Below are 109,221 nucleotides of genomic sequence, written 5' to 3' on the forward strand. Positions count from 1 at the left end.
CACCCACGGGAACGGCCCCCAGGTCGGCATGCTGGCGCTGGAGAGCGCCGCGGACCCGAACCTGAGCCGGCCCTACCCCTTCGACACGCTCGGCGCGCAGACCCAGGGCATGCTCGGCTACTGGATGCAGCAGGCGCTGCAGAACGCCCTGCCCGGCCGGCAGGTGCTCGCCATGGTCACCCAGACCCTGGTCAGCGCCGTCGACCCGGCCTTCGACGACCCCACCAAGTTCGTCGGCCAGATCTACGAGGAGGACGAGGCCCGCAAACTGGCCGCCGAGTACGGCTGGACGGTCAAGCAGGACGGCGACCACTGGCGCCGCGTCGTCCCCTCCCCCACCCCGCAGCGCATCGTGGAGACCCGGCTGATCCGCAGGATGGTCCGCGAGGGCGTCGTGGTGGTCTGCGCGGGCGGCGGCGGCATCCCGGTCGTGCGGGACGCCCGCGGCCGGCTGGCGGGCGTCGAGGCCGTCATCGACAAGGACCTGACCGCCTCGATGCTGGCCGAGGCGCTGGAGTGCGACGCCTTCCTCATCCTGACCGACGTCCCGCGGGTGTACCGCGGCTTCGGCACCCCCGACCAGAGCGAGATCGCCTGCACCACCCCGCACGAGCTGCGCGGCCTGCGCTTCCCGGCCGGGTCGATGGGACCGAAGGTCGAGGCGGTGTGCCGGTTCGTCGAGACGACCGGCGACATGGCCGCCATCGGCAGGCTGGACGAGGCGCAGGACATACTCGCCGGTTCCGCGGGCACGATTGTCACGCCCAACGGGATGTGGCCGTTGACGAGCACCCTCTAGGAGACCGACGTGACACTGGCCGCACGGCTGCTGCGCACCAAGCCGACCGAGCGCATCGTGGCCGAGGGCGGGCAGGGCGAAGGCGGCGAGCTGCGGCGCACGATGACGTTGTGGCAGCTCACCCTGTTCAGCGTGGGCGCCACGCTGGGCACCGGCATCTTCGTCATCCTGGGCCAGGCGGTGCCCAAGGCGGGTCCGGCGGTGGTGCTGGCATTCGTGCTGGCGGCGGTCACGGCGCTGTTCTCGGCCCTGTCGTACGCCGAGCTGGCCGGGACGATCCCGGTGTCCGGGTCGTCCTACTCCTACGCGTACGCGACGCTGGGCGAGCTGGTGGCGTGGGTGTGCGGCTGGTGCCTCATGCTGGAGTACGCCGTGTCCGTCGCGGCCGTGGCCGTGGGCTGGGGCGAGTACCTCAACGCCTTCCTGCGCAGCCTGTTCGGCTGGACGCTGCCCGAGGCGATCACCCGCTCCCCCGGCCAGGACGGCGGCGTGGTCAACGTCACCGCGATCCTCATCGTGCTCCTGGCCACCTGGCTGCTGCTCTACGGGGCCTCGGAGTCGGCCACGGCCAACGCGGTGTTCGTGCTGATCAAGATCGCGGTGCTGGTGTTCTTCTGCGTGGTGGCGTTCACGGCGTTCCAGTCGGGGAACTTCACCCCGTTCGCGCCGCTCGGGGTGGCCGGGATCACGGCGGCCGCCTCGCAGGTGTTCTTCTCCTACATCGGCTTCGACGCCGCCTCCACCGCGGGCGAGGAGGCCAGGAACCCCAAGCGCGACCTGCCCCTGGCCATCCTGCTGTCCCTGCTCATCGTCACCGCCGTGTACGTCCTGGTCGCCGTGGCCGCCATCGGGGCCAAGCCGTGGACCGAGTTCGACCCGGAGAGCACCGAGGCGAGCCTGTCGCAGATCGTCGACCAGGCCACCGGCGCCACCTGGCCGGGCGTGATCGTCTCCTTCGGCGCGGTGATCGCCATCGCCAGCGTCGTGCTCACGGTCATCTACGGCCAGACCCGCATCCTGTTCGCGATGTCCCGCGACGGGCTCATCCCCCGCATCTTCCAGCGGGTGAACCCGCGCCACCAGGTGCCGGTCGCCAACACGCTGATCGTGGCCCTGTTCATCTCGGTCCTGGCCGGGCTGGTGCCGCTCGGCCAGCTCGCCGAGGCCACCAGCATCGGCACGCTGTTCGCCTTCCTCATCGTCAACCTCGGCGTGCTGGTCCTGCGCTACCGCAGCCCGGAGCTGCCGCGCAGCTTCCGTACGCCGCTCTTCCCCCTCACCCCGGCGCTCGGCGCGATCTTCTGCGTCATCGTGATGGCCGGGCTGGCCGGCGTCACGTGGGCCGCCTTCGGCCTGTGGATGCTGGTCGGCCTGATCTGCTATTTCCTGTACGGCTACGGGCATTCACGGCTGAATGCCGAGGTGCGGTGACATGAAGTTCGACAAGGTGCTGGCCGGGTACATCGCCGAGCCGCGCGGCGCGGACGGGCTCGCGCTGGCCGTCGTGCTGACCCGGCAGACCGGGGGCAGCCTGACGGTCGCGACCGTCCAGCCGCCCGTGACGACCACGCCGGGCCCCGCCCGCGCCGACGAGGGCGCCTGGCGCTCCTACCTGCGCGAGCAGGCCGAGACCGCCCTCGCGCAGGCCCGCGAGCTGGCCGGCGACCAGGCCGAGTACGTGCGCCACACCAACAAGGGCAGCGGGCGCGGCCTGGTGGAGGTGGCCCGCAGGCGCGGCGCCGACGTCGTGGTCATCGGCTCGGCGCCGGGCGGCACCCGGTCCCGCATCACCGTCGGCAGCACCGCCGACCAGCTCCTGCACTCCTCGCCGGTGCCCGTGCTGCTGGCCCCGCGCGGCTACGGCGACGACCCGCCGGCCGCGTTCGAGCGCATCACCGTCGCCTACCGCCGCGGGCCCGGCGCCGACGCCGCCGTCCGGGGCGCGGCCAAGGCCGCGGTCACCCTGGACATCCCGCTGCGGCTGGTCACCTTGGTGGTCAGGACCGGCCGCCGCGTCCAGGTCGAGGAGGACATGCTCGTACGGCTGCGCGACCAGGCCGCCGCGGACCTGCGCGCGGCGGCGCGGGGGCAGCGGCGCCGGCTTCAGGTCGAGGTGGAGCTCCTGGAGGGCCGGAACGTGGCCCAGGCGCTCGGGACGACCACGTGGCTGCCGGGCGAGCTGCTCGTGTGCGCCTCCAGCGACGCCGGGCCGCTGCGCCGGGTCTTCCTGGGCGACACGTCCATCAAGATCGTCCAGGCCGCGACCTGCCCGGTCATGATTCTGACCCGCGAGACCTGACGCTCGATTTCACTCGTCAAACTATGACGAAGTAGTGTTGCCACCGGTACAAGAGGGGCGTTTGTTGCGTTCCCTCCCGGACCGGATTCGGCATCTTTTTTCCAATCAGCTTGACCTTAGGCTCCCACCCCTTTACCGTCACTGTGCGTAACCACACCGCGCGGCGTTCTGGGGTAAACCCAGGGCCACGGCTACCGATGGTGCCGAGCCTGGCACCGTACCCCCCGGTGGCTGGGGCATATGCCGCAAGGGAGCACAATCTACTAAGAGCGATACATACGAGAGCCGGGGGGCCACACGATGCCGTCTGAGTACGCAAAGTCGCTGGGTGCACGACTTCGCGCCATCCGCACCCAGCAGGGGCTGTCCCTGCATGGAGTCGAAGAGAAGTCGCGCGGCAGGTGGAAAGCCGTGGTCGTGGGCTCTTACGAGCGTGGCGACCGAGCTGTCACGGTGCAGAAACTTGCCGAGCTTGCCGACTTCTACGGGGTGCCCGTCTCCGAGCTGCTGCCCGGAGGCGCCGCGCCGAGCCCGCTCGGGCCCACTCCCAAGCTTGTGATCGACCTGGAGCGCCTGGCGACACTGCCGAAGGAGAAGGCCGGAGCGCTTGCCCGTTACGCCGCCACCATTCAGAGCCAGCGTGGCGACTACAACGGCAAGGTCCTGTCGATCCGCCAGGAGGACCTGCGTTCGTTGGCTGTGATCTATGACAAGTCGCCGAGCGAGTTGACCGAGGAGCTCATCAGCTGGGGCGTGCTCGACGCCGAGGCGCGCCGGGCCGTCGAGTCCTTCTAGCACCCACCGCTTCACCCCCGAAGGGCCCGCCAATTCCCCTGGCGGGCCCTCCGTCGTACCGCCCCGAAAATGAACTTTCAATTATTCGGCGAACGCGACAAAGGGCCCCGAATCCACAAAAACCGATTCGTGAGGCCCTCACGCGCCCCGAGAGGCCGGGCGTGGACGAGAGAAGACCCTCCGGCTTATCAGGAGGACAGCGGGGACCACCGAGGCTGACCGGCCTCCTTCGGGCACGCGTGTCAGCAACAGCCGCCTTGCTCACGTTCATCGGCTTTGTTGGACCCCGCCACCCGCGCTCTTCCGCGCGGCGGCGTCGCCTGGAGAGCCGGGCGGCGGGGTCAGCCCGCCAGCGGCACGTCCACCGGAAGCTGGGGCTGGGCGGGAACGCCGAGCAGGTCTTCCACCGTCGAGACGAACGTCTCGGCCTCGGCCAGGATCTCACTGGCGTCGGCCGCGCTGATGCCGCGGACCACGCCCGCCTCCGCGGCCGCGCGCTTGGCGGCGCTCACGGAGAAGTAGGCGGCCCACTCGGCCAGGTGCGGCTCGGCCTCGGGCAGCAGCTCCCACGCGCTGCGCAGCCGCCGCCGGCGACCTTCCATGGGACGGGGACGGGCGGCCAGGATCGCCGCGGCCGCACGAAGAGCCGCCAGGTGGGCGGCCACGTATCGGGATGCCGGGGTGCGGGCGGCGGTCGCCTCCGCCAGGCAGGAACGTGAATCGGTCAAGTGTGCCCGAACCGCAGGCGACAGCCGGGGCCCGGGCGTTTCTCTAGGCCGTGGTGCCATCTTGCGCGCCTCCTTGGAGTCGTGGGCGGCGGCCGGCGTCTCCGCCGGTGAGGCCAACACTCTCAGACGCCACCGACATTTCCGCCGGGCCGGCCGGACGAGGAGCTTCCCCTCTCCCCGTCCGGCCAGGACACGCCCACTCGTCTCCGCCGACGACGAGGACGCGCCCTTCGCCCGTGGAGCCTGGCCGCGGAAATCGCTTGAGGAAGCGAACGGCCGCGGCCAGGCCCTTGGGTGACGTTGAGCCGCGAGCCTCACCGCCACTAGGTCGAACATAATTTCGATCACGCTCGGTGTCAACCTGTTCCACGAACACAGGTTCGATGACCATGGGGCGAAACGATCGATCCGTCCCGTGACGTCCCTCCGTTCGGGCATGAGGATCGCCACCCGCGAGGGCGCCCGGAGCGCACGAAGCCGCCGCCACCGGGGGCGGTGGCGGCGGCGGGACGGCCGGATCGGACGGGACGGCGGCTCAGGAGACGGAGATGGCCCCCGACGGGCACAGGGACACCGCGCGCCGCACGGCCTCCTCCTGCCCGTCCTCGGGCACCTCGCGCAGCAGCACCACCGTGCCCTCGTCCTCACTCTGGTCGAACACCTCCGGCACCGTCAGGGCGCACATGCCCGCCCCGATGCACACCGTCGTATCCGCTGTGATCTTCATCGTGACCTACCAAGTGACAGGGAGGCGGTGCACTCCATAGACGCTCATGTCCGAGCGCATCGGCACCTCCTCAGGCGTTACGGCCAAGCGTAGGCCAGGCAGGCGCCGCAGCAGCGCCGGGTACGCGATGCGCATCTCGGCCCGGGCGAGCTGCTGCCCGAGGCACTGGTGGATGCCGTGGCCGAACGTCAGATGCCCGCCGACCGGCCGGCGGACGTCGAGGCGGTCGGCGTCCTGGAAGCGGGAGGGGTCGCGGTTCACGGTGGGCAGGTGGAAGGCGACCGACTCGCCCGCCCTGACCAGGTGGCCCTCGATCTCGACGTCCTCCAGGGCGCTGCGCACCGGGCCGAGGTGGATGATCGTGAGGTAGCGCAGCAGCTCCTCCACGCCGTTGTCCACCACCGAGGGGTCGTCGCGCATGGCGGCGAGCTGGCCGGGGTTGGTGAGCAGCGCGTACGTGCCCAGCCCCAGCATGTTGGCGGTCGTCTCGTGCCCGGCCAGCAGGAGCAGGAACGCGACCCCGGTCAGCTCCTCGTGGTTGAGCTCCTCGACGAGCCCGCTGAGCAGGTCGTCGGCCGGTTCGGCTCGCTTGCGACCGATCAGCTCCGACAGGTACGCCCCGATCCTGGTGAACGCGGCCAGGGCGTCGTCGGCCTTGGTCTCCAGGTTGACCAGGATCTTGGTCTCCTCCTGGAACACCGCGCGGTCCTCGTACGGCACCCCGAGCAGCTCGCAGATCACCAGCGACGGGATCGGCAGCGCGAAGGACTGCACCAGGTCGGCGGGCGGCCCGGCGGCCTGCATGGCGTCGAGGCAGGAGTGGGTGATCTCCTCGATCCTGGGTTCGAGCGCCTTCATCCGCCGCACGGTGAACTGCCCCATGAGCAGCTTGCGGTAGCGCGTGTGCTCGGGCGCGTCCATCCGCAGGAAGAACCCGGGCGGCAGTTCCTGCACGAGCTGCGCCCGGGTGGGCACGATGGGATGCAGCCGCTCCGGACGGTTGCTGAAGCGGGGGTCGGCCAGGATCGCGCGGGCGGCCGAGTAGCCGGTGACCAGCCAGCCGAGGTGGCCGTCGGCGAAGGTGAGGCGGTGCATGACGCCCTGTTGTCGCAGGGCCGTGGCTTCCTCGGGCGGATCGAACGGCCGCCGGCGGGTCACGGGAAAGGTCAGGTCGGACATGCTGGCTCCTTTCCGAGCTCACTCCCTAGAAAACCTCAACCGATGCAAAACTTCAATGCATGAAATTCGTGTATCGGTGTAGAGTTCCGTCATGGTAGGACTGCGGGAGCGCAAGAAGCAGCGCACGCGCCGGGCGCTGATCGAGGGAGCGCTCCGGCTGTTCGGCGAGAAGGGCTACGAGGAGACCACGCTGGCGGAGATCGCCGCCGCCGCCGAGGTCTCCACCCGCACCTTCTTCAGCTACTTCGCCAGCAAGGAGGACGTGCTCTTCTACGACTCCGAGCACCAGATCGAGCGCGCGCTGGCGTTCCTGTCCGCGCCCGCCCCCGGCCAGGCGCCCGCCGACCTGCTGCGCGCCTTCATCGAGGACGCGTTCTCGACCACGGACGACGGCCAGGACACCTGGTCGGAGCAGACGGCGCTGCGCCTGGAGCTCATCATGCGCGAGCCGGCCCTCCAGGCGCGGGCCCTGCACCTGCTGTTCGACAGCCAGCTCCGGCTGGCGGAGGCGCTGTCGGCGGCCTACCCCGGCCGGCTCGGCCGGGTCGAGGCGGCGGCGGCCGTGGGGTCGCTGATCGGCGCGGTGAAGCTGGCCGTGATGGCCACCCTCAACGACGGCCTCCCGGTGGAGCAGGCCCGCGACGCCGCCCGCCGGGCCGCCGACATCGCCCTGCACGGCCTCCACGGCCTCCCCCGCCGCCCCGCCCCCGCCGACCGCTCTGCCGGGGTCGCCGCGGGTGGCGCGTGACGGCGCGCGTCTGACAGGCTGTCGGCGCCGGTGGCGGACAGCCGCCGGACCGGCCTCTCGTGAACCGGCGCGGGCGGCGGGCAGCGGACGGGCCGGTCGTACGGGAATCGCGCGGGCGGCGGACAGCGGACGGGCCGGTCGTACGGGAACGGTCGGGTGAGGGGGATCGGTGCGGGGACGGACGGGCACTCTCATCCTGCTGCTGTCGGGGCCGGTCCTGGCGGCGGCGTACGCGGCCGTCAACTACGCGGCCCTGCGCACGGCGTCGGGGACGCGGGGCCCCGACCCGGCAGACCCGATGACCTCCGGCGGCCTGACGTCGCTGGGCTCGGACCTGTGGTGGATCGTCAGGGGCATCGCGCTGGTGGCGGGCGTCGCGGCCGCGGGGATCGCCGTGGTGGGCCTGCTGCTGCGCCGCGCGGCCCGGGGTCGCGGTGCCCTGCTGGTGTCGTCGGGCGTGCTCATCCTGCCGTACGCGCTCGGGCTCGCGGCGGCCGTCTACAACCCCGTGCCGGGGCTGGCCGGTTTCTACGACCATCAGGCCTTCGCCGACGCGCTCCCGCCGTACCAGTACTTCTCGGCCGTGCTCCTGCTGGTGGCGGCCCTGGCCCAGGCCGTCGGCATGGTCCGTGCGTACACTGCGGCCCGGACGGCGTCACCGCGCTGACCCGCCGGCGCAGCGGTCGCTGACCCAGGTGGTCCAGCCCTGGCGGGCGCCGCCCGCGCCGGTCGCGGCCCACCCCGCGGGCGCCGGCCCCGAGCCGGGCGGGACGACGGCGGTGCAGGCGCCGGCCGGCGGCCTACCGTCGTAGAGCTCGGCCTCGGTCCAGGAGACGCGGTAGGCCAGGACGGCCCGGATGTTCCACATCACCCGCCGGTCCACGGCCACCCGTCCCGGGCCCGTGAGCACGGGCAGCCAGTCGGGCCCTGCGGCGGGCGCGGACTTCGGCGCCAGGTCGGCGGCGAAGACCAGGTTGACCGCCGCCAGCACGGCCAGCACCCCCGGCCACCCGCGGCGGGCCGTCAGCAGGGCCGCGCCCGCCAGCCCCGCCAGCAGGGCGAGCGCCGCGAGGGAGGCGGTGACCAGGTCGAAGGAGTCCCGCACCCGGCTGAGGAAGATCACCTCGGGGAAGTCGAAGGCGATGAACGCGTACCGCTGGAGCCGGTCCCCCGCGTACCAGACCACCACGCCGCCGGTCGCCGCGAGCAGCCCGGCCGCCGCGAGCGCGTGCCGCACGACGGCCCCGCGGCCGGCCCTGGCCAGCACGAGCAGCCCGGCCAGGGTCCAGGCGAGCGCCACGCAGGCCAGGTAGCGGCCATACGCGTAGTTGCCGATCCGGTGCTCGTCGGGGAGCGCAGCCGAGGAGGCGTAGGCGATGCCCAGGGTCGTGGCCAGCAGGACGGCCGCCAGCACGCGCCGCGGCCCCGGCGCCGACCGCCTGGCCACGACGGCGACGGCGCTCGCGAGCCCGACCCCGGCCAGCCCCCAGGTCCCGGCGATCAGGTACCAGAGCTGCCCGGCCGCCCCCGCCAGCGCCCAAGCCTGCCCGTCGAGCCCGCTCACCCGCTCGGTCAGGAGGCCGGACAGGTCACGCGCCCCGCCCGGGTACAGCGCCGCGGACAACACCCGGTTGAGCGCCGTCGCGGCTCCCGCCGTCACCACGGCGGCCACCAGCCCGGCCGCCGCGCCCCTGCGGCGCGCGAAGAACCTGCCCGCCGCGTCCCGGCGGCCGGCGACGAGCATCCCCGCCATCGCCAGGAGGGTCACCGCCAGGACGACGGTCCCGCGCAGGTGCACCGCCGTCGCGAACCCCGCCAGCCCGCCCGCCAGCACCCCCGCCCTGGCCGACCCCCTGGCCACGAGGTCGTGCAGCGCGACCAGCCAGGCCAGGACGAGGGTGGGCAGGACCGCGTCGGCCAGCGCCAGCCCCGAGAACAGCAGCAGCGACGGCGACAACCCGCCCGCGAACGCCGCCGCCATCGCCGCCCGCGGCCCCGTCCCCAGCCGCCGCAGCAGCAGGTACGCCAGCGGGAACGCCCCCGCCGCCACCATCGACCCCACCACGACGACCAGCCGGTAGGCCGCCACCGGGTCCTGCGTGAACCAGAACACCGGCGTCAGCAGCAGCGGGTAGCCGCCCTGGTAGAAGGTGAAGCCGGTCAGATCCGCCCCGGGCCCGCCGGCCAGCCACCGGGCGGCGATCAGGTATCCGGTCTCGTCCGGGTTGGCCACCGGCCCGGCGTGCTGCCGGAACAACCACAGCCGCAGCGCGACCTGCGCCACCCACCCGATCGCCAGCAACCACCACGAACGCGACCGGCCCCCGCGCCGCACGTACGGGGCAGGAGCCGGAACACGAGCTGCGAACGTCGTCGTCATGGAATTCCCCCTCAAGTCGGGGGAAGTCCAGCAAGAAGCGGATAACCCGGCCGTCACCGGATCCGGTTACGCGGACGTTATGCGCGCCTGAACGCGCCTCTCACATGCACCGGCACGCCCTTGCCGAGCAGGCCGGGCAGCACCTCGGCGACGTTCATCGGCATGCGCACGCAGCCGTGCGAGGCCGGGGAGAGCGGCACCGACAGCGCGCCGTGGAAGGCGATGCCGCCGTTGAAGAAGATCGGGTTGTAGAGCTGCCCCAGGTACGACTTGTGCCAGCCGCTGGCCCGCCACGTCGTGCGGAAGTCGCCGGTCGGCGTGCGGGCCGAGCCGCAGAAGCGCTGCTCCTTGCCCTGCCAGGTGGTCGTCTCGCAGTACGGGACGCCGCTGCCGGAGGAGATGTGGGTGATGAGCCGCACCTGGCTGTCGACGTACAGGACCATGACCTGCTTGGTCAGGTCGACCTCGGCGCGGGTCGGCTTGCCGTTGCCCACCAGCACCTTGGGGGTCCTCGGCCGTTCCAGCGCCTCCCACGTCCTGCGGGCGATCGTGCTGGTCGGCGTGATGCCGTTGACCTTCTGGAAGGCCCAGACGGCGGCGAGGGTGGCGCCGCCGTAGCGGCCGTCGGCCTTGCCGGGCAGGTAGCCCAGAGCCGCCAGGCGCCGCTGCAACCAGGTGACGGACGTGCCCTTCGCGCCCAGCTTCAGCGTCTTGCGCGGCGCCGTGACGGGCGCCGTGACGGGCGCCGTGACGGGCGCTGCGGCAGGTGCTGTCTCCGGGCCCGCCTTGGCCCCCGCCGCGCCGGAGGTGCCGGCCGTGCTCGGCGCGCCGGTGATGCCGGTGACGCCGGTCGTCGCGGCTGAGGTGTGCGCCTGCGCGCCGCAGCCCGTGAGTACGACGGCCCCAGCCGTCAGCAGAGCAGCCATTCCGGGCAGCCGTCGAGCCCCCACCGGTACCACCTCTCATATCACGAACTATCCGGATCGATGGACCCTACACCACCCGCCATGAACAGGTAATAAGCCGGTCAACCTGTTTAGAGTGTCCTCATGTCCGAGAAGTTGCCGGCTAACGCCGTCGTCGTGGAGGCCGCCCTACGCGCGGCGGGCGCCACCGGAGAGATCGTCGTCCTGCCCGAGAAGGCCCCTACCGCGGCGACCGCTGCCGCCCAGCTCGGCTGCGAGGTGGGGGCGATCGCCAACAGCCTGATCTTCGACGCCGACGGCGCGCCGCTGCTGGTCCTGACCAGCGGCGCCCACCGGGTGGACGTCGAGCTCGTCGCCCGTACGGCCGGCGTCGCCGAGGTGCGGCGGGCCACGCCGGAGTTCGTCAGGGCCGCGACCGGTCAGCCGATCGGCGGGGTGGCCCCGGTCGGCCATCCGGCCCCGGTCCGCACCCTGGTGGACAACTGGCTGAGCAAGCACGAGGTGGTGTGGGCGGCCGGCGGCCACCCGCTGACGGTGTTCCCGACGACGTTCGAGGAGTTGGTGGCGATCACCGGAGGCACTCCCGTCGACGTCGAGTGACGTCGAGTAATGTGCGACGAGTGATCGAGTTTCGCGGGGCGGGCCCGGCCGAGTTCACCGAACGCCTGGACACGGTGATCGACATCTACACGGCGGCGATGAACCCGCCCCCCGAGCAGATCGCCGGTCGCAAGACCATCATGCGCAACCACGGCACATATCCCCATTTCCAGTGCTATTTCGCAGAATTGCGCGACCCGACCGGCGTGGCACGCCCCCAGACCGTCGGCTTCGCATACGGCTTCCGCGGCGCGACCGGACAGTGGTGGCACGACGTGGTGAGCCGGGCGCTGGCCGACGAGGCGGGCGATGAGGCCGCGCGCGCCTGGATGGGCCACGCGTTCGAGCTGGCCGAGATCCACGTGCACCCCGACCACCAGGGCGCGGGCATCGGCCGGGCCATGATCCGTACTCTGTGCGCCGGCCGCGCCGAGCGCTCGGCCGTGTTGTCCACCCACGACCGCCCCACGGCCGCCCGCCACCTCTACGCGAGCATGGGCTTCACCGACCTGCTGACCCGCTTCGTCTTCCCCGGCGGCCACGAGGAGTACGCGATCGTCGGCCGCCCGCTCCCCCTCGACTGAGGGCGTCGCACATCACCGCAGGTAAAGCCCGTACTCGCAGGGTTTGCCTGGTCATGCCCGAGGGCATCTTCATGACAGAAAGTGACGGACACGTTACCGATTGGATACCACCCCCTGCCCGTCACCCGCCCGGTCCCCCTGCGGGCGGGTGACGGGCAACCGCGCGTAAGGGGACGGGGCGGCGGGTCAGGCGGTGGGGTCAGGCGGTGGCGGCGACCGGCGTCAGGCGCTGGAACACCTCGCGCGAGGCGCTGGACCGGTTGAACGTGATGAAGTGGATGCCGGGCGCGCCCTCGTCGAGCAGCCGCTGGCACAGCTCCGCGCCGTGCTCGATGCCCAGCGCCCGCACCGCGGCCGGGTCGTCGGCGACCGCCTCGAAACGGGCCGCCACCTCGGCCGGGAACGGCGCCCCTGACAGCTGCTCCGACCGCGCGATCGTGCTCATCTGGGTGACCGGCATGATGCACGGGATGATCGGCGTGTCGCAGCCCTGGGCCGCCACCCGGTCGCGCAGCCGCAGGTAGTCGTCGGCCTGGAAGAACATCTGGGTGATCGCGTAGTCGGCCCCCGCCCGGCACTTGCGCACGAAGTATTCGGTGTCGGACTCGATCGACGGCGAGCGCGGATGCTTGTACGGGAACGCCGCCACCCCGACGCAGAACTCGCCCGCCTGCCGGATGAGCCGCACCAGCTCCTCGGCGTAGAGCACGCCCTCGGGATGCCGCACCCACTCGGCGGTCGGGTCGCCGGGCGGGTCGCCGCGCACGGCCAGGATGTTGCGCACCCCCGCGTCGGCGAAGCGGCCGACCAGGTGGCGCAGCTCGCGCACGGAGTGGTTGACCGCCGTGAAGTGCGCCACAGGGGTGAGCGTGGTGTCGTGGGCCAGGCGCTCGACGATGTCGACCGTGCGGTCGCGGGTCGAGCCGCCGGCCCCGTAGGTGACCGAGACGAACGTGGGGCGCAGGGACTCCAGCTCTCTGATCGCCTTCCACAGCTGCCGCTCGCCCTCGTCGGTCTTCGGCGGGAAGAACTCGAAGGAGAACGACCGGCCACCGGTGGCGAGCAGCTCACGGACGGTGGGGACACGATCGGGCAGGATGGAGGGTCGACCAAGCGCCATGGCCCAAGCGTACAGGCCGGTGTCCGGATCGGCCGCCCCTAGACCGGGGACCCGACCCCGAGTCCGCGCCCACTAGTCTCAAGGCATGACCACTGACGCCGCGAGCATGGACGCCCTGCGCACCCAGGTGGAGCGCGCCCTCGGGGAGTTCGTCGAACGGCAGCTGCCCGCCTCGGGCGACGCCGAGCTCGAACCGCTGCGCGCCGCCGCGGGCGACCTGCTGGCCGGCGGCAAGCGCCTGCGTCCCGCGTTCTGCTACTGGGGCTGGCGCGGCGCGGGCGGCACCGACGTGCCCGAGATCTTCACCGCCGCCGCGTCGCTGGAGCTGTTGCAGGCCAGCGCGCTCGTGCACGACGACGTGATGGACAAGAGCGACCTGCGCAGGGGCATGCCGGCCGCCCACCGCCGCTTCCAGTCCCTGCACGAGAAGGAGGGCTGGCACGGCTCGGCCGAGCAGTTCGGCGAGGGGGCCGCCATCCTGCTGGGCAACCTGCTGCTGGTGTGGTCGGGCGAGATGTGGCGCACCAGCGGCCTGCCGCCGGCGTCGCTGGCCGCCGCCCAGCCCGTCCACGACCACATGCGCACCGAGCTGATGTGCGGCCAGTACCTCGACCTGCTGGAGCAGGCCCACGGCGAGAACACCTTCGAGTCGGCCCTGCGGGTGGCGCTGTTCAAGAGCGGCAAGTACTCGGTGGAGCAGCCGCTCAGGCTCGGCCTGGTGCTCGCGGCCGGCGCGCTGGAGCCGTGGATGGACGAGCTGTGCACCGGCTACGGCCGCCGCGTCGGCATCGCCTTCCAGCTCAGGGACGACATCCTCGGCGTGTTCGGCGACCCGGCCCAGACCGGCAAGCCGGCCGGCGACGACCTGCGGGAGGGCAAGCGCACGATGCTGGTGGCCCGCACCCTGGCCGGGGCGCCTCCGCAGGCGGCCGCGACGGTGCGCAGGCTGCTCGGCGACCCCGCGCTCGACGAGGACGGGGTGCGCGCCCTGCGCGAGATCATCACCGACAGCGGCGCGCTGCGGGAGTGCGAGGACCTGATCGCCGGCTATCTCGCCGACGCGCTGGCCGCGCTCGACGAGGCGCCGGTCACCGCCGAGTCGCGCACGGCGCTGACCGAGCTGGCCATCGCCGCGACGTCCCGCAAGACCTGACCCCGGGCCCCTGGTGCCGGCGGCCGGCCCGCGCGGCACCGGCCTGGGCGACCCGCTTCGGCGGGCGGCGTCGGTCTGGGCGGCCCGCTTCGGCAGGCGGGCTCGGCGCGGAGCGGCGGGCGCCCGTCGTGGACGGGCGCCCGGTCGTGTGTCAGGGGTCAGGCGTTCGGCGAACTCGGCGCGGTCAGGCGTTCGGCGAACTCGGCGGGGTCAGGCGTTTGGCGAACTCGGCCGCCGCCGCCCCCGGGTCCTCCGCGTCGGTGATCGCGCGTACGACCACCACGCGGCTCACGCCGTACGACATGACCTCGTCGAGGTTGGTGAGGTCGATGCCGCCGATCCCGAACCACGGCCGCGGCGCGGCCGACCCGGGGGCCGGTCCGAGCGAGGCCGCGTGCCGCAGCAGCGCCGGGCCGGGCGCGTGGCGGCCCGGCTTGGTCGGCGTGGGCCAGATCGGGCCGCAGCAGAAGTAGTCGACGCCCTCCTCCACGGCCGCGGCGGACGCCTCGGCGACGGAGTGGGTGGACCGGCCGATGACGATGTCGTCGCCGAGTATCTCTCGCGCGACCGTCACGGGAAGGTCGTCCTGCCCCAGGTGGAGCACGTCGGGCCGGGCGGCGAAGGCGATGTCCGCCCGGTCGTTGACGGCCAGCAGCTTGCCGTGCCGGTCGCAGGCGTCGCGGAAGACTTCCAGGAGCGCGAGTTCTTCGCGTGCCTCCAGGCCCTTCTCCCGCAGCTGGATGATGTCCACGCCGCCGGCCAGCACCGAGTCGAGGAACTCTGCCAGGTCGCCGCGGTCGCGGCGGCCGTCGGTGCAGAGATAGAGGCGGGCCTCAGAAACCGAGGGCCTGGGCACGCCGCTTGACCTCCGTGTGACGGCCGGCCTTGATCGCCTCGATGGGCGACCCCGGCAGGGACTCGTCTGGGGTGAAGAGCCAGCGCAGCGACTCGACGTCGTCGTAGCCGGCGTCCTGCAACACGGTCAGTGTGCCGGGCAGGCCCTTCATCACGTCCTTACCGTCGAGGAACACCGCGGGAACCTGTGGCCCGCCGCCGCCGCGGCGCACGCCGAGCAGCTTGTGGTCCTTGAGGAGTTGCTTGGCCCGCCCGATCGAGAGCTCGAGGCGTGAGGCCACTTCGGGGAGAGTGAGCCACTCGTCGACGAGCTGGTCGGTCTCCCGGTCGATCTGTGCAACAGAAAGCGTCACGAAACCACAACTACCACATGCCGTCCTTGCTCAAACAACACAATCCCGTAGGGGGACCTCTGGATCTACCAGGCGTTCTGTGTCGAGGCGGTGCCCGCCTTCGATGATCCTACGGCCCTGCACGTAGTCCCGGGGCCGGTCGACGGCGAGCACGGCGGCGAGGGTGTCGCCGGAGGTCAGCCAGACGGCCGACCACTTGCCCTCGGGCTCGCCCCGGTAGAGCAGGCGGTCGCCGGAGGGGTGGTGGCCGATGTACTGGACCATGTGGCCGAACTGCTCGGACCAGAAGTAGGGCGCCGGGTCGTAGACGGCCTCCTCCCCCAGCAGGGTCGCGGCGGCGACCTCGGGCGAGCCGAGCGCGGTGTCCCAGTGCTCGACGCGCAGGCGGACGCCGTAGCGGCGCGACCACCAGGCCGCGCAGTCTCCGGCGGCGACCACGTTCGGCATGGACGTGCGCAGGTGCTCGTCGGTGACGACGCCGTTGTGCAGGTCGATGTCGGAGCCGGCCAGCCATTCGACGGCCGGGCGCACGCCGATGCCCGTGACGACCACGTGCGCCTGGACGAACTCGCCGCCCACCAGCCGCACGCCGCCCTCGTCCACCTCGTCGACCATGGTGTTCAGGCGCAGGTCGATGCCGTCGTACCAGTGTCGGGTGCGGGCGCCGATCTCCGGGCCCACGGCGTTGGCCAGCGGGGCGGGGCCGGCCTCGATCACGGTCACCGAGCAGCCGGCCTTGCGCGCGGCGGTGGCGACCTCGGCGCCGATCCAGCCGGCGCCGATGATCGCCACGTGGGCCCCGGCCACCAGGCCGGCGCGCAGCTCGTGGGCGTCGTCGAGGGTGCGCAGGACGTGCTGGGGGCCGTCGCCGGGCACGGTGATCGGCTCGGTGCCGGTGGCGATCACCAGGCCGTCGTAGCCGAGCTCGCCCTCGGTCGTCTCCACGACGCCCTCGCGCAGCGCCTTGGCGGTGACGCCCGGCCAGAAGTCGACCTCCAGCGCGTCGAGGTCGGCCTCCAGGAAGCTGGAGTCGGCCGCGCCGGACAGGACGGCCTTGGACAACGGCGGACGGTCGTAGGGCCGATGGCGCTCCTGGCCGATCAGCGTGATCCGTCCGGTGAAGCCGCGCCCGCGCAGCGCCTCCGCGCTGCGCAGCCCGGCCAGGCCCGCTCCCACCACTACGACATGGTTCACGTTCATGACCATAACGGGGGCGGTGCCGGCACGTCGCGCCGAGGCCGTAGGCTGGAGGCGCAAGACGCGCGGGAGTCCGGCCGTCACCGGGCTGAGAGGAAGGCTTGAGCGGGCCTTCGACCGCAAGACACCTGATCCGGATCATGCCGGCGAAGGGAGCGCGGATGAATGTGATCGTGGGCGGCGGGGTCGTCGGGTTGTCGATCGCCTGGCGGCTGGCCCGCGAGGGGCTGCCCGTCACGGTGGTCGACCCGGCCCCGGGGCGCGGGGCGTCCTACGCGGCGGCCGGGATGCTGGCGCCCGTCAGCGAGGTCGCCTACACCGAGGAGCCGCTGCTGCGGCTGGGGGCCGCCTCGCTCCGGCGGTGGCCGTCCTTCGCCGCCGAGCTGGCCGCCGACGCTGGTCTCGGCCCGGACTTCGGTGCGGGTTCTGGGGCAGGTCTCGGCACGGGGCTGAGCGGCGGTCCCGGTGGCGGGGCCGGGGCGAGGGCCGGGGAGGCGTTCGGGGGCGCGTTCGGGATGATCGGGCCGGAGGGGGCTGGCGGCCGGGCGCTCGACCTGCGCGCCGACGGCACGCTCGACGTCGCCTTCGGGGCCGACGACCTCGCGGCGCTCGACGACCTGGCGGCGTTCATGGACAAGCTGGGGCTGCGGGTCGAGCGGCTGACCGGGCGCGAGTGCCGCCGTCTGGAGCCCATGCTGGCCCCTTCGGTGCGCGGGGGGCTGCTGGCCCCCGGTGACGCCTGGGTCGATCCGCGCCGGGTCACGGCGGCGCTGCTGGGCGCGCTCGACCGGCTGGGCGTGCCCGTGGTGCGGGCGCGGGTGACCGGACTGCTGTGCGACGGCGACGCCGTTCCCGACGCCGTGGCAGGCGCTGGGACCAGCCCTTGGAGCAGTTCCGGGACCGGCGGCGCTGTGACGGGGGTGCGGCTTGAGCCCGTGCCCGGTCAGCCTGAGCCGGCGGTGCGGGAGATCGCGGCCGAGCGGGTGGTGCTGGCCGCCGGGGCGTGGAGCGGGGAGCTGGCCGACGTGCCCGTCCGGCCGGTCAAGGGGCAGATCATGCGGTTGCGCTCGGCGCAGCCGCTGCTCGGGCGGTGCGTACGCGGGACGGTGCACGGCACGCCCGTCTACCTCGTCCCCAGGGGCGACGGCGAGCTGGTGCTCGGGGCGACCCAGGAGGAGCTGGGGTTCGACACCCGGGTGACCGCGGGCGGGCTCTACGAGCTGCTGCGCGACGCCAGGGAGCTGGTGCCGGGCGTCACCGAGCTGGAGGTCGCCGACGTGGTCGCCGGGCTGCGTCCGGGCACCCCCGACAACCTGCCGATCATCGGGGCGGGCGAGGCGCCGGGGCTGGTGCTGGCGACCGGCCACCATCGGGGCGGGGTGCTGCTGGCCCCCCTCACGGCCGCCCTGGTCACGGCGGCGGTGCTGACACCGCCCGCGACGCCCCCGCCCGCGACGACGACGGCCCAGCCGGCGGGGCTTTCGACGGGCGCGGGGCTTTCGGCGGGCGCGGGGCTTTCGGCGGGCGCGGGGATTCTGACGGGTGAGGAGGGCGAGCTGGCCGCGCTGTGCTCGCCCGCGAGATTTCGGGATATTTCATGATTGTGACGATCAACGGCGCCGCGCACGAGGTGGCCGACGGCACCACCGTGGCCCAGGCCGTACGGACGCTGACCACGGCCACCACCGGCGTGGCCGTGGCCGTGAACGACGAGGTGGTCACGCGGAGCTCGTGGGAGACGACGGCGCTCGGCGACCGCGACCGCGTCGAGGTGCTGACGGCGGTGCAGGGTGGATGAGCTGATCATCGCCGGGGAGAAGTTCGCCTCCCGGCTCATCATGGGCACCGGCGGCGCGCCCTCTCTGGACGTGCTCGACCAGGCCCTGGTCGCCTCGGGAACCGAGCTGACCACGGTGGCCATGCGGCGGCTCGACCCCGGCGCCCGCGGCTCGGTCCTCGACGTGCTGCGCCGCCGCGACATCAAGGTGCTGCCGAACACCGCGGGCTGCTTCACCGCGGGCGACGCCGTGCTGACGGCCCGGCTGGCCCGCGAGGCGCTGGGGACGAACTGGGTCAAGCTCGAGGTCATCTCCGACGAGCGCACGCTGCTGCCCGACCCGATCGAGACCTTCGACGCGGCCGAGCGGCTGGTGGCCGATGGGTTCGTGGTGCTGCCGTACATCGGCGACGACCCGGCGCTGGCGCGGCGGCTGGAGCAGGCCGGCTGCGCGGCGGTGATGCCGCTGGGCGCGCCGATCGGCTCGGGGCTCGGGATCAGGAACCCGCACAACATCGAGCTGATCGTGGAGGCCGCCGGGGTGCCGGTGATCCTCGACGCCGGCATCGGCACGGCCAGCGACGCCGCCCTGGCCATGGAGCTGGGCTGCGACGCGGTGCTGCTGGCCACGGCGGTCACCCGGGCACAGCGGCCCGAGCTCATGGCCTCGGCGATGAGGGCGGCCGTGGCGGCCGGACGCCAGGCGCGGCAGGCGGGCCGGATCCCGCGCCGGCGCTACGCCGAGGCGTCCTCGCCGACGACCCCCTAGCGACGCCCGGGAGACACCCCTGGCCCCCGGCGGGCCGGCTCGCGCCGGCCCTCCCGCCGGTCGGGGCCGCTTCCGCGGGAACGTCTCCGCATCGGTTTCGGGCGCGCGGGCCCTGCCGGTGGCAAAACGCCCGTAAACTCAGGGGGGTGGTGGATAAGACGACTGCGGACCCCCTGGTCGGGCGGCTCCTCGATGGGCGCTACCGCATCGAGAGCCGGATCGCCCGGGGCGGTATGGCGACCGTCTACCTGGCGCTCGACGTCCGGCTGGATCGCACTGTCGCGTTGAAGGTCATGCACCGCTCGCTCGCCGAGGACCCGGCCTTCGTCCGCAGGTTCATCGGCGAGGCCAAGTCGGTGGCCAGCCTGTCCCACCCCAACGTGGTGCACGTCTTCGACCAGGGCACCGACACCGACGTCGTCTACCTGTCGATGGAGTACGTACCGGGCCGCACGCTGCGCGACATCCTGCGCGAGCGCGGCAGGCTGCCCGCCCGCGAGGCGCTGGAGATCATGATCCCGGTGCTGGCCGCCCTGGGCGCGGCCCACCAGGCCGGGATGGTCCACCGCGACGTGAAGCCCGAGAACGTGCTGATGACCGACGACGGCCGGGTCAAGGTCGTCGACTTCGGGCTGGCCAGGGCGATCGAGGCGACCAACCAGACCCGTACCGGCGTGATGATCGGCACGATCGGCTACATGTCGCCCGAGCAGGTCACCACCGGCGGCGCCGACGTGCGCAGCGACGTCTACGCCGCGGGCATCATGCTGTTCGAGCTGGTGACCGGGCAGCAGCCCTACGACGGCGAGACGCCGATGTCGGTGGCCTACCGGCACGTGCACGACACGGTGCCGCCGCCGTCGTCGCTGGTGCCCGAGGTGCCGCCGCTGATCGACACGCTGGTCGGGCACGCCACGGCCCGCGAGCCCCACGACCGCCCGGCCGACGCCACGGCGATGCTGGTGGAGGCGGTCGACGCCCACCGGATGTTGCCCCGGCTGAGCACCCCGCCGGCCATGACGGCGGTGTTCAACCAGTCGATGCCGCCGCGGCCGAGCGGCGCGGGCGCCCCGTCGATGCCGCTGGCCGCGCCCGCCCACACGCTGATCCAGCCGCGCGCCGAGGTGACGCCGCCGGTGTCGCCGCCGCCGCCGTCCGGACGTTCGTTCCGGCCCAACTGGTTCCTGGTCGCGCTCGCCGCGGTCATGGTCGTCGCGGTGGCGCTGACCGGCTGGTACTTCTCCCAGACCAAGTACGTGCAGGTGCCCGACCTGGTCGGCCAGAACATGGTGGTCGCCGAGCGCACCGCCACGGGCAAGGGCTTCAAGGTCAACAAGGTCGCCGGCGAGTACGACGAGGACACCCCCGAGGGGCTGGTGCTGCGTACCGACCCCGAGGGCAAGACCGAGCTGGAGAGCGGCAGCACGATCACGCTGGTGCCCTCGCTCGGCCCCAAGCGGGTGATCGTCCCCAGCGTCAGGGGCCTGACCAGCGACGAGGCCCGCATCAAGATCGCCGAGGCCGGGCTCACCGTGGGCAGCGTCAAGCGCCTGCCCAACGGCGAGGTCGAGCGGAACAAGGTGATCCGCAGCTCTCCCGAGGCCGGCGAGAAGGTCAAGGAGGGCGCGAAGGTCGGCATCTTCGTGAGCGCCGGCATGGTGATGCCCGACGTCACCGGCATGCCGAAGGACGAGGCCGCCGCCTACCTCGGCGGCCAGGGCTTCCAGGTGCAGGTCAACGAGGTCGACGACGACGCCGAGCCGTGCACGGTCATCGCCCAGGCGCCGAAGGCCAAGTCCGAGGTCGACAAGGGCACCCCCGCGATGATCACGGTGGCGCGCTGCCAGACCGACTTCTGGGACTGGTTCAAGGGCGACAACGAGGCCCGCGACGACCAGGAGTTCCGCCTGGTGCCCGCGGTCATCGGCAAGAACGTCAAGGACGCCAAGTCGGAGCTGGAGTCGCTGGGTTTCCGCGTGCGGGTCCAGCGGCTGGCCAATGGCGGCGTCGTGCAGTACCAGCGGCCGTTACCGAACAGTGAGCGGCCGCCCGGCGCGACCGTCTTCCTCTGGCAGTAGCGCGCCGGGTCAGGCCAGGTGCCCGTGCAGGCGCACCCTGGCCAGCCCGCCGTCGGGGTAGATGTCGACCCGTACGTGGGTGACCGGTTCGGGGTGGCCGAGCCGGAAGCGGTGCGGCGCGTCGGGCTGCAGCCGGGTCTTCGGCAGCAGCGTGACCTCGCGCCCGCCGGACAGACCGCCGGACAGCCCGGTGAGCGCGACGTGGCCGGGGGCGTTGAAGATCAGGTTCGTGGTGTCGATCTCGGCCAGACGCAGCAGGCCCGGCGCGGCCAGGCGGATGAGCAGCCAGTCGTTGCCCGGCTCGCGGCGGCGCGCGGTCTCCCAGCCCTCTGCCTGGTGGCGGGCCAGGCCGGGGGCGATGACGTTGTTCGGCGCGGAGTAGAACTCGTCGGAGCAGGCGGTGACCAGGCCGCCGTTCTGGAGGGCGGCCAGGTCGAGGCTCAGCCCGTCGTAGACGGACAGGTCGGGGCGTACCTCGCCGTGCACCCGCAGGCGGGCGATGCCGCCGTCGGGGTAGATGTTCAGGCGGACGTGGGTGTAGCGGGTGTCGTCGCCGGTGACCTCGACGTGGTGCTCGGCGTCGCCCCTGAGCGCGGTCCTCGGGACGATCTCCGTCCAGTCGGCGGCGGCCACCTCGGCGGGCGAGGGATGGCCGGGCACGGCGGCGGCCTCGACCGAGGCGTACGGCGGGTAGTTGCCCTTGAACCAGGCCGTGTCGATCACCACGCCGCGGATCGCGCCCGGCAGGCCCAGCCGCACCAGCGCCCAGTCGTGGCCGGGCGTGCGGCGGCGGCGGGTCTCCCAGCCGTCGTAGACCTGCCCCTTGTTGCCGAACGTCTCGGCGCGGAAGCCGGGGCGGCCCGGCCTGATCAGGCTCTCCTTCTCGGCGAAGGACTCGTCGCTGGCCGCCACGACCGCGCCGCCGAGGGTGCGCAGCGCCAGGTCGGGCAGGGCGGTGAAGCCGGGCATCTACTGCTCCCCCAGGATGAGGCGGCCGTGCGGCTCGCCGTCCACGGGACGGCCGCGCAGCCAGGTGGTCAGCACCGCGCCCTTGAGCAGGCGGCCGTGGTAGGGGGTGACGGGGTTGCGGTGGTGCAGGCGGGCGGCGTCCACCGGGTTGTCGGCGTCGGGGTCGAAGGCGACCAGGTCGGCGTCGCCGCCGGGGCGGATCGCGCCCTTGCCGGGGAGCCGGGCCGTCTCGGCGGGCGCGGCCGACATCCAGCGCACGACGTCGGCGAGGGTGTGGCCGCGCCGGGCGGCCTCCGTCCAGACCGCGGACAGGCCGAGCTGGAGGGAGGCGACACCGCCCCAGGCGGCGGCGAAGTCGGGCACCTTCAGGTCGGCGGGCGAGGGCGAGTGGTCGGAGACGACGCTGCTCAGCACGCCGCGGGCCAGGCCGTCCCACAGCAGCTCGCGGTTGGCGCGCGAGCGGATGGGCGGGCAGCACTTGTACGCCGTGCGCCCCTCGGGCACCTGCTCGGCCTCCAGCGTCAGGTAGTGGGGGCAGGTCTCGGCCGTGACCGCCACCCCGTCGGCCTGTGCCCGCGCCAGCACGTCGAGGCATTCGGCGCTGGAGACGTGCAGGACGTGCACGCGCGCGCCGGTCTCGGCGGCCAGCGCGACGACCTTGGCGACCGCGCTGCGCTCGGCGGCTCCCGGCCGCGACTCCAGGAACTCCCGGTACGTCGGCCCGCCCGGCTCGGCCAGCAGCTCGGGGTCCTCGGCGTGCACGACGACGAGCCCGCCGAACCCGGCGACCTCGCTCAGCACCGCCCGCAGCTCGGCCGTGGCGAGCGGCGGGAACTCCTCGACGCCCGACGGGGACATGAAGCACTTGAAGCCCCGGACGCCGCGCTCGTGCAGCGGCCGCAGCTCCTTGAGGTTGCCGGGGACCGCGCCGCCCCAGAACGCCACGTCCACGTGGCACTGCCCGCGGGCGGCCCGCAGCTTGGCCTCCAGGGCCTCCACGCTGACGGTCGGCGGCAGGGAGTTGAGCGGCATGTCCACGATCGTGGTGACGCCGCCCGCGGCGGCCGCCCTGGTGGCCGAGGCGAAGCCCTCCCAGTGGGTGCGGCCCGGCTCGTTGACGTGCACGTGCGTGTCCACCAGACCGGGGAGCAGGGGCAGGTCGCGCAGGTCGATGTCCTCGGCGGCGTCGAGGGGCTCGGCGTAGTCGTACAGGGCCTCGACGCGTTCGCCCCGTACGGCCACGGCCGCGGCCCGCTCCCCCTCGGGCGTGACCACCCTGCGGGAGCGGACGACGAGGTCGTGGACGGTCATCTGCCCTCCAAGTGCTCGGCGGCCACGCGGGCGGCCAGGCGTTCCAGCAGCGGCCCGGCCTCGGCCATGCAGCGGGCCGGGTCGGGCTCCAGGTCGGTCAGGGCGTAGGCGGCCTCGATGCCGGCGTCCTTGAGCTCGGTGTCGCCGAGGGTGCGCCGGCCGCAGACCGCGATCACCGGCACGCCCGCCCTGGCCGCCGCCTGGGCCACGCCGATCGGCGCCTTGCCGCGCAGGGACTGCTCGTCGAGCGAGCCCTCGCCGGTGATCACCAGTCGGGCGTCCTGGACGAGCGCGCCGAAGCCAAGCAGGTCGAGCAGGTATTCGATGCCGGGCCGCAGCTCGGCGTGGAGGAAGGCCAGCGCCGCGAACCCGACGCCGCCCGCCGCGCCCGCCCCGGGGGCTCCGGCGACGCCCATGGCGCGCGGGGTGTCGTCGTGCTCGACGGCGCCGACCAGGCCGTGGGTCTGGGTGGCGACGGCGGCCAGCCGGGACAGGCCCGCCTCCAGCACCTTGACGTCCTCGGGGGTCGCGCCCTTCTGCGGCCCGTAGACGGCGGCGGCTCCGTGCGGGCCGAGCAGCGGGTTGTCGACGTCGCTCGCCACCACGAACTCCACCCCGGAGACGTCGGCGAACCCGGACAGGTCGATGCGGGCCAGCCCGCGCAGCGCGGCGCCGCCGTCGGGCAGCTCGGCGCCGTCGTCGTCGAGCAGGCGCGCGCCGAGCGCCCGGACCAGGCCCGCTCCCCCGTCGGTGCAGGCGCTGCCGCCGAGCCCGAGGACGACCCGCCGGGCACCCCTGCGCAGGGCGTCGGCAATCAGCTCTCCGGTGCCGTAGGAGGTGGCGGTCAAGGGGGCGGGGCCGGCGGACAGCCGCCGCAGCCCGGACGCCTCGGCCAGCTCGATCACAGCCGTCGCCGTGCCGCCGGCCGCCCGCCAGGCGTACGCCGCGCTCACGCGTTCGCCGGTGGGCCCGGTGACCTCCACGGTGACGCGGTCGAACCCGCAGGCCACGGCCGCCTCGACGGTGCCGTCGCCGCCGTCGGCGACCGGCAGCTCGACCGTGGGCACCCCGAGCCCCGCCGACACCCGCGCCGCGACCTCGGCGGCCGTGAGGGAGCCCTTGAACTTGTCGGGTGCCACCAGAACCTGCTTTACCACTACGAACTCCCACAAGATGCTGAACAATGGCTGGACACGCCTTCCTGCCCGGTGCGAGCGGGCAGGAAGGCGTGACTCATCATCACATCAGCCCCCCGGCCGGCGGCGGCCGAGGGTAGGCGCCCTCAGTGAAAGGCGCCCCCAAGGAAGGTGCCCACAGTGAAAGGTGCCCTCCAGGAAGGTGCCCTCAGTGAAACAGGCGGCCGCGCCCGCCGCCCATGGGCCGCGAGCACGAATCTGAGCGGCTTTGGCGGGTTCTGAGGTGTGTGATCCTCCAATTAGGCTCACATCCCGTAAGGAGGCGTTTCATGCGCATATCTGAGCGGGAGAGGCGGCGCCGGCTGGGCGTGCGCCACAGCCTGGCGGCCAAGGCGGCGACGCCGGAGGAGGCGACGGCCTCCGTGGTGGTGCTGCACGCCACCGACCCGGCGACCGTGTTCCTGTCGGCGGGCGCCCGGCTCATCGCGCCCGGGATCGAGCCGGTCGAGCGGGCCCTGTACGAGGACCGCACGCTGGTGCGCATGCACGGGATGCGCCGCACGGTGTTCGTGGTCCCGGCCGCGCTGGTGCCCGTCGTGCACCACTCCTCCACGCTCGCGGTCGCCACGAAGGTGCGCAGGGCGCTGGTCAAGGAGCTCACCGCGGCCGGCGGCTGGGACGAGACATGGCTGGCCGACGTGGAGTCGTCGGTGCTGCGCGTCCTGGCCGAGGAGGGCACGGCGACGGCGGCCCGGCTGGGCCTGCTGGAGCCGCGGCTGCGCGAGCAGTTCCGGGTGGCCGTGGGCAAGCCGTACGAGGCGGTGCACAGCGTCGGGCAGCGGCTGATCACGCTGATGGGCATGGAGGGCCGGCTCGTCCGCCAGGGCCGCCCGTCCGGCTCGTGGACGAGCACGCAGCACCTGTGGGCCGTCGCCCCGCCCATGGAGGAGTCCACGGTCCCGCAGGCCCAGGCGGAGCTGGTGCGCCGCTGGCTGGCCGCGTTCGGCCCCGGCACGGAGGCCGACGTCAAGTGGTGGACCGGCTGGACGCTGCGCGAGGTGCGGGCCGCGCTGGCGGCCGTCGGCGCGGTGGAGGTCGAGCTGGACGAGGGCGCGGGCTACGTCCTGCCCGGCGATCTGGACGAGACGCCCGAGCCCGAGCCGTGGGCGGCGCTGCTGCCCGCCCTGGACCCGACGCCGATGGGCTGGCAGGGCCGCGACTGGTACCTGCCGAAGGAGCACCGGGCCGAGCTGTTCGACCGCAGCGGCAACGTCGGCCCGACCGTGTGGTGGGACGGGCGGGTCGTCGGCGGCTGGGGGCAGCGGCCCGGCGGCGAGATCGTCTGGCGGGCGCTCACCGACCTGGGCTCCGAGGCCGTGGCGGCCGTGGAGGCCGAGATCGCCGGCCTGGCTTCCTGGCTCGGCGGCGTGCGGATCACGCCGCGCTTCCGCACCCCCTTGGAGCGGGCGCTGGCGGAGTAGGGCGTAAGCGCGCGCCCCTGGAGCACGCGCCCCTGGAGCGCGCCCCTGGAACGCGCGCCGGCGGAGTAGGGCGTCAGGAGACCACGCGGATGAACTCCTCCAGCGAGTAACGCCCGTCCTGGTCGCTGTCGGCCTCCTGGCTCAGCGCCCCGAGGGCCTCGGCGGGCAGGCCGGGGAAGTGCCGCTTCAGCTCGGCCTCGCTGATGAAGCCGTCACCGTCGGTGTCGATCTCGGCGAAGGTGCTCTTGAGCTGCGCCAGCCGCTCAGCGGGGAGTTCTGCCGACACGGGACCGCCTTTCGGTACCGAATATCACGTTCCGGACGTTCACCACCCTAGTGCTGGATCTCCCTGCCCGCCGAGTGCCCGCGCTCGGCAGCCAGCCGCATCAGCCTGCGGTGGGCCTCGGCGCCCGCCCGTCCGGCCGCGTCGTGGGACGTCGTGCGCAGCTCGCCGTCCTCGACCACGGTCCGGCCGCCGACCAGGACGCGGGCCACCGGCGGCGGGGGCCCGAACACCAGCGCGCACACCGGGTCGGCCACGGCGGCGGTGAAGGGCCCGCCGGTCCGCCACAGGACGACGTCGGCCAGCTTGCCCGGCTCCAGCGAGCCGAGCTCGGCCTCACGGCCCAGGTTGCGCGCCCCGCCCAGGGTGGCCAGCTCCAGCGCCTGGCGGGCCGACAGCGCGCGGGGGCCGTACCGGGCCCGCTGGAACAGCAGGGCCTGCCGCATCTCCCCGGCCAGCGAGGTCAACTCGGAGGAGGCGCTGCCGTCCACGCCGAGGCCGACGTTCACCCCCATGCGCAGCATCTCCGACACACGGGCGATCCCGCTGCCCAGGCGGCCGTTGGAGGAGGGGCAGTGGGCCGCGCCCGTGCCGGTGCGGGCGAGCTTGGCGATGTCGGCGTCGCTGAGGTGCACGGCGTGCGCGAGCCACACGTCGGGCCCCAGCCAGCCGAGCTTGTCCAGGTAGTCGACCGGGCGCAGGCCGAACCGCTCGGCGCAGTGCTCGTCCTCGTCGAGCGTCTCGGCCAGATGGGTGTGCAGGCGGACGCCCTTGGCCCTGGCCAGGGCCGCCGACTCCGTCATCAGCTCGGCGCTGGCCGAGAAAGGCGAGCACGGCGCGACCGCGACCCGCACCATCGAGGACGGCGACGGGTCGTGGTGGGCGTCCACCGCCTCGGCCGTCGCGGCCAGCACGTCGTCGAGCTGCTCGACCACCTCGTCCGGCGGCAGCCCGCCCTGCGAGCGGCCCAGGTCCATCGAGCCGCGCGCCGGGTGGAAGCGCAGGCCGATCTCCCGCGCCGCCTCGACCTCGGCCGCGAGCAGGTCGCCGCGGCCCTTGGGGAAGACGTAGTGGTGGTCGCTGGAGGTGGTGCAGCCGGACAGCGCCAGCCAGCCGAGCCCGGCCGTGGCCGCGCCCCTGACAACCTCGGCGTCCATGGCGGCCCAGACGTCGTAGAGCGCCACCAGCCACTCGAACAGGGTGGCGTCCTGGGCCAGCCCCTGGGAGGCCCACTGGTAGAGGTGGTGGTGGGTGTTGACCAGGCCGGGGGTGGCCAGGCAGCCGGAGCCGTCCACGCGCCGGGCGCCGGGGGTGGCGGGCGCGGGGCCGGGGCCGAGCGCGGCGATCCGGTCGCCCTCGACGACGAGGTGGCCCGAGGGGATCTCGGGGCCGGCGACGGGCGCGATGTGCACGTTCTCGATCAGCAGGGTCATCGGGACGCCTTCCGCGCGGCGGCCAGCCGGACCGCGTCGAGGATCTTCTCGTAGCCGGTGCAGCGGCACAGGTTGCCCGCCAGCGCCTCTCGGATCTCCGCGTCGGACGGCCGGGGCACGCGTTCGAGCAGGTCATGGGCCTGTACGACGAGCCCGGGGGTGCAGAACCCGCACTGCACGGCCCCGCACTCGACGAACGCCTCCTGCACCGGGTCGAGCCGGTCGCCGGCGGCCAGCCCCTCGACCGTGCGCACCTGCCGTCCCTCGGCCTGCCCGGCGGCGACCAGGCACGAGCAGACCGGCAGCCCGTCGAGACGGACCGTGCACGAGCCGCATTCGCCCTGCTCGCAGGCGTTCTTGGAGCCGGGGAGCCCGATCCGCTCGCGCAGCACGTACAGCAGGCTCTCCCCCTCCCAGACGTCGTCCACGCTGTGGGCGCGGCCGTTGACGGTGACGTTCAGGCGCATCAGGCGGCCCTCCTCGCGAGGTGGTCGGTCCAGGCCCAGGTGAGCGTGCGCCGGGCCATCACGCCGAGCGCGTGCACCCGGTAGGCGGCGGTGCCGCGCACGTCGTCGATCGGCGCGGCGGCCCGCGCGCACAGCTCGCCGAAGCGGGCCAGCAGCGCGGGGTCGAGCGGGGCGTGCCAGTCCAGCTCCCTGGCCAGCAGGTCCTCCGCCTCCAGGGCGCGGCGCGGCGTGGGCGCGGCCGAGCCGATCCCGGTGCCGACCCGCCGCTGGCCGGGGTGCAGCGCGACCGCGAACGAGCACACCGCGATCACCATGGCGTTGCGCGTGCCGACCTTGGAGAAGTACTGGGGCCCCTGGGCGGGTTCGACGCGCACGGCCCTGATCAGCTCGTCCGGCTCCAGGGCGTTGCGCTTGACCCCGAGGTAGAACTCGGCCGCGGGAATCAGCCGGGTGCCGCGCTCGCGCGACTCGGCCTCGACGACCGCGCCCGCCGCCAGCAGCGGCGGATGGCTGTCGCCCGCGGGCGAGGCCGCGCCGAGGTTGCCGGCGACCGTGCCGCGGTTGCGGATCTGCGGCGAGCCGACCGTGCGCGCGGCCTGCGCGAGCCCCGGCAGCACGCCGCCCAGCTCGTCCACGACCGTGGCGTACGTGACCCCCGCCCCGATCCGGCAGATGCCGTCGGTCATGTGCCATTCGCGCAGCTCGGCCACCTGGTTGAGGTCGAGCAGCGCCTCCGGCCTGCGCACGTCGAAGTTGATCTCGACCATCACGTCGGTGCCGCCCTGGACGGGCAGCGCTCCGGGCCGGTCCGCCTTGGCGGCCAGCGCCTCAGCCCACGTGGTGGGCCGCACAAAGTCCATCGTGCTCACTCCCAGGCGAATCCCGCGTCGGGTGCGTCCTCACGCAGCACACTGCCCTCGATCAGCCCGTAGGGACGGTCGGCGGCGTAGAAGACCTCGTTCTCGTTGTCCAGGCCGAACGGCGACAGGTCGACCAGGAAGTGGTGCTTGTTGGGCAGCGTGAGCCGGACCTCGCAGACCTGCGGGCAGGTCGTCAGCACCCGCTCGCCCATCGCGTAGAGGGTCTGCTGCAACGACAGGCTGTGCGTCTGCGCGAAGGCGTCCAGCAGGCAGGCGCGCACCTGCGCGTACGGCGGGCGCCCGCCCGTCCCGATGTGCCGCCAGCGGGCGGTGACCGCGGTGGCCAGGACGCGGTCGGTCGTCGGCTGGAGGGTGGTGTACTCGTCCACGAGGTAGCCGTGGAACTCCGAGCCGGTCGAGTTCAGCACGACCAGGTCCGTCAGGCCGGACACGACGGTGGTGCGGCCGTCCCTGTCGTGGTGGACGACGCAGGTGCGCACCTCGCCGCCGTCGCGCACGAAGGAGTGCCGCGACGGGCCGGGGATGCGGTTCCAGGCGTACTCCTCGATCTCCACCCGGGCGTGGTGGATGGACGGGTGCGCGCGGACGTAGTGGCGGGCCAGTAAGAGGGCGAAGTCCTCGATCTCGCCGACGCCGTGCTTCCTGGCGAAGGCGTAGGCGGTGTTCTTCTGCGTGTCGGTGGGCAGGACGGCGGCGTTGCTGCCGTTCCTGTGCACCTCCTCCATGTCGCCCGACAGCGAGGTGCTGACGTTGATGTCCTTGAGGTGGTGGACGGCCCCGTCTCTGACCACGTGGACCAGCCTGGTCTCCGCCTTGCCGTAACGGTTGGGGCCGAGCTTGACGGTCATCTAGCTCCCTCGGTAGGTGGAGTAGGCGTACGGGCTGAGCAGCAGCGGCACGTGGTGGTGGGCTCCGGGGTCGGTGACGGTGAAGGCGATGACGACCTCGGGGTAGAAGGTGTCGGCCAGGTAGGCGCCGGTGTCGAAGACGACGCGGTGCACGCCCTCCCCGGTGTCCCAGCCCTTGATCCGGCCGTCGTCGTCGGTGCTGCCCCGGGCCAGCACGCGGCCCTCCTGCTCCAGCCGGACGCGCACCCCGGCGGCCGGGCGGCCCGAGACCGCGTCCAGGACGTGCGTCGAGAAGCTCATCTCCCCTCCCCTTCCATGAGCCTCCCCAGCCGGAGCCGGGTGATCTTGACCAGTTCGTCGCGGACGACCCCGCGCTCGGTCTCCTCGTCGTTGTCCAGCCGGGCGCGTAGCCGGGCCAGCAGCTCGGCCCCGCTCAGGCCGGCGGCGCAGACCAGGTAGACGTACCCGAACCGCTCCTCGTACGCGCGGTTGCCCGCGGCCAGCGCGGCCCGGAGTTCCCCGGCCCCCGGCGCGTCCGCGTGCGCGCCCGCCTGCTCCTGGCGCGACCAGCGCGACTCCCGGCCGTCCCCGGACGGGCGTTCCCCGATGCGCGGGTGGGCCGCCAGCGCCTCCAGCACGTCGGGCCACTCCAGCTCGCGCACCGCCGCCTCGGCGGCCTCGGCGAGCCGTTCCGGGGCGGCGTAGGGCCTGCGGGCGGCCACCGCCGCCGCGAACGCGCGGGAGGCGCAGCAGGCCAGCAGCTCCGCCTCCGCCTCCGCGCGCGGCCGCCGGTTGAAGGCGGCCAGGGAGTTGCACATGTCAGCAGTACACACACGGGCCCGGTTCCCGGTCCATCCGTGAGAACTCCCAAGTACGCAACGGGATGGCCAGGACTTTTCGTGTCATGCTCCAACCCGGCCCCGGCCGGGACGCCCCTGAGCTGCGCCTACACTGGGAGCCATCATGACCTTGACATCCCTGATCGGCGGGCACGTGTCCGTCACCGGCGGCCTGGCGACCGGCGGCCTGAAGTACATGGCCGAGATCGGCGCCGAGATGGTCCAGGTGTTCGTCACCAACCCGCGCGGCTGGGCGCTCAACGACGGCAAGCCCGCCGAGGACGCCAAGCTCGCCGAGTCCGGCGTCACCGCCTTCATCCACGTCCCGTACCTGGTGAACTTCGGCTCGCCCAACCCCGAGACGCTGGCCAACTCCATCGCCGTCGTCCGCCACGGGCTGCGGCGCGGGGTGGAGACCGGCGCCAAGGGCGTCGTCGTCCACACCGGTTCGGCCGTCACGCAGTCCCGCGACGACGCGCTGCGGCAGATCCGCGAGACCCTGCTGCCGCTGCTCGACGAGATCCCCGAGGGCGGCCCCGACCTGCTGCTGGAGCCCATGGCGGGCCAGGGCGCGATGCTCTGCGCGACCGTCCAGGACCTGGAGCCCTATCTCGCCGCGCTCGACTGGCACCCGCGGGCCTGCGTCTGCCTCGACACCTGCCACGCCTTCGCCGCCGGCCACGACCTGGCCGCCGAGGGCGGGGTGCGGGAGACGTTCGACGCCCTGCACGCCATCGCGCCCGGCCGGCTCAAGCTCATCCACGCCAACGACAGCAAGGACGTGTGCGGGGCCAAGAAGGACCGGCACGAGAACATCGGCGCGGGCCACATCGGCGCGCAGCCGTTCGCCGAGATCATGCGGCATCCGGCGGTGGCGGGCGTGCCGATCTGCATCGAGACGCCCGGCAAGGCCGACAAGCACCGTGAGGACATCGAGCTGCTGAAGAAGCTCCGCGACGAGGGCTGACCCGGGGCGATCCCCGGCAACGGGGATGAAAGCCCCTCCTGGTCATCAATCGTGATAGGGGCGCCTGCTCGCACGATCCGGCCGCCCCCGAAGGCCGGATCGCGGGGCCGGGGTCCGTGGCCTCCGCAGGCGCCCCTTCACCTGATCGGCAGGCGGGCCCTACCCCCCGGTCAAAGGCCCGACAGCCGTGGTGACCTGGCTGGTCACCGGTGAAGCCGACGCATCAGGCCCTTGCTTGGGCCTTGCGGCCCGTCCCCCCCGATGCGCCGGGTGGCTTCGATGCCGAAACACTACGGTCGCGATCTTGTGGGCGAAACCCTGTTTACGGTCAGCTCGCTGAACGGTCTGTAGTCATCGACATACGGAGGGTGGCCGGGCGGCGAGCGGTCACCGGCGAGCGACGAACGGCAGATTCATGGGTCCTCCCAGCGGCCGGCGGGCACCTGGAGGGCATCGCGGGAACCGCCGCCAAGGGCCCGCCCCCGACGTGACCTGGGAAATCTTTTACCATCGCGCCGGCAGACGACCCGGCGGCCGGGGGCCCGGCGCCCGCCGGACACGCCCAGCTTCACGCCCACCCATCGGCACCAGCCCGCGGGGACGCGCGGGCCGGCGGTCAGGAGAAGACGCCGCGATGCTGGCGGACGAGCTGTTCGCGCACCTGACGGCTGTGCCGCCGGCTGACCTGCAGTGTCTCGGTGCCGACGGTGAGCGTGACCCGGCCGCCCTCGAAACGCAGTTCGCTGACGTGCCGGGCCGAGACCAGGGTGCTGCGGTGAACGCGGATGAACCCCGCCTCCGACCAGCGGCGTTCGAGCGCGGCCAGCGACATGCGGACGAGGTAGCTGCCGTCGCCGGTGTGCAGCCGCACGTAGTCGCCCTTGGCCTCGGCGAACCAGATGGCCTGCTGCGGCACGAACCTGGTGCGCCCGCCCAGCTCGACCGGGATCACGTCGTCCTGGCTCGGCTCGGCGAGCGGCGCGGAGGCCGCCTCCAGCCGCCTGACCGCCTCCGCCAGGCGCTCGGCCCGGACCGGTTTGAGCAGGTAGTCGACGGCCTCCAGCTCGAACGCCTGCACCGCGCACTCCTCGTGCGCCGTGACGAACACCAGCTTGGGCGGGCTCGGGAAGCCGCCGACCAGCCGGGCGAGGTCGAGGCCGTCGAGGCCCGGCATCCGGATGTCGAGGAAGATCGCGTCGAGCCGCTCGCCGCCGCCGATCATCTGCACCATGTCCTGCAGCGCGGTGACGCCGTCGGCCGCGGTGGCGACGTGTTCGATTCTCGTGTCCTGGCGCAGCAGGTAGGCGAGCTCCTCAAGAGCGGGCACCTCGTCGTCGACTGCCAGGACCCTCAGCATGGCCTCCACGCTGCCGTATCAAAGCAAAGGTCACAAGCGACACGCCAGCCCTGCGTAAGGAATTGACTACACTGAGGTGAATTGCGTCTTCGGGACGCGCAGCCGTACCCGGGTGCCGGCGCCGAGGGCGGTCTCCACCACGAGGCCGTAGCCGTCGCCGTAGATCTGGCGCATGCGCAGGTCCACGTTGGCCAGGCCGATGCCGCCGCCCTCGCGGGCCGGATCGCCGTCGAGCATGCGCCTGGCGCACTCGGGGTCCATGCCGGTGCCGTCGTCCTCGACGGTGATGTGGGCCTCGGGGCCGGCGTCGCGGACCACGACCCGCACCTCGCCGCCGCCGCGCCGGCCGCGCATGCCGTGCTTGATGGCGTTCTCCACCAGCGGTTGCAGGCACAGGAACGGCACCGGCACCGGCAGCACCTCGGGCGCGACCTGCAGGCTGAAGCGCAGCTTGTCGCCGAAGCGGGCGCGCTCCAGCAGCAGGTACCGGTCGACGCAGGTCAGCTCGTCGGCCAGGGTGGTGAAGTCGTGGGCCCGGCGCAGGGCGTAACGGGAGAAGTCGGCGAAGTCGAGCAACAGCTCGCGGGCGCGCTTGGGGTTCGTCCGGACGAACGAGGCGATCGTGGTCAGCGCGTTGTAGACGAAGTGCGGCGAGATCTGGGCGCGCAGCGCGCGCATCTCGGCCTCCAGCGCCCGCCGCCGGGAGGCGTCGAGGTCGGCCAGCTCCAGCTGCCCCGACACCCAGCGGCCCAGCTCGGTCACGGCGCGCACGAGCGCCGCGCTGACCTCCTCGTCGAAGGCCGCCAGCGTGCCCACGACCGTGTCGTCCACCGTCAGCGGCACGACCACGGCCCCGTGCGGCCGCCCGGCGAACACCTGCGCCCGCCCGGCGGCCAGCGTGGTGCGGGCGTAGGTGAGCACGTCGTCGGTGCACGGGCCGTTCCAGGCCAGCGCGGCGTCGGTGGAGGTGATCGCGACGGCCCGGGTGCCGAGCAGCGCGTGCAGGTGGCGTACGGCCTTGCGCGCCGAGTCGCGGTCGAGCCCGCCGCGCAGGGCGGGTGCGGCCAGCCCCGCGACGTGCAGCGCGGTGAAGGTGGCCTCGTGTTTGCCGCCTTCGGGGAGCGCGGGGCGGCGCGTCCTGGCGCAGGCGTAGCCGAGGAGGAAGAGCAGGAGGGAGAGCGCCACGCATGCGGTGGTCTGCATGCGCAAAACCGTAGCCAATAACCGGTCGTGTTCGGGTGGAAACCCGCAGCGAAGTCTACGGGGGGCCCTCGCCGGGTTCCTCCTGGTAGGAGTAGCGCTGTTCGCGCCAGGGATCGGCCAGGTTGTGGTATCCGCGCTCCTCCCAGAAGCCGCGCCGGTCCTCCAGGAGGTATTCGACGGCGCGCACCCACTTGACGCTCTTCCACGCGTACAGGTGGGGGACCACGATGCGCACGGGGAAACCGCGGTCGGGGCTGAGCGGCTTCTCGTCCAGTTCGGTGGCGAACAGGGTGTCGGGGGCGGCGAAGTCGGACATGCGAAGGTTGGCGCTGTAGCCGTACTCGGCCCAGATCATGACGTGGCGCACGCCGGGGTCGGGCGGCGCGAGCTCCATGATCGTGGCCGGGGTGACGCCCCGCCACTCGTTGGCCATGAGGGAGAACTTGGTGACGCAGTGGAAGTCGGCGACGCGCGTGGCCCGGGGCAGCAGCTCGAAGTCCGCCCACGTCAGGCAGTGCTCCTCGCCGGAGGCCGTGGCGCCGAACACGCGGAAGTCCCAGCTGTCCGGCTTGAACGCGGGCACCCTGCCGTAGTGGATCACGGGGCGGCCGCGCGGGACGTACTGGCCTGGAGGCAGGCGCGACTCCTCCACGATCACTCCCCTCACCGATCTCGCGTCTTGGGCCATCCTGCCATCGCCGCGCCCGCGCCCCGCGTCCGGGGCTGCGGCCGGGCCTTTCGTACTCAGGAGTAACTTGAGTACGAAAGCCCATGCGACGGCCTGGCCTGCGAGATCACCATGAACTCATGAGCAAGCCCATCCGTCCCACGCAGACCGCCGCGTTCTACGTCCAGGCGGTCCTGTCGTTCGCCGTCTCCGTGTCGTCCGTGGTGATCGCTCTGATCTACCTGCCGGCCTCCGGCTGGATCAGGGCGTTCCTCGCGCTCGGCCTGCTGTACGTGGTCACCTCCACGGTCAACCTGTGCAAGGTCGTCCGCGACCGGCAGGAGCTGGCCGAGGTCACCAACCGCGTGGACCAGGCCAGGCTGGACAAGCTGCTGGCCGAGCACGACCCGTTCAAGGTCGACGCGGCCTGAGCTACAGCGTGTACTCCTGGATCGAGTCGGCGAGCTGCACGCACAGCTCCTCGGCGTCGAGCCGCTTCTCGATCTGCTTGAGGTCGTCGATCTTGGCCCGCGTCTCGGCGCGCTTGGGAGCCAGCAGGGAGCAGCAGTCCTCGTCGGGCAGCTCCGAGATCTCCAGCGTGCCGATGCGCCGGGCCTCGGCCATGATCTCGGTCTTGTCCCAGCCCACGAGCGGGCGCAGGATCGGCAGGTCGACCGCGTTGTCCTGGGCGGTGATGTTGGCCAGCGTCTGGGAGGAGACCTGGCCGAGCGCGTCGCCGGTGATCAGCGCGCCGGCGCGGATGCGGTGGGCGACCTCCTCGGCCGTCTTCAGCATGAGCCGCCGCTGGGCGATCACGGCCAGGCGGTCCTGGCCCGAGTTGCGGATCGACTGCTGCGCCTTGCCGAACGGCACCACCCACAGCCGCGACCTGCCCTGGAACCGGTCGAGCTTCCTGACCAGCGCGTACGCCTTGTAGATCGACTCGGAGGTGGTGAACGGGATGCCGGAGAAGTGCAGGAAGTCGACGTGCAGGCCGCGCTTCATCATCCGGTAGGCCGCCACCGGCGAGTCGATGCCGCCCGACATGAGCACCAGCGCCCGGCCGCTGCTGCCGACCGGCAGGCCGCCCTGGCCGGGGATGCCGTCGGTGAAGACGAACACCTCGTCCCGGTCGACCTCGATGAAGACGGTCAGCTCGGGGTTCTTCAGGTCGACGGGCAGGTGGTACTCGTCGTTGATCGCGCCGCCGACCAGCCGGTCGAGCTCGTTGGAGCGCAGCGGGAAACGCTTGTCGCGGCGGCGCGAGCGCACCGCGAAGCGGGCCCCGCGGGCGACCTCCTCGCGGTCGCGGATCAGCTCCAGGCCGGCCTTGAGCACGGTGTCGGGGTCCTTGGCCACCCGCCAGGCGCGGTGGATCCACACCAGGCCGGGCACGTCGGCGACCCGCCGGGCCACCGCGTCGGCCTGCTCGACGTCCGATCCCTCGGGCAGGAAGATCGCGACGACGCCGTGACGCCGGCGCACGTCGGTCTTGAGGCCGAGATCCTGCAGCGCGAAGCGGATGTTGTCGATCAGGCGACGCTCGAACAGCTCACGGTTCTTGCCCTTGAGAACGATCTCGCCCAGCTTGAGCAGAACGCATGGCTCGCCCAGGGCGGACATCGTCATGGTGGAACCTCCGGGGAAGACGGGGAAAGCGCGGCCGCTAGGAAGGCAACGCCGCGACCTGTCGAGTTTAGTCCGCGTCGAGGCCCTGCTCGATCGCATATCGGACCAGTTCCACCCGGTTGTGCAACTGGAGCTTGCTCAGCGTGTTCTGCACGTGGTTCTGGACCGTGCGGTGCGAGAGCACCAGGCGGTCGGCGACCTGCCGGTAGGTCAGGCCCTTGGCGACCAGCCTGAGCACCTCCGTCTCGCGCTCGGTCAGCCTGGGGCCGTCGTCGTCGGCGCGTCCGGCGGCGGGACGCGCGGCCAGCCGCCGGTACTCCCCGAGCACCAGCCCGGCCAGGCCCGGCGTGAAGACGGCGTCGCCCTCGGCGGTGCGGCGGACGGCGTCGAGGAACTCCTCCCGGCTCGCCGACTTCACCAGGTATCCGGACGCGCCCGCCTTGACGGCCGCCAGCACGTCGTCCTGCTCGGCGCTGGCCGACAACACCAGGACCTTGGGCGCCGGCTCGGCCCCGGCCAGCCCGGCGGCCACCTCCGCGCCGGACATGTCGGGCAGGCGCAGATCCAGCACGACGACCTGGGGGCGTACGGCCGCGGCCGCCCTGATCGCCTGCCGCCCCTCCCCCACCACGGCCACGACCTCGTAGCCCGCCTCGGACAGATCCCTGGCCACGCCGTCGCGCCACATGGGATGGTCGTCCACCACCATGACCCGCACCATGACGTCACTCTAACCGGGCCGCTCCCCGCCTATCGGCAGGGAAGACTGATCTCGATCTCGGTCCCGGACGGCGTGGAGGCGACGGCGACCGTCCCGCCCAGGTCGGCCACGCGCCCGCGGATGGACTGCGCGACGCCCAGGCGGCCCTCGGCGGCGGCCCGCTCCAGGCGTCCCGCCGGGATGCCGGGGCCCTCGTCGCGCACGGTCACCATGACCACGTCGTCGCAGGACTCGGCGAACACCCAGGCCCGCGCGCCCACGCCGCAGTGCTCGCGCACGTTGTCCAGGGCGGCCCCGACCGCGGCCGCCACGCCCTCGGCCGCCGGCGTGGGCAGGACGAGCGGCGTGGCCGGGGTGGAGACCGTCACCAGCGGCGAGCCGTGCCGCATGAGCAGGGAGCGCAGGTCCGTGGCGCCGGTCGGGGCGGGACGGGCGGCGATGAGCTCGCGCAGCGCGGCCTCCTGCTCGCCGGCGAGGCGGCCCAGCTCGGCCGCCTCGCCGCCGATCTGCCGGCCGCGCCGCTGGACCAGGGCCAGCACCTGCAGGACGGAGTCGTGCAGGTCGCGGGCCAGCCGGTCGCGTTCGCGCTGGGCGGCCTCCATCTCGGCCGCGCGCTGCATGCGTTCCTCGGCCTCCTTGGCCAGCCGGGCCACGTGTCCGACAACCACTCCTGACAGGAACAGCAGGACCGCGCCGTTGATCATCACGGGCGCCTCCGGGGCGCGCACGCGCAGCCACAGGTCCGCGGCGGCGACCAGGGCCGCCGCCACCGCGCCCGCGCGCCTGCCGCCGTACACGGCCCAGGCCAGGACGGGCGCGGCGACCCAGGTGGCCGGGACGGGCATGGTGCCCGCCACGCCCTGACGGACGCCCTCCACGTACGGGGACGTCAGCAGGCAGGCCAGCGCCACCAGCAGGTCCACGGCCAGCAGCGGCCGTCCGCGCAGCTTTTCGGACGCGTACGCGTACGTGGCCGCGGCCGTCCACAACGCCATCAGGGCGATCACCAGCCAGCCGGCGACGGGCTGCTCGTACCCGCGGTACTGGGCCATCAGCACGGCGGCGTACAGCAACGACGCGGCGCGGAAGACTGCGATCGCGCGCCAGAAGGGGCCCTCGATGGTCATGAGACCCTCTCACGTTTCCGACACGCCGGTTGACCGATAGTTGCGGTATCCATGCGGAAGGGACGTATCGGATGACACAATCCGTCAACCCCTAATCACAAGGAATGTCGATATATGACCGCTGTTAATCATTTCACCCACGGACCGCTCACACCGCTGCTGGCGTACCTGATGTCGTGCCTGGGTTCGATGCTCGGACTGCGGCTCACCGCACAGGCGCACGCCAGCCGCGGCGCGTCGCGGGTGCGCTGGCTGATCGGCGCGGCCATCTCCATCGGCGGCACCGGCATCTGGGTCATGCACTTCGTCGCGATGATGGGCTTCGCGGTGGAGGGCACGCAGATCAAGTACGACGTCCCGCTCACCGTCGCCTCGGCCGCCGTGGCCGTCGTGGTGGTCGGCACCGGGCTGTTCCTGGTCTCCTACGGCCGCGGCCGGGCGCTGGCGCTGCTCGGCGGCGGCCTGCTCACCGGGCTCGGCGTGGCCAGCATGCACTACCTCGGCATGTACGCCATGAACATGAGCGCCCACGTCTCCTACGACCGCACGATCGTGGCCGGGTCCGTGGTGATCGCCGTCGTGGCCGCGACCGCCGCGCTCTGGTTCACGCTGCGGGTCAAGAAGCCGGTCTGGATCACCGGCGCGGCGCTGGTCATGGGCGTGGCCGTCTCGGGCATGCACTACACCGGCATGTACGCCATGCGGGTCTCCGTCGACGCCGAGCCCGGCATGGTCACCGGCGCGGACGCCCTCGACTTCCTCGTCCCCCTCATGACCGTGATCAGCCTGATCACGCTGACCATGCTGCTCATGGTGATCCTCGCGCCCTCGGAGGAGGAGCTGCACGAGGACGCCGAGATGGTCGCCCGCCTGGAGCTGCGCCGGCGCGCCGCCCAGCAGCAGCGCCTGGCCTACCCCGCGCCGCCGGCCGCCCCCCGCCCGCAACAGCCGCAGATGATGCGCACCCGCCGCAGGTAGCAGTCGGCGCCGGGCGTCCGGACGGGGCCGGACGCGGCGAGGGCGCGCCGGAGGTGGATCACCTCGGCGCGCCCCGCGGTCGAGCTATCTCCTGGGTACGGCTTGCGGCGCAAAGTGGGCCGCCGACTCGCTGCGCCCCAAGCCGTACCCTGAGGGGGGTTGTAAGCGGTAACCCCGCTGCCCAGAAGGTACGGCCCGGCGCTTGCAAGCCGCTTTCAGCCAGCCGTAGAAAGCCTCAGCCGGCCGGCGTCTCAGCCGAAGAACACCTCCGCCTCGGAGTACCGGGAGGCCGGCACGGTCTTCAGCTCGGCCGTCGCCTCGTCGAGCCCGACCCGGACGATGTCGGTGCCGCGCAGCGCGACCATCGTGCCGTAGTCGCCCTCGTGCGCGGCGTCGATCGCCTGCAGCCCGAACCTGGTGGCCAGCACCCGGTCGTAGGCCGTCGGGGTGCCGCCGCGCTGGATGTGGCCGAGCACGGTGGTGCGGGCCTCCTTGCCGGTGCGCTTCTCGATCTCCTTGGCCAGCACCTCGCCGATGCCGCCGAGCCGGACGTGCCCGAACGCGTCGAGGGTGCCGGTCTGCAGCTCCATCTGGCCCTCGATCGGGTGGGCGCCCTCGGCCACGACGATGATCGGCGAGTAGCGGGTGCGGAAGCGGGACTCGACGTACTCGCAGACCCGGTCGATGTCGAACGGCTTCTCGGGGATGAGGATCACGTTCGCGCCGCCGGCCATGCCCGCGTGCAGCGCGATCCAGCCCGCGTGGCGGCCCATGACCTCGCAGATCAGCGCGCGGTGGTGGGACTCGGCGGTGGTGTGCAGCCGGTCGATGGCCTCCATCGCGATGTTGACCGCGGTGTCGAAGCCGAAGGTGTAGTCGGTGCCGGACAGGTCGTTGTCGATGGTCTTGGGCACGCCCACGACCTTGACGTCGCGGTCGTAGAGCTGCTTGGCCACGCCGAGCGTGTCCTCGCCGCCGATGGCGATCAGGGCGTCGACGCCGGTGGCGGCGAGGTTCTCCTTGATGCGGTCGACGCCGCCCTCGATCTTGATCGGGTTGGTGCGGGAGGATCCGAGAATGGTGCCGCCCCGCGGCAGGATGCCTCGTACGGCCTGGATGTCGAGCGGCATCGTGTCGCCTTCCAGGGGCCCGCGCCAGCCGTCGCGGAACCCCACGAACTCGTGGCCGTACGTGCTCACCCCCTTACGCACCACGGCCCTGATGACGGCGTTGAGACCTGGACAGTCTCCGCCTCCGGTGAGCACTCCAATACGCATGGCGGGTTCCTCCCGATGGGGTTCACGAACCATTGCTCGGTGACAGCTCGCATTGTGCCTGCCGCGACGCTCAGTGGTCTAGACCAAACGCCCGGCCGTCGATCATTTCCTGGACGGAGCAATCGTCAACCCAGGGTTGACGGTCCAGCAGCGTCAACCTATGGTTGACGCATGGATGAAACCGTACGTCTCGACGACCTCATCGCCGCCATCAAGAGCCGTCATCCCGACGACGACCCGCTCGGCCAGCTCTCCGACGCCGTCACGCTGGGCGAGCACCTCGGAGAGGTGGCCGACCACCTGATCGGCCACTTCGTGGACAAGGCCCGCCACTCCGGCGCCTCCTGGACCGACATCGGCCGCAGCATGGGCGTGACCAAGCAGGCCGCGCAGAAGCGGTTCGTGGTCAAGGAGAGCGGCTCACTCGCCGACGACCTGCGCAACTACGCCCGCTACACCGACAAGGCCCGGGTCGCGGTGGTCAAGTCCCAGGAGGAGGCGCGCCTGTCGGGGCACGACCACATCGAGGTCGGCCACCTGGTGCTCGGGCTGCTGCACGTGCCCGAGGCGCTGGCCGCCTCGACCATGGCCACGCTCGGGGCCTCCCCCGAGGCGGTCAGGGAGGCCGTCACGGCGGCCATAGGGCCCGGCGGCGGGCAGTCGCCCGTCACTCTGCCGTTCTCCGCGCAGAGCGCCAAGGCGCTGGAGCTGACGCTGCGGGAGGCGCTGCGGCTCGGGCACAACTACGTCGGCACCGAGCACCTGCTGCTCGGCGTGCTCTCCCTGGAGGAGGGCCCGGTGGTGGGGGCCCTCGCCGAGCTCGGCGTGCGCAAGGAGGCGGCCGAGCGGGAGATCAGGGAGCGGCTGGCGGCGATCCTGCGCGAGCGCCGCCCATAGCGGCGTTCCGCGGCGGGCCCGCGCGGCCCTGAGGAGGGTGGGCGGGGTGACCGGAGAGCCCGGCGGGGCCGGCGGCGAACCGGGTCAGCACGTTCGCCGTGGCGCGGCGGGTGAAGGCGGCCGCGGACTCCGGGACGCCGTGGCCGCAGCGCCTGCCGCGCATCGCGCACACCCAGCGCATCGTGCCCGAGGCGAACACCCCGGCCCCGCTCGGCGCCGTGTAGTACGTGCTCTGCGACGTCGTCCCGCGTCCCCCGCACGAGAACGGCGAGTCGGCCAGCACCTCCACGCCCTTGGGCGAGCCGCGCGAGACCTTGTCGGTCTCCGGGCCGACCATGCCGGGGAAGCGCCGCCCATGGGTGCCCGCGAAGATCCAGTGACCCGGCCTGCGGACCGTGTAGGCGCCCTGGGCGGGGAAGCAGTCGTACATCTGGCCCACCAGGGCGCTCTCCGGGCGGGAGTCCCGCCACAGGGGGCAGAGCCGTTCCTTGTCGCAGGCGACCGTCCTGCCCTTGATCGCGATACGCCAGTAGACGGCGTTCGCGCCGAGGAAGGCGAGGTTCGTCCCGCTGTCCCTGGCCTTCGTGACGGCCGTGCGCATGGCGGGCGACCAGTACTCGTCGTGGCCGAGCGAGACCACGGCCCGGGCGCCGTCCAGCACGCCGGGGCCGAGGTCGAGGCTGGTGAGGTAGGCCAGGGGCACGCCGCTGCGCTCGGCCACGGCCAGGGCCGGCTGCTCGAAGTCGAGGAACAGGCGGGCGCCGCCGCCGTCGTACGGGCGGTCGAAGGTGACCTCGCGCGAGCGGCCGGCGAACCCGCCGGGCCCCAGGTACAGGCTGCGGCCGCCCCACAGGTTGTACGCCTGCCAGGTGGTGACCGCGTTCACCATCACCACCCGGCCCCGGGTGGAGGCCGAGCGGACGGTGATCGGCACGTACCGCTGGGCGCCGGTCGAGGCGTCGAGCCTGATCAGGTAGGCGCCCTCCGTCCAGCCGCGGGTGTCCACGGTGAGCGAGGGCTTCCAGTGGGCGGCGGTCACCGTGCCGTCCACGGTCCTGGCCGGCGGCTGGCGCACGCCCTTCACCTGCGGGGACTCCCACACCTTGGCCGGGTGCGCGCCCATCCTGAACGCGCCGGCGGTGAAGCGCGGGGCGGTGGTGGAGACGTGCAGGGCGAAGGACTCGCCGGGCAGGACGCTCACGTGGTCGGCGTAGCCCTCGATCTCGTGGTCGGGCCCGCGGGTGGTGATCCGCCAGGACTCCCCCGCGTTCACCGGCGGCGGCGGCGACGGGCGGTCCGGCTCCGACGGCTGCGGGACGGGCGGCGCCGGCGACGCGGACGGCGCCGGCCGCACGGGACCGCCGCCGCATCCGGCGGCCGGCAGGACGGCGATCAGCAGGGCGAGGAGCAGCAGGAGCTTGCGCACCCGGCCATCGTCGCGGCCCGCCCCCGGGCCGGGCCACGACTTGGCCTGATCCTTACCCCGCGCCGCCGCCCGCCCGGGCCGCGCCCTTCCCGGCGTTCCTACGCGGGCAGCACGCAGGACGGGCTGGGCACCTCGTACGACTGGCCGGCCGGCTCGGGCACCCCGTCCGCCAGCGTGAACACGGTCACCTCGCCGGAGTTCTGGTTGGCGACGTACAGGCGGTCGCCGGCGATGGCGAAGTGCCGGGGCCAGGCGCCGCCCGAGGGCACCTCGGCCACCGGGGACAGGTCGGCGGCGCGCAGCACCGAGACCGTGTCGGGCCCGCGGTTGGCGACGTAGACGAGGTCGCCGTCGAGCTGCAGGTGGCTGGGCGCGTTGTCGCCCCCGGCGCGCGAGGCGGGCACGACGGTGCGGCGCTCGCCCTCGACGAGGGTCACGGTGCCGTCCAGCTCGCCGGCCACGTACAGGCGGTCGCCGGCGAAGGCGAAATGGCGGGGGCCGGTGCCGGGGGCCAGCGTGATCGGGTCGAGCGGGGAGCCGTCCAGGCGGTAGCGGCGGATCTCGTCGGTGCCGAGGTCGGAGACGTGCAGGACGTCGTCGTGGAAGACGCACATGTGGGCGTGCGACCCGGCCTGGCGGTCGGGGTCGGGGCCCGAGCCCTCGTGCCGCAGGACGACGGGGTCGCCGGTGAAGGCGCCCCGCTCGTCCAGGTGGTGCAGGCCGGCGGTGCCGTCGCCGTAGTTGGCCACGGCCAGCAGGCTGCCCGAGGGGTGGACGGCGACGTGGCAGGGGCTGTCGCCGTCGCTGGAGCGTTCGTCCAGCGGGGACAGGCCGCCCTCGGCGGTGAAGGCGGTGAGCCAGCCGCGCTGCAGCTCGCCGGCCGCGTACAGCACCGGCAGGGTGGGGTGCGCGGCCAGGAACGACGGCGAGGCCACGCGGGTCAGCTCGCCGCCCACCGTGACGATGCCGGGGCCGTAGCCGCCTATGTAGAGGTTCACAACGGGATCCTTCTTATGGTTGACTGGGGCAATGAATTCGTTGACGGAGGCAAGGGTTTCTGAGGTCAGAGCCTTCAACCGGTTCTATACGAAAGTGATCGGCGTCCTCCAGGCAGGCATGCTCGACTCGCCCTACTCGCTGACGGAAGTCAGGGTGCTGTTCGAGCTCGCGCACGCCGGGAGCATGGAGACCGGCGAGCTGCGCGGCCTGCTCGACCTCGACGCGGGCTACCTGAGCCGGATCCTGGCCCGGTTCGAGGGCGACGGGCTGGTCGCCCGCGAGCGGTCGGCCGCCGACGCCCGCAAGCAGCTCGTCCGGCTGACCGAGGCGGGCGCGGCCACCTTCGCCGGGCTCGACCGCCGCTCGGCCGAGGAGATCGAACGGCTGCTCGGCGGCCTGCCCGAGGCGGACCGGGCGCTGCTGGTCGGCAGCATGGCGACGATCAGGCGGCTGCTCGGCGAGCCCGCCGCCCGCTCGTACGTGATCAGGCCCCCGCGCACGGGCGACCTGGGCTGGGTCGCCTACCGGCACGGCGCCCTCTACAGCGAGGAGTACGGCTGGGGCACCGAGTTCGAGCAGCTCGTGGCCAGGATCGTGGGCGCCTACGACCCCGCCCGCGACGCCGGCTGGATCGCCGAGGTCGACGGCGAGCGCGCCGGGTGCGTGTTCTGCGTGCACCAGGACGACACGACGGCCAAGCTGCGCATGCTGCTGGTCGAGCCGTCGGCGCGGGGCCTCGGGATCGGGCGGCGGCTGGTGGCCGAGTGCCTGCGCCACGCCAGGGACCGGGGCTACCGGCGGATCGAGCTGTGGACGCGCGACTGCCTGGTGAGCGCGCGGCGCATCTACCAGGCGGCCGGGTTCGAGCTGGAGTCGGCGGAGCGGGGCGTGGAGAACGGCGCCGAGGTCACCGAGGAGATGTGGTCGCTCGACCTCGCGGCCACCAGTTGAGCGGCCCGGCCAGGCGCATCAGGCTCGGCACCAGCACCGCCCTGATCACGGTGGCGTCCGCCAGCACCGCGACGGCCATGCCCACCCCGAGCATCTGCACGAACGCCACACGCGCGGTCGCGTAGGCGGCGAACGTGAGCGCCAGGATGCCGCCCGCCGCGGTGATCAGGGGCGCGCCGCCCTGCATGCCGGTGGCGACGGCCTGCCCGGTGTCGCCCGTCCTGTCGTACTCCTCCTTGATCCTGGACAGCAGGAAGACCTCGTAGTCCATCGACAGGCCGTAGGCGACGCAGAGCATGAGGATCGGGATGCTCGGGTCGAGCGTGCCGGTCGGGGTGAAGCCGAGCAGGCCCGCCAGGTGGCCCTCCTGGAAGACCCAGACGACGGCGCCGAACATGACGCCGAGGCTGAGGACGTTCAGCAAGGTCGCCTTGAGCGGGAGCACCAGGCTGCCGGTCATCAGGTACAGCACGGCGAACGTGAGGCCCAGCATGAGCGCCAGCACCAGCGGCAGGCGGTCGACGACCGAGGCGCGGTAGTCGGCCAGCTCGGCGGGATAGCCGCCGACCAGGACCTCGAAGGGCGGCGGCACGGCCCGTACCGACTCCACCAGCCGGACGGGGTCACCGGCCAGCGCCTCGGCGGAGGGCACCACCGACAACCACGCGCCCGGCCCGCGGAAGCGGGCCGGGTCGCCGTCGCCGACGCGCCGCCCGGCCGCGTGGGCGCCGGCGGCGGAGTCGACCTGGGCGACCCCGGGAACCTGAGAGAGCCGCATCGCGTACGCCGAGACGTCGGCGGCCCGCGCCGCGCCCGTCGAGACGATCTGGACGGCGTCGGTCTCCTCCGCCGGGAAGGTCTGCCGGATGACCTCCTGGGTCTGCCGCGAGGACGCCTCCGGCGGCAGGATGCGGTCGTCGGCCGTGCCGAAGCGCAGGCCGAGGGACGGCGAGGCGAGCACCAGCAGCAGCGCCGCCGCCAGGCCGCCGAACACCACCGGCCGGCGCATGACCCGGACGGCCAGGCCGTGCCAGAACCCGGCGCCCCGGGCCTCCGTTCCGCCGCGCCCGGGACGCCCGGGCCTGGGCACCATCGCGCCGCCGGCCGCGGCCAGCACCGCGGGCAGCACGATCACCGCGGCGAACAGGCCGCCGGCCACGACCGCGATGCCCGCGTAGGCGAAGGAGCGCAGGAAGTCGAAGGGCAGCGCGAACAGCACGGTCAGCGAGGCGGCCACCGTGAGTCCGCTGAACAGCACGGTCCGCCCGGCGTGCTCGACGGCTCCGGCGACGGCCGCCGCGCGGTCGCGTCCGGCGCTCACCTCCTCGCGGAAACGCTGGACGACGAACAGGCAGTAGTCGATGCCGAGCCCGAGGCCCATGGCGAGGGTGAGGTTGAGTGCGAAGGTGGAGACCTCCGCGAACAGCAGGACGCCGCGCAGCAGCGCCAGGCCGACCACCATGGCCAGCACCCCCGCCAGGATCGGCGCCAGGGCGGCCGTCACGCGCCGCTGGTAGAGCCAGAGCAGCACGAACGCCAGCGGGAAGATGACCAGCTCAGCCCGGACGAAGTCCTGTCTGGCCAGCGGCACGGTCTCGCGGAACACCTCTTCCCCTCCACCGGCCCGGACCTGGAGGGGGTCCTGCTCGCCGACGATCCGCGGCACCAGCGCGGGCAGCACCCGCGCCCGCACGTGGTCGGCGTCGCCGGGGACGCGCACCACGATCAGCGCGTGCCGGCCGTCCCGGCTGCGCAGGGTGGCGGGCCTGCCCCTGGTCCAGTACGAGGAGGACTCCGCGACGCCGTCCGAGCGGCCGATCCGGTCGGTGAGGGCGCGGCCCGCCGCCTCGGCCGCGGGGTCGTCGACGGTGCCCGACCTGGGGGTGACCAGGAAGACCAGGTCGGGGCTGCCGGCGCCGAACCGGCGGGCGAGCTCGGCCTGGGCGCGGTCGGACTCCGAGCCCGGCGCCTCGAAGCGGGCCAGGGAGAGGCGGGAGACCGTACCGGCGGCCAGGACGCCCGCGACGACGAGCACGAGCGCGGACAGGGCCAGCACGAGCCGGCGGCGGCGGACGAGGAGGTGGCCCAGCCTGCGCAGCGGCGGCTCGGCGGCGGCGGCGCGCGGGCCCCGGGTGGCGACGTTCACGGCCATGCGGGCACCGCCCGCGCCGGGCCCGATGGGCAGGTTCGCATGGGATCTCCCGAAAACTCGGTAAACTACTCGTGTTTCGCTGTCGAACCCAGAAATACAAGTAAATGCTCGCATTTGTCAACGAGGTGACCCATGCCTGAACGCACGGTCCGCAGGCAGGCGCGCGGCCTGAAGCGGATGGCCGAGATCCTCGACGCGGCGGAGTCGGTGATCGCCGAGGTCGGCTACCCGGACATGACGACGAACCAGGTCGCCGCGCGGGCGGGGCTCTCCCCCGGGTCGCTGTACCAGTTCTTCCGGAACAAGGAGGAGATCCTGGACGGCCTGGTGTCCCGCTACACCGACGACCGGGACGAGTTCTGGGCGGCCCGGCTGGCGGCGATCACCCCGGACGTCCCGCTGGAGGCACTGGTGGGGCAGCTCGTGGACGAGAGCGTGGCGTTCAAGGCCGACTCACCGGCGTACTGGTCGCTGCTGTACGGGTCGGCCACCGGCGACCGGCTCGCGGCGGCCTCCCAGCGCATGCACGCCTCGCTGGCGGAGCGGATCGCGGCGCTGCTGCGACGGCGTTCGCCCGAGCTGCCGCAGGAGCGGGCGCTGCTCAACGCGACGATGGCGCTGGCCATGGTGAAGGCGGTGCTGCCCATGCTGGGGCCGGCGACGCCCGAGCGCGGCGCGGAGCTCGTGGCCGAGCTCAAGCTCATGCTGGTCCGTTACCTGACCTGAGCCCGCGATCAGGGACGGAAGGGGCCGCTACCTGACCTGAGCCCGCGATCAGGGGCGGAAGGGGCCGCTGACCTCGAAGGTGTGGCCCTCGGTGCGGCCGCGCCTGGCCGAGAAGTAGAGCCGGTCGCCCCTCGGCGAGAAGGCCAGCCCCGTGAGCTCGGCCCCCTCGTGCCCGGTGAGCCGCAGGAACGGCGTGACGGCCCGGTCGGGCGCGATGACGTCGATCTCCGTGGTCTCCCTGGCCACGTAGAGGTCGCCCGAGGGGGCGGCGGTGATCGCGCGCACGCCCTCGCACAGCCGGTCGAGGGTGGAGGTCTGCGCGTCGTAGGCCCACAGGCCGGTGTCGCCCTTGGTGGTGAAGTAGCAGACGCCGCCCGCGTAGTGGCAGCCGTCGCCGCCGTCGAAGTGGCGGGCGTCCTCGACCTGGTGGCGGGCCGCGGTGAGCAGCGCGGCCGGGGACGGCACCGGCCGCCAGCCGCCCGACGCGCACAACACCTCCAGCGTGCCCTCCGTCAGGTCGCCCCAGTCGCCGGGGCGGAAGCGGTAGAAGCAGCCGTCGTGCTCGTCCTCGGTCATGTAGACGACGCGCCGCTCGGGGTCGCAGGCGGCGGCCTCGTGCCGGAAGCGGCCCATGGCCAGGCGGGGGCGGGCCGCGCGGGCGCCGTAGGGGTCGCACTCGAAGACGCGGCCGCGGTCGCCGAGCTCGCACGACAGCCAGGTGTGCCACGGCGTGGCGCCGCCCGCGCAGTTGAGGTCGGTGCCGGACAGGATGCGGTAGGCGTCGGCGACCGAGCCGTCGGCGTGGAAGCGCAGCGCGGAGGCGCCGCCGAGCAGGGGCAGCTCGGAGTTGGAGACGTAGATCCAGCCGGCGCCGTCGGGGAAACAGGCGCCGCCGTCGGGCGCGGCGTGCCAGGTGAGCCCGGCCACCTTGTCGCCCGACCGGGCCACCACCCGGCCGGTGAAGCCCGGCGGCAGCGCGAGCCCGTCGGCGGACGCCGGCGTGAGCGGCCCGTACGGGCTGATGCCGCCCTGCAAGAGCGGGCCCGTGCGGAGGAGAGTCTTGTGGGACATCGTGGGGCCTCCCTCTAGGTGCCACGCTAGTCGACCGCACCGACATGAATGGCAAGGACTCGTGACATCAAACTCTGCGCAAACCCCGCGCTCCGCCGTGGCGTGAGATCGCCGCGGGCCCCTGGACGATGCGGGACAGTCCGTACCCACTGGGCGGAAGATCGCCCACCCGGGGGGCGGACACGCGAAAGCCCGGGCACTGTGGTCGCGCCCGGGCTCTTCGGGTGGTGCGGCCGGCGGCCGCGCGCGGTCAGCGCTGGGCCTGGAACATCCAGTGCTGCTTGTCGATGTCCTGCGTCACGGCGATGAGCAGGTCCTGGCTGACGGGGTCGGCCTCGTCGGTGGCGCGGATGCGGTCGTACATGCGCTTGCTGATGCCGTCGAGGATGTCGGTGATCGTCGCCACCACCTTGCCGTCCTCCAGCCAGCCGCGCTCGGGCTGCTGGAGCTGGGTCGACCTGGCGACGGTCGCCGAACGCCCGTCGGGGTTCACGCCGAGGGCTACCGCGCGCTCGGCGATGGTGTCCATGTGGGTACGGGCCAGGTCGGTCAGCTCGTCGAGCTGGAGGTGAATCGGGCGGAAATGGGCGCCGACGAGGTTCCAGTGCGCCTGCTTGGCGATCAGCGACAGATCGATCAGATCGACCAGGGCGCCCTGCAGGGCTTCGGCGACGGCGTTCTTGGCTTCGCCCGAGAGCGGACCGGTGATCGTAGCCATGTCGTATTTCCTCCCCTTCAGTGGTGCTTTCGCCTATTTAGAACGTCATCCGGAGCTGGATTCTTCCGATCTTTCCCTTGTTGACAGTGTAATAGTGACAGTGTCACTGTGGAGGTATGAGCGACACCTGGACCATCGGCGAGCTGGCCGAGCACGCGGCGCGGGCGCTGCGCGCCGAGGCGCAGCCGGTCAACGGCCGGGTCCGCGACGTGCCCGGGGAACGCCTGATCAGGTGGTACACCACCATCGGCCTCGTGGACCCGCCCCTGACCCGGCGCGGCAGGATCGCCCGCTACGGCCGGCGGCACCTGCTGCAACTGGTGGCGGTCAAGCGCATGCAGGCGGCGGGGCGCTCGATCGCCGAGATCCAGACGGCGCTGGCCGGCGCGACGAACGCCACGCTGGCGGCGGCCGCCGGTCTCGCCGACGTGCCGTCCGCGGCCGAGGGGCGGGCGGTCCCCGGTTCCCCGCCGGACGGCCCGCGCTTCGCGGGGCCCGCGTCCGTCATCGCCACGACGGCGAACGGGACGCCCGGCGGCGAGGCAGGCCGTGAGAGGTTCTGGGCCGAACGGCCGGTCCGCCCCGCCCAGGCCGGGAGCGAACGCCCCGCCGACGCGGAAGCGGCGCATGCCGGGGGCGGCCCGGTCGCCGGGGTCGTGCTCGCGGACGGGGTGCGGGTGGTGTGGGACGGGGGGCGGCCTCCGTCCGAGGACGACGTTCAGGCGGTGCTGGCGGCGGCTGGGCCGCTGCTCGCGGTGCTCGTAGAGAGGAGACTGCTGTGAAGATCACTTCGCTGGAGCCCGCACGGTGCCTGCCGGTGCCGGACGCCGGGTTCGGCGCGCTGCTGACCGAACGCGGCAACCTGCCGCTGGACAGCGTGGACGTCCGCGCCGACATCGCCGGGCTCGTCGCCGGGGTCGAGGTCGAGCAGGGGTTCCGCAACCCGTTCGACGTCACGCTGGAGGCGACCTACGTCTTCCCGCTGCCCGACCGGGCGGCGGTGACGGGGTTCCGGATGGAGGCCGACGACCGGGTCGTGGAGGGCGTGCTGAAGGAGCGCGGCCAGGCCAGGGCCGACTACGACCAGGCGCTGCGCGAGGGCAGGCGGGCGGCCATCGCCGAGGAGGACCGGCCCGACGTCTTCACCATCCGGGTGGGCAACATCCTGCCCGGCGAACGCGTCTCGGTCCGGCTGACCATGAGCCAGCCCCTCCCCTACGAGGACGGCGCGGCGACCTTCCGGTTCCCGCTCGTCGTAGCCCCCCGGTACGTCCCGGGCACCCCGCTCGACGGCGACCCGGCGGGCTCCGGGGTGGCGCCGGACACCGACGCCGTGCCCGACGCGTCGAGGATCACGCCGCCGGTGCTGCTGCCCGGCTTCCCCAGCCCCGTGCGGCTCTCGCTCACCGCCCGCGTCGACGCCTCCGGGCTCGATCTGCGGGAGCTGGCCTCCAGCCTGCACGTGGTCGAGGAGGACGGCCACACCGTGCGCCTGCGTCCGGGCGAGCGCCTCGACCGTGACTTCATCCTGCGGCTGTCGTTCGAGGCGTCCACGTCCCTGCAGTTCGACGGGCGGGGGACGTTCGCGCTCACCGTCGTCCCGCCCGCCCTGCAGGCCGCCCGCGCGCCGCGGGACGTGGTGCTGGTGCTCGACCGTTCGGGCAGCATGGGCGGCTGGAAGATGGTCGCGGCGCGGCGGGCGGCGGCGCGCATCGTCGACACGCTGACCGCGCACGACCGTTTCAACGTGCTGACGTTCGACTCGGTGGTCGAGGCGGCGTTCGAGGGGCTGGTGGAGGCGTCCGACCGCAACCGGTACCGCGCGGTCGAGCACCTGGCGCGGGTCGACGCGCGCGGCGGCACCGAGCTGCTCGAACCGCTGCGCCGCGCCGTCGCCCTCCTCGGCGCGCCCGGCGACAGGGAGCGGGTGGTGGTGCTGGTCACCGACGGCCAGGTGGGCAACGAGGACCAGATCCTGGAGCAGGCCGGCGGCGCGCTGTCGGCGATGCGGGTGCACACGGTCGGCATCGACCGCGCGGTGAACGCCGGCTTCCTCGGCCGGCTCGCCGGGCTGGGCGTCGGCCGGTGCGAGCTGGTCGAGTCCGAGGACCGGCTCGACGCGGCGATGGAGCAGATCCACCGCAGGATCGGCGCGCCGCTGGTGACGGACCTGTCCCTGAAGGGGCTGGAGACCGAGCCCGGCTCGGTGACCCACCTCGGCTCGATCTTCCCGGGGGTCCCGCTCCGTGTGTACGGACGGTGCCGCGAGGGCGCCGAGGCCGTCACCGTGCGCGGCACGTCGGCCGGGGGGCCGTGGGAGGAGCGGGTCACGGGGGTGACCGCCGACAGTCCCGCCCTGCGCGCCGTCTGGGCCCGCGCCCACCTGCGTGAGCTGGAGGACCGGTACGCCATGGGCGAGCACGGCCTGGAGCCGCGGATCGTCGAGGTCTCGCTGGAGAACGGCGTGCTGTGCAGGTTCACGGCGTACGTGGCGATCGACACGCGGCAGGTCGCGGAGGGCGCGCCCGAGCACCGGGTCATCCAGCCGGTCGAGCCGCCCAGCGGGTGGGAGCTGCCGCCGAACCCGTCCATGGGCGGGCGGTTCGTGGCGCAGGCGATGACGATGGCGCGTCCCGCGAGCGCTCCGCGGATGATGCCGCCGGCCCCGGCGTCTCTCGACCAGGGCTTCGAACAGGGCTTCGACCGGAGCTTCGGCGCGCCGCCTACGCTCGGCGGCCCCGCCCCGGCCGACGCCCCCTTCCCGGCCCCGCCCCTGGCGGGCGGCCCCGCGGGTCCTTCGCCGTCCGCGCCCGGCGGTGGGGCGCCGTCCGCGCCCGGTTCCGGTGGCGGCCCTGGGCCCGGGGTCTCGCCGAAGTTCGCGCCTCCGTCGTCGCCGCGTCCGGCGCTCCGGCTGGAGTCGGTCCGGCCGCAGCTGAAGGCCGAGCTGGACCGGCTCAGGGCGATGCGCGTGCCGGACGCGCCGTACCTGGCCGACCTGGGCTCGCGTCTCGCGGCGCTGGCGGCGTACCTGGGCGGGAACGAGGCGCTGGCGACGCTGGCCCGCGACCTGGAGGCGGCCGAACGTCCCGGCACGGACCTCCGCGCCCTGCACGACCACGCCGTCGCAACGCTAACCGCCCTCACCGGTGCCCCCGCCGACCGCGCCCCGGCCGACCCCACCCGCCCGGAGGACCCCGTCGCCCCCGGTGACCCGCTCCCCGGGGACGGCCCGCTCGCCCCGGGCGACCCCGAGCCCGGCAAGCGCCACCGCCCCTTCTGGAAACGCGGCTGACGCTCACTGACCCCCGGCAGCGCCGCGCCACCCCGCCGCGCTGCCGGGTGTCAGGGGTCGGCGGTGGCGCCGTTTCCAGAACCGCCGCTTCCGCCAAATGCGGGAATTCTGGATTCTTTGCCGATTTCACCGCCTAATCAACTCGACGAGCTGCGGGCCCGGCGCAATGGGCCGATGGCGGGCGTCCGTGGGACTGCGGGACCACCCGACAAGCCCCGGCGCCGGGGACGACCCGGCACATCCGCGCACCGGCGCACGGAACTCCCCGGCACGCGCGAGCACCCATTATGAATTCCACGCCCGGTCATATCCCGGCCGCGATATTCAGGCGTCCCCGGGAAAAGGCGTGCCATTCTCATGTGCCACCATCCCCCGCGGCCTCCTATTCTGGACGGGTGAGCACACTCGTCCTGGACGGCGGCCTGTCCACGCATCTGGAGTCGCTCGGCGCGGATCTGCGCGACGAGCTCTGGTCGGCACGCCTGCTGCTGGAGCAGCCCGAGCTGATCAGGCGGGTGCACGCCGACTACTACGCGGCGGGCGCCGACGTGGCCACCACGGCGAGCTACCAGGCCACCATCCCCGGCTTCCAGCGCCGCGGGCTCGACCGGTCCGAGGCCGAGCGGCTGATCAGGTTGTCGGTCGAGCTGGCCGGGCAGGCCCGCGACGAGGCCGGCCGCGGCCTGGTGGCGGCCTCGGTCGGCCCCTACGGCGCCTATCTGGCCAACGGCGCCGAGTACACCGGCGACTACGACCTCGACGAAGACGGCCTGCTGGCCTGGCACCGTCCGCGCTGGGAGATCCTGGCCGCCGCCGGGGCCGACCTGCTGGCCTGCGAGACCATCCCGTCCTACGCCGAGGCGCGGGCGCTGGCCGCGCTGCTGGCCTCCACGCCGGGGGTCAAGGCGTGGGTGAGCTTCTCCTGCCGCGACGCCGAGCGCATCAACGACGGCACCCCGATCGACCGGGCCGCCGCGCTGTTCTCCGGGAACCCGCAGGTGGTGGCGGTAGGCGTCAACTGCACGGCGCCGCGGCACATCCCCGGGCTGGTCGCGCGCCTGTCCGGCGGCCTGCCGGTCGTGGTCTACCCGAACTCGGGCGAGACGTGGGACGCCGAGCAGCGCCGGTGGCTGGGCCTGTCCGACCCGGTGGAGTACGGCCTGGCCGCCAAGGAGTGGGAGCGCGCGGGGGCGTCGCTGATCGGCGGCTGCTGCCGTACGACCCCTGAGCACATCAGGCAGATCCGCGCCCACCTGACCTGACGCCCGGCCCGCCGAGACGTCACCATCACCCCGGAACCCCCGGCCGCAGGACTCCCCCGCACACCGTACGGATGAAGCCCTGGCCGTCCGCCCGCGCACGCCGTACGGACGGAGCCCCGCCCCCACGCCCCCCGCGCACGCCGCGCCACGGGCGTGGGCGCGCGCGAGGGTCGCGAGCGGCCGGTACGGGCGGGCCGCTAGGCGGTCGCCGGAGCCGTGGTGCGACGGCGGCCGAGGAAGGCGTCGAGCGCCAGGGCGCCGCCGCCGGTGAATCCCACCGCCAGGCTCGCCGCCGCCAGCGCGAGGACGAACTCGTAGCCCCCTTCACCGGCCCCGAAGCCGCTGGAGCCGTGGACGAACACGATGGCCCCGATCATGTCGAGGGCCAGCAGCGTGCCCGCGATCGGCAGGGCGGCGCCGAGGATCAGCGCGATCCCGCCGGCCACCTCCAGCACCGCCACGGCCGGTGCGGCCACCCCGGCCAGGGGGATGCCCGCGGACTCGAAGAACTTCGTGGTGCCCGCGATGCCCATGTCGGCGAACTTCTGGTAGCCGTGCACCAGGAAGATCACGCCGACGGCGATCCTGGCCAGCAGCAGGGCGATGGGACGCGCCCGGTCGATCATGGACCCTCCAAGGGAGTCGTTCAGATTTGAACAACCACTCTACCGGTAGTTCAAATCTGAACAACAAGTACACTTGGGACGTGACGGACACCCGCTGGCTCGACGAGACGGAGATGGCCGCCTGGCGCGCCTTCCTGTCGGCCTCCCACCTGCTCGAACGACGCATCGAGGAGCAGCTCAAGGCCGCGGCCGGGCTGACGCACCCGCAGTACGAGATCCTGGTGCGGTTGTCGGCCGCTCCGGAGCGCCGGATGCGCATGACCGAGCTGGCCCGGGGCGTGGTGGTGTCGAAGAGCGCGCTGACGTACCAGATCACCCAGTTGGAGAAGGCGGGGCTGGTGGAGCGCGCCACGTGCCCGTCCGACGAGCGCGGGGTGCTGGCGGTGCTCACGGACGCGGGCGAGCGCTGCCTGGAACGCGTCGCTCCCGGGCACGTGGCGGTCGTGCGGGACTACCTGATCGACCGGCTCAGCCGCGCCGAGCTGACCTCACTGACCAGCGCGATGACGAAGAGCGAACAAGCTCTCAGGAGCTAGCCTTGGCGGCGGCGCGGCGGGCGCGTTCCATCTCGACGCGGGCGCTGGCGGCGTACTTGTCGACGTACTCCTGGCCGGACAGCTCCATCAGCGCGTACATGATCTCGTCGGTGACCGCGCGCAGGACCAGCCGGTCGTCCTCCATGCCGTAGTAGCGGGAGAAGTCGAGCGGCTTGCCGAACCGGACGCCCGGCCGGATGCCGAGCTTGGGGAACAGCCGCCCGGGCGGCATCATCTCGTACGTGTTGACCATCGCCCACGGGATGACCGGCGCCCGCGACTCCAGCGCCAGCCGGGCCACGCCGGTCTTGCCCTTGTAGAGGCGGCCGTCGGGCGAACGGGTGCCCTCGGGGTAGATGCCGAGGACGTTGCCCTCGCGCAGGATGCGCAGGCCGGTGCGGAGCGCGGCCTCGCTGGCCTTGCCGCCGGAGCGGTCGATCGGCACGGTGCCGACGCCGCTGAAGAACAGCCGGGTGAAGAAGCCCTTGATGCCGGTGCCGGTGAAGTAGTCGGCCTTGCCGAGCGAGATCACCTTGCGGCGGATCTGCAGCGGGCCGAAGAAGTGGTCGGCGAAGGAGAGGTGGTTTCCGGCCAGGATCGCGGGCCCCTGCTTGGGTACGTTGTCGCCGCCCTCCGTCCACGGGCGGAAGAGCATGAGGATCGGCTTCAAGATGGCCTTGACCACCCAGTAGAACACCCGGCCACCTCTTCCCCAGGACATCGTGATTGAGCAGAGTCATCTTCCCATCCCTGGCGAGATGCAACTACACCAGCTCTCGCACAATCACCCCTGAACGTGCGACGATCGGGCAGTTCCGGGATGAAATTGCGTCAAGGAGCTGTTATGCCGCTCATGCCAGGCGCGGAGCCCTACCACCACCGAGCGGGTCAGGTCGGTGTGCTGCTGTGCCACGGGTTCACCGGCACGCCGCAGTCGCTGCGGCCCTGGGCCGAGTACCTGGCGGGCCATGGGGTCAGCGTCTCGCTGCCCCGCCAGCCGGGGCACGGCACCACGTGGCAGGAGATGAACCGCACCCGCTGGGAAGACTGGTACGCCGAGGTGGAGAAGGCGTTCGCCGACCTCCAGGGGCGCTGCTCGGAGATGTTCGTGGCGGGCCTGTCACTGGGCGGCTGCCTGGCGCTGCGGCTGGCCGAGGTGCACGGGGACGCGATCAGGGGCGTGGTGCTGGTCAACCCGTCCATCGCCAGTGACGTGCCGCTGCTGAGGCTGGCGCCGCTGCTGAAGTGGTTCCTGCCGTCGGTGCCCGGCGTCGCCAACGACGTCAAGAAGCCCGGCGTGACCGAGCTGGCCTACGCCCGTACGCCGGTCAAGGCGGCCGCGTCGCTGCCGGGGCTGTGGTCGCTGGTGCAGGCCGACCTGGCGAAGGTCACCCAGCCGCTGCTGGTCTTCCACAGCCGTGACGACCACGTGGTGAAACCGACGAGTGTGGCGATCATTCGCCAGAAGGTCCCGCAGGCCACGATCGAGGAGCTCACGGACAGCTACCATGTTGCGACGCTTGACAACGATGCCGACAGGATCTTTGCCGGTAGCCTCGACTTCATCCGGACACATGCCTCGGTACCCTTGCAGAGGGACTGATCGCACCCAGGGGGAAGTCGCGATCGCTGCGGAGAGGCCCATCTAGGTGACGCCCCAGAGTGACGAGGACGAGGTCTGGCGGCAGATCGTCGCGTCCTTCAACGACACAGCCGAGCGCGACTCGGCCGACCAGCCATGGCCGGACAGCGAGAACGTGCCCGCCGAGCCCACCCGCAGGGTGGTCAAACCGTCCGAGGAGCCCGAGCTCGGCCAGTCCGCGCCCGACCGCGACGACCGCGACGACCGCGACGAACCCGCCCGCGACGACGAGGACGAGGGGCACTTCGAGCCGCCTCCCCCGCCGCCGCTGCCCAAGCTCGACCTGCCCACCAAGCTCGCCTGGGTGGCGCTGTTCGGCGGGCCCGCCTACCTGCTGGTGGCGGCGATGGCCAGCTGGCAGATGGAGGGGTGGGCGCTGTTCACCGCGGTGGCGGCGTTCATCGGCGGGTTCGTGGCGTTGGTCGTGCGCATGGGCGACGGGCCGCCCAACGACTCGGGCTGGGACGACGGCGCCGTGCTGTAGGCCGGCCCGCTACGACTTGGCCGTGGTGCTGCGGGGGGCGAAGGACTCCACCACGTCGGTGTAGCGGTCGGCCGCGTCGACGGCGTGGCCGACCGCCCACAGCGCCCCCTTGCCGGCCAGGTAGGCCACCGCCTGGAGGCGTACGCTGCTGCGGCCCTTCTCGGCGGCGCCGCGGATGATCTGGCAGGCGTCCTTCTCGCAGCGCATCACGAACGGCTGGGCCGCCTGCTCCGGGTCGTAGCCGGTCATCCAGTAGCGGCCCTTGCCGTCGCCGGTGACGCCGTAGAGGCGGGCGCCGGTGGCCGGGATCGCCAGGCGCTGCCAGCGCTTGCCGTTCCAGGTGAGCACGAGCGGCGAGATCTCGCCGGGACCGTGGTAGATCCCGCCGACGGCCACCGCCCGCTTGGAGCTGTCGACCTGGATGTCACGCAGGTAACCGCCGGGGACGGCGGGCACGGACATCGACTTCCAGGCCCCCGACGTGTAATGCATGATCAGCGGCGCGCCGCCGGTGTCGCCGACGGCGAAGCCCGAGGCGACCGCGTAGAGCGCGCCCTTCTCCTTGGTCTCCTGGACGGTCCAGGTGTTGCCCTGGCCGGTGAGGATGAGCCCGTACTTCTCCCGGCTGCCGACCGCGACCACCCGGCCCGCCTTGGCGTCGATGCCGCCCAGCCAGTCGCCGGCGTGCAGCCCCTGCGGCCGGACCCGGTCGAAGCCCGTGACGTCGCCGTGGGCCAGGTAGGGCAGGCCGTCGTGGCCGTCGCCGACCGCCCACACGTCGGAGGCCCCGGCGGCGGCCAGGCCGCGCAGGTTGCCCGCGGCGGTGGCGTCGCGCACGGCCACCTCGTTCCAGGAGGCGCCGTTCCAGTGGCGGATCGTGCCGCGGTTCTTCCAGACGTCCCAGATCTCCTGCTGGCCGACCGCCCACACGTCGCCCGGCGAGACGGCGAGCACGTCGGAGAGCGAGCCGTCCGCGTCGAGGCGCGCGCTCGTCGACTTCTGCCACGCCTCGGCGGCGGGGCGGGGCTCGGCATGCGCGGCGGGCGTGACCTGCGGCAAGGCCACGGACGTCGCCAGAAGGACGGAGAGCGCACGCCGCTGAGAGCGACGGGTCATGAACAAATGCTACGGGCTGGCCCGGGCGGCTCGCCCGTCAGAGTCCAACCTGCAACTCGGCGAGCACCGGCAGATGGTCGCTGGCCCCGGCCAGATCGGCGTTCCCGGCCGCCACTCCCCCGCAGGACAGGACGCATGCCTCGCGCGCGGCGAACACCGCGTCGATGCGCTCGGCGGGCCGCGCGGCGGGGAAGGTCAGCCCGTCGCCCGCGGGCGCGACGGCGTGGCAGTCGGACAGCCGGGCGGCCAGGAAACGCCAGGCCGGCTGGTGTCCCCGCTCGTTGACGTCGGCGCCGACCACGACGGCGGCGTCGTGCGCGGCGGCCGCCCGTTCCATGAGGGACATGGCCTCGCCCGCGTGCCGCAGCCGGGCGGCGAGGTGCAGGTCGAGGTGGAGCGAGCCGACGGCCAGCCGCGCGCCGCCGATCTCGACGACGGCGACGGCCAGCACCCGGCGTTCCAGGCCGGGGAACGCCTTGAGCCGGTGCAGCCGCGCCTCCAGCACCCGGGCCCGCGGCCCGGCCAGCACGCACACGCCACCGGCGCGTCCGGGCGTGGCCACCCGCAGCCCGCCGGCCTCGGCCAGGGCCCGGCGCCTGGCCCGCCACCGGGCGAACCTCGGCGCCTCCTGGACGCACACCAGGTCGGCCCGCATGGCGGCGAGCACCCGGCGCAGCGCGGGCACGTCGTCGCGCATGCTGCGCACGTTGTACGAGGCGACCCTGACCAGCACGCCGTCGCGCATGCCCGGCGTGCCGGACGAGGGAGCCACGGCCGGCACGCGCTAGCGCCGCCTGGCCAGGTCGGCGGCCCCGACCACCCCGGCGGACGCGCCCAGCTCGGCCAGCCGGATCTCGGCGAGCGGCCGGTGGCCGTGGCCGGTGAGCTGCCTGGCGAACACCTCGCGGGCCTCGTCGAGGAACAGGTCGGCGGCCCGGGAGACGCCGCCGCCGACGATGAAGCAGCCGGGGTCGAGCACGGCGGCCAGGTCGGCCATGCCCTGCCCGAGCCAGTCGGCCAAGCTGCGGAAGGCGGCCAGCGCGGCCTTGTCGCCCAGCCGGGCGGCCTCGGTCACCTCTTCGCCCTCGATCCGGCCGCCGGCCAGGCCGAGCAGGATCTCGGCGCGGTCGGGCTGCCGGGCGGCGATCTCCCTGGCCTCCTTGACCAGGGCCTGGCCGCTGGCGTACTGCTCCCAGCAGCCGATGTTGCCGCAGCCGCACACCCGTCCGTCGGGCACGACCTGCATGTGGCCGAGCTCGGCGCCCATGCCCCAGCGGCCGCGGTAGAGGGCGCCGTCGATGACGATGCCGCCGCCGATGCCGGTGCCGAGCGTCAGGCAGACGACGTGGGACTGGCCGCGCCCGGCGCCGAACCTGGTCTCGCCCCAGGCCATGGCGTTGGCGTCGTTCTCGATCACGACGGGCAGGCCGACCAGGTCGCTGATCTTCTTCTGCAGCGGCTCCTCGCGCCAGGCGAGGTTGGGGGCGAAGCGCACGATCGAGCGGGTCTCGTCGACGAACCCGGCCGCGCCGACGCCGACCGCCTCGACGTCCCTGCCCTGCGACAGCTCGCGGACGACGTCCGCGACCGTGTCGGCGACCACGTCGGGCCGGTCGGCCGCGGTCGGCCTGAGCGTGTGTTCGACGATCTCGCCGTTGTCGTCGACCACGCCCGCGGCGACCTTGGTACCGCCGATGTCGACACCGATCGTGAGCATGCCGCGTGTCTCCCTATCCCAGATCTATGTGTTCCACGTCGCCGCGGTCGCGGTCACGGGTGTCGCGCGGCCCGCGGGGGGCGGGCCTGCTCAGCGCGTCGAAGGCGCCGCGCACCGCGGCGAACAGCTCGCCGCCCGCGGCCACCAGGTGACCGGTCACGTCGGAGCCCGACTCCCGCTGCGCCGCGATCGCCCGGCACACCGGGCAGGCGCGGCAGATGTACTCGTCGTGGGGCTCGGACACCGCCTCGCTCCACACGTCCTGCTCCTTGCGGGCGCCGCCGCCCGTGAAGGAGTTGTAGACGGTCCTGCCGACCTGGCGCGTGGCGCGCCCCTGGATCGTCTCGAACAGCTTGCGCGCCTCGTCGGCCACGGTGCCGATGGGGTCTCTGTCGTTGTTGTCGGTCATCTGGCCCTCCCTGCGTATGGTTCGCTCATCCTGCTCAACTCATTCGGAGCCGGATTCGCTCCCCACACTGAACCGTATTCTCAGCGCGCCGTCGCGGAGCACGGCGGAGCCGATCTTCCTGCGGGCCAGCGCCGCGGGCAGCGCGAGGATCCGGCGGTACGGGCCGGCGGTGATGATGAGCTCGTCGCCCTTGCGGGCCAGGTCGACGTCGTCGTGGTCGGCGCCGGGCAGGGCGAGCGTCAGCTCGTCGGCGCTGAGCCGCAGCGGCGGCTCGACGGCGGGCGCGGCGAACGGGTCGGTGTCCCCGTAGACGGAGGCGCCCACCTCGGCCAGCGCGCGCCGGCCGACCGGCTCGGCCGGCAGGTACGGCACGGTGTGGACGGGCAGCGGCGCGAACGACTCCTCGGCCTCGGCCAGCAACCTGGCCTGGGCGCTCACCCAGTTGGCCCGCCACTCGTCGGCGCCGCCGGCCGGGAAGACCCGGTTGGCGATGACGGCGTCGACGCGGTAGCCGTACAGGTTGAGCGAGGTGAGGGTGCGCCTGGCCTCGGCGAGCACCACGGCCTCGGGGGTGAGCACCAGCCGCACGGACGCGCTGTCGCCGGTGAGCAGCTCGCGCACCTCCATCAGCCCGCGGTGGAAGCGCTCGGCGGCGTTCATGACGTCGTCGTCCGGCGCGCTGATCCGGGCCACGCTGCGCATGAACGGCGAGACGACCTTGACGAGCTTGCGGCCGACCGGCATGAGCCTGGTGACGTGCCAGTCGAGCGCCTCGGGCAGCGCCAGCAGCCGCAGCGTCTCGGCGGTGGGTGCGCAGTCGATGACGATGACGTCCCAGGCGCCCTGGCGGGCGTGCTCGCGCAGTTCGAGCAGGGCGATGACCTCCTCGGCGCCGGGCAGCACGGTGATCTCCTCGGAGGTGATCTCGTCGAGGCCCAGCTCGGTGAGCACGCCCCTGGCGTAGTGCTGCAGGTCGCCCCAGTGGCGCTCCAGGGTCTTCTGCGTGTCGACCTGGTGCAGGTGGAGGCCGGGCGCGATCTCGCCGGGCTCGACGGCGAGCGCGTCGGCCAGCGAGTGCGCGGTGTCGGTGGAGACGATGAGCGTCTTGAGCCCGCGCTCGGCGGCCAGCGTGGCGGTCGCGGCGGCGGCGGTGGTCTTGCCCACGCCGCCCTTGCCGGTGAAGAGCAGGACGCGGGGGCTCACCGGGTACGGCCCTCGACGCGCTTCTTCAGGCCCTTGAGCGCGGTGTCCACGATCACCTTCTCGGCCTTGCGCTTGATCATCCCGATCATGGGCACCGTGAGGTCGACGGTGAGCTCGTACGTCACGTCGGTGCCACTGCCCGTCTCGGTGAGCTGGTAACTTCCGCGCAGGTCGCCGACCATCTTGCCCGGCTCGACCACCTGCCAGCGCACGCCGTCGTCGCCGTCCCAGGCGTAGGCCAGGGTGTAGGTGTCGTTGATCACGCCCGCGTCGAGGACGAACCGCACCTGCTCGGGCCGCCCGTCGGCGCCCGTGCTGACGACCTCGGCGCGCTTGATCGATCCGGCCCATTCGGGATAGGCGGGGAAGTCGGCGATGACCGCCATGACCTCTGCGCGGCCGGCGCCGATGGTGGTGCTCGAAGTGGTGCGATCAGCCATGCGACCACCGTAATGCAGAATCCGCCCGTTGCGGCGGAGCGCCGGTCACGGGCCGCCCGGCTCACCATTCCAGGACGAACGGCTCTCCTCTCCCGCGGAAGTGGCCGACGTTCACGCACTCGGTGCGGCCCACGCGGGCGCGGCGGTGGAGGGGCTGGTGGACGTGGCCGAACAGGGCGTAACGCGGCTGGGTGCGCCGGATGGCGGCCAGCGTGGCCTCGCTGCCGCGCTCGAAGCGCCTGGCCACGACGTCGTAGAGCAGCTCGGGCAGGGCGGGCGGGATGTGGCAGCACAGCACGTCGACCTCGCCGATCGCCTCCACCTTGGCGGCGTACTCCTCGTCGCCGATCTCGTACGGGGTGCGGTAGGGGGTCTTGAGGCCGCCGCCGACGAAGCCGAAGCGCAGGCCGCCGATCTCCACCACCTCGCCGTCGAGCACCTGATGGCCCGGTTTGAGGTAGTCGGGCCACAGGCGGGGAATGTCCACGTTGCCGTAGGTGAGGTAGGCGGGGGTGGGCATGGCCGCGAAGAGGGTGGCGTACTGGGCGCGCACGTTGCGCTCGATGTGCTCGCGCGGGTCGCCGTCGAGGGTGGCCCACAGGCGCGCCGACATGGCCCTGGCCTCGTCGAAGCGCTTGGCCGTGCGCAGGGCGATGAACTCGGCGGCCCGCTCCGCGCCGAACAGGTCGGCGAAGATGCCGTTGGCGTGGTCGTCGTAGTCGATGAAGAGGATCAGGTCGCCCAGGCACACCAGCGCGTCGGCGCCCTCGCCCGCGCGGGCCAGCGCGTCGGCCCTGCCGTGCACGTCACTCACCACGTGGACCCTCATGGGGAAATCCTAGGTGGGACGGCTGCTAGCGTGATGAACGCCCTTCATAACGCTCCCATGACGATGCTACCGGCGCGTAACTTAAGGCGGTAACGTCCAGGCGGTCCCCGTAGAGGAGTTGAAAGTTCGTGCGCGAGTACAGCGTCCCCGTCCTGGTCGATGTGCCTGCCTCAGCAAGCCTGCCCGACACGGTCTTCGACCGGGCCGAGCGGGAGCCCGGCACCGTGATCATGCGCCGCAAGACCGAGGACGGCTGGCCCGTCGTGACCGCGGGCGAGTTCCGCGACCAGGTGGTCGAGGTGGCCAGGGGGCTCATCGCGGCCGGGATCGAGCACGGCGACCGGGTCGCGCTGATGTCGCGCACGCGTTACGAGTGGACGCTGGTCGACTACGCCCTGTGGTCCGTCGGCGCGGTCACCGTCCCGATCTACGAGACCTCGTCGGTGGAGCAGGTCCGGTGGATCCTGGCCGACAGCGAGGCCAAGGCGGCCTTCGTCGAGCTCGACGCGCACGAGGAGACCGTGCGCGAGGCCGCGCCCGAGCTCAAGGCCGTGTGGCGGGTCGAGGGGCGGCTCGACGCGGAGGGCGTGCCCGGCTCGGCCGTCGAGGAGCGCAGGAAGCAGGTCGTCGCCGCCGACCTGGCCACGATCGTCTACACCTCGGGCACCACCGGCCGTCCCAAGGGCTGCCGGATCACCCACGACAACCTGCTGTTCACCGCGCTCAACGTGCTGCGCGGGCCGCTCGACCCGCTGTTCAGCTCGAACGCCCCGGCGGCGCTGCTGTTCCTGCCGCTCGCGCACATCTTCGCGCGGATGATCCAGGTGGTGCTGGTCGAGGCCGGCGCGATCATGGCACACACCCCGAACATGAAGAACGTCGCCCCCGATCTCCAGGACTTCAAGCCGACGTTCCTGCTGGGCGTGCCGCGCGTGTTCGAGAAGGTCTACAACGGCGCCGAGCAGAAGGCCGCCGCGGGCGGCAAGGGCAAGATCTTCGCCCGCGCCGTCGACGTGGCGGTGGCCTGGAGCAAGGCCGAGGCGTCCGGCGGCGCGCCGCTCGGCCTGCGGCTGCGCCACCTGCTGTTCGACCGGCTGGTCTACGCCAAGCTGCGGGCGGCCACCGGCGGCCGGCTGTCGGCCGCCGTCTCCGGCGGCTCGGCGCTCGGCGACCGGCTCGGCCACTTCTTCCGGGGCGTCGGCATCGAGGTCTTCGAGGGCTACGGCCTGACCGAGACCTCCGCCCCCATCTCGGTCAACATGCCGGGCGCCAACAAGATCGGCACGGTCGGCAAGCCGCTGCCCGGCGTCGCGGTCCGCATCGGCGACGACGGCGAGATCCTGGCCAAGGGCCGCAACGTCTTCCACGGCTACTGGAAGAACGACGCCGCCACCGCCGAGGCGGTCGACGCCGACGGCTGGTACCACACGGGCGACGTGGGCGAGCTCGACGCCGACGGCTACCTGCGCATCACCGGCCGCAAGAAGGAGATCCTGGTGACGGCCGCGGGCAAGAACGTCGCCCCTGGCCCGCTGGAGGACGCGCTGCGCGCCCACCCGCTGGTGTCCCAGGCGATGATCGTCGGCGAAGGCCGCCCGTTCGTCGCCGCGCTGGTCACGCTCGACCCCGAGGCGACGCCCGCCGGGCGCGGCGCGGCCGAGCTGCGCACCGACCCGGCGATCCTGGCGCAGGTCCAGGAGGCCGTCGACCGGGCCAACGGCATGGTGTCGAAGGCCGAGCAGATCAAGAAGTTCACGATCCTCGACGCCGACCTCACCGAGGAGAGCGGCCACCTGACGCCGACGCTGAAGGTCAAGCGCAACCTGGTGATGCGCGACTACGCCAAGGAGATCGACGAGCTCTACCGCCACTAGCCGTCAGGCGGCCCCCACCAGCTCACCGGCCGGCTCATCGGCCGGGTCGCCGGCCCGCTCGGTCGCAACCAGGATCGCGGCCAGGGCCTGGCGGGTGGCCTGGAGCTCGGCCAGCTGCTCGTCCAGGCCGGTGAGCCGGCCGCGGAGGGCGTCGAGGGTGCACGCGTCCAGCACCTCGCCGGAGCCGGAGGCGCACGGGAGCACGTCCTTGATCACTTTGGTCGGCAGGCCCGCGGCGAGCAGCGTGCGGATGCGCCGGACCACGACGGGCGCGTCCGTTCCGTAGCGCCGGTGACCGCCGTCGGCCCGGTACGACGTCAGCAGCCCCTGCTCCTCGTAGTAGCGCAGCAGCCGGGGGCTGACCCCGGTCTCCGCGGAGAGCGCGCCGATCTTCACGTGATGCTCCTCACACCCGCTTGCATCTCACATCGATGTGAGCTTCTAGCGTGACGTCCATGAGAGAAATTCCTCGCGAAACTGTACAGACGTTCACCATTGGCGGAGACCTGGAGGTGCGCCGGATCGGCTACGGGTCGATGCGGCTGGCCGACGCCCCCGACCCCGCGCGCCCGGCGATGGAAGCGCCCATCTGGGAGGCGCCGGCGGACCGGGCGGGCGCCGTGGCCGTGTTGCGCCGGGCGGCCGAGCTGGGCGTGAACCTCTTCGACACCGCCGACTCCTACGCGCTCGGCGCCAACGAGGAGCTGATCGCCGAGGCGCTGCACCCGTACGGGGACGGCGTGGTGGTGGCCACCAAGATCGGCGTGCTGCGGCCCTCCCCCGCCGAGTGGGTGCCGCTCGGCCATCCGGCCTACCTGCGCCAGCAGGCCGAGCTGAGCCTGCGCCGGCTGCGGGTGGAGCGCATCGACCTGCTCCAGCTGCACCGCCTGGACCCGGCCTACCCGCTCGCCGACCAGATCGGCGCGCTCAAGCAGCTCAGGGACGAGGGCAAGGTCCGGCACATCGGCCTGTCGGAGGTGAGCGTCGAGGAGCTGCGCCGGGCGGCGGAGATCACGCCGATCGCGGCCGTGCAGAACATGTACAACCTGGCCACCCGGCAGCACGAGGACGTCGTGGACCACGCCGCCGCGCACGGCATCGCGTTCCTGCCCTTCTTCCCGATCGCGGCGGGCTCGCACGCCGGGCCCGGCACGCCGCTGGCGGCGGTGGCGGCCGAGATCGGCGTCACCCCGGCCCAGGCGTCGCTGGCCTGGCTGCTGCGCCGCTCCCCCGCGGTGATCCCGATCCCGGGCACCTCCTCGATCGGGCACCTGGAGGAGAACGTGGCGGCGTTGTCGGTCGAGCTCTCCGACGAGCAGTACGACCGGCTGTCGGCGGCGGTCGCTTGAGGCCGCCGCCCGCGAGCGGGGGCGCGGCGCGGCCCCTCGACCGGTGACGGGCCTCATCTCGGGACGGGCCGTGCCTCCGCCAGGACGAGCCGGCCCGCCCGTTCCGACAGCGCCTGCCTGGCCGCCTCCGGCAGGCCGGTGTCGGAGACGACCACGTCGGCCTCGCCGAGCTCGGCGATCGTGCTGATGCCGACGGTCCCCCACTTGGTGTGGTCGGCCAGCACGACGAGCCGGGAGGCCGCCTCGACCAGCGCGCGGTCGGTCTCGGCCTCCATCATGTTGGGGGTGGTGAAGCCCGTCCGCGCGGTCATGCCGTGCACGCCGAGGAAGAGCAGGTCCACGTTGAGCCGGCGGATCGCGGCGACCGCGACCGGGCCGACCAGGGCGTCGGAGGGGGTGCGCACGCCGCCGGTGAGCACGACCGTCTGGTCGGGGCGGCCGGCGTGCTGGAAGACGTCGGCGACGCGGACGGAGTTCGTCACGACGGTCAGGCCGGGGACCTGGCCCAGGTGGTGGGCGAGCGTCCAGGTCGTCGTGCCGGCCGACAGGGCCACGGCCGTGCCGGGGCGGACGAGCGCGACGGCGTGCCCGGCGATGGCCTGCTTCTCCGCCTCCTGCTGCACGGACTTGGCGGCGAAGCCGGGCTCGTTCGTGGCGCCGATCGTGGTCGCGCCGCCGTGCACCTTGGCCAGCAGGCCGCGCTCGGCCAGCAGCTCCAGGTCACGCCGGATCGTGATGTCGGAGACGCCGAACGTGCGCACCAGGTCCACGACCCGGACGCCGCCGTTCTGCCGGACGAGGTCCAGGATCGCCTGCTGACGCTGCGGGGCGAGCATCGCATCACCAGATCCCAACAGGTTCCGACACATCCCGTCCGCATCATGACATGACACCGACCTGGTGAATGCGTCGAAAACGTCATGAAACAGTGCGTTGACAGCGGTAGGGCTTCGTCTTTCGATGAATGGGTGTGAGCGAACTCGGGGGAATCTGAAGGGTCCGGCAAGGAGGAACCACCATGGACCGACACATGCCGATCTCCCGCCGCCGTCTACTGCTCGGAGCCGCCGCGTTCGGCGTGCCCGCCGTCCTCGTCGGGTGCGGATCCGGCAGCCCCTCCACCGGGCCCGGCAGGTCGTCCGGCGCTGGGACGGGCACGGTCACGATCGGCTCGAACGCCTCCGACGAGGTCCCCAAGAAGGCCCTGGAGACCGTGCTCAAGGGCTTCACCCAGGCCGTCCCGAAGGTCAACACGGTCGACCACAACACGTTCCAGGAGAACATCAACCGCTATCTCAAGGGCACGCCCGACGACGTGTTCACCTGGTTCGCCGGTTACCGGATGCGCTTCTTCGCCGAGCAGGGCCTGGCGACCGACATCTCGGACGTGTGGCGGGAGATCGGCGGCGACTACACGCAGGCGTTCAAGGACCAGTCGACCGGCACCGACGGCAAGCAGTACTTCGTGCCGTTCACCTACTACCCGTGGGCCGTCTTCTACCGCAAGAGCCTGTGGCGGGCCAAGGGGTACGAGCCCCCGCGGACCCTGGACGAGTTCACCGCCCTGGCCAGGAGGATGAAGGCCGACGGGCTGGTCCCGATCGCGTTCGCCGACAAGGACGGCTGGCCGGCGATGGGCACGTTCGACATCCTGAACATGCGCACGAACGGCTACGACTTCCACATCTCGCTCATGGCCGGCAAGGAGTCGTGGACCGACCCCAGGGTCAGGCAGGTCTTCGACACCTGGCGGGGGCTGATGGAGTACCACCAGCCGGCCGCGCTCGGGCGTACCTGGCAGGAGGCCGGGCAGTCGCTCGCGCAGAAGAAGACCGGCATGATCCTGCTCGGCATGTTCGTCGCCCAGCAGTTCCCCGAGGCCGACCGCGACGACCTCGACTTCTTCACCTTCCCCGAGATCGACCCCGCCCACGGCACCGACTCGATCGACGCCCCCATCGACGGCTACATGATCTCGGCCAAGGCCAGGAACGTGGACGGCGCCAAGGCGCTGCTGAAGCACCTGGCCAAGGGCTCGTCCCAGAACGAGGCGACCAGGCTGGACCCGGGCACGCTGGCCTCCAGCTCCAAGGCCGACACCAGCGGCTACAGCGCCCTGCAGAAGCGCGGCGCCGAACTGGTCTCCCAGGCCACCCACCTGGCGCAGTTCCTCGACCGCGACACCCGGCCGGACTTCGCCTCCACCGTGATGATCCCGTCCCTGCAGGCGTTCGTCGGCGCGCCGGACGAGATCGACTCCCTGCTGGCGGGCATCGAGAAGCAGAAGGCCAACATCTTCCGCTGATGGCCGTCAAAACCCGTCGCTACTCCGCCCGGGACGTGACCGTGCTGGTCATCGGGCTGGGGATGGCCGTCATCGTCAACGTGGGCCTCATCTGGGGGCCCGCGCTGGCCTCCGTCGCGCTGTCCGGCACCGACTGGAACGGCATCGGGCCGATCGAGTGGGTGGGCGGGCGCAACTACCACGACCTGGCCACCGCGTACCCGCCGTTCTGGTCGGCGGTGCGCAACAACGTGTTGTGGCTGGGCTTCCTGGGGCTGGTCGCGACGCCGTTCGGGCTGTTCTGCGCGGTGCTGCTGGACCGGCGGCTGCGCTGGTCGCGGGTCTACCAGAGCGCGCTCTACCTGCCGGTCGTGTTGTCGCTGGCCGTGGTGGGCTTCATCGCCCAGCTCGTCTACTCCTCCGACTACGGCGTGCTGAACGCGGTCACCGGCCTGACCGTGGACTGGCTGGGCGACCGGTCGATCAACATCTGGGTCGTGATGGTCGCGGCCGGCTGGCGGCACGTCGGCTACGTGATGATCATCTACCTGGCCGGGCTCAAGGCCGTGGACCCGGCGCTGAAGGAGGCCGCCGCCATCGACGGCGCCACCGAGGCGCAGGCCTTCTTCCGCGTGGTGTTCCCGACGCTGCGGCCGGTCAACGTGATCGTGCTGGTCATCACCGTGATCGAGGCGCTGCGCGCGTTCGACGTCGTCTACGCCGTCAACAAGGGCAGGAACGGCCTGGAGCTGCTGTCGGTGCTGGTCACCGAGAACATCGTGGGCGAGGCCGGCCGCATCGGCTTCGGCTCGGCCATCGCCGTGATCCTGCTGGTCATCTCGCTGGGGTTCATCGTCACGTACCTGTCGCAGTTGTTCATGGAGGAGCGATGACGCTCACCGCGCCCGCCGCCGCTCCCCCGGCGCAAGGCCGGCGGCCGCCCGCGCGCCGGCCCGTGCGGCCGATGCGCGTCCTGCTGCACGCCTTCCTCGCGCTGGTCGCGCTGGGCTGGGTGCTGCCGCTGGCCCTGTCGGTCTACGCCTCGCTGCGGCCGTACGAGGAGACGGCCCGGCTGGGCTACCTGTCGGTGCCCGAGCACCTCACGCTCGGCTACTACGCCGAGGCGTGGAGCCAGGCCGAGCTGCCCCGCTACTACCTGAACACGCTGATCATCGTCGTCCCCGGGGTGCTGGTCACGCTGTTGCTGGCCTCGTTCACGGCGTTCGCCGTCGCGCGGGTGCGCGTCCCGGGGCGCAAGGCGCTGCTGATCGTGTTCACCGCCGGGAACCTGATGCCGCCGCAGGTGCTCATCACCCCGCTCTACACCCTCTACACGCTGGTGCCGCTGCCCGCCTGGCTGTCGGACTCCCAGTCGCTCTACGACTCCTACCTCGGGCTGATCCTCATCCACGTGGCGTTCCAGTTCGGCTTCTGCGTCTTCGTCATCGCGAACTTCATGCGGACGATCCCGGAGGAGATCACCGAGGCGGCGCTCGTGGACGGCGCGAGCGTGTGGAAGCGCTACTGGCGGCTCACCCTGCCGCTGTGCAGGCCGGTGCTGGCGGCGCTGGCCACCCTGGAGTTCACCTGGATGTACAACGACTTCCTGTGGGCGCTGGTGCTGATGTCCTCGGGCGACAAACTGCCGGTGACCTCGGCGCTGAACAACCTGCGCGGCCAGTTCTTCACCGACTACAACCTGCTGGCGGCCGGGTCCCTGCTGGTGGCGCTGCCCACGCTGGTCGTCTTCCAGCTCCTGCACAAGCAGTTCGTCGCCGGGCTCACGCTGGGCTCGACCAAGGGCTAGGTGTTCTGGTCCCATGAGGTCGATCAGGAGGGGCGGAGCAGGGCGTGGAAGCGGGTGGCGACCTGCTCCCACGTCCACTCGCGGGTGATCCAGTCGCGGCCGCGGGCGCCCATCTTGCGCGCCCGCGCGGGGTCGGAGAGCAGGTCGACGACGGCCTGGGCGACGTCCGCGACGTCCGAGCCGTCCACGACCAGGCCCGTCTCCCCGGGCCGGACGGCGTCCGGCGCGCCGCCGGAGTCGCCCGCGACCACCGGCAGGCCGGTCGCCGACGCCTCCAGGAAGACGATCCCGAGGCCCTCGACGTCCACGCCGTTGAAGCGGGTGCGGCAGGGCATCGCGAAGACGTCGGCCGCCGCGTAGTAGCCGGGCAGGCTCGCGGCGGGGACCGTGCCGGTGAACCTGATCGACTCGTGCCCGCCCGCCAGGCGCTCCAGCCGCGACCGGTACGGGCCGCCGCCCACCAGCAGCAGCACCGCGTCCGGCACCGCGCGCAGCACCCTGGGCCAGGCCCGGATGAGCTGGTCCTGGCCCTTGCGCGGGACCAGCCGGGACACGCAGGCCACCACCGGCCGGCCGTCGAGGCCCAGCTCCGCCTTGGCGGCCCCTGGGTGGAACTGCTCGACGTCCACGCCGGGCGCGAGGCGTACGAGCTTGTGCGGGGGGATCGCCGCGGCCAGGCGCTGCCGCGTGTAGTCGCCCAGGTAGGTCACCACGTCGGCGTGCGCGCCGATCCTGCGCAGCACCGAGCGGAAGCCCGGCGCGCCCGCCCACGACGCCTCGTGGCCGTGGGTGAGCATCACCACCCGCCGCGCGCCCGCCGCGCGCAGGCGGGGGGCGAGCAGGCCGAGCGGCGCGGCCGCGCCGAAGACGACGGTCTCGGCGCGGTGCTCGGCCACCAGCCCGGCCGCCCTGCGCGCGACGGCCGGAGTGGGCAGCATCAGCCGCGTCGGGTGCCGGACGACCCGGTACGGCTGACGCCGGTCGAACTCCTCGCATCCCGGCCAGGCGGGGGCGTAGACGGCCACGCCCGGCGTGCGGAGCGCGAGTCCGTGCACGAACGACTGGATGCCGCCCGGCCTGGGCGGGAAGTCGTTCGTCACGAAGACCACGTCGGTCACGGTTCGGGGACGCCGTTCAGTCTCGCCCACGAGCGGGCCAGGGCGATGCGCTCGGGGCTGGAGGGATGGGAGGCATAGAGCACATATTCCACCGCATCCGGCGACAAGTCGGAAATGTTGGTTATGGCGAGGCGTTTCTGCATCGCGACGAACGTGGCCGGATCCCTGGTGAGGTCGAGGGCGTGCACGTCGGCCCGCGCCTCCACGTGCCGCGTGATCAGGTTCTGGGCCGGGTCGGAGACCAGCGAGGCCAGCGTCATCAGCCCCATGAGCACGCCGATGGCGCGCGGGTCGGCCACCGAGGCGATCCCCGTACGCCGCCGCAGCGGCCCGACCAGCAGGAACAGGCCGATCGCGCCGAAGGCGGCCAGCAGGCCGCCGAGCAGCGTGCCGTCGAGCACGTCGGCGTGCTTGGCGTGGCCCAGCTCGTGCGCGACCACCAGCTCGACCTCCGACTCCGGCGCCTTGAGCAGCGTGTCGTACACGACGATCCGGCGGGTGGCCCCGAAGCCCGACACGTACGCGTTGAGCGCCGTGGTGCGCCGCGAGGCGTCGGCGACCAGCACGTCCTCGACCGGGACGCCGTCCCGCTCGGCCATGGCCAGCAGCTCCGACCGCAACGAGCCCTGCGGCATGGAGGTGAAGTCGTTGAACAGCGGCTCGAACACCACCGGATAGACGTACGACACGCCCAGGGTGAGCGCGAAGGCGCCCACGGCGGCCGGGATCCACCAGCGGCGCACCCTGCGCGCCAGCGCCACGAGGGCCAGCAGCATGACGGCCGTCAGCAGCACGCTGACGCCGGTGTTCTTGAGCCGGTCGGCGGTCCAGCCCGCCCAGTCCTGGGTGGACAGGCCGTAGTCGCGCAGGATCGTCTCGAACCACATGCCGAGCGGCCACCTCAGCACCTCGGTGATCGCGGTGAGCACCACCACACCGAGGAGCACCCGCACCCACCACGGGCCCCTGAGCACGCCGAGCACCTTGGCCGCGAACGGTGTCAGGACCAGCAGCCCGGCGAACAGGACCGTGAGGCCGAGCGAGATGTAGCCGGGCAGGGTCGTGGCCGCGTCGAACGCCTGCGCCCTGGCGATCTGGGCGCCGCTGAAGTCGCGGGCGGGGTCGGGGGCGACGGCGGGCGCGCCCGCCGCCAGGACCCGCCAGGGGGTGGTGAACGCGGCCACCGCCAGGATCACGCCGCCGACCAGGACCAGGGCGGCGCCGGCCGCGCGCCTGGAGCGGGATTCCGCGCGTTGGCGTTCGCGGGCGATCAGGTGCTCCGCCGTTCCCGTCAGCTTGCCGGTTCCCGGACGGGGGTCGGCGTCCTCGGTGAGGGGGACGGCGGGGTCGCCCGCGCCCTCGCCGGCCTGCGCGGGGGCCGAGGCGTCGGCGGCGGGGGCGCCGGCGCGGGTCGCGTGGGGGCGGTCGTCGGGGGTGGGGGGCTGGGGGTGACGGGGGTCCTCGGTGTCGGGGTCGGCGTCCGCGTCAGGGCGGGCGTCCGGGCGGGCGTCCGGATCGTCCGGGTCGTCGGGGTGTCCCGGGGATTCGGGGGGCTCGTTGGTGCCGGACGGCTCCTGCGGCGCACCGTCGCCGGGCCGGTCTCCGCCGTCGTCCCTGATGGCCACACCTCCGCCGTGCGCCGCCGTGCCGGGCTCGTCGGCCACTCCGGCGACCGCTCCGGCGGGCTCGTCCCCTTCCCGGGGCGGGTCGTTCCGCTCGCTCATCTGCCTCCCCTTCACGCGAGCTGCTCTCGTACGTACTCGCGCCACCGTGCCGCCAGCGTCTCGGCGGTGAGCCCCACGGAGGCGAGCGCCTGATCGACGCCGGCCACGCGGGCATCACGGTAGAGCCGTACCAGGGTCCCGTCACCGAACCGGTCTGCGAGGAAGCGACACGCCATCCAGGCCTCCTGGTACGCCCGCGCGAGCCGTCCGGGGTCGGCCGCCGTGGGGGCGAAAGCCGCAGGTCCGGGCAACTCGCTCGGCAGCCGGCCGGCCCGTACGTCGGCGGCCAGTTCGGCGGCGGCCGTCCCGACGGGTAGCCCGGCGTCGCGGTAGGCCACGTAGTCGGCGAACCCCTCGTAGAGCCAGACGGGCAGCCGGTCGGTGCCCGCGGCGACGTGGGTGAGCTCATGGGTGAGGACGACGTCGCGTCCCGTGGGGGTGAGCCGGGCGAAGGAGCCGGGCACGACGATCACCCTGGCGCCGTCGGCCACCGCGGCCAGCCCGTCCAGCGGGCCCGTGCCCGCCAGCCCGGCCGCCTCCGCGTCGGAGTCCGGCACGACGACCAGCGCGCGTACCGGCCGGCCGAGCACCGCGGACACCCGCGCTCCGGCGAGGTCCGCGCGGCGGGCCAGATCGGCGAGCACGCCGGGGTCGGCGCGATGCCCCACGACCACGGACCGTGCGCCGCGGGCCACCTGACCGCCGTCGCTCCACAGACCGCGCGCCCCGGCGGGCAGGACGGCGGCGGGCGGCGCGTCGGCGACCACGAGAACCGCCGCCAGCAGCAGGACCGAGAGGAGCAGGCGCGGACCGCGGAGGGACGGACGCACCTGCGAGGACACGGCCCGATGCTAGTAGGCCCACGCCCCTCCCGGCCCCTTCACGAGACCGGCCCCTTACGAGACCAGCCCTTCACGGGCCCGGGCATGCGACAGGCCCCGGCCCGGACCGGGGAGGGTCCGGGCGGGGCCCGTTGTCACGCGCCGGGACGCACCGCGCCGACGAACGACGACTTCCGCCATCCGCCCAGTTTGTCGATGCGCACCCGTTCGCCGGTCCGCGGCGAATGGACCATCTTGCCGTGGCCGACGTACATGCCGACGTGGCCCAGCCCGTTGAAGAACATCAGGTCACCCGGCTTGAGATTGCGCCAGGAGACCTTCCGCTTGATGCGGGCGAACTGGCTGTTCGTCACGCGCGGGAGTCGTACTCCGGCCTTCTTCCAGGCGTACTGGACGAGTCCGGAGCAGTCGAACGCACCAGGGCCCGTGGCCCCGTACCGGTACGGGTCGCCGACCTGATGCTTGGCGACGGCGACGGCCCTGCGGGCCCTCGACGCCTGCCGCGCGGCCTTCGCCGACTTCGCGGACCTGACGGTCTTCGCCGACTTGGCCGACTTCGCAGTGGCCGCCTTGGCGGTGCTGGACACCGCGGTGAGCCTGACGGCCGATTCGCTCACCGTCTGCGCCCCGGCCGGTACGGCATGGAGAACCGCACCTCCGGCCGTCACGGTCATCGTGAGTGCGACGCCCCTCAGGGCGAGACGGGACAGACGGGGGTTATGCAGGGAGGTAGACAGGATTTCTCCTTGTGTCTTCCACGAACGCCTACCGGGTTAGCTGACGGATTCGGGCCTGGAAGTCGCCCTACGGCGCGATGGCGCGCCGATTCACCCCTGATCCCGGGGGATTACGGGATCTTTGGGTCCCCGGCTCCGTGCCTCCTGGCTGCACGGACTCGGCAGGTCGCCACCCGATGTTGTGCCTGAACGGGGATATCGGCGGCGACCGCTGGATTTCTCTCTGGTCCACATCGGGGGTTCCGATGTCGATCCGCGGTGCGCATGGCTTGCTGACCGCGACGCCAGAAACTACGCCGAGGGGTCAAGATTTGGCAAAGGGAGACACGGCCTGTAAAGATCAGATAAGGGTGGGAGTCAAGGGTGAAACCGCTGCTGGAACCGAGGGTTCCGTTACAGGTTTGTGACCCTTCTCACACTTCCCGGCACACCTGATTGTCAGGGCGCTTTCGCCCCCTTTGTCCCATTCGCCCCAGGGATCACGCACACCGGTCGGGCGGGGCCGAGTCAGGGGCGGATGGCTCCGACGAGAGGGCGGCCGTAGTCGGCGAGGCGGACGACCTTGACGACGTCACCCGTCTGCGGCGCGTGGACGATCTTGCCGCCGCCCGCGTAGATGCTGACGTGCCCGAGCCCCTCGCTGAAGATCAGGTCCCCCGGCTGGAGGTCCTTGAGGTCCACCTTGCGGCTGGCGCCCCAGGCCCACTGCTGCCAGGTCGTACGCGGCAGCGAGACGCCGGCGGCGCGCCAGGCGGCCTGGGTCAGCCCTGAGCAGTCGTAGCCGCGCGGGCCCGTGCCGCCGAAGATGTACGGCTTGCCGACCTGGGCGAAGGCGAAGTTGAGTACGGCGGCCGCGCTGCCCGAGGCGGGACCGGTGTACTTGATGCCGGTGCTGTTGGGGTTGCCCGGGTTGTAGGCCCCCAGCTTGTCCAGGAGCTTCTTCTGCTGGCCGACCAGCTTCAGCACCTCGGCCCGCTCCTTCTGGACGGCGTCCCGCTCCTTGTCGGCGTCGGCCAGCGCGGTCTCGGCGTTGTCGCGCTCGGCCTTGAGACCCTTGTTCTCCCGGTCGAACGCGGCCAGCTTCTCCAGCCGCTCGCGCGAGAGCTGCCCGGCCATGGCCAGCCCGGCCAGCAGGTTCTCGGGGTCGTTGACGCCGACCATGCCGGGCAGGGAGGTGACGTCCCCGCCCAGCTTGTACGAGTCCACCGCCACCTTGATGATCTCGGCGCGGAGGTCGGCGACCGTCTGCAGCTTCTGCTTGTAGCGGTCGTTCAGCCTGGTGTAGGCGTCCTTGGCCTTCTTGTAGTTCTCGGTCGCCGTGTTGTACCGGTCGACGACCTTGTCGGCCTTGTCGTTGAGCTTGTCCAGCTTGGCCTTGGCCTGTTTGAGAGTGGGCTTGGGATCAGCGAGCGCCGCACCCATCGGGACCGTCATCAGTCCGATCGCGAGACCCGCGGCCACCGCCACCCGGCCAAACCTCACAGCGTCGCCTCCCAGGGATTACACCTGGGGCGAAATAGTACAGAAGTGGCGGGTGGCGTCTCGCCAATAGTGCTAATTCGTAACTTATGCGCGGCCCAACCGGCGCAGCAGCAGACCGGACGGAACCGGTCTGGCACCCATCCGGCGTACGGACTCGGCCACCTCGCGGTCGGAGGAGACGACGGCGATGGCCCGGCCGGGCGGCTCGGCCCGGACGAGCTGGCGGATGAGGTCGTCGGCGATCTCCCCCGGCGCGCTGAAGAGCACCCGCACCCCGCGTGGCGCCACCACCTGCACCGGCGCGTTGAGCTCGGCGCCGTCGAAGACCACCGTCACCTCGACGCGGGTCTGGGCGACCAGCCCGCCGAGGCCGGTCATCAGCCGGTTGCGCTGGTCGGCGAGGGTGAGCGTGCCGTAGCCGGTCTTCGTGACGTTGTAGCCGTCGATGATCAGGTGCACCTGCGGCAGCGCCAGGAGCTGGTCGAGGAGCTGCGGGTCGTCGTCGGCCAGGGCCCGCGCGGGCACGCCGCGCACCCCCGGACGCTCGCCGGTGCTGGCCGCGACCGAGTCGGCGGGCCTGCTGATCGTGGTGGGCAGCGCCAGCTCCCTGCGCAGCCCGGCCGAGGCGTCCTGGAGGGCGTCGAGCAGCACCCTGATGCGGGCGTCCTCGATGCTGCGGCCCTCGCGGGCGGCCCGGCGGGAGGCTTCGAGCTGCCTCTCCACGTCGGCCAGGCGCTCGCGCAGGCGGCGCAGCTCGGCCTCGCCCGCGTTGCCGGCGGTGGAGGCGGCGTGCCGGGCGTCGTCGGCGGCCTGTTCCATCTCCTCGGCCCTGCGGGTGGCGGCCTTGGCCCGCTCGCGGGCGTCGTGGAGCTTGCGCCGCAGGTCGGAGTTCTCGGCGCGGGCCGCCTTGATCTGCTCGCGCAGCCGGTCGGCCTCCTCCTTGGCGGCGCTCTTCTGGGCGGCGAGCTGCTCGCGCAGCCGCGTCACGGCCTCCTCGCGCTCGGACCCCTCGGCCGCCACGGCGGACTGCTCCAGGTCGGCGCGGGCGGTTTCGATCATCTCCGCCCAGCCGGGCGGTCTGGTGAGATAGGCTGCGGCAGCCACCAGCACGGGGTCGGCGGCGGGCGGCACACTGCCCTCGGCCAGCGCGGCGACCAGCTCGGGCCACCCGGCGGCGACGGACTCGGCGACCAGTTCGCGGAACTTCTTGTCGTTCTCCAGCTGCGCGGCGATCGGCGCGCTGCCCAGCTTGGCGCGCTTGCGCGGGTCGAACTTGGCGATGCCGCGCAGCGGCGGCGGCACGGAGACGGCGGGCATCGTGCCGAGGACCTGCGCGGCCAGGTCGACGACGTTGAGGCGCACCTGCTCGGGAAGCGGGCGAGACAGGCCTTCACCCGCTGAACTCATCCCACTTGTCCCTTCGTGACATGCCCTTTCAGACAAGGGTACGGCTCTTGCGTACCTGACCGTAACGGTCCCTTGAACCTAGACAAGCGCTTGGTAGGGGGTATACGACTGAGCCGGGGCAGCGGTCCGGCGCGGAGGTGAGCGGTGACGGAACAGATGCGCACGTCCACGCGTGACCTGGAGGAACTGCGCGAGCGGGCGTCCCGCTGGCTGCGCGGCCGGGTCGGCGGGGACGCCACGGTGTCGGAGCTGTCGCGGCCCTCCGGCAACGGCATGTCGAGCGAGACGCTGTTCTTCACCGCCACCTGGGCCGCCGGGACCCGGCGGTGCGTGGCCAGGCTCGCACCTGCGGCGGAAGCCGTCCCGGTGTTCCCCTCCTACGATCTGCGGGCCCAGTTCGAGGTCATGCGGCTGGCCAGGGAGAAAGCTGGGATCCCAGCGCCCAGGCCGCTCTGGTTCGAGCCCGACCCCGCGCCGCTCGGGACGCCGTTCTTCGTCATGGAGCGGGCCGAGGGCGACGTGCCGCCGGACGTCATGCCGTACACGTTCGGGGGCTGGCTGCACGACGCCTCCCCCGGCGACCGGCGGCGGCTGCAGGACGCGAGCGTCGGGCTGATGGCGGCGCTGCACGGGACGCCGTACACCGGACCGGACGTCGCGGTGCTCGGCCCGCTCGCCCCCGGCGGCACGGACGGCCTGCGCGCGCACGTCGAGGCCCAGCGCGCCTACTACCGGTGGGCGCACGGCGCACGGCCGATCCCCGTGCTGGAGCGGGCCTTCGACTGGCTCGGCTCACACTGGCCGGACGACCCCGGCCCCGACGTCCTGACCTGGGGCGACGCCAGGATCGGCAACGTGATGTACCGCGACTTCACGCCGGTGGCGGTGCTGGACTGGGAGATGGCCGCCGTGGGCCCGCGCGAGCTGGACGTCTCCTGGATGATCTTCCTGCACCGCTTCTTCCAGGACCTCGCGGTGGCGATGGGCCTGCCCGGCATGCCGGACTTCATGCGCCGCGACGACGTATGCCAGAAATATCGCGAAATGACTGGCTACGAGCCCCGCGACCTCGACTTCTACGAGATGTACGCCGCCCTCCGCCACGGCATCATCATGGCCCGGGTGTGGCAACGCAGGATCCACTTCGGCGAGCAGCCCATGCCGGACGACCCCGACGACCTGGTGCTCCACCGGGCCGCCATCGAGGAGCTGCTCACCCGCTAGCGTCGTACACCAGCAGCGCGATCTGCACCCGGTTGTTCAGGTCGAGCTTGGTCAGGATGCGCGAGACGTGCGCCTTGACCGTGGGCACGCTCATGAACAGCTCCCGCCCGATCTCGGCGTTCGACCTGCCCTGCCCCACGGCCAGCGCGACCTCGCGCTCCCGCTCGCTCAGCCGGCCGAGCAGCCCCCGCGCCCGCTCGGTGCGGTCGCGGCCGCCGCCGTCGGACACGTGCGAGATGAGCTGCCGGGTCACCGCGGGCGACAGGATCGGCTCCCCCGCGGCCACCCGCCTGACGGCGTCGACCAGGTCGCCGGGCGGGATGTCCTTCAGCAGGAACCCGGCCGCCCCCGCGCGCAGCGCCCGCACGACCTGGGCGTCGGCGTGGAACGTGGTCAGCACCACGACCTCGGGCGGCGCGGCGGTGCGGCGCAGCGCCTCGGTCGCGGTGAGCCCGTCGACGCCCGGCATGCGGATGTCCATCAGGACGATGTGCGGCCGGTGCTCGGCCACCCGCGACGGCACCTCGGCCCCGTCGGCCGCCTCGCCCACGATCTCGATGTCCGCGGCCCCGCCGAGGATCATCGACAGCCCGGCCCGCACCATCGCGTCGTCGTCCACGATCAGCACCCTGATCGGCGCGTCCATCGGCCCTCCGTCGGTCAACGTCCGTCCTCGTCCTTCTCCGGCGGCCACGGCAGCCAGGCGCGCACCCGGAACTCGCCGCCGGTCACGCCGTGCTCCAGCCGGCCGCCGGCCAGCTCGGCGCGTTCGGTCAGCCCGATGAGCCCGGCGCCCGCCCCCGGCATGCGCGGCCCGTGCCGCGACCACACCGGGTTGCGCACCTCGGCCGAGACGCCGTCGCCCGGCTCGCCCGCCACGGCGACGGCCACCGGCGCGCCGCCCGCGTGCTTGCGCGCGTTGGTGAGCGCCTCCTGCACGATGCGGTAGACGTTGCGGCCCACCCCGGCCGGGACGCCGTCGGCGGCGCCCAGGTCGAGGCGTACGTCCATGCCGGCCTGGCGGCACTCCTCGACCAGCGCGGGCAGGTCGGCGAGGGTCGGTTGCGGCCGGTCGGGCACCGGGTCGGCGGCCCCCGGCGGGGTGTGGCGGAGCACGCCGATCACCTCGCGCAGGTCCTGGAGCGCCAGGTGGGCGTTGCTCCTGATCGCCCCGGCGGCCCTGGCGACGTCCTCGGCGGGCGCGTCGGGACGGAACTCCAGCGCCCCGGCGTGCAGGCTGAGCATCGAGATGCGGTGGGCCAGCACGTCGTGCATCTCGCGGGCGATGCGCTCGCGTTCGAGCCGCTTGGCGTCCTCGGCGGCGGTCTCGGCCCGTTGCCTGAGCGACCAGACGAGCTGCCGCCTGGCCCGGATGACGATGCCCCAGGCGTAGACGGTCAGCACGATCGTCACCCCGAACGCCGCGCCCCACAGCGGCGTCAGGTCCGGCTGGGGCCGCAGCAGCACGTACGGGGCCAGGGTGACCAGCGCCAGCAGCGTGACCGGCCCCGACACCTTGAACGGCCGGTGCACCGCCACGGTGAACAGCGCCACCAGCGAGGCCCCGCCGACCAGCTCCAGGTAGGACGACAGCAGGATCGTCACCAGCGCGAAGCCCACCGGCCAGCGGCGCCGCAGCCACACCCCCGCGCACGCCAGCGCCCCCACGATCTGCTCGACGGCCAAAAGCGGCTCCGGCTCGTGCCTGATCTCCTCCAGGCTGATGAACGTCACGCCGCAGGCCAGCAGGAACAGCGCGATGTCGGAGACCCAGTCGAGGGTCGAGCGCCGCACCCGGCCGCCGCGCCCGTCGCCGAGCAGCGTGGACGGCAACGCCCACCGGTATTCCAGGGCCGGATCGCCCTCCCCCCGCAGTTCCCTCACATTCGTCGAGGTTAAGCCCTGCGCGGGAGCCGGCGACAGCGACCAAAGTCGGTGTCGCCGCAGACCGATGGCCGAGGCGGGCGGGCCGCCGCGGCGGCGAGTGTGGAGGGCATGAAAGCGGTGGTGGAGGCGTTCGGCTGGCTGCTGGTCCTGCAAGGGGCCGGCGGGCTGCTCAACACGCTGTTCGGCTGGTGGGCGTGGGCGCACGGCCTGCTCGTGGTCAACGTGCTGTCCTTCCTCGACGGTTACGAGGTCTTCGCGGCCGTCGTGATCGGCGTGCTCGGCTTCGCGCTGCTCGCGGTGGCGGACGCGGCCGGGCGGAGGGCCGGCGGGGCGGAGGAGGGCCGATGAGCGGGACGGCGCTGCGTCCGCCGCGACACCGGCCCGACCGCCGGGCGGTGGCGTGGTGGACGGTGCAGTGGCTCGTCCTCATGGTCCCCGTGGCGGTGGCGGCCTTGGGCGCGTACCTGGTGTTCACGCCGCGTACGCCGGGGCTCGGGGTGGCGGCGGCTGCGTTCGCGGCGGCCTGCCTGCTGGTGGCGCTGGCCGAGCCGCGGGCGGCCTACCGGGTGCAGCGGTGGGAGGTCACCGAGGAGGCCGTCTACGTCCGCCAGGGGTGGCTGACGCACACGTGGAAGGTGGCGCCGATGTCGCGGATCCAGCGGGTCGACACCGAGCGGGGGCCGGTGCAGCGGCTGTTCGGGCTGGCCGACGTCACCGTGACCACCGCCTCGTCCGCGGGGGCCGTCAAGATCACGGCGCTGGACCACCGGCTCGCCGCGGACCTGGCCGAGCGGCTCACCGCGCGCACCCAGGCCACGCCCGGGGACGCGACGTGACCGGCTGGCAGCGGCTGTCGGGCCGGGGGCGGTGGAACGCGGCCGCCAGGTCGCTGGCGTTCGCGGCCGGGGCCGTGGCCGCGCTGGCGCGCTTCCTGGTGGGCCAGGACTGGGAGACGGGCGGCGTGGTCGCCGCGTGCGCGGGGGCCGCCGTGCTGATCGTGGCGGGGGCGGTGGCCTACGAGGAGACCCGGCTGCGCACGACCGCCTGGCGGCTCACCGCCGACCGGCTCGAACTGCGTTCGGGCGTGACCGTCCGGCAGCACCGCGCGGTCCCGCTGGACCGCGTGCGCAGCGTGGACCTGCGCGCCGACCCGGTGCGCCGGGCGTTCGGCCTGACCGTGGTCAAGGTCGGCACGGGCGAACGCGCGGCCGAGGGCTCGGAGCTGATGCTGGACGCCCTCGACCGGCACTCGGCCGAGATGCTGCGCCGCACGCTGCTGCGTCAGGACGCGCCCGCCCCCGAGGACGGCCCCCTCGCCGAGCTGCGCTGGTCGTGGATCCGGTACGCTCCCCTGTCGGTCTGGACGTTCACCGGGGCGGCGGTGGTCCTGGGCGCGGCCTACAAGGGGCTCGGCGCCGTCGGGCTCAAGGACTTCACCGACCGGGCGGCGAGCGGCCTGTGGGGCTGGGTGAGCGCGCAGCCGTGGCTCGCGGTCCCGCTGGTGCTGGCGCTCAACGCGGCCGTCGGAGCGCTCGGCGCGTTCCTGCTGTACGCCGAGTCCTGGGGGCGCTACCGCCTGGAACGCGAGCCCGGCCGGCTCAGGCTGCGCCGCGGGCTGCTGACCACCCGTTCGCTGACCCTGGAGGAACGGCGGCTGCGCGGCGTCGAGATCAGCGAGCCGCTGCTGCTGCGGCTGGGCGGCGGCGCCCGGGTCAAGGCCGTCGCCACCGGCCTGGCCAAGTCGGACGACGAGACCGAGGACGTGGCCGCCCTCACCCCGCCGCTCCCCCGAGCCGAGGCCGCCCGCGTCGCCGCCGCGATCGCCGACACGACAGCGGGCGCCGGAGCCGGCCTGGGCGACGGCGCGGGGGGCGTGTCGTTGAGCGGGCATCCGGCGGCGGCCGGACGGCGGCGGGTCGTGCGGGCGCTGGCGGTCACGGTCGTGCTGGCGACGGGCGCTGGGCTCGCCTGGTGGCTGCTGCCCGCGTCGTGGCCGCGCGCGTGGGTGTGGGCGGCGCCCGTCCTGGCGCTCCCGGCGGGGTTGTGGCTGGCCGCCGAGAGCCGGCGCGCTCTCGGGCACGCGCTGGGCCCCCGGCACCTGGTCATGCGCCGCGGCGCGCTCGTCCGCCGGACGGTGGCGCTGGACCGGGCCGGCATCACCGGCTGGACGTTCCGGCAGTCGTTCTTCCAGCGGCGCTCGGGCCTGCTGACCGTCTCGGCCTGCACGGCGGCGGGCGGCGGCCACTACGAGGTGCTGGACGTGGGCCGCGGCGACGGGCTCGACCTGGCGGCACGGGCGGTGCCGGGGCTGCTGGAGCCGTTCCTGACCGGCGGACAGAGCGGCGGACAGGGCGGCGGGCGGCCGGCCGCGTGATCCACCACGGTTGCCCATGCCCCTGTAGTGGACAAGCGTGATCGCGCGGCCCGGCGGCTTGCTGGTCACTACGCTATTTGTCGCGCTTGCAACGGAGTTGCAGCCTTGTTAACCGTTGGCGTCAATCGCCCGCCGAGAGGATGAGCCCTGCGCGATGCCGGGACCGGCGTCGCCTGCCGCCCGCGGAGGAACCGCGCGGGCTCAGCTTCCCGACGGCTGCTTGGCCAGCTCGGCCAGGTACGCCCTGGCCAGGGCGAGCGCGCCGTCCTGGGCCTCCTTGCGCGGCATGAGCCGGGCCTTGGGCGAGTTCGCCGGCTCGCCCTTCGGCCGCTCGGCGCCGGAGTAGTCGACCCTGACCACCAGCGCGCCGGTACGCGCGATCACCGTGCCGCTGGCGGCCGACACCTCGCCCTGCCTGGTCTGCACGTACTGACCGTAGGCCTGCTCGCCGAGCCCCTCGATGTCGCCCAGCTCGCCCCACGTGATGCCGCCGATGGACGATCCGGCGGTGTTCTTGTCGCCGCCGTACTCGCCGGCGTAGTACGCCTTGGCGGCGCCCGGGTCGATCGCGCCCGCCCGGTTGGTGAAGCGGTGGGTGGTGATCAGCACGCTGCGGATCCTGACGTTCCCGGCCGTGCCCGGCAGGTCGAGGTTGAGCCAGCGGCACTCGGTCTCGTCGTCGTTGCCCGACTCGGTGGCGCGCGCCCTGGTGGCGGGCTTCGGCACCAGACGGGTGGCGGCCTCCGTGACGGCCTGGCAGGCGGGCGGGAAGGCGGCCAGCTCCGTGGGCGAGGGCGTCGGGCGGGCGGCCGGGCTCTGGGTGGCCGTGGCCTGGTCGGGCTTGGCCAGCACGCCGGGATGTTGCGCCTGCCAGGCGGCCACGCCCTTGGCGAAGTACGCGATCAGGCCGCCGACCTCGCGGATCGCGTTCTCCTCGGTGATGGACCTGGTGCTCTCGTTGGACAGGATCTGCGCGTCCTTGCGCTGCTGCCCGGCCTGGAACTTGACCCGGATCGTCATGTCCCCGACCCGGGCGTGGGCCTGGCCGAAGGAGTACCACAGCAGCTTGCCGTCGCGCCGCCAGGTGTACTGGGCGAACGCCCCCTCGCCGACGCCGGGGACGTCCTTGACCGGCGAGACGTACTCCTTCTCGTCGGGGTCGAGCGAGGGCTTGGCGGTGGCGCCGTAGTTGGCGCCGCGGTACTCCATCTCGTAGGAGTTCTGGGCCATCGAGCGGCCGGTCTTGGCGCCGTCGCCCTTGTGCTGCTCGATCCTGACGTCGATCTCCCTGCTGCGCCAGAACTCGCCGAACGAGATGCGCTGGTTCTGCCAGTTGCAGGTGAAGGCGACGGTGTAGTCGGAGTCCCTGGAGGACTTGGTCACCGTCGCGCCGGGCGCCAGCCGTTCGGCCTCGTCCGCGGGCAGCATCGAGCAGGCGTCCGGGCCGGGCGCGGCGGCGGCCGGCGCCACGGACCGCGCCGCCGACGACGACGGCCCGGCGGCCGTCCCGGCGCCGCCCTTGCCGGACAGCAGCAGGTAGGCCCCCACGCCGCCGCCGGCCACGGCCACCACGAGGGCCGCGGCGAGGGTGGGCAACAACCACGCCGGGCGGCGTCCGGGCCGACCGGCGGGCGGCCCCGGCGGCCCGCCCATCGGCCCCGTGGGCGGCAACGACGGCGGCCCCCACTGCGGGCGAGGGGGCGGGCCCGGTTGCGGCGCGAGGGGCGAGCCGGGGGGCGGCGTCGGCGGCCTTCCCTGCGGCTCGAACCGCCTGCCCGGCACCGGATGAGGGGTGGTCGGCGGCTCGTACTCGCTACCGGGGTTCACTGCGACTCCTGAGATTGCCGTGACTTGCGGTGAGACATGGCGAAACGCCCCTTGCACGCATGACGGTCATCCCGGCAGCGCCCCGGACACCAGCCGGGCGATCCGCAGGGCCGTCTCCTTGTCGACCGGCGTCTTGACCGACACCTCGTCCCGGTGCCAGACCACCTCGCCGAGCAGGTTGCTGGACCGGAAGAGCACGACGCTGTCGGACCGGCCGACCGTGCTGGAGGACATCAACAGCTCGAACCGGTTCTGCACGAACGCCGCCTCCCCCACCCCCGCGACGTCCACGACCTCGCCGGCGGCCATCCGCGCCCGGGTGCCCTGCGCCGCGTTCCTGGTGCCCTTCTCGCTGGCGAACCGGCGCGCGGCCACCTGCGGCCCGCCGAGGTCGCCGTCGGGCTTCTCGATCCAGGTCCGTACGGTGATCCGCCGGGCCCGCCGCTCCTCCAGCCCCGCGACCCACTGGCACTCGCCGTCCCGCGTGGCGCTGCGCCGGACGGCGCCCTTGACCAGCTCGGCGGCCTGGGCGTCGGTCAGCAGGCGGCAGGGGTCGGGGGCGGCGGCGTACCGGCCGGTCTCCGGCTGACCGGCCAGGGCGTCCACGGCGTACCAGCCGGCCCCGAGCACCGCGACGCCGCACGCGACGGCCACCGGCAGCAACCACCGCCGGCGACGCCCGGGGACCGGCCCCGAGCGCACCGGCGCGCCGCTGAGCACCTGGCGGACCTGGGCCGCCGTGGGACGGGCGGCGGGGTCCTTGGCCAGCATCGCCATGAGCAGCCCGCCGAACTCCCGGCCCGCCCGCGCGGGGAAGGGCGGGTCGTGCAGCAGCACCGCCGCCGCGACCGCCGCGGGAAGCTGCCGCTCGAACGGCGCCCGCCCCTCCACGGCGGTGTACAGGCTCGCGCCCAGCGACCACAGGTCGGACGCCGGGCCCGGCGCCTGCTCGTTGAGCCGCTCGGGCGCCATGTAGCCAGGCGAGCCGCCGCTGCCGCCATCGCCCTGACCGCCCATGGGGACGGCGATGCCGAAGTCGGTCAGCATGGCCGAGCCGTCGGCGTCGAGCAGGATGTTGGCCGGCTTGACGTCGTGGTGGAGGATGCCGTGGGAGTGCGCGACCTCCAGCGCCGACAGCACCTGCAGCCCGATGCGCGCCGCGTACGGGGGCGGCAGCGGCCCGTTCTCCCTGATCACCTTGTCCAGGGACCGGCCGGTGACCAGGTCCATGATGATCCACGGCTGGTCGCCGTCGAGCACCACGTCGTGCACGAGCACGATGGCCGGGTCGCGCAGGCGTCCGGCCGACCTGGCCTCGTGGATGGCGCGGCCGGCGAACTCGGCCCGCTGGTGGGGGCTCAGCCCCGGCGGCACCCGCACCTGCTTGACGGCGACCTCGCGGTCGAGCGTCTCGTCCAGCGCCCGCCACACCGTGCCCGCGCCGCCCTGCCCGAGCCGCTCGACCAGCCGGTAGCGGCCGGCCAGCAGGTAGTGGTCACTTCGCACGGCGCAACGCCTGCTCGCTCGCCCGGGCCGCCTTGATCGCCGCCTGCCGGACGTCCTCGTCGGTCGGCTTGTCGGCCAGGGTGGCGTACTCGACGGCCACCACCAGGTTGGCGATCCGGTAGTAGACGTGGGCCGAGTGGACGCGCCCGGTCCTGCCCTTCAGCTCGAACCCGAACGCCTCCTCGCCGAGGCCCGCCAGGTCGTGCACGGGGGTGCGCGTGGAGCGCATGTCGGACTTGACGCCGATCTCGGGCCAGGTCCAGTCGATCTGGTCGTACTTGGCCCAGTAGCGCTTCTGGTTCTGGAACAGGGTGCGGGCCGTGGCGGCGGTCATCGACCAGGGATCGACGGTGTCGGAGTCCTTCTGCACCTGCAGCCCGATGCCGGTGCCGGCGACCGGCCAGCCGCATTCGGGGCCCACCTCGTCGCTGTCCGGCTGGGCCTTGGGCGGGCTCTGGGTGCGCAGCAGGCCGCCGACGTCCTGCGGGGTGAGCAGGGTGCACACGTCCATCGGCACGGTGAACGCGGCCGGCGGCCCGTCGTCCTGGCGCAGCACGACGAAGCCGGTGGCCCCGGCGGCGACCACGAGCACGGCCCCGACCGCCCCCCACAGCAGCAGCGGCCGCCCGCGCCGCCGCACCCGGCGGGGCGCGGTCGCCTGCTCGCCGGCCGCCAGGACCGGCGGCGGGCCGCCCGCGGCCACCTGCCTGAGCGCGTGCACGACGTGGCGCGGATCGGGACGGGCGTCGGGACGGCGCGCCATCATGGCGGCCAGCAGCGGCCCGAGCTGCCCCGGCGCGAGCGGCACCGGCTGCGTCACGGTCGCCCTGACCCGCTCGGCGATCGAGCCCTGGTAGGCATTCGCGCCGGTCACGGCGACGAACAGGGTCGCGCCGAGCGACCACAGGTCGCTGGACGGGCCGCCGGGCTCGCCCTCCAGCCGCTCGGGCGCGATGAACCCGGGCGAGCCGATCATGAGCCCCTGCTCGGTGAGCGCGGCCTGCCCCTCCTGCCGGGCGATGCCGAAGTCGGTCAGCACCACCCTGCCGTTGTCGGTCAGGAACACGTTGCCCGGCTTGACGTCGCGGTGCTGCAGCCCCTGGGCGTGGGCGGCCTGCAACGCCTCCAGCACGTCGGCGCCGACGCGGGCGGCGTACTCGGGGGGCATGGGACCGAACTCGCGCACGGTGTCGGCCAGCGTACGGCCCCGCAGCAGCTCCATGACCAGCCACGGCCGCTCGTGCTCGACGATGACGTCGTGCAGCGCCACGATGCCGGGATGGCGCAGCCGGGCGGTGACCTGCGCCTCGCGCACGGCCCTGGTGACCGCGTCGGCGCGATCCTTGGCCGGCATGCCCTCGGGCAGGGTGAGCTCCTTGACCGCCACCTCGCGGTCGAGCATCTCGTCCTTGGCCAGCCATACCTTCCCCATGCCGCCGGCGCCGAGTGGGCGCAGCAGGGCGTAGCGGCCGGCAAGTCTTCCCGCGGACATAGAGGGAAGGGTAACTAAGGATCAAGAAGGATGGTTATTCGAGCACGTTTCCCGTTCATCCCCCTATGCCGTCCCGGCCCCCTTCCGCGCGCTCCGGCGTGGTCCGGCGGAGTAACTGTCGGTCCCCCTCTCTATGGTCTTGGAACGTGGACGCGGTTCAAGGCACCCTCGACGAGCTCGGCACCCCGCTGAGCGACGTCACGTTCGTCGTGTTCGACCTGGAGACCACCGGCGGCTCGCCGGCCGAAGACTCGATCACCGAGATCGGCGCGGTCAAGGTGCGGGCGGGTGAGGTGCTGGGCGAGTTCTCCACCCTGGTCGACCCCGGCGGGCCGATCCCGCCGTTCATCTCGGTGCTGACCGGCATCACCGACGCCATGGTGGTGGCCGCCCCGCGCATCGAGGCGGTGCTGCCGAGCTTCCTGGAGTTCATCAGGGGCGCCACGCTGGTGGCCCACAACGCGGGCTTCGACACCCGCTTCGTCAAGGCCGCCTGCGCCGCCCACGGCTATCCCCCGCCCGCCAACCCGGTCGTCGACACCGTCGACCTGGCCCGGCGGGTGCTGACCCGCGACGAGACGCCCAACGCCAAGCTGTCCACGCTCGCCCGGTTCTTCCGCAGCCCCACCGATCCGTGCCACCGCGCCCTGCAGGACGCCAGGGCCACCGTCCACGTGCTCCACGGGCTGATCGAGCGGGCCGGCTCCTTCCAGGTCCACACGCTGGAGGAGCTGAAGTCGTTCGTCCGCGCGCCCACGCCGGAGCAGCAGCGCAAGCGCCACCTGGCCGAGTCCGTCCCGCACGCCCCGGGCGTCTACTTCTTCGAGGACGACCGCGGCGAGGTGCTCTACATCGGCAAGAGCACCAACCTGCGCAACCGCGTGCGCTCCTACTTCACGGCCGCCGAGACCCGTCCGCGCATCCGCGAGATGATCGGCATCGCCGAGCGCGTGCGCCACGTCGTCTGCGCCACCGGGCTGGAGGCCGAGGTCAGGGAGCTGCGGCTGATCGGCGGCGCCAAGCCGCGCTACAACCGCCGCTCCCGCTTCCCGGAGAAGGTGGTCTGGCTCAAGCTCACCACCGGCCCCTTCCCCCGCCTGTCGATCGTGCGCGAGCTGAAGGACGACGACGCCACCTACCTCGGCCCGTTCAGCAGCTCCCGCCTGGCCGACGAGGCCCGCATCGCCCTGCACGAGGCCGTGCCGCTGCGCCAGTGCACCCAGCCGATCAGCCTGCGCACCCGCCGGGCGGCCTGCGTCCTGCACGAGATGGGCCGCTGCGGCGCGCCCTGCGCGGGCAAGGAGAGCCCGGAGGAGTACGCCGCGCACGTCGCGAGCGCCCGCCGGGCCATGACCTCCGACGCCTCGCTCGTCTACACCGCCGTCTCGGCCCGCATGGAACGCCTGTCGGTCGAGCAGCGCTACGAGGAGGCGTCCGTCGACCGCGACCGGCTGGCCGCGTTCGTCCGGGCGGCGGCCCGCATGCAGCGCCTGAGCGCCATCACCCGCATCCCCGAGCTCGTGGCCGCCAGCCCGGCCTTCGACGGCGGCTGGGACATCCACGTCGTCCGCTACGGCCGGCTGGCCGCGGCGGGCGTGATGCCCAAGGGCGCCCACCCCACGCCGTTCGTCGCCTCGCTCAAGGCCATGGCCGAGGCCGTCATCCCGGGCCCCGGCCCGGTCCACGCGGCCAGCGCCGAGGAGACCGAGTGCATCCTGCGCTGGCTGGAGTCGCCGGGCGTGCGGCTGGTCGAGGTCGACGGCGTGTGGTCGATGCCCGCCCGGGGCGCCGCCCGCCACAAGGCCCGCATCGACCTGGCCTACCGCGGGCTTGATCAGCGACGCGACCGAGAGGGACGTCCTTTGCGATGACCGGATACAGTTAATACATGGTCACGGCAATCGTCCACATCAAGGCCGAGGTAGACCGGATCCCGGAGGTCGCCCAGACGATCGCCGAGATCGACGGGGTCAGCGAGGTCTACTCCATCACCGGCGAATGGGATCTGCTCGCCATGGTCCGGGTCGCCCGCTACGAGGAGGTGGCCGAGGTCATCCCCGGGCGGGTCAACAAGGTCGACGGCGTCGAGCACACCGAGACGCACATCGCCTTCCGCACCTACTCCCGGCACGACCTCGACGCGGCCTTCTCGATCGGCTTCCCCGAATCCGACTGATCCCCTCCCCCGCGGCCCTGACGCAAGTCCCCGCGTAAGCCCCTGGCAAGTCCCCGCGTAAGCCCCTGCGCCCACAACGCACCCGCGCTGGTTCCCGCATCCGCGCCCGCGCCGCTCCTGCACTCCTCCGGGTCCGGCTCTGCGTTCGCTTTTCGCGTGCGATTCCGGGCCCGGCCGTTCTCCGGCCGGGCCTGACGCGTTTCCGGGCCCGAACCGTCCCGACGAACCATCCTCTACAGGCCAACCGCAGGCTGGCGGGCCCGGAACGCGGAACGGCCCGGACGGGGAACCCCGTCCGGGCCGATCTCGATCAGGCGAAACCCTAGTGGGTGAGGCTCCGGTCGTCGCCGGAACCGATCGCGGCGTGCTCGCCGTGCTCCCCGTGCTCGCCGTGGTGCCCGTCGTCGAGCGGGATCTTCTCCCCGCCGTACGCCTTGGACATCCGGCCGCGGAGCTTGCCGAGCGGGCCGCGCATGCCCTTGGGCGGGATGCCGGCGGCGTCCTCCTCCACGGGCAGGGCCGGCACCGCCTCCTTGCCCCGCATGTGGGCCTCGAGGTCGTCGGACGCCGGCGTGTGCACCTCGATGAACTCACCGTGCGGCAGGCGCTTGATGACACCCGACTCCACGCCGTGCCCGATGACCGCGGCGTCGCTGCGCTGCAGGCCGAGGCACATGCGGTAGGTGATCAGGTAGGCCAGCGCCGGCGCGACGAAGACCAGCACCCGGCCGATGTACGTCGTCCAGTTGAGGCTGACGTGGAAGTTCGCCGAGATCTCGTCGTTGGCGCCGAGCAGCCACAGCACACCGTAGAACGTCATCGCCGCGATGCCGATCGAGGTGCGGTGGGGGTTGTTGCGCGGGCGGTCGGCGACGTGGTGCTCGCGGTTGTCCCCGGTGACCCACCGTTCGATGAACGGGTAGAGCGCGAGACCGGTCATGATGATGCCCATCGGCACCAGCGCCGGGATGATCACGCTCATCGGCAACGTGCCCGCGTGAGCCGTGCCGAACAGGTTCCACTCCCACGGCGGCATGAGCCGCAGCGAGCCTTCGAGGAAGCCCATGTACCAGTCGGGCTGCGAACCGGCGGAGATGTCCGCCGGCGTGTACGGCCCGAACAGCCAGATCGGGTTGATCTGGGCGAACGTCGCCAGTCCCGACACCACGGCGAGCGTGAACAGGAAGTAGGCGCCCGCCTTGGCCATGAAGGCCGGGTAGAACGGCGCGCCCACCACGTTCTGGTTGTTGCGCCCCTTGCCCGGCATCTGCGTGTGCTTCTGCACCCACATGAGCACCATGTGAGCCGAGACCAGCGCCAGCAGGATGCCCGGGATGAGCAGGATGTGCAGCGAGTAGAACCGGGAGATGACGTCCTCGCCCGGATACTCCCCGCCGAACAGGAAGAACGTGACGTACGTGCCCACCAGCGGCAGCGAGATCGCCACACCCTCGGTGATCCGCAGACCGGCGCCGGAGAGCAGGTCGTCGGGGAGGGAGTAGCCGGTCAGGCCCTCGGCCAGCGCCAGGGTCAGCAGCAGCACGCCGATGATCCAGTTGAGCTCGCGCGGCTTGCGGTAGGCGCCGGTGAAGAACACCCGCAGCATGTGCACCGTCATGCCGGCCACGAAGAGGAGGGCCGCCCAGTGGTGCATCTGCCTCATCAGCAGACCACCCCGGACGTCGAAGCTGATCTCCAGCGACGACGCGTAGGCCTCCGACATCATGACGCCCTTGAGCGGCGCGTACGAGCCGTCGTAGGCGATCTCGCCCATGCTCGGCTTGAACCACAGCGTCAGGAACGTGCCGGTGAGCAGCAGGATGATGAACGAGTAGAGCGCGATCTCACCCAGCAGGAACGACCAGTGGTCAGGGAAGATCTTGCGCAGGTTGCGCTTGAGGAAGTTCGCCCCGCCCAGACGGTCGTCCAGGAAGGTCGACGGCCCGGCGATGGCCTTCGGTACGGCGTTCAGGTCGCTCATGCCTGGCCTCCCTTCTCCCTGGCCTCGGCCTCGGCGTCGCCGCGCTCCCAGTAGCTGGGGCCGACGGGCACGTTGAAGTCACCCTGGGCGATCAGATAGCCCTCGCTGTCGACGGTGATGGGCAGCTGCGGCAGCGGCCGGGCGGCCGGGCCGAAGATGACCTTGGCGCCGTCGGCCGCGTCGAAGGTCGACTGGTGGCACGGGCACAGGATGTGGTGGGTGGTCTGCTCGTAGAGCGCCGCCGGGCAGCCGACGTGCGTGCAGATCTTGGAGTAGGCGACGATGCCGTCGTGCGTCCAGTTCTGCTTGACGCCGCTCTTGAGCTCCTCCGGACGGAACTTGATCAGGATCAGCGTGGCCTTGGCGAGCGCGTTGAGGTCGTGCTCGTACCCCTCGGGCACCACCGACAGGATGCCGCCGGGCGAGTTGAAGTCGGCCGCGCGGATCGGCTGGCCGGTGCCCTCGACGACCAGGCGCAGCGGCTTGCCCTCCTTGGTCTTCTCACCCCAGACCGTGTGGCGCAGCAGCTTGTTGAACTTCGCGCCGGGCATCTTGGAGTTGTCGAGGTCGCGCAGCAGCACCAGCGGCACCAGGCCGAGCGGCGCGGCGGCCAGCAGCAGCGTGCGGCGCATCAGCTTGCGCTTGACGAAGCCGCTCTCGTTGGCGCCCTGCAGGAAGGTCTCGGAGACGACCTCGCGGTCGTCCTCGTCGGAGGCCATCGTGTGGCGCTCCTGGACCAGCGCGTACTTCGGCATGATCTGGCGGACCCAGACCACGATGCCGACCGCGAGGCCGAGGACGGCCAGGGTCAGCGTGCCGCCGAGGGCGAGGTTGGAGACCCCCGTCGCCTCGGGGCTGCCGACCTGGAACACCACGTAGGAGATGAGGAAGGCGATGCCGGCCAGGAAGGTGATCGCGAAGCAGAGCGCCACGATCTTCTCGGCCTTGCGGGCCTTGCTCTCGTCCTGCAGCGTCACGCCGGGGACGTCGCGGTCGGCGGCGTCCGCTTCCTTCTCCGCGGCGCCCAGCATCGACGTGCCCGGCGCGGGAGTGCCGATGACGCGCTTGGGCACGCGTTCGTCCGGCTGCTCGATCTCGTGCTCGTTGTCTGTCATGACTTCTGTCGCTTCTTCGCGGTGATCCAGATGGCGGCGAGGGCTAGGGCGGCGATGCCTACCACGAACGCTACGAGACCTTCGGTGACCGGGCCGATGCGCCCGAGGCCGAACCCTCCGGGGTCCTTCTGCTCACGGACCTGGGTGATGTACGCGATCATGCTGCGCTTCTCCTCAGGCGTGATCGTCGAGTCGTTGAAGACCGGCATCGCCTGCGGGCCGGTGACCATCGCCTCGTAGATCTGCGTCGGTGAGGACTCGTTGAGGTTGGGCGCGTACTTGCCCTGCGTCAGGGCACCGCCGGCGCCCGCCCAGTTGTGGCACTGGATGCAGTTGGCCCGGAACAGCTCGCCGCCCTTGCCGGCGTCACCGAGCTTCGGGTCGACCTGCTCCTTGCCGGGGACCTGCGGACCGCCGCCGAGCGACTGCACGTACGCGGCGACCTGACGGGTCGTGTCCTCGTTGACCCAGTGGGCCAGGGGCTTGCGCGGCGCCTGCGGGCCGGGGTTGCCGGCGGGCATGCGGCCGGTGCTCATCTGGAAGTCGACCGCCGCGGCGCCGACGCCGACGAGCGTGGGGGCGGTGTTGGTGCCCTCCGCGTTCATGCCGTGGCAGCTCGAGCAGTGGGCCACGAACAGGCTCTTGCCCTCGGCCACGTCGTCGACCTTGCCTGCCGCCAGCGCCGCGTCGGCAGGCTTACCCGCCTGGACAAAGGCGGCGTATACCATCCCGACCAGCGCCAACGCCAAAATCAGGACGGCGTATCTCGCGAGGGGATGCCGCCGCCAAGCGGTGATCCTAGTCACAGAGATCCCGTTCCTTAACGAATGATGTAGATGGTCGCGAAAAGACCGATCCAGACGACGTCTACGAAGTGCCAGTAGTAGGACACGACGATCGCGCTGGTGGCCTGCTCATGCGTAAAGCGCTTCGCGGCGTACGTGCGTCCCAGCATGAACAGGAACGCGATCAGGCCACCGGTCACGTGCAGGCCGTGGAAGCCCGTCGTCAGGTAGAACACCGAGGTGTAAGCGTTGGCGGACAGGGTCGCGCCCTCTGACGCCAGCTCGCCGTACTCGTACAGCTGACCGGCGACGAAGATCGCGCCCATCAGGAAGCTGACGATGTACCAGAAGCGGAGCTTGCCGACCTGCCCCTTCTCCGCGGCCCACACGCCCAGCTGGCACGTCACACTCGACAGGACCAGGATGATCGTGTTGACCGTCGCGAACGGGATGTTCAGGTGAGCGCCTTCTGCCTCAACGCCTGCAGGAAGGAAGGCAGGGCCCCACTCGATGCCCTTCCCCTCGCTCACCGACCGGATGGTGAAGTACATCGCGAACAGCGCCGCGAAGAACATGAGCTCAGAGGACAGCCAGACGATCGTCCCGACACTGACCAGGTTCGGCCGCCGGTACGACTGTGCTGTCGTCGTCGAAGTTATTGCGGATGCTGTCGCCACGGGCAGCATTATTGCGGCTCCGGTGTTCGGTCCGGCCAACGACCCCCCGTTAGGAGGAACAAACCGGCCATCAACCTGGGATAATTGGGACAAAACGCCTGTCAGGCCCGGTGGCCTGGGATTGCATCCCGGCGCAACGGTACGATCCAGGTGACCATACAGCTTCGACCGATAGTGAGCGCGACAGTGACGTCCTCTGGGAGCACCGACGACACGATGAAGGTCCTCGTCTACAGCGACGACGCCACCACCCGGGCCGAGGTCCGGCAGGCGATCGGCCGGCGGCCGGCGGCCGACGTGCCCTTCGTCGAGATCATCGAGTGCGCCACCGAGCCCAAGGTCCACCAGTGGCTCGGCTCCGGCGAGATCGACGTGGCGGTCCTCGACGGCGAGACCCAGCCCGCCGGCGGCATGGGCGTCTCCCGTCAGGCCAAGGACGAGGTCTACGACTGCCCGCCCGTCTGCCTGATCATCGCCAGGCGCGACGACCGCTGGCTGGCCGAGTGGTCCAAGGCCGACGCCGTCGTCCCGCAGCCCATCGAGCCCATGGTCCTGGCCGACACCGTCGCCGACCTGATGCGCCGCCGATCCGCCACCCGACTCAACGCGAAGTAGGTGCCCATGGACTCCCGGACGACCTGGCCTGCCCTGTTCTCCGCGCTCCTTTCCGGCGAGCACCTGTCGGCCGACGAGACGGCCTGGGCGATGCGGGAGATCTTCTCGGGCAACGCCACCTCCGCCCAGATCGCGGGCTTCGCGCTGGCCCTGCGGGCCAAGGGCGAGACGGTGGCCGAGGTGGTGGGCCTGGCCCGGACGATGCTGGAGTTCTCCACGCCGCTGAACGTCGAGGGGCCCGTCCTCGACGTCGTCGGCACGGGCGGCGACCGCGCCCACACCGTCAACGTCTCCACCATGGCCGCCATCGTGGCCGCCGCGGCGGGGGCCAGGGTCGTCAAGCACGGCAATCGCTCGGCCTCCTCGCTGTGCGGGGCCGCCGACGTCCTGGAGCACATGGGCATCAGGCTCGACCTGACGCCCGAGCAGACCGCGCGGGTGGCGCGCGAGGCGGGCATCGCCTTCTGCTTCGCGCCCGTCTACCACCCGGCGCTGCGTTTCGCCGGCCCGGCGCGCAAGGAGATCGGCGTCCCGACGGTCTTCAACTTCCTGGGCCCGCTGACCAACCCGGCCCGGCCCAGCGCCCAGGCCATCGGCGTCTACGACGCCCGCATGCTGCCCGTCATCGCCGGCGTCTTCGCCGAGCGCGGCGTGTCGGCCCTGGTCTTCCGCGGCGACGACGGGCTCGACGAGCTGACCATCACCGGCACCTCCACGGTGTGGGTGGTGCGCGACGGCACGGCCACCGAGGCCAGGTTCGACCCCGCGATCCTGGGCATCCCCCGGGCCGACGCGGGCGCGCTGCGCGGTGGCGACGTGCAGTTCAACGCCCAGGCCGTGCACGACGTGCTGGGCGGCAAGAAGGGACCGGTGCGCGACGCCGTCCTGCTCAACACCGCGGCCGCGCTGGTCGCCCACGAGGGCGCCGGCGACGACCTCGACACGGCGATGATCAAGGGCTACGAGCGCGCCACGCAGGCGGTCGACTCCGGCCTGGCCGCCGACACGCTGCGCCGCTGGGTCGAGGTCAGCAGCTCCTACCGCCCGTCGTGACCGTGAGCGCGCCCCTGAGGCGCGCTCACGTCCTTCGGCGGCACGTGTGCCCGAGGGCCCCGGCAGAGCCACCAGGGCCTGCTCAGGGCCGGATGGCGGTCAGTCGCTCAGAAGGTGATGCTCGGACCGTCCTTGAGCGTGCTCCACTTGAGCCAGTCCTTCCAGTTCTCCTGCCAGTGGCCCCACCCGTTGGTGGGCTCCAGCTTGCGCGGCGAGCCGGTGATGATGATCGGGTCCCCGATCAGGGTGTTCTTGATGAACCAGGCCGCGTTCTCCGGGCTGACGTTCACGCAGCCGTGGCTGACGTTGGAGTTGCCCTGGGAGCCCACCGACCAGGGCGCGCTGTGCACGTACTCGCCGCTGTTGGAGATGCGCACGGTGTTGTAGACGGTGAGCTGGTAGTAGCCCGACTGTCCCGGGCCGATGCCGGGCGAGGTCATGACGGTCACCGGCTCCCGTGACATCGCCAGGTGCACGCCCGAGGTGGTGTAGTACTTCCACTGGCCGCCCTGCCCGGCGCTCATCGGCATGGTGCGGATGCGCTTGCCGTCCCGGCGGACCGTCAGCACGTGCTCGTCGGTGCTGCCCCGGGTGATCTGGGAGCGGCCGATCTTGAAGTCGAGGGTGACGTCGCGCTTGCCGTACAGGCCGGGGCCGCCGCGCACGCCGGCCAGCTTCGCCTCCAGCCGCACCTTCGTGTACGCCGGCCAGTAGTCCTGCGGCCGGAAGTCCACATGGCTGTCGTCGAACCAGTGCCAGGCCCCCTCCACCGGCTTGGAGCTGCGGATGGTCAGGTTGCGCTCGACGGCCACCCGGTCGCTCACCGGCTTGTCGAAGGCGATCATGACGGGCATGCCGATGCCCACCGTCAGCCCGGTGTCGTCCTTGTTGGGAGTGATTGTCTGGATGTCGAATGTCTTGTCGCCCTTGACCGTGCTGAACGTGCTGGAGGTCTCGCTCTGCTTGCCCGAGGCGTCCACGCTGACGACGGTGACCGTGTAGCCGGTGCTCGGCCGGGCGGTGGTCGTGCTGCGCCAGCGGGTGCCGTCGCCGCTCAGGACGCCCTTGAGCCGGCCCGCCTTGCCCCCGTCCACCCGGACGCTCTTGATCGTGCCGCCGTGCGCGGACACCACCACGGGCTGGTCGGTGGCCACGTTCACGGCCTTGTCCTGCGGCGTGACGCCCACCGCGGGCTGCCGGGCGACCGCGGTCAGCTCCTTCGTCTCGTTCGCCGCGCCGCTCAGCGAGCACGCCGTGAGCAGCGCCAGGGCCAGCAGGCCGGCCGATCCATTCGCCACGCGTCTCACGAGTGACCCCCTCGCCCAAGATCCAACCTTCTCCTCCCTTATTACCCTGAGTGATCTATTCACGACATCCGTGACCTGGTAAAGAACACGAAAAAGCGGGCGTCCTCCCCTATGGGAAGGACGCCCGCTTCGAGCCGCTTGTCAGTGCGAGAAGTTGCCCCGGTAGTACTGGAACACGAACCCGATCATGGCCATGATGATCAGGAACACGCCGATCAGGAACATCCAGAAGCCGATCACGAACCCGGCGAAGGCGAAGGCCGCCGCCAGGCACAGGAACAGCGGCCACCAGCTGCTCGGGCTGAAGAAGCCGATCTCGCCGGCGCCGTCGCTGATGTCGGCCTGCTTGTTGTCCTCCGGCTGGGCGCCGATGCGCCGCGCGGTGAACATCAGGTAGTAGCCGACCATGAACGCGAACCCGACCGAGATCGCCATGGCGGTGGTGCCCACGGGCTCACCGTGACCGGTCGCGGCCTTGGTCCAGAACCAGTAGCCGACGTCGACACCGGCGAAGAACAGGCCGCACAGCAGGAACAGCCAACCCTGGACCTTCATCAGGCCTCAACCTCCTGGGCGGACTTGGCGGACATGTGCGGGTAGTGCAGGTCGAACGCCGGGCGCTCGGACCGGATGCGCGGCAGCGAGGTGAAGTTGTGCCGCGGCGGCGGGCAGGAGGTCGCCCATTCGAGCGAGCCGCCGTAGCCCCAGGGGTCGTCGACGGTGACCTTGGTCCCGGAACGCCAGGTCTTCCAGACGTTGTAGAAGAACGGCAGCGTCGAGGCACCCAGGATGAACGCGCCGACCGACGAGATCATGTTCAGGTCGGTGAAGTGGTCGGCCGCGCTGTAGTCGGCGTACCGGCGGGGGAAGCCGACCATGCCCAGCCAGTGCTGGACGAGGAAGGTGGTGTGGAAGCCGATGAACAGCAGCCAGAAGTGCACCTTGCCCAGCTTGTCGTCGAGCATCTTGCCGGTGAACTTGGGCCACCAGAAGTAGAAGCCGGCGAACATGGCGAACACGACCGTGCCGAAGACCACGTAGTGGAAGTGGGCGACGACGAAGTAGGTGTCGCTGATCTGGAAGTCCAGCGGCGGCGAGGCCAGGATGACGCCGGTCAGGCCACCGAGCAGGAAGGTGATCAGGAATCCGACGGAGAACAACATCGGCGACTCGAACGACAGGTGACCCCGCCACATCGTGCCGATCCAGTTGAAGAACTTCACGCCCGTCGGCACCGCGATGAGGAACGTCATGAACGAGAAGAACGGCAGCAGGACCTGCCCGGTCGGGAACATGTGGTGCGCCCAGACCGTGATGGACAGACCGGCGATCGCGATGGTGGCGCCGACCAGGCCGATGTAGCCGAAGATCGGCTTACGGCTGAAGACCGGCAGGATCTCGGTCACGATGCCGAAGAACGGCAACGCGATGATGTACACCTCGGGATGGCCGAAGAACCAGAACAGGTGCTGCCACAGGATCGGCCCGCCGTTGGCCGGGTCGAAGATGTGGGTGCCGAGCTTGCGGTCGGCCTCCAGAGCCAGCAGCGCGGCGGCCAGCACGGGGAAGGCCATCAGCACGAGCATGCTGGTCAGCAGGACGTTCCAGGTGAAGATCGGCATGCGGAACATGGTCATGCCGGGGGCGCGCATGCAGATGATCGTGGTGATGAAGTTCACCGCGCCGAGGATCGTGCCGAGGCCCGACAGGGCCAGGCCCATGATCCACAGGTCGCCGCCGATGCCGGGCGAGTGGATCGCGTTCGACAGCGGCGTGTAGGCGAACCAGCCGAAGGAGGCGGCGCCGCCCGGGGTGAGGAAGCCGGACACGGCGATGATGCTGCCGAACAGGTAGAGCCAGTAGCTGACCATGTTCAGGCGCGGGAACGCCACGTCGGGGGCGCCGATCTGGAGCGGCATCAGCTCGTTGGCGAAACCGGCGAACAGCGGCGTCGCGAACATCAGCAGCATGATCGTGCCGTGCATGGTGAACAGCTGGTTGAACTGCTCGTTGCTGGTGATCTGCAGCCCCGGCTGCGCCAGCTCGGCCCGCATGATCAGCGCCATGACGCCGCCGATCAGGAAGAAGGCGAACGACGTGATCAGGTACATGTGCCCGATGATCTTGTGATCAGTCGAGGACATCCACTTGGCGATGATCTGGCCCTTGGTGACGGGCCGGACCGGCGCCCGAAGCGGTTCTTGGATGGCGGTCACTGGGCACTCCCAGCCTGGGTCGCGATGTACTGGTCGAACTCAGCCTGCTTGACGAGCTTCACCGAGAACAGCATCCGGCTGTGGTCGACGCCGCACAGCTCGGCGCACCGGCCGGCGTAGACGCCCACGCGGTTGTCGCCGAGCGTCTTGATCTCGAACTTGCGCCCCGGGTTGCCCTCCGGGATGCCGGGGATGATGTCCCGCTTGAACAGGAACTCGGGCACCCAGAACGAGTGGATCACGTCGTCGGTCGAGAGGTCGAACTCGACCTTGGTGTTCGTCGGCAGGACCAGCTGAGGGCCCTGGTGGTAGTCGTGCACCGGCATGCCGGACACGGGCTTCGTCGTCTTGCCGTTGTAGGTCGTGGTGAAGCGCCAGCTCCACTGGTACGCCTCGACCTTGACCTTGACGGGCGCGTCGCCCGCGACGTCCGTGAGGGCCTTGCTGTCGCGGGCGGTGAAGAAGAAGAACACCGAGACCATGACGAGCGGGACCACCGTGTAGAGGATCTCGATCGGCAGGTTGTAGCGCACCTGGGGCGGCAGTTCGGCCTTCCCCCTGCGCTTGCGGTGGAAGATCGCGGCCCAGACGATCAGGACGATGACGACGGCGCCCGTGGCGAGTGCGGCGATCCAGGCCCCGTTCCACAGATGCTGAACGACCTCGGCCTGCTCGGTCACGCCCTCGGGCAGCAGGCCGTTGGACCAGTCGAACTTGGGAACGTCATTAGCACACGCCGTAGCAGTGGCCAGCAGCAACGCCAAAGCGGCGGCGCGCGGCACCCTGCGCCGGGCCAACGAACGCCGCGTCGTACGGCGAGTCGGACTCACGGATCGCCTACCCCACAGATGAAGCCCAAGAGTCTTTCCCTTGGGTGCTCGTATTTCCAAATGCACAGCTGATTGCAGACACATTAGCGTGCAGGTGTCCCGCCCTACCGCGCGACCCCTCGATGGTGCCGCAAGTGGGACGATGAGTCTCGTGGCGTATTTCGACGCGGCCTCGAGCGAGCCGCTCCACCCTCAGGCACGCGAGGCGCTGCTGGCGGCGATCGACGTCGGCTGGGCCGACCCCGCGAGACTGTACACCCAGGCCCGCCGCGCTCACCTGCTGCTGGAGCAGGCCCGCACGGAGGTGGCCGAGGCGCTCGGCGCGCGCCCCGACGAGGTGTCGTTCACCTCGTCCGGCACGCAGGCCGCGCATCTCGGCGTGCTCGGCACCCTACACGGCAGGCGCAGGGTCGGGCGTCATCTGGTCACCAGCGCGGTCGAGCACTCCAGCGTGCTGCACGCGGCCGGCGTGCACGAACGCGACGGCGGCACGGTCGAGACCGTCGGCGTGAGCCTGGAGGGGCGGGTCGACCTCGACGCGTTCGCCGAGGCGGTCGCGCGTCCGGGCACGGCGCTGGCCTGCCTGCAGACGGCCAACCACGAGGTGGGCACGGTGCAGCCGGTCGCCGAGGCCGCCGCCGCGTGCCGGGCCAACGGGGTGCCGCTGCTGGTCGACGCCGCCCAGACGGCCGGCCGCATGCCGATACCGCCCGGCTGGTCGGTGCTGACCGCGAGCGCGCACAAGTGGGGCGGCCCGGCCGGGGTGGGCGTGCTGGCGGTGCGCAAGGGCACCCGGTTCCGCTCGTTCCTGCCCGAGGACGAACGCGAGCGGCGGCGCGTCCCCGGCTTCGAGAACGTGCCGGGCATCGTGGCCGCGGCGGCGGCGCTGCGCGCGATGAGCGCCGAGGCGGCGCAGGAGCAGGCGCGGCTGTCCACGCTCGTGGCCCGGATCAGGGAGACCGTGCCGAAGGTCGTGCCGGACGTCGAGGTGATCGGCGACCCGGTCGGCCGGGCGCCCCACATCGTGACCTTCTCGTGTCTCTACGTCGACGGCGAGGCGCTGCTCACCGAGCTGGACAAGGCGGGATTCGCCGTATCGTCCGGAAGTTCGTGCACCGCTAGTACGCTTCGTCCATCGCACGTCCTCGAAGCGATGGGCGTGCTGACGCATGGGAATGTCCGGGTGTCGCTGCCCAGGGGCACGTCCGCGGCCGAGGTCGACCGGTTCCTGGCCGTGCTGCCCGATCTGGTGCGCCGCATCCGGCACGACGCAGGAGTCGCATGACCGAGGTAACTCAGCCGTCATTGACGATCGACGCGCTCGGGAAGAAGTGCCCGATCCCGATCATCATGCTCGCCGAGCAGATCAACCACGTGCCGCTCAACGCCGTGGTGGCGGTGCTGGCCGACGATCCGGCGGCCTACACCGACGTGCCGGCGTGGTGCCGGCTGAAGTCCCACCGCCACGTGGCCTCGTACGAGCTGCCCCAGGGCGGCTGGGCCATCCACGTGATGCGCAACTACTGACGGTTTGTGGGTAGGGCCCTCCCCTGACGGCACATCGACCATTCGGGGGAGACCATGGCCAAGGGGAACGAGACCGCCCGCGACGTGATGAGCACGGGCGCGGAGTGCATCGCCGCGCACGAGACGCTCGACCGGGCGGCTCAGATGATGCGCAACAACGACGTGGGCGCGCTGCCCGTGTGCGGCCCCGACGACCGGGTGACCGGCATCATCACCGACCGCGACATCGTGATCAAGTGCGTCGCGGCCGGTCACGACCCCGCGCAGGTGACGGCGGGCGAGCTGGCGACCGGCCTGGTCTGGGTGACGGCGGACGCCACCGTGCAGGAGGCGCTGTCGCGCATGGAGCAGAACCAGATCAAGCGGCTGCCGGTGCTGGAGAACGACCGCATCGTCGGCATGATCAGCGAGGCCGACCTGGCCCGGTGCCTGCCGGACGACCAGCTCGCCGAGTTCGTGCACCGGGTGTACGCCAAGCGCTGACACCCGTACGGGGACCGCCCCGCCACGCCTGCGGCGGGCGGGGCGTACGCGTGTCAGGGGTGGTAGCAGCGCACGTGGCCGGCGATGTCGGCCGCGGCCTCGGCGCCGTAGGCGGCCGTGAAGCGCTCCAGGAAGACCTTCTGGCCCAGCTCGTACTCCTGGCCGCCGACGCGCTCCAGCACGTGCGTGGCCGTCAGGTTGCCGATCTGGCCGCAGCGCTCCAGCGGCAGCCCCCAGGCCAGGCCGGACAGGAAGCCGGCGCGGAAGGCGTCGCCGACGCCCGTGGGGTCGGCCTTGCCGCGCTCGGGGGCCGGGGCGACCTGGATGGACGGCTCGCCCTTGCGGTCGATGACGGCGCCCTTGGGGCCGAGCGTGGTGACGCGGACGCCGACCCGGTCGAGGATCTCCTCGTCGGACCAGCCGGTCTTCTGCTCGATGAGCCCCTTCTCGTAGTCGTTGGAGAACAGGTAGGCGGCGCCGTCGACGAGCTGCCTGATCTGCTCGTCGGCCATGCGGGCGAGCTGCTGGGAGATGTCGGCGGCGAAGGGGATGCCGCGCTGGCGGCACTCGTCGGTGTGCCGCAGCATCGCGTCGGGGTCGTTGGGGCTGATCAGCACCAGGTCGAGCCCGCCGAGCCGGGTGGCGACCGGCTGCAGCTCGATCAGCCGCGCCTCGGCCATCGCCCCGGTGTAGAAGGAGGCGATCTGGTTGTGGTGCTCGTCGGTGGTGCACAGGAAGCGCGCGGTGTGCTGCGTCTCGGAGATGTGCACGGACTCGCAGTCGACGCCGTGGCGCTCCAGCCAGGAGCGGTAGTCGGCGAAGTCGTTGCCGACGGCGCCCACCAGGATCGGCTTGAGGCCGAGACAGCCCATGCCGAAGGCGATGTTGGCCGCGCAGCCGCCGCGACGGATCTGAAGGTCGTCGACCAGGAACGAGAGCGACACCCGGTCGAGCTGCTCGGCGATGAGCTGATCGCCGAAGCTTCCTGGGAACGTCATCAGGTGGTCTGTCGCGATGGAGCCGGTTACGGCGATGCGCACGGGATTCTTCTTCCTCGTTGTCAGCAGGCCAATGAGCCCCACGAGAATACGCGAAGGTCCCGCTCGCACAAAGGCGGGCGGGACCCCACAGGCCGAAGCCGTGACCCCTTAGTTGAACGAGTCGCCACAGGCGCAGGAGCCGGTGGCGTTGGGGTTGTCGATGGTGAAGCCCTGCTTCTCGATCGTGTCGACGAAGTCGATGCTGGCGCCCATCAGGTAGGGGGCGCTCATGCGGTCGGTGACCACGCTGACCCCGCCGAAGTCCGTCACCACGTCACCGTCCATGGAACGGTCGTCGAAGAAGAGCTGGTAGCGCAGGCCGGAGCAACCACCCGGCTGCACGGCGACCCTCAGCTGCAGACCTTCCTCACCCTGCTGCTCCAGCAGGCTCTTGACCTTCGCGGCGGCCGCGTCAGTCAGGATCAGGCCCTGCGTCGTGGTCTCGCTGCTCTCAACCGTCATCTGCTGACTCCCTAACCCGGCTGTCTGTTTCCGACGTCCTACTGATGACGCTACCAACACCTCGCCCATGCCACACATTCCCGGGTCCCCTACCCCCGGAATAACCACGTTCGTCCATGTGTCATAGTGAGTATCGTCAAAACGACGATAAGGGGGTATGGCGATGGCCACCCAGACTGGGCTGCCGCTCTTCGTCCTCGGGCAGGGCGCCGATCCGCACAGCGAGAAGGGCGTCGACTGCCCCGGCGAGCTGCCGCCCGCGTCCGACCCTGACCTGGTCGAACGCGCCCGCAAGGCCAAGGAGGCGCTGGGCGACCGCCTGTTCGTGCTGGGCCACCACTACCAGCGCGACGAGGTCATCCAGTTCGCCGACGTGACCGGCGACTCCTTCAAGCTCGCCCAGCAGGCCGCCGCGCGGCCCGAGGCGGAGTTCATCGTCTTCTGCGGCGTGCACTTCATGGCCGAGTCCGCCGACATCCTCACCGGCGAGGCCCAGAAGGTGGTGCTGCCCGACCTCGCCGCCGGGTGCTCCATGGCCGACATGGCCACGTTCGACCAGGTGGAGGAGTGCTGGGAGGCCCTTGAGGACGCCGGTCTGGCCGGCGAGGTGGTCCCCGTCACGTACATGAACTCCAGCGCCGACATCAAGGCGTTCTGCGGGCGCAACGGCGGCGTGGTGTGCACCTCCTCCAACGCCAGGAGGGCGCTCGACTGGGCCTTCGAGCAGGGCCGCAAGGTGCTGTTCCTGCCCGACCAGCACCTCGGGCGCAACACGGCGGTGCTGGAGATGGGCATGTCGCTGGAGGACTGCGTGGTCTGGAACCCGCACCGGCCCGACGGCGGGCTGACCCGCGAGCAGCTCGACCGGGCGCGGATGATCCTGTGGAAGGGCCACTGCTCGGTGCACGGCCGCTTCACGGCCGAGTCCGTCGACGACGTGCGCGCGCGCATCCCCGGCGTGAACGTGCTGGTGCACCCCGAGTGCCGGCACGAGGTGGTGCTCAAGGCCGACCACGTGGGCTCGACCGAGCACATCATCAAGACCCTGCAGGCCGCGCCCGCCGGGTCGAGCTGGGCCGTCGGCACGGAGCTGAACCTGGTCAAGCGGCTGGCCGCGATGTTCCCCGACAAGAACGTGTCGTTCCTGGACCGGACGGTCTGCTACTGCTCCACGATGAACCGGATCGACCTGCCGCACCTGGTGTGGGCGCTGGAGTCGCTCGTGCTGGGCGACGTCGTCAACCGGATCACGGTGGACGAGGACACCGCCCACTGGGCCAGGGTCGCGCTGGACCGCATGCTGGCGCTCCCGTAACGCCCTCCCCCGGCGGGCCGGGCCCGTGGCGAGGAGCGCCCGCCCTCGCCACGGGCCCGGCCGCGTTCCGGACGGGCCCGACGCGGGTCCCGGCTCGGTCGCGGCGCGGGTCCCGGCTTCAGGCGAAGTCGTAGCCGACGCGGACGCCGACCGTCAGCGTCTGGCGGCCGGGGCTGACCGAGGACGCGCTGTCGGCCGCTGCGGCCATCGTGACCAGCGGCTGGGGGCCGCCCCTGACGTCCTCGGAGATCGACACCACCGGGCCGAGCGGGCGGCCGGCCAGCTCGGCGTAGTGGGCGGCCTTGGCCGCGGCGTCCCTGAACGCCCTCGTCCTGGCCTCGCCGAGCACCGACGCCGGGTCGGACAGCTCGAAGGCCACGCCGTTGAGCCGGGCCTCCTCGCCCACGCCGGCGACCGTGTCGATGACGGCGTCGGCCCGCGACAGGTCCCTGACGACCACCTCGACGCCCTGGGCCGCCCGGTAGGCCGAGACCTTCGGGTAGACCTCGTACTCGGGGCCGAGCGAGAGCTCGACCGTGCGCACGTCGTGGGCCGCGACCCCGGCCCCGGCCAGCGCGTCGGCCAGCCGGGCCGCGGCGGCCCTGACGGCCGTGAACGCCTCGGACGCCGACGCCCTGCGCACCTCGACGCCCGCCGTCAACCGCAGGACGTCGGGCGCGGCCTGCACGCTGCCCTCACCGACGACGGAGATGTCCACGCCTGCCCCCCTCGACTGGGTTCGCCTCGATCCTACGAGCCTGCCCCCACCCGCGGGCGGTTCACACGGCGTCGACGATCGCGTCCGGATCGTCCAGCTCGATCTGGTGCCCCGAGCGGGGCAGCAGCACCAGCTTGGCGTCGAGGCGGGCCGCCAGGCTCTGCCTGCGGGCGTCCCGGCCGCCCGCGGCGAGCACGGTGACCGGGATGTCGGGAAAGGGATGGCCGGCGCGGATGTCGCGGAGGTCGGCGGCCATGTCGCGGCGGGCCAGCCACTCCCCCGCCACGGCCGCGGGCACCTTGCCCATCCGGTACACGCCGAAGGGGTCGCCCATGCCGGTGACCAGGCGGTGCGCCGGCGGCCCGGTCAGGCGGGCCAGCACGTTCGCGCCCCACGTGCCGCCGAGCGCGGGCAGCCACGCCCCCAGTGCGGCGGCGAGCGCGAGCGGCCGGCCCACGGGCGGCGGGCTGGGGTCCACCAGGACGAGCTTGGCCACGCAGAGCGGGTGCAACCGGGCGAACGCCTCGGCGTGCCAGCAGGACAGGCCGTGCGCGACCAGGGTCACCTGGGACGGCTGCGCGGGCGCCAGCGCGGCCAGCCGGGCCACCTCGCCGTACAGGGTGGGCCGGTCGGTCGCGGGCGGGCTGAGGCCGAGCCCCGGACGGTCGAAGCGGACGACCCGGTGGCAGGCGGCCAGTCCGGCGGCCACGGCGTCCCAGTGGAACCAGGCGCCGCCGAGACCGGCCGTGATGAGCACGCCGGGGCCCGCGCCCTGGTCGAGGACGTGCGGAGGCCCGGCGGGGGCCTCGTCGTCGTCATGGACGAGCAGCCGCAGCGCCACGTACACGACCCAGACGGCGACCATGGTGAGCTGGATCCGGTGGGCGACGCCGGCCAGCCGTCCGGCGGCCAGGGCGGCCAGCATGAGAGCGGTGGCGCCCACGTTCAGGCCGGTGAACAACCACGACACCCACGAGCGCCAGCGCGCGGAGAGCACCGCCATGGCGGTCAGCACGGCCGTCGTGGCCAGCGCGCCGGCCACCATGTGGAGCCGGTGCGAGACCCCCACGCCGCGGCAGGTGGGGTCGCTCAGCGCGGCGCAGTCGAGCGGGACCAGGCCGGAGACGACCGTCAGCAGCCCGAAGGCGGCCAGCGCCAGCCAGCCGGCCCACTCGCGCGCCACCCTGGGCAGCGTCGCGACGGCGGCCAGGCAGGCCAGCCCGGCCAGCACGTCGCTGACCCGGAACAGGCGCGTCCACGGCTGGTCGCGGGCGGCCAGCTCGCTCACGTAGCCGTCGGTCCTGTCCACGGCGGGCGTGGTGAACTGGCCGGTGATCCAGGCGCTGTACAGCACGGCCGCCACGATGAGCGCCGCGGCCGCGGCGACGAACAACCTTCGCTCCACGTGATGATTAGAACACCATCCGTGGTCAAAGGCCCGGGGCACCCCATACCGGGAACCATCGGCCGAGGTCGGCCTCCAGCGGCAGCTCGCCGTCCAGGACGCCTCTGGCCTGCAGTTCGAGGGCGTTGTCGCGCCTGTTCCCGGGCAGCGGCGCGAACGGGTAGAACGTGCCGCGCTTGTACAGGTACACGACCGCCAGCCGTCTGCCCGCCGGATCGGCGAACGACACCAGCGAGCACAGCAGCGAGGGCCCGAACCCGGCCGACTCCAGCGAGGAGTTGACCGCGTGCAGCTCGGTGACCAGGTCGCTGACGTCGTCCGGCGCGCGGCGGACCAGCAGCCAGGTGTAGCCGTAGCCGTCGTCGGACTCCTCGACGCGCCCGCCGAGCAGCGCCTTGACGTCGCTCTCCAGCGTGGCGAACGCGCCGCCCTCCGCGGCCCTGAACGACACCGAGCCGAGACCGGTGGGGACGAGACCGGTCGCGGCCTGGAGCGTCACGGCGGCGGACGGCAGCGCGAACAGCGCGTCGAGGTTGGGCTTGACCGGCTTGGACCGGCCCAGCAGCGAGTCGAGCCAGCCCATACGGCCTCAGCCCCTTCCGAGCTGCTTGGAGATGGACGCGAGCAGTTCGAGCCGGCGCTCCAGCGGCGGATGCGTGGAGAACAGGTTCGCCAGCGTCTCCCCCCTGGCCAGGGCGGGCGCGAAGTAGAAGGCGTTGAACGGCGCCGCCTCGCGCAGGTCGGTGGTCGGGATCCGGGCCATGTCGCCGGTGACCTTGGTCAGCGCGCTGGCCAGGGCCGACGGACGCTGCGTGAGCAGCGCTCCGGCCCGGTCGGCGGCCAGCTCGCGGTAACGCGACAGGGCTCTGGTGAGCAGGAAGCTGACGGCGTACACGACCAGCGAGACGAACATGATGATCAGCCCGACCGGCACGCCGCCCTGGCCGTTGTCCCGGCGCCCGCCGAAGCCGGCGTACAGGGCGAACCTCGTCATCAGCCCGGCGACGATGCCGAGGAACGAGGCGATCGTCATGACGGCGACGTCGCGATGGGCGACGTGCGACAACTCGTGCGCCAGCACGCCTTCGAGCTCCTGAGGCTCCAGGCGGCGCAGGATGCCCGTCGTCACGCAGACGACGGCCCGCTTCTGGTTACGGCCGGTGGCGAAGGCGTTGGGGACGTCGGAGTCGGCGATCGCCACCCGCGGCTTGGGCATGTCCGCCAGCGCGCACAGCCGGTCGATGAGGCCGTGGAGCTCGGGGGCCTCCTGTGGGGAGACCTCCCGTCCGTGCATCGCGAACAGGGCGATGCGGTCGGACAGGAAGTACTGCACCAGCAGCAGCCCCCCGGCGAGCACCAGCACGGTCAGCGCGCGCACGCCGAGGGCGATCAGCACGCCGACGAACGCCACGTAGAGCAGCCCCAGCAGGAACATCGTCACGACC

The 109,221-nt window shown here is 72.4% G+C and carries 110 protein-coding genes and 2 riboswitches (2 of these 112 only partly in view); of the genes, 43 read left to right on the forward strand and 67 right to left on the reverse strand.

Translation table 11 applies throughout. The features are described 5' to 3' along the window. From arcC to AB0J71_RS00510, 4 genes are all read left to right on the forward strand, one after another. Window positions 1–799 carry the 3' portion of a carbamate kinase gene (gene arcC, locus AB0J71_RS00495; RefSeq protein WP_352322606.1) on the forward strand. 137 nt of this gene lie to the left of the window's left edge, so the window shows 799 of its 936 coding nt (coding positions 138–936); its start codon lies off the left edge, out of view; it ends in the stop codon at window positions 797–799. 9 nt (window positions 800–808) lie between these two features. Continuing rightward, window positions 809–2,230, forward strand: a complete 1,422-nt coding sequence (locus tag AB0J71_RS00500) for an amino acid permease (RefSeq protein ID WP_352322607.1) — start codon at window positions 809–811, stop codon at window positions 2,228–2,230. 1 nt (window position 2,231) lies between these two features. After that, entirely contained in the window at window positions 2,232–3,098 is an 867-nt protein-coding gene (locus AB0J71_RS00505) for a universal stress protein (RefSeq protein ID WP_364411727.1), read from the forward strand. A 300-nt stretch (window positions 3,099–3,398) separates the two neighbouring features. Then, the gene (locus tag AB0J71_RS00510) at window positions 3,399–3,893 is read left to right on the forward strand and encodes a transcriptional regulator (RefSeq protein ID WP_026214021.1); all 495 of its coding nucleotides are present in this window, start codon (window positions 3,399–3,401) and stop codon (window positions 3,891–3,893) included. Between the two features lie 341 nt (window positions 3,894–4,234). Here the strand turns inward: AB0J71_RS00510 and AB0J71_RS00515 are convergent, their stop codons facing one another. The 3 genes from AB0J71_RS00515 to AB0J71_RS00525 form a co-directional block, all read right to left on the reverse strand. After that, the gene (locus tag AB0J71_RS00515) at window positions 4,235–4,621 is read right to left on the reverse strand and encodes an SAV_6107 family HEPN domain-containing protein (protein WP_352322609.1); all 387 of its coding nucleotides are present in this window, start codon (window positions 4,619–4,621) and stop codon (window positions 4,235–4,237) included. Between the two features lie 535 nt (window positions 4,622–5,156). After that, window positions 5,157–5,348, reverse strand: a complete 192-nt coding sequence (locus AB0J71_RS00520) for a ferredoxin (RefSeq protein WP_352331403.1) — start codon at window positions 5,346–5,348, stop codon at window positions 5,157–5,159. A gap of 6 nt (window positions 5,349–5,354) precedes the next feature. Next, a complete protein-coding gene (locus tag AB0J71_RS00525) occupies window positions 5,355–6,527 on the reverse strand; it encodes a cytochrome P450 (protein WP_364411730.1) in 1,173 nt (390 codons plus the stop codon). 91 nt (window positions 6,528–6,618) lie between these two features. Between AB0J71_RS00525 and AB0J71_RS00530 the strand changes: the two genes are divergently transcribed. Beyond that, window positions 6,619–7,275 (forward strand): helix-turn-helix domain-containing protein, encoded by a 657-nt coding sequence (locus AB0J71_RS00530; protein ID WP_364411733.1) that lies wholly within the window; start codon window positions 6,619–6,621, stop codon window positions 7,273–7,275. Window positions 7,276–7,444: 169 nt separating this feature from the next. Beyond that, the gene (locus tag AB0J71_RS00535; protein ID WP_352328944.1) at window positions 7,445–7,942 is read left to right on the forward strand and encodes a hypothetical protein; all 498 of its coding nucleotides are present in this window, start codon (window positions 7,445–7,447) and stop codon (window positions 7,940–7,942) included. Here AB0J71_RS00535 and AB0J71_RS00540 read toward each other — a convergent pair. Both AB0J71_RS00540 and AB0J71_RS00545 read right to left on the reverse strand, forming a co-directional pair. Continuing rightward, on the reverse strand, window positions 7,931–9,655 hold the full coding sequence (locus tag AB0J71_RS00540; RefSeq protein ID WP_364411735.1) for a hypothetical protein: 1,725 nt from the start codon (window positions 9,653–9,655) through the stop codon (window positions 7,931–7,933). The genes AB0J71_RS00535 and AB0J71_RS00540 overlap by 12 nt on opposite strands. A gap of 77 nt (window positions 9,656–9,732) precedes the next feature. After that, window positions 9,733–10,581, reverse strand: a complete 849-nt coding sequence (locus AB0J71_RS00545) for a L,D-transpeptidase family protein (protein WP_364411738.1) — start codon at window positions 10,579–10,581, stop codon at window positions 9,733–9,735. Between the two features lie 123 nt (window positions 10,582–10,704). Between AB0J71_RS00545 and AB0J71_RS00550 the strand changes: the two genes are divergently transcribed. Further along, window positions 10,705–11,181 (forward strand): YbaK/EbsC family protein, encoded by a 477-nt coding sequence (locus AB0J71_RS00550; RefSeq protein WP_352328950.1) that lies wholly within the window; start codon window positions 10,705–10,707, stop codon window positions 11,179–11,181. 20 nt (window positions 11,182–11,201) lie between these two features. Further along, entirely contained in the window at window positions 11,202–11,765 is a 564-nt protein-coding gene (locus tag AB0J71_RS00555) for a GNAT family N-acetyltransferase (RefSeq protein WP_352328952.1), read from the forward strand. Window positions 11,766–11,964: 199 nt separating this feature from the next. Here AB0J71_RS00555 and metF read toward each other — a convergent pair whose 3' ends face one another. Then, complete coding sequence (metF, locus tag AB0J71_RS00560) at window positions 11,965–12,885, reverse strand: methylenetetrahydrofolate reductase [NAD(P)H] (protein WP_352328954.1); 921 nt, start codon at window positions 12,883–12,885, stop codon at window positions 11,965–11,967. Window positions 12,886–12,970: 85 nt separating this feature from the next. Between metF and AB0J71_RS00565 the strand changes: the two genes are divergently transcribed. Next, window positions 12,971–14,038 carry a polyprenyl synthetase family protein gene (locus tag AB0J71_RS00565; protein WP_352328956.1) on the forward strand — a complete coding sequence of 356 codons (1,068 nt, stop codon included), beginning with the start codon at window positions 12,971–12,973 and terminating at the stop codon, window positions 14,036–14,038. 184 nt (window positions 14,039–14,222) lie between these two features. Here the strand turns inward: AB0J71_RS00565 and thiE are convergent, their stop codons facing one another. From thiE to AB0J71_RS00580, 3 genes are read right to left on the reverse strand one after another with little or no spacing between them, the layout of a single operon-like run. Continuing rightward, a complete protein-coding gene (gene thiE / locus AB0J71_RS00570; RefSeq protein ID WP_364411741.1) occupies window positions 14,223–14,894 on the reverse strand; it encodes a thiamine phosphate synthase in 672 nt (223 codons plus the stop codon). Then, complete coding sequence (locus AB0J71_RS00575; protein ID WP_352331275.1) at window positions 14,872–15,246, reverse strand: Rv2175c family DNA-binding protein; 375 nt, start codon at window positions 15,244–15,246, stop codon at window positions 14,872–14,874. The genes thiE and AB0J71_RS00575 overlap by 23 nt, the downstream gene beginning before the upstream one ends. Before the next feature lie 30 nt (window positions 15,247–15,276). Continuing rightward, a complete protein-coding gene (locus AB0J71_RS00580) occupies window positions 15,277–16,446 on the reverse strand; it encodes an FAD-dependent oxidoreductase (protein WP_358294043.1) in 1,170 nt (389 codons plus the stop codon). A gap of 52 nt (window positions 16,447–16,498) precedes the next feature. After that, window positions 16,499–16,615: riboswitch (TPP riboswitch) on the forward strand. Here AB0J71_RS00580 and AB0J71_RS00585 point away from each other — a divergent pair. The 4 genes from AB0J71_RS00585 to pknB all read left to right on the forward strand — a co-directional run bounded on the left by AB0J71_RS00585 (window position 16,605) and on the right by pknB (window position 21,067). Beyond that, on the forward strand, window positions 16,605–18,044 hold the full coding sequence (locus AB0J71_RS00585) for an FAD-dependent oxidoreductase (RefSeq protein WP_364411744.1): 1,440 nt from the start codon (window positions 16,605–16,607) through the stop codon (window positions 18,042–18,044). (Overlaps the previous riboswitch by 11 nt.) Next, a complete protein-coding gene (thiS, locus tag AB0J71_RS00590) occupies window positions 18,041–18,241 on the forward strand; it encodes a sulfur carrier protein ThiS (RefSeq protein ID WP_352331034.1) in 201 nt (66 codons plus the stop codon). Before AB0J71_RS00585 ends, thiS begins: the two co-directional genes overlap by 4 nt. Beyond that, entirely contained in the window at window positions 18,234–18,989 is a 756-nt protein-coding gene (locus AB0J71_RS00595) for a thiazole synthase (protein WP_364390689.1), read from the forward strand. The genes thiS and AB0J71_RS00595 overlap by 8 nt, the downstream gene beginning before the upstream one ends. 149 nt (window positions 18,990–19,138) lie before the next feature. Then, a complete protein-coding gene (gene pknB, locus AB0J71_RS00600; RefSeq protein ID WP_352326767.1) occupies window positions 19,139–21,067 on the forward strand; it encodes a Stk1 family PASTA domain-containing Ser/Thr kinase in 1,929 nt (642 codons plus the stop codon). A gap of 9 nt (window positions 21,068–21,076) precedes the next feature. Here the strand turns inward: pknB and alc are convergent, their stop codons facing one another. The 3 genes from alc to AB0J71_RS00615 are packed head-to-tail and all read right to left on the reverse strand — an operon-like array spanning window position 21,077 to window position 24,486. Continuing rightward, window positions 21,077–22,036, reverse strand: coding sequence for an allantoicase (alc, locus tag AB0J71_RS00605; RefSeq protein WP_364411747.1), 960 nt, complete (start codon window positions 22,034–22,036; stop codon window positions 21,077–21,079). Then, window positions 22,037–23,347, reverse strand: coding sequence for an allantoinase AllB (allB, locus tag AB0J71_RS00610; RefSeq protein ID WP_364411750.1), 1,311 nt, complete (start codon window positions 23,345–23,347; stop codon window positions 22,037–22,039). Then, a complete protein-coding gene (locus AB0J71_RS00615; protein ID WP_352326770.1) occupies window positions 23,344–24,486 on the reverse strand; it encodes a glycerate kinase in 1,143 nt (380 codons plus the stop codon). The genes allB and AB0J71_RS00615 overlap by 4 nt, the downstream gene beginning before the upstream one ends. A 326-nt stretch (window positions 24,487–24,812) precedes the next feature. Between AB0J71_RS00615 and AB0J71_RS00620 the strand changes: the two genes are divergently transcribed. Then, window positions 24,813–25,964, forward strand: a complete 1,152-nt coding sequence (locus AB0J71_RS00620) for a winged helix DNA-binding domain-containing protein (protein ID WP_364411754.1) — start codon at window positions 24,813–24,815, stop codon at window positions 25,962–25,964. A gap of 73 nt (window positions 25,965–26,037) precedes the next feature. On the opposite strand, the gene AB0J71_RS00625 is transcribed toward AB0J71_RS00620, so the two are convergent. From AB0J71_RS00625 to uraD, 7 genes are read right to left on the reverse strand one after another with little or no spacing between them, the layout of a single operon-like run. Then, window positions 26,038–26,250: an EF-hand domain-containing protein gene (locus AB0J71_RS00625; RefSeq protein ID WP_364411756.1), complete on the reverse strand. Its 213-nt coding sequence runs from the start codon at window positions 26,248–26,250 to the stop codon at window positions 26,038–26,040. Between the two features lie 47 nt (window positions 26,251–26,297). Beyond that, window positions 26,298–27,680, reverse strand: a complete 1,383-nt coding sequence (locus AB0J71_RS00630; RefSeq protein WP_352326773.1) for an 8-oxoguanine deaminase — start codon at window positions 27,678–27,680, stop codon at window positions 26,298–26,300. Continuing rightward, window positions 27,677–28,147, reverse strand: coding sequence for a (2Fe-2S)-binding protein (locus AB0J71_RS00635; protein ID WP_352326774.1), 471 nt, complete (start codon window positions 28,145–28,147; stop codon window positions 27,677–27,679). Before AB0J71_RS00635 ends, AB0J71_RS00630 begins: the two co-directional genes overlap by 4 nt. Continuing rightward, on the reverse strand, window positions 28,147–29,007 hold the full coding sequence (locus tag AB0J71_RS00640; RefSeq protein ID WP_364411759.1) for a xanthine dehydrogenase family protein subunit M: 861 nt from the start codon (window positions 29,005–29,007) through the stop codon (window positions 28,147–28,149). The genes AB0J71_RS00635 and AB0J71_RS00640 overlap by 1 nt, the downstream gene beginning before the upstream one ends. Before the next feature lie 5 nt (window positions 29,008–29,012). After that, entirely contained in the window at window positions 29,013–29,876 is an 864-nt protein-coding gene (pucL, locus tag AB0J71_RS00645; RefSeq protein ID WP_352326776.1) for a factor-independent urate hydroxylase, read from the reverse strand. Further along, window positions 29,877–30,176, reverse strand: a complete 300-nt coding sequence (gene uraH / locus AB0J71_RS00650; RefSeq protein WP_364411762.1) for a hydroxyisourate hydrolase — start codon at window positions 30,174–30,176, stop codon at window positions 29,877–29,879. Continuing rightward, window positions 30,173–30,694: a 2-oxo-4-hydroxy-4-carboxy-5-ureidoimidazoline decarboxylase gene (gene uraD / locus AB0J71_RS00655; RefSeq protein ID WP_352326778.1), complete on the reverse strand. Its 522-nt coding sequence runs from the start codon at window positions 30,692–30,694 to the stop codon at window positions 30,173–30,175. Before uraD ends, uraH begins: the two co-directional genes overlap by 4 nt. Window positions 30,695–30,839: 145 nt before the next feature. Here uraD and AB0J71_RS00660 point away from each other — a divergent pair, with 145 nt between their 5' ends. Next, window positions 30,840–31,682: a deoxyribonuclease IV gene (locus AB0J71_RS00660; RefSeq protein ID WP_352326779.1), complete on the forward strand. Its 843-nt coding sequence runs from the start codon at window positions 30,840–30,842 to the stop codon at window positions 31,680–31,682. Window positions 31,683–32,298: 616 nt separating this feature from the next. On the opposite strand, the gene AB0J71_RS00665 is transcribed toward AB0J71_RS00660, so the two are convergent. The 3 genes from AB0J71_RS00665 to AB0J71_RS00675 form a co-directional block, all read right to left on the reverse strand. Continuing rightward, on the reverse strand, window positions 32,299–33,039 hold the full coding sequence (locus tag AB0J71_RS00665; RefSeq protein WP_352353225.1) for a LytTR family DNA-binding domain-containing protein: 741 nt from the start codon (window positions 33,037–33,039) through the stop codon (window positions 32,299–32,301). A 66-nt stretch (window positions 33,040–33,105) separates the two neighbouring features. Then, on the reverse strand, window positions 33,106–34,242 hold the full coding sequence (locus tag AB0J71_RS00670) for a histidine kinase (RefSeq protein ID WP_364411765.1): 1,137 nt from the start codon (window positions 34,240–34,242) through the stop codon (window positions 33,106–33,108). A gap of 55 nt (window positions 34,243–34,297) precedes the next feature. Further along, window positions 34,298–34,894: a molybdopterin-dependent oxidoreductase gene (locus tag AB0J71_RS00675; RefSeq protein WP_352330710.1), complete on the reverse strand. Its 597-nt coding sequence runs from the start codon at window positions 34,892–34,894 to the stop codon at window positions 34,298–34,300. Between the two features lie 155 nt (window positions 34,895–35,049). Between AB0J71_RS00675 and AB0J71_RS00680 the strand changes: the two genes are divergently transcribed. Beyond that, window positions 35,050–35,340 carry a YiaA/YiaB family inner membrane protein gene (locus AB0J71_RS00680; protein ID WP_352330712.1) on the forward strand — a complete coding sequence of 97 codons (291 nt, stop codon included), beginning with the start codon at window positions 35,050–35,052 and terminating at the stop codon, window positions 35,338–35,340. 1 nt (window position 35,341) lies between these two features. Here AB0J71_RS00680 and thiI read toward each other — a convergent pair whose 3' ends face one another. The 3 genes from thiI to AB0J71_RS00695 all read right to left on the reverse strand — a co-directional run bounded on the left by thiI (window position 35,342) and on the right by AB0J71_RS00695 (window position 38,386). Continuing rightward, window positions 35,342–36,538: a tRNA uracil 4-sulfurtransferase ThiI gene (gene thiI, locus AB0J71_RS00685; protein ID WP_352330713.1), complete on the reverse strand. Its 1,197-nt coding sequence runs from the start codon at window positions 36,536–36,538 to the stop codon at window positions 35,342–35,344. Between the two features lie 67 nt (window positions 36,539–36,605). Continuing rightward, window positions 36,606–37,259, reverse strand: coding sequence for a response regulator transcription factor (locus AB0J71_RS00690; RefSeq protein WP_364331652.1), 654 nt, complete (start codon window positions 37,257–37,259; stop codon window positions 36,606–36,608). Window positions 37,260–37,288: 29 nt separating this feature from the next. Beyond that, window positions 37,289–38,386 (reverse strand): DUF5931 domain-containing protein, encoded by a 1,098-nt coding sequence (locus AB0J71_RS00695; protein ID WP_364390698.1) that lies wholly within the window; start codon window positions 38,384–38,386, stop codon window positions 37,289–37,291. A 114-nt stretch (window positions 38,387–38,500) separates the two neighbouring features. Between AB0J71_RS00695 and AB0J71_RS00700 the strand changes: the two genes are divergently transcribed. Then, window positions 38,501–39,364: an MHYT domain-containing protein gene (locus tag AB0J71_RS00700; protein ID WP_352331257.1), complete on the forward strand. Its 864-nt coding sequence runs from the start codon at window positions 38,501–38,503 to the stop codon at window positions 39,362–39,364. Window positions 39,365–39,615: 251 nt separating this feature from the next. Here AB0J71_RS00700 and AB0J71_RS00705 read toward each other — a convergent pair whose 3' ends face one another. Next, entirely contained in the window at window positions 39,616–40,641 is a 1,026-nt protein-coding gene (locus AB0J71_RS00705) for a 6-phosphofructokinase (RefSeq protein ID WP_352331196.1), read from the reverse strand. A gap of 171 nt (window positions 40,642–40,812) precedes the next feature. Here AB0J71_RS00705 and AB0J71_RS00710 point away from each other — a divergent pair, with 171 nt between their 5' ends. Further along, window positions 40,813–41,538: a Clp protease N-terminal domain-containing protein gene (locus AB0J71_RS00710; protein WP_364411768.1), complete on the forward strand. Its 726-nt coding sequence runs from the start codon at window positions 40,813–40,815 to the stop codon at window positions 41,536–41,538. Here the strand turns inward: AB0J71_RS00710 and AB0J71_RS00715 are convergent. Together AB0J71_RS00715 and AB0J71_RS00720 are read right to left on the reverse strand one after the other, a co-directional pair. After that, window positions 41,495–42,964, reverse strand: coding sequence for a N,N-dimethylformamidase beta subunit family domain-containing protein (locus AB0J71_RS00715; RefSeq protein ID WP_364411770.1), 1,470 nt, complete (start codon window positions 42,962–42,964; stop codon window positions 41,495–41,497). The two genes, AB0J71_RS00710 and AB0J71_RS00715, sit on opposite strands and share 44 nt — an antisense overlap. Window positions 42,965–43,062: 98 nt before the next feature. After that, a complete protein-coding gene (locus AB0J71_RS00720) occupies window positions 43,063–43,962 on the reverse strand; it encodes a beta-propeller fold lactonase family protein (protein ID WP_364411773.1) in 900 nt (299 codons plus the stop codon). Window positions 43,963–44,056: 94 nt separating this feature from the next. On the opposite strand from AB0J71_RS00720, the gene AB0J71_RS00725 reads away from it, so the two are divergent. Next, complete coding sequence (locus AB0J71_RS00725; RefSeq protein ID WP_352322902.1) at window positions 44,057–44,914, forward strand: helix-turn-helix domain-containing GNAT family N-acetyltransferase; 858 nt, start codon at window positions 44,057–44,059, stop codon at window positions 44,912–44,914. Here the strand turns inward: AB0J71_RS00725 and AB0J71_RS00730 are convergent. After that, complete coding sequence (locus AB0J71_RS00730) at window positions 44,871–47,066, reverse strand: MMPL family transporter (protein ID WP_364411776.1); 2,196 nt, start codon at window positions 47,064–47,066, stop codon at window positions 44,871–44,873. The genes AB0J71_RS00725 and AB0J71_RS00730 overlap by 44 nt on opposite strands. 132 nt (window positions 47,067–47,198) lie before the next feature. On the opposite strand from AB0J71_RS00730, the gene AB0J71_RS00735 reads away from it, so the two are divergent. After that, window positions 47,199–47,792 carry a TetR/AcrR family transcriptional regulator gene (locus AB0J71_RS00735; RefSeq protein WP_364411778.1) on the forward strand — a complete coding sequence of 198 codons (594 nt, stop codon included), beginning with the start codon at window positions 47,199–47,201 and terminating at the stop codon, window positions 47,790–47,792. Window positions 47,793–47,840: 48 nt separating this feature from the next. Here the strand turns inward: AB0J71_RS00735 and AB0J71_RS00740 are convergent, their stop codons facing one another. Further along, window positions 47,841–48,863, reverse strand: coding sequence for an alkaline phosphatase PhoX (locus AB0J71_RS00740; RefSeq protein ID WP_352322905.1), 1,023 nt, complete (start codon window positions 48,861–48,863; stop codon window positions 47,841–47,843). 250 nt (window positions 48,864–49,113) lie between these two features. Beyond that, a complete protein-coding gene (locus tag AB0J71_RS00745; protein WP_352322906.1) occupies window positions 49,114–49,581 on the reverse strand; it encodes a DNA starvation/stationary phase protection protein in 468 nt (155 codons plus the stop codon). 116 nt (window positions 49,582–49,697) lie between these two features. Here AB0J71_RS00745 and AB0J71_RS00750 point away from each other — a divergent pair, with 116 nt between their 5' ends. The 3 genes from AB0J71_RS00750 (at window position 49,698) to mmuM (ending at window position 54,135) form a co-directional block, all read left to right on the forward strand. Then, window positions 49,698–50,363: a helix-turn-helix domain-containing protein gene (locus tag AB0J71_RS00750; protein WP_364411781.1), complete on the forward strand. Its 666-nt coding sequence runs from the start codon at window positions 49,698–49,700 to the stop codon at window positions 50,361–50,363. Next, window positions 50,360–52,873: a VIT domain-containing protein gene (locus AB0J71_RS00755; RefSeq protein ID WP_364411783.1), complete on the forward strand. Its 2,514-nt coding sequence runs from the start codon at window positions 50,360–50,362 to the stop codon at window positions 52,871–52,873. Before AB0J71_RS00750 ends, AB0J71_RS00755 begins: the two co-directional genes overlap by 4 nt. Before the next feature lie 395 nt (window positions 52,874–53,268). Next, window positions 53,269–54,135, forward strand: coding sequence for a homocysteine S-methyltransferase (gene mmuM, locus AB0J71_RS00760; protein WP_352322909.1), 867 nt, complete (start codon window positions 53,269–53,271; stop codon window positions 54,133–54,135). Window positions 54,136–54,332: 197 nt separating this feature from the next. Here the strand turns inward: mmuM and AB0J71_RS00765 are convergent, their stop codons facing one another. Further along, on the reverse strand, window positions 54,333–54,761 hold the full coding sequence (locus AB0J71_RS00765) for a DoxX family protein (RefSeq protein WP_352322910.1): 429 nt from the start codon (window positions 54,759–54,761) through the stop codon (window positions 54,333–54,335). 80 nt (window positions 54,762–54,841) lie between these two features. Here AB0J71_RS00765 and AB0J71_RS00770 point away from each other — a divergent pair, with 80 nt between their 5' ends. Further along, complete coding sequence (locus AB0J71_RS00770) at window positions 54,842–55,297, forward strand: MarR family transcriptional regulator (protein ID WP_352322911.1); 456 nt, start codon at window positions 54,842–54,844, stop codon at window positions 55,295–55,297. Here AB0J71_RS00770 and AB0J71_RS00775 read toward each other — a convergent pair. Then, the gene (locus AB0J71_RS00775; RefSeq protein WP_352322912.1) at window positions 55,287–55,994 is read right to left on the reverse strand and encodes a lysophospholipid acyltransferase family protein; all 708 of its coding nucleotides are present in this window, start codon (window positions 55,992–55,994) and stop codon (window positions 55,287–55,289) included. The genes AB0J71_RS00770 and AB0J71_RS00775 overlap by 11 nt on opposite strands. Before the next feature lie 147 nt (window positions 55,995–56,141). Between AB0J71_RS00775 and AB0J71_RS00780 the strand changes: the two genes are divergently transcribed. Together AB0J71_RS00780 and AB0J71_RS00785 are read left to right on the forward strand one after the other, a co-directional pair. Further along, on the forward strand, window positions 56,142–56,900 hold the full coding sequence (locus tag AB0J71_RS00780; RefSeq protein ID WP_364411785.1) for an alpha/beta fold hydrolase: 759 nt from the start codon (window positions 56,142–56,144) through the stop codon (window positions 56,898–56,900). A 46-nt stretch (window positions 56,901–56,946) separates the two neighbouring features. Further along, the gene (locus AB0J71_RS00785; protein WP_352322914.1) at window positions 56,947–57,423 is read left to right on the forward strand and encodes a hypothetical protein; all 477 of its coding nucleotides are present in this window, start codon (window positions 56,947–56,949) and stop codon (window positions 57,421–57,423) included. A gap of 9 nt (window positions 57,424–57,432) precedes the next feature. On the opposite strand, the gene AB0J71_RS00790 is transcribed toward AB0J71_RS00785, so the two are convergent. From AB0J71_RS00790 to AB0J71_RS00820, 7 genes are all read right to left on the reverse strand, one after another. After that, window positions 57,433–58,539, reverse strand: coding sequence for a hypothetical protein (locus tag AB0J71_RS00790; protein WP_364411787.1), 1,107 nt, complete (start codon window positions 58,537–58,539; stop codon window positions 57,433–57,435). 37 nt (window positions 58,540–58,576) lie between these two features. Next, window positions 58,577–59,311 (reverse strand): endonuclease/exonuclease/phosphatase family protein, encoded by a 735-nt coding sequence (locus AB0J71_RS00795; protein ID WP_364411790.1) that lies wholly within the window; start codon window positions 59,309–59,311, stop codon window positions 58,577–58,579. A gap of 12 nt (window positions 59,312–59,323) precedes the next feature. Further along, a complete protein-coding gene (locus tag AB0J71_RS00800) occupies window positions 59,324–60,256 on the reverse strand; it encodes an ROK family glucokinase (RefSeq protein WP_352322917.1) in 933 nt (310 codons plus the stop codon). Window positions 60,257–60,269: 13 nt separating this feature from the next. After that, complete coding sequence (locus AB0J71_RS00805) at window positions 60,270–60,665, reverse strand: hypothetical protein (protein ID WP_364411793.1); 396 nt, start codon at window positions 60,663–60,665, stop codon at window positions 60,270–60,272. 39 nt (window positions 60,666–60,704) lie between these two features. After that, window positions 60,705–61,868 carry an ArsA family ATPase gene (locus tag AB0J71_RS00810; protein ID WP_352322919.1) on the reverse strand — a complete coding sequence of 388 codons (1,164 nt, stop codon included), beginning with the start codon at window positions 61,866–61,868 and terminating at the stop codon, window positions 60,705–60,707. Continuing rightward, entirely contained in the window at window positions 61,865–62,308 is a 444-nt protein-coding gene (locus AB0J71_RS00815) for an SRPBCC family protein (protein ID WP_352322920.1), read from the reverse strand. The genes AB0J71_RS00810 and AB0J71_RS00815 overlap by 4 nt, the downstream gene beginning before the upstream one ends. A 61-nt stretch (window positions 62,309–62,369) precedes the next feature. Next, window positions 62,370–63,137, reverse strand: a complete 768-nt coding sequence (locus AB0J71_RS00820) for a metallophosphoesterase (protein WP_352322921.1) — start codon at window positions 63,135–63,137, stop codon at window positions 62,370–62,372. Between the two features lie 128 nt (window positions 63,138–63,265). Here AB0J71_RS00820 and AB0J71_RS00825 point away from each other — a divergent pair, with 128 nt between their 5' ends. After that, complete coding sequence (locus AB0J71_RS00825) at window positions 63,266–65,011, forward strand: AMP-dependent synthetase/ligase (RefSeq protein WP_364411796.1); 1,746 nt, start codon at window positions 63,266–63,268, stop codon at window positions 65,009–65,011. Between the two features lie 3 nt (window positions 65,012–65,014). On the opposite strand, the gene AB0J71_RS00830 is transcribed toward AB0J71_RS00825, so the two are convergent. After that, the gene (locus tag AB0J71_RS00830; protein ID WP_352322923.1) at window positions 65,015–65,407 is read right to left on the reverse strand and encodes a MerR family transcriptional regulator; all 393 of its coding nucleotides are present in this window, start codon (window positions 65,405–65,407) and stop codon (window positions 65,015–65,017) included. A 59-nt stretch (window positions 65,408–65,466) separates the two neighbouring features. On the opposite strand from AB0J71_RS00830, the gene AB0J71_RS00835 reads away from it, so the two are divergent. Continuing rightward, window positions 65,467–66,360, forward strand: coding sequence for an aldo/keto reductase (locus tag AB0J71_RS00835; RefSeq protein WP_364411798.1), 894 nt, complete (start codon window positions 65,467–65,469; stop codon window positions 66,358–66,360). A gap of 53 nt (window positions 66,361–66,413) precedes the next feature. Here the strand turns inward: AB0J71_RS00835 and AB0J71_RS00840 are convergent, their stop codons facing one another. Further along, complete coding sequence (locus AB0J71_RS00840; protein ID WP_352322925.1) at window positions 66,414–67,196, reverse strand: DeoR/GlpR family DNA-binding transcription regulator; 783 nt, start codon at window positions 67,194–67,196, stop codon at window positions 66,414–66,416. A 182-nt stretch (window positions 67,197–67,378) separates the two neighbouring features. Here AB0J71_RS00840 and AB0J71_RS00845 point away from each other — a divergent pair, with 182 nt between their 5' ends. From AB0J71_RS00845 to AB0J71_RS00855, 3 genes are read left to right on the forward strand one after another with little or no spacing between them, the layout of a single operon-like run. After that, window positions 67,379–68,665, forward strand: a complete 1,287-nt coding sequence (locus tag AB0J71_RS00845) for an ABC transporter substrate-binding protein (protein WP_352322926.1) — start codon at window positions 67,379–67,381, stop codon at window positions 68,663–68,665. Next, window positions 68,665–69,537, forward strand: coding sequence for a sugar ABC transporter permease (locus AB0J71_RS00850; protein WP_364411801.1), 873 nt, complete (start codon window positions 68,665–68,667; stop codon window positions 69,535–69,537). Before AB0J71_RS00845 ends, AB0J71_RS00850 begins: the two co-directional genes overlap by 1 nt. Further along, the gene (locus tag AB0J71_RS00855) at window positions 69,534–70,451 is read left to right on the forward strand and encodes a carbohydrate ABC transporter permease (protein ID WP_364411804.1); all 918 of its coding nucleotides are present in this window, start codon (window positions 69,534–69,536) and stop codon (window positions 70,449–70,451) included. Before AB0J71_RS00850 ends, AB0J71_RS00855 begins: the two co-directional genes overlap by 4 nt. A gap of 23 nt (window positions 70,452–70,474) precedes the next feature. Here the strand turns inward: AB0J71_RS00855 and AB0J71_RS00860 are convergent, their stop codons facing one another. The 6 genes from AB0J71_RS00860 to AB0J71_RS00885 all read right to left on the reverse strand — a co-directional run bounded on the left by AB0J71_RS00860 (window position 70,475) and on the right by AB0J71_RS00885 (window position 77,761). Beyond that, entirely contained in the window at window positions 70,475–71,569 is a 1,095-nt protein-coding gene (locus AB0J71_RS00860; RefSeq protein WP_364411807.1) for a glycosyltransferase family 4 protein, read from the reverse strand. After that, window positions 71,566–73,293 carry a M48 family metallopeptidase gene (locus tag AB0J71_RS00865; protein WP_364411809.1) on the reverse strand — a complete coding sequence of 576 codons (1,728 nt, stop codon included), beginning with the start codon at window positions 73,291–73,293 and terminating at the stop codon, window positions 71,566–71,568. Before AB0J71_RS00865 ends, AB0J71_RS00860 begins: the two co-directional genes overlap by 4 nt. A gap of 11 nt (window positions 73,294–73,304) precedes the next feature. Next, window positions 73,305–74,135, reverse strand: a complete 831-nt coding sequence (locus AB0J71_RS00870; RefSeq protein WP_364411812.1) for a hypothetical protein — start codon at window positions 74,133–74,135, stop codon at window positions 73,305–73,307. Between the two features lie 134 nt (window positions 74,136–74,269). Next, complete coding sequence (locus AB0J71_RS00875; RefSeq protein ID WP_352322932.1) at window positions 74,270–74,752, reverse strand: C40 family peptidase; 483 nt, start codon at window positions 74,750–74,752, stop codon at window positions 74,270–74,272. A gap of 130 nt (window positions 74,753–74,882) precedes the next feature. Next, window positions 74,883–75,046, reverse strand: a riboswitch (cyclic di-AMP (ydaO/yuaA leader). A 333-nt stretch (window positions 75,047–75,379) separates the two neighbouring features. Then, window positions 75,380–76,306, reverse strand: a complete 927-nt coding sequence (locus AB0J71_RS00880) for an NlpC/P60 family protein (RefSeq protein ID WP_352322933.1) — start codon at window positions 76,304–76,306, stop codon at window positions 75,380–75,382. A gap of 132 nt (window positions 76,307–76,438) precedes the next feature. Next, window positions 76,439–77,761 (reverse strand): NYN domain-containing protein, encoded by a 1,323-nt coding sequence (locus AB0J71_RS00885; RefSeq protein WP_352322934.1) that lies wholly within the window; start codon window positions 77,759–77,761, stop codon window positions 76,439–76,441. A gap of 144 nt (window positions 77,762–77,905) precedes the next feature. Here AB0J71_RS00885 and AB0J71_RS00890 point away from each other — a divergent pair, with 144 nt between their 5' ends. Continuing rightward, window positions 77,906–78,985 (forward strand): phosphotransferase family protein, encoded by a 1,080-nt coding sequence (locus tag AB0J71_RS00890; RefSeq protein WP_352322935.1) that lies wholly within the window; start codon window positions 77,906–77,908, stop codon window positions 78,983–78,985. Here the strand turns inward: AB0J71_RS00890 and AB0J71_RS00895 are convergent. Then, window positions 78,975–79,631: a response regulator transcription factor gene (locus AB0J71_RS00895; protein WP_352322936.1), complete on the reverse strand. Its 657-nt coding sequence runs from the start codon at window positions 79,629–79,631 to the stop codon at window positions 78,975–78,977. The two genes, AB0J71_RS00890 and AB0J71_RS00895, sit on opposite strands and share 11 nt — an antisense overlap. 14 nt (window positions 79,632–79,645) lie before the next feature. Beyond that, a complete protein-coding gene (locus AB0J71_RS00900; protein ID WP_364411815.1) occupies window positions 79,646–80,869 on the reverse strand; it encodes a histidine kinase in 1,224 nt (407 codons plus the stop codon). 111 nt (window positions 80,870–80,980) lie between these two features. On the opposite strand from AB0J71_RS00900, the gene AB0J71_RS00905 reads away from it, so the two are divergent. Genes AB0J71_RS00905 through AB0J71_RS00915 form a run of 3 tightly spaced genes read left to right on the forward strand, consistent with a single transcriptional unit; the run spans window position 80,981 to window position 83,246 of the window. Beyond that, the gene (locus AB0J71_RS00905; protein WP_352330117.1) at window positions 80,981–81,220 is read left to right on the forward strand and encodes a hypothetical protein; all 240 of its coding nucleotides are present in this window, start codon (window positions 80,981–80,983) and stop codon (window positions 81,218–81,220) included. Continuing rightward, window positions 81,217–81,708: a PH domain-containing protein gene (locus AB0J71_RS00910; protein WP_364411818.1), complete on the forward strand. Its 492-nt coding sequence runs from the start codon at window positions 81,217–81,219 to the stop codon at window positions 81,706–81,708. The genes AB0J71_RS00905 and AB0J71_RS00910 overlap by 4 nt, the downstream gene beginning before the upstream one ends. Next, complete coding sequence (locus tag AB0J71_RS00915) at window positions 81,705–83,246, forward strand: PH domain-containing protein (protein ID WP_364411821.1); 1,542 nt, start codon at window positions 81,705–81,707, stop codon at window positions 83,244–83,246. Before AB0J71_RS00910 ends, AB0J71_RS00915 begins: the two co-directional genes overlap by 4 nt. A gap of 201 nt (window positions 83,247–83,447) precedes the next feature. On the opposite strand, the gene AB0J71_RS00920 is transcribed toward AB0J71_RS00915, so the two are convergent. The 3 genes from AB0J71_RS00920 to AB0J71_RS00930 form a co-directional block, all read right to left on the reverse strand. Next, the gene (locus tag AB0J71_RS00920) at window positions 83,448–85,073 is read right to left on the reverse strand and encodes a hypothetical protein (protein ID WP_364411824.1); all 1,626 of its coding nucleotides are present in this window, start codon (window positions 85,071–85,073) and stop codon (window positions 83,448–83,450) included. Between the two features lie 66 nt (window positions 85,074–85,139). Then, window positions 85,140–86,579 (reverse strand): serine/threonine-protein kinase, encoded by a 1,440-nt coding sequence (locus AB0J71_RS00925; protein WP_352329830.1) that lies wholly within the window; start codon window positions 86,577–86,579, stop codon window positions 85,140–85,142. Beyond that, window positions 86,569–88,071, reverse strand: a complete 1,503-nt coding sequence (locus AB0J71_RS00930; protein ID WP_364411827.1) for a serine/threonine-protein kinase — start codon at window positions 88,069–88,071, stop codon at window positions 86,569–86,571. The genes AB0J71_RS00925 and AB0J71_RS00930 overlap by 11 nt, the downstream gene beginning before the upstream one ends. 146 nt (window positions 88,072–88,217) lie before the next feature. Here AB0J71_RS00930 and AB0J71_RS00935 point away from each other — a divergent pair, with 146 nt between their 5' ends. Both AB0J71_RS00935 and AB0J71_RS00940 read left to right on the forward strand, forming a co-directional pair. Beyond that, the gene (locus tag AB0J71_RS00935) at window positions 88,218–89,942 is read left to right on the forward strand and encodes a DEDD exonuclease domain-containing protein (protein ID WP_352329827.1); all 1,725 of its coding nucleotides are present in this window, start codon (window positions 88,218–88,220) and stop codon (window positions 89,940–89,942) included. Window positions 89,943–89,959: 17 nt separating this feature from the next. Continuing rightward, the gene (locus tag AB0J71_RS00940; protein ID WP_125630767.1) at window positions 89,960–90,247 is read left to right on the forward strand and encodes an Lrp/AsnC ligand binding domain-containing protein; all 288 of its coding nucleotides are present in this window, start codon (window positions 89,960–89,962) and stop codon (window positions 90,245–90,247) included. 322 nt (window positions 90,248–90,569) lie between these two features. Here AB0J71_RS00940 and AB0J71_RS00945 read toward each other — a convergent pair whose 3' ends face one another. Genes AB0J71_RS00945 through AB0J71_RS00960 form a run of 4 tightly spaced genes read right to left on the reverse strand, consistent with a single transcriptional unit; the run spans window position 90,570 to window position 94,814 of the window. Next, the gene (locus tag AB0J71_RS00945) at window positions 90,570–92,228 is read right to left on the reverse strand and encodes a ubiquinol-cytochrome c reductase cytochrome b subunit (RefSeq protein WP_352326593.1); all 1,659 of its coding nucleotides are present in this window, start codon (window positions 92,226–92,228) and stop codon (window positions 90,570–90,572) included. Then, on the reverse strand, window positions 92,225–93,343 hold the full coding sequence (locus AB0J71_RS00950) for a Rieske 2Fe-2S domain-containing protein (RefSeq protein WP_352326594.1): 1,119 nt from the start codon (window positions 93,341–93,343) through the stop codon (window positions 92,225–92,227). The genes AB0J71_RS00945 and AB0J71_RS00950 overlap by 4 nt, the downstream gene beginning before the upstream one ends. Next, the gene (locus tag AB0J71_RS00955; protein WP_352326595.1) at window positions 93,340–94,149 is read right to left on the reverse strand and encodes a c-type cytochrome; all 810 of its coding nucleotides are present in this window, start codon (window positions 94,147–94,149) and stop codon (window positions 93,340–93,342) included. Before AB0J71_RS00955 ends, AB0J71_RS00950 begins: the two co-directional genes overlap by 4 nt. A gap of 14 nt (window positions 94,150–94,163) precedes the next feature. Further along, a complete protein-coding gene (locus tag AB0J71_RS00960; RefSeq protein ID WP_125630774.1) occupies window positions 94,164–94,814 on the reverse strand; it encodes a heme-copper oxidase subunit III in 651 nt (216 codons plus the stop codon). A 207-nt stretch (window positions 94,815–95,021) separates the two neighbouring features. On the opposite strand from AB0J71_RS00960, the gene AB0J71_RS00965 reads away from it, so the two are divergent. After that, a complete protein-coding gene (locus AB0J71_RS00965; protein ID WP_352326611.1) occupies window positions 95,022–95,420 on the forward strand; it encodes a hypothetical protein in 399 nt (132 codons plus the stop codon). 6 nt (window positions 95,421–95,426) lie between these two features. Further along, window positions 95,427–96,473 carry an anthranilate phosphoribosyltransferase gene (trpD, locus tag AB0J71_RS00970; RefSeq protein WP_352326597.1) on the forward strand — a complete coding sequence of 349 codons (1,047 nt, stop codon included), beginning with the start codon at window positions 95,427–95,429 and terminating at the stop codon, window positions 96,471–96,473. A gap of 107 nt (window positions 96,474–96,580) precedes the next feature. Here trpD and AB0J71_RS00975 read toward each other — a convergent pair whose 3' ends face one another. The 4 genes from AB0J71_RS00975 to AB0J71_RS00990 form a co-directional block, all read right to left on the reverse strand. Further along, window positions 96,581–97,780 (reverse strand): Ig-like domain-containing protein, encoded by a 1,200-nt coding sequence (locus AB0J71_RS00975; protein ID WP_364411830.1) that lies wholly within the window; start codon window positions 97,778–97,780, stop codon window positions 96,581–96,583. Window positions 97,781–97,921: 141 nt separating this feature from the next. Then, entirely contained in the window at window positions 97,922–98,335 is a 414-nt protein-coding gene (locus AB0J71_RS00980) for a cytochrome c oxidase subunit 4 (protein WP_352326599.1), read from the reverse strand. Then, window positions 98,335–99,996 carry a cytochrome c oxidase subunit I gene (ctaD, locus tag AB0J71_RS00985; protein ID WP_364411833.1) on the reverse strand — a complete coding sequence of 554 codons (1,662 nt, stop codon included), beginning with the start codon at window positions 99,994–99,996 and terminating at the stop codon, window positions 98,335–98,337. The genes AB0J71_RS00980 and ctaD overlap by 1 nt, the downstream gene beginning before the upstream one ends. Next, window positions 99,993–100,826, reverse strand: a complete 834-nt coding sequence (locus tag AB0J71_RS00990) for a cytochrome c oxidase subunit II (protein WP_352326601.1) — start codon at window positions 100,824–100,826, stop codon at window positions 99,993–99,995. Before AB0J71_RS00990 ends, ctaD begins: the two co-directional genes overlap by 4 nt. Before the next feature lie 142 nt (window positions 100,827–100,968). On the opposite strand from AB0J71_RS00990, the gene AB0J71_RS00995 reads away from it, so the two are divergent. Genes AB0J71_RS00995 through AB0J71_RS01005 form a run of 3 tightly spaced genes read left to right on the forward strand, consistent with a single transcriptional unit; the run spans window position 100,969 to window position 102,836 of the window. Further along, window positions 100,969–102,111 carry an aminotransferase class V-fold PLP-dependent enzyme gene (locus AB0J71_RS00995; RefSeq protein WP_352326603.1) on the forward strand — a complete coding sequence of 381 codons (1,143 nt, stop codon included), beginning with the start codon at window positions 100,969–100,971 and terminating at the stop codon, window positions 102,109–102,111. Next, a complete protein-coding gene (locus tag AB0J71_RS01000) occupies window positions 102,108–102,353 on the forward strand; it encodes a sulfurtransferase TusA family protein (RefSeq protein ID WP_352326605.1) in 246 nt (81 codons plus the stop codon). The genes AB0J71_RS00995 and AB0J71_RS01000 overlap by 4 nt, the downstream gene beginning before the upstream one ends. Window positions 102,354–102,407: 54 nt before the next feature. Then, on the forward strand, window positions 102,408–102,836 hold the full coding sequence (locus AB0J71_RS01005; protein WP_352326606.1) for a CBS domain-containing protein: 429 nt from the start codon (window positions 102,408–102,410) through the stop codon (window positions 102,834–102,836). Window positions 102,837–102,889: 53 nt separating this feature from the next. Here the strand turns inward: AB0J71_RS01005 and AB0J71_RS01010 are convergent, their stop codons facing one another. Further along, window positions 102,890–103,876, reverse strand: a complete 987-nt coding sequence (locus AB0J71_RS01010) for a carbohydrate kinase family protein (RefSeq protein WP_352326608.1) — start codon at window positions 103,874–103,876, stop codon at window positions 102,890–102,892. Between the two features lie 108 nt (window positions 103,877–103,984). Continuing rightward, window positions 103,985–104,338, reverse strand: coding sequence for an iron-sulfur cluster insertion protein ErpA (erpA, locus tag AB0J71_RS01015; protein WP_049566397.1), 354 nt, complete (start codon window positions 104,336–104,338; stop codon window positions 103,985–103,987). A 157-nt stretch (window positions 104,339–104,495) separates the two neighbouring features. Between erpA and nadA the strand changes: the two genes are divergently transcribed. Further along, entirely contained in the window at window positions 104,496–105,653 is a 1,158-nt protein-coding gene (gene nadA / locus AB0J71_RS01020; protein WP_364411836.1) for a quinolinate synthase NadA, read from the forward strand. Window positions 105,654–105,771: 118 nt separating this feature from the next. Here nadA and AB0J71_RS01025 read toward each other — a convergent pair whose 3' ends face one another. The 4 genes from AB0J71_RS01025 to htpX all read right to left on the reverse strand — a co-directional run. Then, window positions 105,772–106,371: an SIMPL domain-containing protein gene (locus AB0J71_RS01025; RefSeq protein WP_364390723.1), complete on the reverse strand. Its 600-nt coding sequence runs from the start codon at window positions 106,369–106,371 to the stop codon at window positions 105,772–105,774. Between the two features lie 61 nt (window positions 106,372–106,432). Beyond that, window positions 106,433–107,776 (reverse strand): alpha/beta fold hydrolase, encoded by a 1,344-nt coding sequence (locus tag AB0J71_RS01030; protein ID WP_364411839.1) that lies wholly within the window; start codon window positions 107,774–107,776, stop codon window positions 106,433–106,435. A gap of 25 nt (window positions 107,777–107,801) precedes the next feature. Further along, window positions 107,802–108,359, reverse strand: coding sequence for a hypothetical protein (locus AB0J71_RS01035; RefSeq protein WP_352323078.1), 558 nt, complete (start codon window positions 108,357–108,359; stop codon window positions 107,802–107,804). Window positions 108,360–108,365: 6 nt separating this feature from the next. Continuing rightward, window positions 108,366–109,221, reverse strand: partial view of a zinc metalloprotease HtpX gene (htpX, locus tag AB0J71_RS01040; protein WP_364411841.1) — the 3' portion only. Its footprint extends 44 nt past the window's final position; only the last 856 of its 900 coding nucleotides appear in the window; its start codon lies off the right edge, out of view — the gene reads right to left on this strand; it ends in the stop codon at window positions 108,366–108,368.

The organism is Nonomuraea sp. NPDC049637, from assembly GCF_040675235.1.
Classification (GTDB): Bacteria; Actinomycetota; Actinomycetes; order Streptosporangiales; family Streptosporangiaceae; genus Nonomuraea.

Bases quoted from the DNA above. Each gene is read 5' to 3' on its own strand.
- thiI (WP_352330713.1), bottom strand. From the start codon at position 36,538: ATGACGATGTCCGCCCTGGGCGAGCCATGCGTTCTGCTCAAGCTGGGC.
- AB0J71_RS00710 (WP_364411768.1), top strand. From the start codon at position 40,813: ATGGATGAAACCGTACGTCTCGACGACCTCATCGCCGCCATCAAGAGC.
- AB0J71_RS00880 (WP_352322933.1), bottom strand. From the start codon at position 76,306: ATGACGGTCCCGATGGGTGCGGCGCTCGCTGATCCCAAGCCCACTCTC.
- AB0J71_RS00750 (WP_364411781.1), top strand. From the start codon at position 49,698: ATGAGCGACACCTGGACCATCGGCGAGCTGGCCGAGCACGCGGCGCGG.
- alc (WP_364411747.1), bottom strand. From the start codon at position 22,036: ATGCCCGGCTTCACCGCCCTGCCCGACCTGGCGCTGCGCACCCTCGGC.
- uraD (WP_352326778.1), bottom strand. From the start codon at position 30,694: ATGTGCAACTCCCTGGCCGCCTTCAACCGGCGGCCGCGCGCGGAGGCG.
- AB0J71_RS00740 (WP_352322905.1), bottom strand. From the start codon at position 48,863: ATGTCCCACAAGACTCTCCTCCGCACGGGCCCGCTCTTGCAGGGCGGC.
- AB0J71_RS00630 (WP_352326773.1), bottom strand. From the start codon at position 27,680: ATGACCCTGCTGATCGAGAACGTGCACATCGCGCCCGTCGCCGGCCCC.
- AB0J71_RS00700 (WP_352331257.1), top strand. From the start codon at position 38,501: ATGACCGCTGTTAATCATTTCACCCACGGACCGCTCACACCGCTGCTG.
- AB0J71_RS00815 (WP_352322920.1), bottom strand. From the start codon at position 62,308: ATGGCTGATCGCACCACTTCGAGCACCACCATCGGCGCCGGCCGCGCA.
- AB0J71_RS00635 (WP_352326774.1), bottom strand. From the start codon at position 28,147: ATGCGCCTGAACGTCACCGTCAACGGCCGCGCCCACAGCGTGGACGAC.
- AB0J71_RS00840 (WP_352322925.1), bottom strand. From the start codon at position 67,196: ATGCTCGCCCCGCAGCGTCAGCAGGCGATCCTGGACCTCGTCCGGCAG.
- thiS (WP_352331034.1), top strand. From the start codon at position 18,041: ATGATTGTGACGATCAACGGCGCCGCGCACGAGGTGGCCGACGGCACC.
- trpD (WP_352326597.1), top strand. From the start codon at position 95,427: ATGGACTCCCGGACGACCTGGCCTGCCCTGTTCTCCGCGCTCCTTTCC.
- AB0J71_RS00965 (WP_352326611.1), top strand. From the start codon at position 95,022: ATGAAGGTCCTCGTCTACAGCGACGACGCCACCACCCGGGCCGAGGTC.
- AB0J71_RS00705 (WP_352331196.1), bottom strand. From the start codon at position 40,641: ATGCGTATTGGAGTGCTCACCGGAGGCGGAGACTGTCCAGGTCTCAAC.
- AB0J71_RS00885 (WP_352322934.1), bottom strand. From the start codon at position 77,761: ATGAGTTCAGCGGGTGAAGGCCTGTCTCGCCCGCTTCCCGAGCAGGTG.
- AB0J71_RS00665 (WP_352353225.1), bottom strand. From the start codon at position 33,039: ATGCTGAGGGTCCTGGCAGTCGACGACGAGGTGCCCGCTCTTGAGGAG.
- AB0J71_RS00545 (WP_364411738.1), bottom strand. From the start codon at position 10,581: ATGGCTGCTCTGCTGACGGCTGGGGCCGTCGTACTCACGGGCTGCGGC.
- AB0J71_RS00520 (WP_352331403.1), bottom strand. From the start codon at position 5,348: ATGAAGATCACAGCGGATACGACGGTGTGCATCGGGGCGGGCATGTGC.
- AB0J71_RS00620 (WP_364411754.1), top strand. From the start codon at position 24,813: ATGCGCATATCTGAGCGGGAGAGGCGGCGCCGGCTGGGCGTGCGCCAC.
- AB0J71_RS00660 (WP_352326779.1), top strand. From the start codon at position 30,840: ATGACCTTGACATCCCTGATCGGCGGGCACGTGTCCGTCACCGGCGGC.
- AB0J71_RS00690 (WP_364331652.1), bottom strand. From the start codon at position 37,259: ATGGTGCGGGTCATGGTGGTGGACGACCATCCCATGTGGCGCGACGGC.
- AB0J71_RS00980 (WP_352326599.1), bottom strand. From the start codon at position 98,335: ATGAAGGTCCAGGGTTGGCTGTTCCTGCTGTGCGGCCTGTTCTTCGCC.
- AB0J71_RS00945 (WP_352326593.1), bottom strand. From the start codon at position 92,228: ATGAGCGACCTGAACGCCGTACCGAAGGCCATCGCCGGGCCGTCGACC.
- AB0J71_RS00805 (WP_364411793.1), bottom strand. From the start codon at position 60,665: ATGACCGACAACAACGACAGAGACCCCATCGGCACCGTGGCCGACGAG.
- AB0J71_RS00765 (WP_352322910.1), bottom strand. From the start codon at position 54,761: ATGATCGACCGGGCGCGTCCCATCGCCCTGCTGCTGGCCAGGATCGCC.
- AB0J71_RS00780 (WP_364411785.1), top strand. From the start codon at position 56,142: ATGCCGCTCATGCCAGGCGCGGAGCCCTACCACCACCGAGCGGGTCAG.
- AB0J71_RS00905 (WP_352330117.1), top strand. From the start codon at position 80,981: ATGAAAGCGGTGGTGGAGGCGTTCGGCTGGCTGCTGGTCCTGCAAGGG.
- AB0J71_RS00695 (WP_364390698.1), bottom strand. From the start codon at position 38,386: ATGACCATCGAGGGCCCCTTCTGGCGCGCGATCGCAGTCTTCCGCGCC.
- AB0J71_RS00835 (WP_364411798.1), top strand. From the start codon at position 65,467: ATGAGAGAAATTCCTCGCGAAACTGTACAGACGTTCACCATTGGCGGA.
- AB0J71_RS00820 (WP_352322921.1), bottom strand. From the start codon at position 63,137: ATGAGGGTCCACGTGGTGAGTGACGTGCACGGCAGGGCCGACGCGCTG.
- AB0J71_RS00505 (WP_364411727.1), top strand. From the start codon at position 2,232: ATGAAGTTCGACAAGGTGCTGGCCGGGTACATCGCCGAGCCGCGCGGC.
- AB0J71_RS00680 (WP_352330712.1), top strand. From the start codon at position 35,050: ATGAGCAAGCCCATCCGTCCCACGCAGACCGCCGCGTTCTACGTCCAG.
- AB0J71_RS00855 (WP_364411804.1), top strand. From the start codon at position 69,534: ATGACGCTCACCGCGCCCGCCGCCGCTCCCCCGGCGCAAGGCCGGCGG.
- AB0J71_RS00735 (WP_364411778.1), top strand. From the start codon at position 47,199: ATGCCTGAACGCACGGTCCGCAGGCAGGCGCGCGGCCTGAAGCGGATG.
- AB0J71_RS01000 (WP_352326605.1), top strand. From the start codon at position 102,108: ATGACCGAGGTAACTCAGCCGTCATTGACGATCGACGCGCTCGGGAAG.
- AB0J71_RS00910 (WP_364411818.1), top strand. From the start codon at position 81,217: ATGAGCGGGACGGCGCTGCGTCCGCCGCGACACCGGCCCGACCGCCGG.
- metF (WP_352328954.1), bottom strand. From the start codon at position 12,885: ATGGCGCTTGGTCGACCCTCCATCCTGCCCGATCGTGTCCCCACCGTC.
- AB0J71_RS00540 (WP_364411735.1), bottom strand. From the start codon at position 9,655: ATGACGACGACGTTCGCAGCTCGTGTTCCGGCTCCTGCCCCGTACGTG.
- AB0J71_RS00800 (WP_352322917.1), bottom strand. From the start codon at position 60,256: ATGCTCACGATCGGTGTCGACATCGGCGGTACCAAGGTCGCCGCGGGC.
- pucL (WP_352326776.1), bottom strand. From the start codon at position 29,876: ATGACCGTCAAGCTCGGCCCCAACCGTTACGGCAAGGCGGAGACCAGG.
- uraH (WP_364411762.1), bottom strand. From the start codon at position 30,176: ATGAGCTTCTCGACGCACGTCCTGGACGCGGTCTCGGGCCGCCCGGCC.
- AB0J71_RS00930 (WP_364411827.1), bottom strand. From the start codon at position 88,071: ATGTCCGCGGGAAGACTTGCCGGCCGCTACGCCCTGCTGCGCCCACTC.
- AB0J71_RS00895 (WP_352322936.1), bottom strand. From the start codon at position 79,631: ATGGACGCGCCGATCAGGGTGCTGATCGTGGACGACGACGCGATGGTG.
- nadA (WP_364411836.1), top strand. From the start codon at position 104,496: ATGGCGATGGCCACCCAGACTGGGCTGCCGCTCTTCGTCCTCGGGCAG.
- AB0J71_RS00670 (WP_364411765.1), bottom strand. From the start codon at position 34,242: ATGCAGACCACCGCATGCGTGGCGCTCTCCCTCCTGCTCTTCCTCCTC.
- AB0J71_RS00510 (WP_026214021.1), top strand. From the start codon at position 3,399: ATGCCGTCTGAGTACGCAAAGTCGCTGGGTGCACGACTTCGCGCCATC.
- AB0J71_RS00865 (WP_364411809.1), bottom strand. From the start codon at position 73,293: ATGAGCGAGCGGAACGACCCGCCCCGGGAAGGGGACGAGCCCGCCGGA.
- AB0J71_RS00530 (WP_364411733.1), top strand. From the start codon at position 6,619: ATGGTAGGACTGCGGGAGCGCAAGAAGCAGCGCACGCGCCGGGCGCTG.
- AB0J71_RS01035 (WP_352323078.1), bottom strand. From the start codon at position 108,359: ATGGGCTGGCTCGACTCGCTGCTGGGCCGGTCCAAGCCGGTCAAGCCC.
- AB0J71_RS00845 (WP_352322926.1), top strand. From the start codon at position 67,379: ATGGACCGACACATGCCGATCTCCCGCCGCCGTCTACTGCTCGGAGCC.
- allB (WP_364411750.1), bottom strand. From the start codon at position 23,347: ATGACCGTCCACGACCTCGTCGTCCGCTCCCGCAGGGTGGTCACGCCC.
- AB0J71_RS00960 (WP_125630774.1), bottom strand. From the start codon at position 94,814: ATGCTGCCCGTGGCGACAGCATCCGCAATAACTTCGACGACGACAGCA.
- AB0J71_RS00950 (WP_352326594.1), bottom strand. From the start codon at position 93,343: ATGACAGACAACGAGCACGAGATCGAGCAGCCGGACGAACGCGTGCCC.
- AB0J71_RS00995 (WP_352326603.1), top strand. From the start codon at position 100,969: ATGAGTCTCGTGGCGTATTTCGACGCGGCCTCGAGCGAGCCGCTCCAC.
- AB0J71_RS00730 (WP_364411776.1), bottom strand. From the start codon at position 47,066: ATGGCCGTGAACGTCGCCACCCGGGGCCCGCGCGCCGCCGCCGCCGAG.
- erpA (WP_049566397.1), bottom strand. From the start codon at position 104,338: ATGACGGTTGAGAGCAGCGAGACCACGACGCAGGGCCTGATCCTGACT.
- AB0J71_RS00580 (WP_358294043.1), bottom strand. From the start codon at position 16,446: ATGAACGTGAACCATGTCGTAGTGGTGGGAGCGGGCCTGGCCGGGCTG.
- AB0J71_RS00525 (WP_364411730.1), bottom strand. From the start codon at position 6,527: ATGTCCGACCTGACCTTTCCCGTGACCCGCCGGCGGCCGTTCGATCCG.
- AB0J71_RS00790 (WP_364411787.1), bottom strand. From the start codon at position 58,539: ATGACCCGTCGCTCTCAGCGGCGTGCGCTCTCCGTCCTTCTGGCGACG.
- AB0J71_RS00640 (WP_364411759.1), bottom strand. From the start codon at position 29,007: ATGGACTTTGTGCGGCCCACCACGTGGGCTGAGGCGCTGGCCGCCAAG.
- AB0J71_RS00745 (WP_352322906.1), bottom strand. From the start codon at position 49,581: ATGGCTACGATCACCGGTCCGCTCTCGGGCGAAGCCAAGAACGCCGTC.
- AB0J71_RS00850 (WP_364411801.1), top strand. From the start codon at position 68,665: ATGGCCGTCAAAACCCGTCGCTACTCCGCCCGGGACGTGACCGTGCTG.
- AB0J71_RS00940 (WP_125630767.1), top strand. From the start codon at position 89,960: ATGGTCACGGCAATCGTCCACATCAAGGCCGAGGTAGACCGGATCCCG.
- AB0J71_RS00565 (WP_352328956.1), top strand. From the start codon at position 12,971: ATGACCACTGACGCCGCGAGCATGGACGCCCTGCGCACCCAGGTGGAG.
- AB0J71_RS00585 (WP_364411744.1), top strand. From the start codon at position 16,605: ATGAATGTGATCGTGGGCGGCGGGGTCGTCGGGTTGTCGATCGCCTGG.
- AB0J71_RS01005 (WP_352326606.1), top strand. From the start codon at position 102,408: ATGGCCAAGGGGAACGAGACCGCCCGCGACGTGATGAGCACGGGCGCG.
- AB0J71_RS00550 (WP_352328950.1), top strand. From the start codon at position 10,705: ATGTCCGAGAAGTTGCCGGCTAACGCCGTCGTCGTGGAGGCCGCCCTA.